122 protein-coding genes and 6 tRNA genes (2 of these 128 running past the window's edge) are annotated in these 105,783 nt (G+C 68.4%); 77 read left to right on the forward strand and 51 right to left on the reverse strand.

Annotated features, from left to right (window positions below):
* Positions 1–931: the 3' portion of an ATP-binding protein gene (locus ACQUQ0_RS09345; RefSeq protein WP_435184751.1), read on the forward strand. 164 nt of this gene lie to the left of the window's left edge; 931 of the gene's 1,095 nt are visible here — the last part of the coding sequence; its start codon lies beyond the left edge, outside the window; it ends in the stop codon at positions 929–931.
* Here the strand turns inward: ACQUQ0_RS09345 and ACQUQ0_RS09350 are convergent.
* Positions 914–2,137 carry a hypothetical protein gene (locus tag ACQUQ0_RS09350; RefSeq protein ID WP_435184753.1) on the reverse strand — a complete coding sequence of 408 codons (1,224 nt, stop codon included), beginning with the start codon at positions 2,135–2,137 and terminating at the stop codon, positions 914–916. The genes ACQUQ0_RS09345 and ACQUQ0_RS09350 overlap by 18 nt on opposite strands.
* 89 nt (positions 2,138–2,226) lie before the next feature.
* Here ACQUQ0_RS09350 and ACQUQ0_RS09355 point away from each other — a divergent pair, with 89 nt between their 5' ends.
* From ACQUQ0_RS09355 to ACQUQ0_RS09365, 3 genes are all read left to right on the forward strand, one after another.
* On the forward strand, positions 2,227–2,574 hold the full coding sequence (locus ACQUQ0_RS09355) for a fluoride efflux transporter FluC (RefSeq protein WP_435184755.1): 348 nt from the start codon (positions 2,227–2,229) through the stop codon (positions 2,572–2,574).
* Entirely contained in the window at positions 2,571–2,933 is a 363-nt protein-coding gene (locus ACQUQ0_RS09360; RefSeq protein WP_435184756.1) for a fluoride efflux transporter FluC, read from the forward strand. The genes ACQUQ0_RS09355 and ACQUQ0_RS09360 overlap by 4 nt, the downstream gene beginning before the upstream one ends.
* Before the next feature lie 86 nt (positions 2,934–3,019).
* Positions 3,020–3,376 carry a hypothetical protein gene (locus tag ACQUQ0_RS09365; protein ID WP_435184757.1) on the forward strand — a complete coding sequence of 119 codons (357 nt, stop codon included), beginning with the start codon at positions 3,020–3,022 and terminating at the stop codon, positions 3,374–3,376.
* 168 nt (positions 3,377–3,544) lie between these two features.
* On the opposite strand, the gene ACQUQ0_RS09370 is transcribed toward ACQUQ0_RS09365, so the two are convergent.
* From ACQUQ0_RS09370 to ahaH, 15 genes are all read right to left on the reverse strand, one after another.
* Positions 3,545–3,617, reverse strand: a tRNA-Asp gene (locus ACQUQ0_RS09370).
* Between the two features lie 20 nt (positions 3,618–3,637).
* Positions 3,638–3,710, reverse strand: a tRNA-Asp gene (locus ACQUQ0_RS09375).
* A gap of 191 nt (positions 3,711–3,901) precedes the next feature.
* Entirely contained in the window at positions 3,902–4,582 is a 681-nt protein-coding gene (locus tag ACQUQ0_RS09380) for a V-type ATP synthase subunit D (RefSeq protein WP_435184759.1), read from the reverse strand.
* A gap of 34 nt (positions 4,583–4,616) precedes the next feature.
* Entirely contained in the window at positions 4,617–5,690 is a 1,074-nt protein-coding gene (locus tag ACQUQ0_RS09385; RefSeq protein ID WP_435184761.1) for a Brp/Blh family beta-carotene 15,15'-dioxygenase, read from the reverse strand.
* 2 nt (positions 5,691–5,692) lie between these two features.
* Positions 5,693–6,532, reverse strand: coding sequence for a lycopene cyclase domain-containing protein (locus ACQUQ0_RS09390; protein WP_435184762.1), 840 nt, complete (start codon positions 6,530–6,532; stop codon positions 5,693–5,695).
* Between the two features lie 196 nt (positions 6,533–6,728).
* Positions 6,729–7,472 carry a bacteriorhodopsin gene (locus tag ACQUQ0_RS09395; protein ID WP_435184764.1) on the reverse strand — a complete coding sequence of 248 codons (744 nt, stop codon included), beginning with the start codon at positions 7,470–7,472 and terminating at the stop codon, positions 6,729–6,731.
* Between the two features lie 47 nt (positions 7,473–7,519).
* Entirely contained in the window at positions 7,520–9,283 is a 1,764-nt protein-coding gene (locus ACQUQ0_RS09400; RefSeq protein WP_435184765.1) for a PAS domain S-box protein, read from the reverse strand.
* 143 nt (positions 9,284–9,426) lie between these two features.
* On the reverse strand, positions 9,427–10,854 hold the full coding sequence (locus ACQUQ0_RS09405) for a V-type ATP synthase subunit B (RefSeq protein WP_435184766.1): 1,428 nt from the start codon (positions 10,852–10,854) through the stop codon (positions 9,427–9,429).
* A gap of 1 nt (position 10,855) precedes the next feature.
* Complete coding sequence (locus ACQUQ0_RS09410) at positions 10,856–12,625, reverse strand: ATP synthase subunit A (RefSeq protein ID WP_435184767.1); 1,770 nt, start codon at positions 12,623–12,625, stop codon at positions 10,856–10,858.
* A gap of 3 nt (positions 12,626–12,628) precedes the next feature.
* The gene (locus tag ACQUQ0_RS09415; protein ID WP_372390771.1) at positions 12,629–12,952 is read right to left on the reverse strand and encodes a V-type ATP synthase subunit F; all 324 of its coding nucleotides are present in this window, start codon (positions 12,950–12,952) and stop codon (positions 12,629–12,631) included.
* Entirely contained in the window at positions 12,949–13,995 is a 1,047-nt protein-coding gene (locus ACQUQ0_RS09420) for a V-type ATP synthase subunit C (RefSeq protein WP_435184769.1), read from the reverse strand. Before ACQUQ0_RS09420 ends, ACQUQ0_RS09415 begins: the two co-directional genes overlap by 4 nt.
* Positions 13,992–14,573 (reverse strand): V-type ATP synthase subunit E, encoded by a 582-nt coding sequence (locus ACQUQ0_RS09425; protein WP_372390775.1) that lies wholly within the window; start codon positions 14,571–14,573, stop codon positions 13,992–13,994. Before ACQUQ0_RS09425 ends, ACQUQ0_RS09420 begins: the two co-directional genes overlap by 4 nt.
* 21 nt (positions 14,574–14,594) lie before the next feature.
* Entirely contained in the window at positions 14,595–14,834 is a 240-nt protein-coding gene (locus ACQUQ0_RS09430) for a hypothetical protein (RefSeq protein WP_435184770.1), read from the reverse strand.
* 241 nt (positions 14,835–15,075) lie between these two features.
* On the reverse strand, positions 15,076–17,310 hold the full coding sequence (locus tag ACQUQ0_RS09435) for a V-type ATP synthase subunit I (RefSeq protein ID WP_435184771.1): 2,235 nt from the start codon (positions 17,308–17,310) through the stop codon (positions 15,076–15,078).
* Positions 17,297–17,629, reverse strand: coding sequence for an ATP synthase archaeal subunit H (gene ahaH, locus ACQUQ0_RS09440; RefSeq protein WP_435184773.1), 333 nt, complete (start codon positions 17,627–17,629; stop codon positions 17,297–17,299). The genes ACQUQ0_RS09435 and ahaH overlap by 14 nt, the downstream gene beginning before the upstream one ends.
* Positions 17,630–17,763: 134 nt before the next feature.
* Here ahaH and ACQUQ0_RS09445 point away from each other — a divergent pair, with 134 nt between their 5' ends.
* Positions 17,764–18,387 (forward strand): methyltransferase domain-containing protein, encoded by a 624-nt coding sequence (locus ACQUQ0_RS09445; protein WP_435184774.1) that lies wholly within the window; start codon positions 17,764–17,766, stop codon positions 18,385–18,387.
* 55 nt (positions 18,388–18,442) lie between these two features.
* On the opposite strand, the gene ACQUQ0_RS09450 is transcribed toward ACQUQ0_RS09445, so the two are convergent.
* Both ACQUQ0_RS09450 and ACQUQ0_RS09455 read right to left on the reverse strand, forming a co-directional pair.
* A complete protein-coding gene (locus ACQUQ0_RS09450) occupies positions 18,443–18,934 on the reverse strand; it encodes a type IV pilin (RefSeq protein WP_435184775.1) in 492 nt (163 codons plus the stop codon).
* A gap of 48 nt (positions 18,935–18,982) precedes the next feature.
* The gene (locus ACQUQ0_RS09455; RefSeq protein WP_435184776.1) at positions 18,983–20,383 is read right to left on the reverse strand and encodes a DUF7094 domain-containing protein; all 1,401 of its coding nucleotides are present in this window, start codon (positions 20,381–20,383) and stop codon (positions 18,983–18,985) included.
* A 150-nt stretch (positions 20,384–20,533) separates the two neighbouring features.
* Here ACQUQ0_RS09455 and ACQUQ0_RS09460 point away from each other — a divergent pair, with 150 nt between their 5' ends.
* Complete coding sequence (locus ACQUQ0_RS09460) at positions 20,534–21,715, forward strand: helix-turn-helix transcriptional regulator (protein WP_435184778.1); 1,182 nt, start codon at positions 20,534–20,536, stop codon at positions 21,713–21,715.
* A gap of 90 nt (positions 21,716–21,805) precedes the next feature.
* On the forward strand, positions 21,806–22,648 hold the full coding sequence (locus ACQUQ0_RS09465; RefSeq protein WP_372390793.1) for a polyprenyl synthetase family protein: 843 nt from the start codon (positions 21,806–21,808) through the stop codon (positions 22,646–22,648).
* A gap of 60 nt (positions 22,649–22,708) precedes the next feature.
* Here the strand turns inward: ACQUQ0_RS09465 and ACQUQ0_RS09470 are convergent, their stop codons facing one another.
* The gene (locus ACQUQ0_RS09470; protein ID WP_435184779.1) at positions 22,709–23,836 is read right to left on the reverse strand and encodes a DUF373 family protein; all 1,128 of its coding nucleotides are present in this window, start codon (positions 23,834–23,836) and stop codon (positions 22,709–22,711) included.
* A 101-nt stretch (positions 23,837–23,937) separates the two neighbouring features.
* Between ACQUQ0_RS09470 and ACQUQ0_RS09475 the strand changes: the two genes are divergently transcribed.
* Positions 23,938–24,933 carry a radical SAM protein gene (locus ACQUQ0_RS09475; RefSeq protein ID WP_435184781.1) on the forward strand — a complete coding sequence of 332 codons (996 nt, stop codon included), beginning with the start codon at positions 23,938–23,940 and terminating at the stop codon, positions 24,931–24,933.
* 195 nt (positions 24,934–25,128) lie between these two features.
* Here the strand turns inward: ACQUQ0_RS09475 and ACQUQ0_RS09480 are convergent, their stop codons facing one another.
* Positions 25,129–25,824, reverse strand: coding sequence for a hypothetical protein (locus ACQUQ0_RS09480; protein WP_435184783.1), 696 nt, complete (start codon positions 25,822–25,824; stop codon positions 25,129–25,131).
* A 120-nt stretch (positions 25,825–25,944) separates the two neighbouring features.
* Here ACQUQ0_RS09480 and ACQUQ0_RS09485 point away from each other — a divergent pair, with 120 nt between their 5' ends.
* Positions 25,945–26,412 (forward strand): TRAM domain-containing protein, encoded by a 468-nt coding sequence (locus ACQUQ0_RS09485; protein ID WP_435184784.1) that lies wholly within the window; start codon positions 25,945–25,947, stop codon positions 26,410–26,412.
* A 135-nt stretch (positions 26,413–26,547) separates the two neighbouring features.
* The gene (locus ACQUQ0_RS09490) at positions 26,548–27,111 is read left to right on the forward strand and encodes a Tfx family DNA-binding protein (RefSeq protein ID WP_435184785.1); all 564 of its coding nucleotides are present in this window, start codon (positions 26,548–26,550) and stop codon (positions 27,109–27,111) included.
* A 38-nt stretch (positions 27,112–27,149) separates the two neighbouring features.
* Here ACQUQ0_RS09490 and ACQUQ0_RS09495 read toward each other — a convergent pair whose 3' ends face one another.
* Together ACQUQ0_RS09495 and ACQUQ0_RS09500 are read right to left on the reverse strand one after the other, a co-directional pair.
* Positions 27,150–28,241, reverse strand: coding sequence for a mannose-1-phosphate guanylyltransferase (locus ACQUQ0_RS09495; RefSeq protein WP_435184787.1), 1,092 nt, complete (start codon positions 28,239–28,241; stop codon positions 27,150–27,152).
* Positions 28,238–28,546: a DUF7091 family protein gene (locus tag ACQUQ0_RS09500; RefSeq protein WP_435184788.1), complete on the reverse strand. Its 309-nt coding sequence runs from the start codon at positions 28,544–28,546 to the stop codon at positions 28,238–28,240. Before ACQUQ0_RS09500 ends, ACQUQ0_RS09495 begins: the two co-directional genes overlap by 4 nt.
* Before the next feature lie 168 nt (positions 28,547–28,714).
* On the opposite strand from ACQUQ0_RS09500, the gene ACQUQ0_RS09505 reads away from it, so the two are divergent.
* The 3 genes from ACQUQ0_RS09505 (at position 28,715) to ACQUQ0_RS09515 (ending at position 30,794) form a co-directional block, all read left to right on the forward strand.
* Complete coding sequence (locus ACQUQ0_RS09505; RefSeq protein WP_435184790.1) at positions 28,715–29,644, forward strand: replication factor A; 930 nt, start codon at positions 28,715–28,717, stop codon at positions 29,642–29,644.
* A 1-nt stretch (position 29,645) separates the two neighbouring features.
* Positions 29,646–30,305 carry an RPA family protein gene (locus ACQUQ0_RS09510; protein WP_435184791.1) on the forward strand — a complete coding sequence of 220 codons (660 nt, stop codon included), beginning with the start codon at positions 29,646–29,648 and terminating at the stop codon, positions 30,303–30,305.
* A 78-nt stretch (positions 30,306–30,383) separates the two neighbouring features.
* On the forward strand, positions 30,384–30,794 hold the full coding sequence (locus tag ACQUQ0_RS09515) for a ribbon-helix-helix protein, CopG family (RefSeq protein ID WP_372390814.1): 411 nt from the start codon (positions 30,384–30,386) through the stop codon (positions 30,792–30,794).
* A gap of 76 nt (positions 30,795–30,870) precedes the next feature.
* Here the strand turns inward: ACQUQ0_RS09515 and ACQUQ0_RS09520 are convergent, their stop codons facing one another.
* Positions 30,871–31,326 (reverse strand): DUF5814 domain-containing protein, encoded by a 456-nt coding sequence (locus ACQUQ0_RS09520; RefSeq protein WP_435184792.1) that lies wholly within the window; start codon positions 31,324–31,326, stop codon positions 30,871–30,873.
* Between the two features lie 146 nt (positions 31,327–31,472).
* Here ACQUQ0_RS09520 and ACQUQ0_RS09525 point away from each other — a divergent pair.
* A tRNA-His gene (locus tag ACQUQ0_RS09525) sits at positions 31,473–31,545 on the forward strand.
* Positions 31,546–31,750: 205 nt separating this feature from the next.
* Here ACQUQ0_RS09525 and ddh read toward each other — a convergent pair.
* Positions 31,751–32,692 (reverse strand): D-2-hydroxyacid dehydrogenase, encoded by a 942-nt coding sequence (gene ddh / locus ACQUQ0_RS09530; protein WP_435184793.1) that lies wholly within the window; start codon positions 32,690–32,692, stop codon positions 31,751–31,753.
* A gap of 179 nt (positions 32,693–32,871) precedes the next feature.
* Between ddh and ACQUQ0_RS09535 the strand changes: the two genes are divergently transcribed.
* Together ACQUQ0_RS09535 and ACQUQ0_RS09540 are read left to right on the forward strand one after the other, a co-directional pair.
* A complete protein-coding gene (locus ACQUQ0_RS09535) occupies positions 32,872–33,423 on the forward strand; it encodes a DoxX family membrane protein (RefSeq protein ID WP_435184795.1) in 552 nt (183 codons plus the stop codon).
* A gap of 135 nt (positions 33,424–33,558) precedes the next feature.
* Positions 33,559–34,590, forward strand: a complete 1,032-nt coding sequence (locus tag ACQUQ0_RS09540; protein ID WP_435184797.1) for a threonine aldolase family protein — start codon at positions 33,559–33,561, stop codon at positions 34,588–34,590.
* Positions 34,591–34,607: 17 nt separating this feature from the next.
* On the opposite strand, the gene ACQUQ0_RS09545 is transcribed toward ACQUQ0_RS09540, so the two are convergent.
* Positions 34,608–35,549, reverse strand: a complete 942-nt coding sequence (locus tag ACQUQ0_RS09545; protein WP_435184799.1) for a cation diffusion facilitator family transporter — start codon at positions 35,547–35,549, stop codon at positions 34,608–34,610.
* Positions 35,550–35,694: 145 nt separating this feature from the next.
* Between ACQUQ0_RS09545 and ACQUQ0_RS09550 the strand changes: the two genes are divergently transcribed.
* Positions 35,695–36,225 (forward strand): metallophosphoesterase, encoded by a 531-nt coding sequence (locus tag ACQUQ0_RS09550; RefSeq protein ID WP_435184800.1) that lies wholly within the window; start codon positions 35,695–35,697, stop codon positions 36,223–36,225.
* Positions 36,226–36,510: 285 nt separating this feature from the next.
* Here ACQUQ0_RS09550 and ACQUQ0_RS09555 read toward each other — a convergent pair whose 3' ends face one another.
* Positions 36,511–37,401, reverse strand: a complete 891-nt coding sequence (locus ACQUQ0_RS09555; RefSeq protein ID WP_435184801.1) for an ArsR/SmtB family transcription factor — start codon at positions 37,399–37,401, stop codon at positions 36,511–36,513.
* 127 nt (positions 37,402–37,528) lie between these two features.
* On the opposite strand from ACQUQ0_RS09555, the gene ACQUQ0_RS09560 reads away from it, so the two are divergent.
* Positions 37,529–37,750, forward strand: a complete 222-nt coding sequence (locus ACQUQ0_RS09560; protein ID WP_435184802.1) for a hypothetical protein — start codon at positions 37,529–37,531, stop codon at positions 37,748–37,750.
* A 5-nt stretch (positions 37,751–37,755) separates the two neighbouring features.
* Positions 37,756–38,952, forward strand: coding sequence for an anion permease (locus ACQUQ0_RS09565; protein WP_435184804.1), 1,197 nt, complete (start codon positions 37,756–37,758; stop codon positions 38,950–38,952).
* Positions 38,953–38,987: 35 nt separating this feature from the next.
* Here the strand turns inward: ACQUQ0_RS09565 and ACQUQ0_RS09570 are convergent, their stop codons facing one another.
* Positions 38,988–40,466 (reverse strand): hemolysin family protein, encoded by a 1,479-nt coding sequence (locus ACQUQ0_RS09570; protein WP_435184806.1) that lies wholly within the window; start codon positions 40,464–40,466, stop codon positions 38,988–38,990.
* A gap of 163 nt (positions 40,467–40,629) precedes the next feature.
* On the opposite strand from ACQUQ0_RS09570, the gene ACQUQ0_RS09575 reads away from it, so the two are divergent.
* The 3 genes from ACQUQ0_RS09575 to ACQUQ0_RS09585 are packed head-to-tail and all read left to right on the forward strand — an operon-like array spanning position 40,630 to position 42,080.
* Positions 40,630–40,899: a glutathione S-transferase N-terminal domain-containing protein gene (locus tag ACQUQ0_RS09575; RefSeq protein WP_435184807.1), complete on the forward strand. Its 270-nt coding sequence runs from the start codon at positions 40,630–40,632 to the stop codon at positions 40,897–40,899.
* A complete protein-coding gene (locus tag ACQUQ0_RS09580) occupies positions 40,899–41,408 on the forward strand; it encodes a redoxin domain-containing protein (RefSeq protein ID WP_435184808.1) in 510 nt (169 codons plus the stop codon). Before ACQUQ0_RS09575 ends, ACQUQ0_RS09580 begins: the two co-directional genes overlap by 1 nt.
* 21 nt (positions 41,409–41,429) lie before the next feature.
* Positions 41,430–42,080 (forward strand): L-threonylcarbamoyladenylate synthase, encoded by a 651-nt coding sequence (locus ACQUQ0_RS09585; protein WP_435184809.1) that lies wholly within the window; start codon positions 41,430–41,432, stop codon positions 42,078–42,080.
* A 12-nt stretch (positions 42,081–42,092) separates the two neighbouring features.
* On the opposite strand, the gene ACQUQ0_RS09590 is transcribed toward ACQUQ0_RS09585, so the two are convergent.
* On the reverse strand, positions 42,093–42,854 hold the full coding sequence (locus ACQUQ0_RS09590) for a hypothetical protein (protein WP_435184810.1): 762 nt from the start codon (positions 42,852–42,854) through the stop codon (positions 42,093–42,095).
* 89 nt (positions 42,855–42,943) lie between these two features.
* Positions 42,944–43,423, reverse strand: coding sequence for an FKBP-type peptidyl-prolyl cis-trans isomerase (locus ACQUQ0_RS09595; protein WP_435184812.1), 480 nt, complete (start codon positions 43,421–43,423; stop codon positions 42,944–42,946).
* 101 nt (positions 43,424–43,524) lie between these two features.
* Here ACQUQ0_RS09595 and ACQUQ0_RS09600 point away from each other — a divergent pair, with 101 nt between their 5' ends.
* The 5 genes from ACQUQ0_RS09600 to ACQUQ0_RS09620 all read left to right on the forward strand — a co-directional run bounded on the left by ACQUQ0_RS09600 (position 43,525) and on the right by ACQUQ0_RS09620 (position 47,699).
* Positions 43,525–43,923 (forward strand): DoxX family protein, encoded by a 399-nt coding sequence (locus ACQUQ0_RS09600; RefSeq protein ID WP_372390848.1) that lies wholly within the window; start codon positions 43,525–43,527, stop codon positions 43,921–43,923.
* A 49-nt stretch (positions 43,924–43,972) separates the two neighbouring features.
* Complete coding sequence (locus ACQUQ0_RS09605) at positions 43,973–46,228, forward strand: hypothetical protein (RefSeq protein ID WP_435184813.1); 2,256 nt, start codon at positions 43,973–43,975, stop codon at positions 46,226–46,228.
* Positions 46,229–46,292: 64 nt separating this feature from the next.
* Positions 46,293–46,706 carry a helix-turn-helix domain-containing protein gene (locus tag ACQUQ0_RS09610; protein WP_435184815.1) on the forward strand — a complete coding sequence of 138 codons (414 nt, stop codon included), beginning with the start codon at positions 46,293–46,295 and terminating at the stop codon, positions 46,704–46,706.
* 9 nt (positions 46,707–46,715) lie between these two features.
* Positions 46,716–46,979 carry a hypothetical protein gene (locus ACQUQ0_RS09615; RefSeq protein ID WP_435184817.1) on the forward strand — a complete coding sequence of 88 codons (264 nt, stop codon included), beginning with the start codon at positions 46,716–46,718 and terminating at the stop codon, positions 46,977–46,979.
* A gap of 39 nt (positions 46,980–47,018) precedes the next feature.
* Positions 47,019–47,699 carry a type 1 glutamine amidotransferase gene (locus tag ACQUQ0_RS09620; RefSeq protein ID WP_435184901.1) on the forward strand — a complete coding sequence of 227 codons (681 nt, stop codon included), beginning with the start codon at positions 47,019–47,021 and terminating at the stop codon, positions 47,697–47,699.
* 112 nt (positions 47,700–47,811) lie between these two features.
* On the opposite strand, the gene ACQUQ0_RS09625 is transcribed toward ACQUQ0_RS09620, so the two are convergent.
* The 3 genes from ACQUQ0_RS09625 to ACQUQ0_RS09635 all read right to left on the reverse strand — a co-directional run bounded on the left by ACQUQ0_RS09625 (position 47,812) and on the right by ACQUQ0_RS09635 (position 52,091).
* A tRNA-Pro gene (locus tag ACQUQ0_RS09625) sits at positions 47,812–47,884 on the reverse strand.
* 69 nt (positions 47,885–47,953) lie between these two features.
* The gene (locus tag ACQUQ0_RS09630; RefSeq protein WP_435184818.1) at positions 47,954–49,804 is read right to left on the reverse strand and encodes an SLC13 family permease; all 1,851 of its coding nucleotides are present in this window, start codon (positions 49,802–49,804) and stop codon (positions 47,954–47,956) included.
* A gap of 229 nt (positions 49,805–50,033) precedes the next feature.
* Complete coding sequence (locus ACQUQ0_RS09635) at positions 50,034–52,091, reverse strand: DEAD/DEAH box helicase (protein WP_435184819.1); 2,058 nt, start codon at positions 52,089–52,091, stop codon at positions 50,034–50,036.
* Between the two features lie 134 nt (positions 52,092–52,225).
* Here ACQUQ0_RS09635 and ACQUQ0_RS09640 point away from each other — a divergent pair, with 134 nt between their 5' ends.
* The gene (locus tag ACQUQ0_RS09640; RefSeq protein WP_435184820.1) at positions 52,226–53,401 is read left to right on the forward strand and encodes a CBS domain-containing protein; all 1,176 of its coding nucleotides are present in this window, start codon (positions 52,226–52,228) and stop codon (positions 53,399–53,401) included.
* A gap of 13 nt (positions 53,402–53,414) precedes the next feature.
* Here ACQUQ0_RS09640 and ACQUQ0_RS09645 read toward each other — a convergent pair whose 3' ends face one another.
* Positions 53,415–54,176 carry a competence/damage-inducible protein A gene (locus tag ACQUQ0_RS09645; protein ID WP_435184821.1) on the reverse strand — a complete coding sequence of 254 codons (762 nt, stop codon included), beginning with the start codon at positions 54,174–54,176 and terminating at the stop codon, positions 53,415–53,417.
* A 116-nt stretch (positions 54,177–54,292) separates the two neighbouring features.
* Here ACQUQ0_RS09645 and ACQUQ0_RS09650 point away from each other — a divergent pair, with 116 nt between their 5' ends.
* Complete coding sequence (locus tag ACQUQ0_RS09650) at positions 54,293–54,481, forward strand: hypothetical protein (protein WP_435184822.1); 189 nt, start codon at positions 54,293–54,295, stop codon at positions 54,479–54,481.
* A 115-nt stretch (positions 54,482–54,596) separates the two neighbouring features.
* Here the strand turns inward: ACQUQ0_RS09650 and ACQUQ0_RS09655 are convergent, their stop codons facing one another.
* Complete coding sequence (locus ACQUQ0_RS09655) at positions 54,597–55,037, reverse strand: type IV pilin (protein WP_435184823.1); 441 nt, start codon at positions 55,035–55,037, stop codon at positions 54,597–54,599.
* A gap of 4 nt (positions 55,038–55,041) precedes the next feature.
* A complete protein-coding gene (locus ACQUQ0_RS09660) occupies positions 55,042–55,470 on the reverse strand; it encodes a type IV pilin (RefSeq protein WP_435184824.1) in 429 nt (142 codons plus the stop codon).
* A gap of 297 nt (positions 55,471–55,767) precedes the next feature.
* On the opposite strand from ACQUQ0_RS09660, the gene ACQUQ0_RS09665 reads away from it, so the two are divergent.
* Complete coding sequence (locus tag ACQUQ0_RS09665) at positions 55,768–59,004, forward strand: BGTF surface domain-containing protein (RefSeq protein WP_435184826.1); 3,237 nt, start codon at positions 55,768–55,770, stop codon at positions 59,002–59,004.
* A 90-nt stretch (positions 59,005–59,094) separates the two neighbouring features.
* Here the strand turns inward: ACQUQ0_RS09665 and ACQUQ0_RS09670 are convergent, their stop codons facing one another.
* From ACQUQ0_RS09670 to ACQUQ0_RS09680, 3 genes are all read right to left on the reverse strand, one after another.
* Positions 59,095–59,415 carry an MTH1187 family thiamine-binding protein gene (locus ACQUQ0_RS09670; RefSeq protein ID WP_435184828.1) on the reverse strand — a complete coding sequence of 107 codons (321 nt, stop codon included), beginning with the start codon at positions 59,413–59,415 and terminating at the stop codon, positions 59,095–59,097.
* Between the two features lie 82 nt (positions 59,416–59,497).
* Entirely contained in the window at positions 59,498–63,403 is a 3,906-nt protein-coding gene (locus tag ACQUQ0_RS09675; protein WP_435184829.1) for a PAS domain S-box protein, read from the reverse strand.
* A gap of 86 nt (positions 63,404–63,489) precedes the next feature.
* Positions 63,490–64,644 (reverse strand): AI-2E family transporter, encoded by a 1,155-nt coding sequence (locus ACQUQ0_RS09680; RefSeq protein ID WP_435184830.1) that lies wholly within the window; start codon positions 64,642–64,644, stop codon positions 63,490–63,492.
* 162 nt (positions 64,645–64,806) lie between these two features.
* Here ACQUQ0_RS09680 and ACQUQ0_RS09685 point away from each other — a divergent pair, with 162 nt between their 5' ends.
* Positions 64,807–65,214, forward strand: coding sequence for a hypothetical protein (locus tag ACQUQ0_RS09685; RefSeq protein WP_435184831.1), 408 nt, complete (start codon positions 64,807–64,809; stop codon positions 65,212–65,214).
* A 345-nt stretch (positions 65,215–65,559) separates the two neighbouring features.
* Here the strand turns inward: ACQUQ0_RS09685 and ACQUQ0_RS09690 are convergent.
* Positions 65,560–65,630: transfer RNA gene (locus ACQUQ0_RS09690), tRNA-Gly, on the reverse strand.
* Positions 65,631–65,858: 228 nt separating this feature from the next.
* Here ACQUQ0_RS09690 and ACQUQ0_RS09695 point away from each other — a divergent pair.
* The 29 genes from ACQUQ0_RS09695 to ACQUQ0_RS09835 all read left to right on the forward strand — a co-directional run bounded on the left by ACQUQ0_RS09695 (position 65,859) and on the right by ACQUQ0_RS09835 (position 84,840).
* The gene (locus ACQUQ0_RS09695) at positions 65,859–66,704 is read left to right on the forward strand and encodes a putative RNA uridine N3 methyltransferase (protein ID WP_435184832.1); all 846 of its coding nucleotides are present in this window, start codon (positions 65,859–65,861) and stop codon (positions 66,702–66,704) included.
* Between the two features lie 4 nt (positions 66,705–66,708).
* Complete coding sequence (locus ACQUQ0_RS09700) at positions 66,709–67,725, forward strand: 50S ribosomal protein L3 (RefSeq protein ID WP_372390905.1); 1,017 nt, start codon at positions 66,709–66,711, stop codon at positions 67,723–67,725.
* A 3-nt stretch (positions 67,726–67,728) separates the two neighbouring features.
* Positions 67,729–68,475: a 50S ribosomal protein L4 gene (gene rpl4p, locus ACQUQ0_RS09705; protein WP_435184833.1), complete on the forward strand. Its 747-nt coding sequence runs from the start codon at positions 67,729–67,731 to the stop codon at positions 68,473–68,475.
* Positions 68,472–68,726 carry a 50S ribosomal protein L23 gene (locus ACQUQ0_RS09710; protein ID WP_435184834.1) on the forward strand — a complete coding sequence of 85 codons (255 nt, stop codon included), beginning with the start codon at positions 68,472–68,474 and terminating at the stop codon, positions 68,724–68,726. Before rpl4p ends, ACQUQ0_RS09710 begins: the two co-directional genes overlap by 4 nt.
* 2 nt (positions 68,727–68,728) lie before the next feature.
* Positions 68,729–69,463 carry a 50S ribosomal protein L2 gene (locus ACQUQ0_RS09715; RefSeq protein ID WP_435184835.1) on the forward strand — a complete coding sequence of 245 codons (735 nt, stop codon included), beginning with the start codon at positions 68,729–68,731 and terminating at the stop codon, positions 69,461–69,463.
* The gene (locus ACQUQ0_RS09720) at positions 69,463–69,885 is read left to right on the forward strand and encodes a 30S ribosomal protein S19 (protein ID WP_435184836.1); all 423 of its coding nucleotides are present in this window, start codon (positions 69,463–69,465) and stop codon (positions 69,883–69,885) included. The genes ACQUQ0_RS09715 and ACQUQ0_RS09720 overlap by 1 nt, the downstream gene beginning before the upstream one ends.
* A gap of 3 nt (positions 69,886–69,888) precedes the next feature.
* Entirely contained in the window at positions 69,889–70,359 is a 471-nt protein-coding gene (locus ACQUQ0_RS09725) for a 50S ribosomal protein L22 (protein WP_372390915.1), read from the forward strand.
* Positions 70,359–71,288, forward strand: coding sequence for a 30S ribosomal protein S3 (locus tag ACQUQ0_RS09730; RefSeq protein WP_435184838.1), 930 nt, complete (start codon positions 70,359–70,361; stop codon positions 71,286–71,288). The genes ACQUQ0_RS09725 and ACQUQ0_RS09730 overlap by 1 nt, the downstream gene beginning before the upstream one ends.
* Positions 71,288–71,500 (forward strand): 50S ribosomal protein L29, encoded by a 213-nt coding sequence (gene rpmC, locus ACQUQ0_RS09735; RefSeq protein WP_435184839.1) that lies wholly within the window; start codon positions 71,288–71,290, stop codon positions 71,498–71,500. Before ACQUQ0_RS09730 ends, rpmC begins: the two co-directional genes overlap by 1 nt.
* A 7-nt stretch (positions 71,501–71,507) precedes the next feature.
* Entirely contained in the window at positions 71,508–72,038 is a 531-nt protein-coding gene (locus ACQUQ0_RS09740; RefSeq protein ID WP_435184840.1) for a ribonuclease P protein component 1, read from the forward strand.
* The gene (locus ACQUQ0_RS09745) at positions 72,029–72,355 is read left to right on the forward strand and encodes a 30S ribosomal protein S17 (RefSeq protein ID WP_372390919.1); all 327 of its coding nucleotides are present in this window, start codon (positions 72,029–72,031) and stop codon (positions 72,353–72,355) included. The genes ACQUQ0_RS09740 and ACQUQ0_RS09745 overlap by 10 nt, the downstream gene beginning before the upstream one ends.
* On the forward strand, positions 72,355–72,753 hold the full coding sequence (locus ACQUQ0_RS09750) for a 50S ribosomal protein L14 (RefSeq protein ID WP_121569963.1): 399 nt from the start codon (positions 72,355–72,357) through the stop codon (positions 72,751–72,753). Before ACQUQ0_RS09745 ends, ACQUQ0_RS09750 begins: the two co-directional genes overlap by 1 nt.
* A gap of 12 nt (positions 72,754–72,765) precedes the next feature.
* Positions 72,766–73,122 carry a 50S ribosomal protein L24 gene (rplX, locus tag ACQUQ0_RS09755; RefSeq protein WP_372390923.1) on the forward strand — a complete coding sequence of 119 codons (357 nt, stop codon included), beginning with the start codon at positions 72,766–72,768 and terminating at the stop codon, positions 73,120–73,122.
* Positions 73,119–73,895 (forward strand): 30S ribosomal protein S4e, encoded by a 777-nt coding sequence (locus tag ACQUQ0_RS09760; protein WP_435184841.1) that lies wholly within the window; start codon positions 73,119–73,121, stop codon positions 73,893–73,895. The genes rplX and ACQUQ0_RS09760 overlap by 4 nt, the downstream gene beginning before the upstream one ends.
* Positions 73,892–74,425, forward strand: coding sequence for a 50S ribosomal protein L5 (locus ACQUQ0_RS09765; RefSeq protein WP_435184843.1), 534 nt, complete (start codon positions 73,892–73,894; stop codon positions 74,423–74,425). Before ACQUQ0_RS09760 ends, ACQUQ0_RS09765 begins: the two co-directional genes overlap by 4 nt.
* Positions 74,422–74,598: a 30S ribosomal protein S14 gene (locus ACQUQ0_RS09770; RefSeq protein WP_372390930.1), complete on the forward strand. Its 177-nt coding sequence runs from the start codon at positions 74,422–74,424 to the stop codon at positions 74,596–74,598. The genes ACQUQ0_RS09765 and ACQUQ0_RS09770 overlap by 4 nt, the downstream gene beginning before the upstream one ends.
* A 2-nt stretch (positions 74,599–74,600) precedes the next feature.
* Positions 74,601–74,993, forward strand: coding sequence for a 30S ribosomal protein S8 (locus tag ACQUQ0_RS09775; RefSeq protein ID WP_372390932.1), 393 nt, complete (start codon positions 74,601–74,603; stop codon positions 74,991–74,993).
* 4 nt (positions 74,994–74,997) lie between these two features.
* The gene (locus ACQUQ0_RS09780; RefSeq protein WP_435184844.1) at positions 74,998–75,534 is read left to right on the forward strand and encodes a 50S ribosomal protein L6; all 537 of its coding nucleotides are present in this window, start codon (positions 74,998–75,000) and stop codon (positions 75,532–75,534) included.
* 3 nt (positions 75,535–75,537) lie between these two features.
* Complete coding sequence (locus tag ACQUQ0_RS09785) at positions 75,538–76,272, forward strand: 50S ribosomal protein L32e (protein WP_435184845.1); 735 nt, start codon at positions 75,538–75,540, stop codon at positions 76,270–76,272.
* Positions 76,269–76,724, forward strand: a complete 456-nt coding sequence (locus ACQUQ0_RS09790) for a 50S ribosomal protein L19e (RefSeq protein WP_372390939.1) — start codon at positions 76,269–76,271, stop codon at positions 76,722–76,724. The genes ACQUQ0_RS09785 and ACQUQ0_RS09790 overlap by 4 nt, the downstream gene beginning before the upstream one ends.
* Positions 76,724–77,278, forward strand: coding sequence for a 50S ribosomal protein L18 (locus ACQUQ0_RS09795; protein ID WP_435184846.1), 555 nt, complete (start codon positions 76,724–76,726; stop codon positions 77,276–77,278). Before ACQUQ0_RS09790 ends, ACQUQ0_RS09795 begins: the two co-directional genes overlap by 1 nt.
* Positions 77,275–77,928, forward strand: a complete 654-nt coding sequence (locus ACQUQ0_RS09800) for a 30S ribosomal protein S5 (RefSeq protein WP_372390943.1) — start codon at positions 77,275–77,277, stop codon at positions 77,926–77,928. The genes ACQUQ0_RS09795 and ACQUQ0_RS09800 overlap by 4 nt, the downstream gene beginning before the upstream one ends.
* Positions 77,928–78,392, forward strand: coding sequence for a 50S ribosomal protein L30 (locus tag ACQUQ0_RS09805; protein WP_435184848.1), 465 nt, complete (start codon positions 77,928–77,930; stop codon positions 78,390–78,392). Before ACQUQ0_RS09800 ends, ACQUQ0_RS09805 begins: the two co-directional genes overlap by 1 nt.
* Entirely contained in the window at positions 78,389–78,892 is a 504-nt protein-coding gene (locus ACQUQ0_RS09810) for an uL15m family ribosomal protein (RefSeq protein ID WP_435184850.1), read from the forward strand. Before ACQUQ0_RS09805 ends, ACQUQ0_RS09810 begins: the two co-directional genes overlap by 4 nt.
* 3 nt (positions 78,893–78,895) lie before the next feature.
* A complete protein-coding gene (gene secY / locus ACQUQ0_RS09815; protein ID WP_435184851.1) occupies positions 78,896–80,365 on the forward strand; it encodes a preprotein translocase subunit SecY in 1,470 nt (489 codons plus the stop codon).
* A gap of 138 nt (positions 80,366–80,503) precedes the next feature.
* Positions 80,504–81,697: a hypothetical protein gene (locus ACQUQ0_RS09820; protein ID WP_435184852.1), complete on the forward strand. Its 1,194-nt coding sequence runs from the start codon at positions 80,504–80,506 to the stop codon at positions 81,695–81,697.
* Positions 81,698–81,702: 5 nt separating this feature from the next.
* A complete protein-coding gene (locus ACQUQ0_RS09825; RefSeq protein ID WP_435184853.1) occupies positions 81,703–82,374 on the forward strand; it encodes an ABC transporter ATP-binding protein in 672 nt (223 codons plus the stop codon).
* Positions 82,371–83,516 (forward strand): ABC transporter permease, encoded by a 1,146-nt coding sequence (locus ACQUQ0_RS09830; RefSeq protein ID WP_435184854.1) that lies wholly within the window; start codon positions 82,371–82,373, stop codon positions 83,514–83,516. The genes ACQUQ0_RS09825 and ACQUQ0_RS09830 overlap by 4 nt, the downstream gene beginning before the upstream one ends.
* A gap of 70 nt (positions 83,517–83,586) precedes the next feature.
* Positions 83,587–84,840, forward strand: a complete 1,254-nt coding sequence (locus ACQUQ0_RS09835) for a tRNA (N(6)-L-threonylcarbamoyladenosine(37)-C(2))-methylthiotransferase (RefSeq protein WP_435184855.1) — start codon at positions 83,587–83,589, stop codon at positions 84,838–84,840.
* 11 nt (positions 84,841–84,851) lie between these two features.
* On the opposite strand, the gene ACQUQ0_RS09840 is transcribed toward ACQUQ0_RS09835, so the two are convergent.
* The 5 genes from ACQUQ0_RS09840 to ACQUQ0_RS09860 form a co-directional block, all read right to left on the reverse strand.
* On the reverse strand, positions 84,852–85,844 hold the full coding sequence (locus ACQUQ0_RS09840; RefSeq protein ID WP_435184856.1) for a cation diffusion facilitator family transporter: 993 nt from the start codon (positions 85,842–85,844) through the stop codon (positions 84,852–84,854).
* Between the two features lie 175 nt (positions 85,845–86,019).
* On the reverse strand, positions 86,020–86,598 hold the full coding sequence (locus ACQUQ0_RS09845) for an HIT family protein (protein ID WP_435184857.1): 579 nt from the start codon (positions 86,596–86,598) through the stop codon (positions 86,020–86,022).
* Positions 86,595–87,488: a type II methionyl aminopeptidase gene (gene map, locus ACQUQ0_RS09850; RefSeq protein ID WP_435184858.1), complete on the reverse strand. Its 894-nt coding sequence runs from the start codon at positions 87,486–87,488 to the stop codon at positions 86,595–86,597. Before map ends, ACQUQ0_RS09845 begins: the two co-directional genes overlap by 4 nt.
* A gap of 60 nt (positions 87,489–87,548) precedes the next feature.
* Positions 87,549–88,196 (reverse strand): alpha/beta hydrolase, encoded by a 648-nt coding sequence (locus ACQUQ0_RS09855; protein WP_435184859.1) that lies wholly within the window; start codon positions 88,194–88,196, stop codon positions 87,549–87,551.
* A complete protein-coding gene (locus tag ACQUQ0_RS09860; protein ID WP_435184860.1) occupies positions 88,193–89,194 on the reverse strand; it encodes a ring-cleaving dioxygenase in 1,002 nt (333 codons plus the stop codon). Before ACQUQ0_RS09860 ends, ACQUQ0_RS09855 begins: the two co-directional genes overlap by 4 nt.
* 116 nt (positions 89,195–89,310) lie before the next feature.
* Between ACQUQ0_RS09860 and ACQUQ0_RS09865 the strand changes: the two genes are divergently transcribed.
* A complete protein-coding gene (locus ACQUQ0_RS09865; protein WP_372391630.1) occupies positions 89,311–89,712 on the forward strand; it encodes a winged helix-turn-helix transcriptional regulator in 402 nt (133 codons plus the stop codon).
* A gap of 12 nt (positions 89,713–89,724) precedes the next feature.
* On the opposite strand, the gene ACQUQ0_RS09870 is transcribed toward ACQUQ0_RS09865, so the two are convergent.
* Positions 89,725–90,384: a DsbA family oxidoreductase gene (locus ACQUQ0_RS09870; RefSeq protein ID WP_435184861.1), complete on the reverse strand. Its 660-nt coding sequence runs from the start codon at positions 90,382–90,384 to the stop codon at positions 89,725–89,727.
* A gap of 240 nt (positions 90,385–90,624) precedes the next feature.
* Between ACQUQ0_RS09870 and icd the strand changes: the two genes are divergently transcribed.
* The 6 genes from icd to ACQUQ0_RS09900 all read left to right on the forward strand — a co-directional run bounded on the left by icd (position 90,625) and on the right by ACQUQ0_RS09900 (position 94,861).
* Entirely contained in the window at positions 90,625–91,887 is a 1,263-nt protein-coding gene (gene icd / locus ACQUQ0_RS09875; protein ID WP_435184862.1) for an isocitrate dehydrogenase (NADP(+)), read from the forward strand.
* Positions 91,888–91,959: 72 nt separating this feature from the next.
* Positions 91,960–92,127 carry a hypothetical protein gene (locus ACQUQ0_RS09880; RefSeq protein WP_372390972.1) on the forward strand — a complete coding sequence of 56 codons (168 nt, stop codon included), beginning with the start codon at positions 91,960–91,962 and terminating at the stop codon, positions 92,125–92,127.
* A gap of 5 nt (positions 92,128–92,132) precedes the next feature.
* The gene (locus ACQUQ0_RS09885; protein ID WP_435184863.1) at positions 92,133–92,489 is read left to right on the forward strand and encodes an amphi-Trp domain-containing protein; all 357 of its coding nucleotides are present in this window, start codon (positions 92,133–92,135) and stop codon (positions 92,487–92,489) included.
* 70 nt (positions 92,490–92,559) lie between these two features.
* Positions 92,560–93,693 carry a Gfo/Idh/MocA family protein gene (locus ACQUQ0_RS09890; RefSeq protein WP_435184864.1) on the forward strand — a complete coding sequence of 378 codons (1,134 nt, stop codon included), beginning with the start codon at positions 92,560–92,562 and terminating at the stop codon, positions 93,691–93,693.
* Positions 93,694–93,965: 272 nt separating this feature from the next.
* Positions 93,966–94,499 carry a DUF5817 domain-containing protein gene (locus tag ACQUQ0_RS09895; RefSeq protein WP_435184865.1) on the forward strand — a complete coding sequence of 178 codons (534 nt, stop codon included), beginning with the start codon at positions 93,966–93,968 and terminating at the stop codon, positions 94,497–94,499.
* A gap of 2 nt (positions 94,500–94,501) precedes the next feature.
* Complete coding sequence (locus ACQUQ0_RS09900) at positions 94,502–94,861, forward strand: hypothetical protein (RefSeq protein ID WP_435184866.1); 360 nt, start codon at positions 94,502–94,504, stop codon at positions 94,859–94,861.
* A gap of 22 nt (positions 94,862–94,883) precedes the next feature.
* Here the strand turns inward: ACQUQ0_RS09900 and hmgA are convergent, their stop codons facing one another.
* Complete coding sequence (gene hmgA / locus ACQUQ0_RS09905; RefSeq protein ID WP_435184867.1) at positions 94,884–96,137, reverse strand: hydroxymethylglutaryl-CoA reductase (NADPH); 1,254 nt, start codon at positions 96,135–96,137, stop codon at positions 94,884–94,886.
* Positions 96,138–96,237: 100 nt separating this feature from the next.
* On the opposite strand from hmgA, the gene pyrF reads away from it, so the two are divergent.
* Positions 96,238–97,047, forward strand: a complete 810-nt coding sequence (gene pyrF / locus ACQUQ0_RS09910) for an orotidine-5'-phosphate decarboxylase (protein WP_435184868.1) — start codon at positions 96,238–96,240, stop codon at positions 97,045–97,047.
* 25 nt (positions 97,048–97,072) lie between these two features.
* Here the strand turns inward: pyrF and ACQUQ0_RS09915 are convergent, their stop codons facing one another.
* Entirely contained in the window at positions 97,073–97,261 is a 189-nt protein-coding gene (locus ACQUQ0_RS09915) for a zinc finger HIT domain-containing protein (RefSeq protein WP_372390984.1), read from the reverse strand.
* 98 nt (positions 97,262–97,359) lie between these two features.
* Between ACQUQ0_RS09915 and ACQUQ0_RS09920 the strand changes: the two genes are divergently transcribed.
* A complete protein-coding gene (locus ACQUQ0_RS09920) occupies positions 97,360–97,605 on the forward strand; it encodes a glutaredoxin family protein (RefSeq protein WP_435184869.1) in 246 nt (81 codons plus the stop codon).
* A complete protein-coding gene (locus tag ACQUQ0_RS09925) occupies positions 97,602–98,135 on the forward strand; it encodes a cob(I)yrinic acid a,c-diamide adenosyltransferase (RefSeq protein ID WP_372390988.1) in 534 nt (177 codons plus the stop codon). Before ACQUQ0_RS09920 ends, ACQUQ0_RS09925 begins: the two co-directional genes overlap by 4 nt.
* A gap of 223 nt (positions 98,136–98,358) precedes the next feature.
* Here ACQUQ0_RS09925 and ACQUQ0_RS09930 read toward each other — a convergent pair whose 3' ends face one another.
* Complete coding sequence (locus tag ACQUQ0_RS09930) at positions 98,359–98,502, reverse strand: hypothetical protein (protein ID WP_435184870.1); 144 nt, start codon at positions 98,500–98,502, stop codon at positions 98,359–98,361.
* A 38-nt stretch (positions 98,503–98,540) separates the two neighbouring features.
* Between ACQUQ0_RS09930 and ACQUQ0_RS09935 the strand changes: the two genes are divergently transcribed.
* From ACQUQ0_RS09935 to ACQUQ0_RS09950, 4 genes are all read left to right on the forward strand, one after another.
* Positions 98,541–99,857 (forward strand): RNA-guided endonuclease InsQ/TnpB family protein, encoded by a 1,317-nt coding sequence (locus ACQUQ0_RS09935; RefSeq protein ID WP_435184871.1) that lies wholly within the window; start codon positions 98,541–98,543, stop codon positions 99,855–99,857.
* A 207-nt stretch (positions 99,858–100,064) separates the two neighbouring features.
* A tRNA-Val gene (locus ACQUQ0_RS09940) sits at positions 100,065–100,139 on the forward strand.
* Between the two features lie 144 nt (positions 100,140–100,283).
* Positions 100,284–100,970 carry a hypothetical protein gene (locus tag ACQUQ0_RS09945; RefSeq protein ID WP_435184872.1) on the forward strand — a complete coding sequence of 229 codons (687 nt, stop codon included), beginning with the start codon at positions 100,284–100,286 and terminating at the stop codon, positions 100,968–100,970.
* A gap of 66 nt (positions 100,971–101,036) precedes the next feature.
* Positions 101,037–101,456, forward strand: coding sequence for a hypothetical protein (locus ACQUQ0_RS09950; RefSeq protein WP_435184873.1), 420 nt, complete (start codon positions 101,037–101,039; stop codon positions 101,454–101,456).
* Between the two features lie 22 nt (positions 101,457–101,478).
* Here ACQUQ0_RS09950 and ACQUQ0_RS09955 read toward each other — a convergent pair whose 3' ends face one another.
* Complete coding sequence (locus tag ACQUQ0_RS09955; RefSeq protein ID WP_372390997.1) at positions 101,479–101,691, reverse strand: ribbon-helix-helix domain-containing protein; 213 nt, start codon at positions 101,689–101,691, stop codon at positions 101,479–101,481.
* A gap of 100 nt (positions 101,692–101,791) precedes the next feature.
* On the opposite strand from ACQUQ0_RS09955, the gene ACQUQ0_RS09960 reads away from it, so the two are divergent.
* On the forward strand, positions 101,792–102,115 hold the full coding sequence (locus ACQUQ0_RS09960) for a hypothetical protein (RefSeq protein WP_435184874.1): 324 nt from the start codon (positions 101,792–101,794) through the stop codon (positions 102,113–102,115).
* 70 nt (positions 102,116–102,185) lie between these two features.
* Complete coding sequence (gene aglF / locus ACQUQ0_RS09965) at positions 102,186–102,941, forward strand: UTP--glucose-1-phosphate uridylyltransferase AglF (protein WP_435184875.1); 756 nt, start codon at positions 102,186–102,188, stop codon at positions 102,939–102,941.
* 104 nt (positions 102,942–103,045) lie between these two features.
* On the opposite strand, the gene aglJ is transcribed toward aglF, so the two are convergent.
* On the reverse strand, positions 103,046–103,960 hold the full coding sequence (aglJ, locus tag ACQUQ0_RS09970) for an S-layer glycoprotein N-glycosyltransferase AglJ (RefSeq protein ID WP_435184876.1): 915 nt from the start codon (positions 103,958–103,960) through the stop codon (positions 103,046–103,048).
* Between the two features lie 111 nt (positions 103,961–104,071).
* Here aglJ and glmM point away from each other — a divergent pair, with 111 nt between their 5' ends.
* A complete protein-coding gene (glmM, locus tag ACQUQ0_RS09975) occupies positions 104,072–105,391 on the forward strand; it encodes a phosphoglucosamine mutase (RefSeq protein WP_435184877.1) in 1,320 nt (439 codons plus the stop codon).
* A gap of 35 nt (positions 105,392–105,426) precedes the next feature.
* Here the strand turns inward: glmM and ACQUQ0_RS09980 are convergent, their stop codons facing one another.
* Positions 105,427–105,783 carry the 3' portion of a type II toxin-antitoxin system VapC family toxin gene (locus tag ACQUQ0_RS09980; RefSeq protein WP_435184878.1) on the reverse strand. Its footprint extends 75 nt past the window's final position, so the window shows 357 of its 432 coding nt (coding positions 76–432); its start codon lies off the right edge, out of view; it ends in the stop codon at positions 105,427–105,429.

Below are 105,783 nucleotides of genomic sequence, written 5' to 3' on the forward strand. Positions count from 1 at the left end.
CTACACGCTGGGTGTCCTCGCGGAGGCGACCGCGCGGGCCGACGGAGTCGCGCCCGTGGTGATCGATCCGATGGGCGTCTTCCGCGGGCTCGCCGCCGACGGCGACGCGGTGCCCGGGCGAGTCGTCGCCGAACCGACAGTCCGCGCCGACGCGGTCCCGCCGCGGCGGTGGCCCGCGATCGTCGGTTCCGAGCCCGACAGCCCGGTCGGGGCGCTCGTGTGGCACGCCGCGGCCGAAAGCGACACCGGGACCCTGGCGGGGATGCGAGCCGTCGTCGAGGACGCGGACGCGACGAGCGCGGTCGAGCGGGCCGCGACGAACCGCCTCCGGCGCGCCGCGGGGTGGGGCGTCTTCGATCCCGACGGGCTGGGCGCGAGGGAGTTGGGCGGGAGCGAGGCCACCGTCCTCGACTGCTCGGGACTGGGCGACGCGGCCTCGAACGCCGTTGTCGCGGGCGTCGCGGCCGCGCTCTACGCGGGACGGGCGCGGGCGTTCGACCCGACTGCCGTCGGGAGCGGTCCCATCGAGCGCCTCCCCTGGCTCTTCGTCGACGAGGCGCACGTCTTCTTCGAGGGCGTCGCGTGCGGTCCGCTGCGGGCGATCCTCACCCGCGGTCGGGCGCCGGGCGTCTCGCTCGTCACCGCGACACAGCGACCCAGCGCGCTCCCCGACGTGGCGGTCTCCCAGTCGGACCTCCGGATCGTCCACCGGCTGACGGCCGGCCCGGACGTGCGCGCGCTCGCGGCCGCGGAGCCGGCGTACGTCGACCGGGCGGTGACAGAGGCGATGCCGACCGCTCCCGGGGAGGCGCTGGTGGTCGACGACACCGCAGAGTCCGTGCGAACCGTGGCGGTCCGCGAGCGCGACACGCCACACGGCGGCGACAGCCCGCGGGCGTCCGCCGTCGACGCCTCACCGGCCACGTCGTAACGCCAGCGCGCCGATCGCTCCCGCCACAGCGAGCACCGCGGTGAACAGCGTGAAGCCCGGAGTGCTCGATCCGGACCCGGAGGCCGTTCCCGTGGGGGTATCCGAGGGCGTCGCGGACGGCGTCGGCGTCCCGCCGTCTTCGGGGATCGCACGGATCGTCACCGGGTCGGAGCGCAAGCCGTCCGCGGTGGCGACGAGCGAGTGCGTCCCGGGCTCTTCGACGACGAGGGTCACACGGCCGTCGGCTCCGGACGTGCCGGCGGAATCGTCGTCGAGCAGCACCGTCGCCCCCTCGACCGGCTCGCCGTATTCGTTGACGATGTCGACGCCAAGCCGCTCGCCCGCGACGATGCGCTGATTGTCCGGTTCGAGGCGCAGCGCGGGCGTCCGGCTCGTCGAGACGTTCACGCGGCGAGCCGATTCGTTGACGCGTACCCGCGTCGTCGCCTCCGCGTAGGAATCCTTTGTGACCGCGACGGACAGGTCGGCGTTGACCGGCACGCTGACGCTCGTCTCGCCGCCCGCCAGCGTCTGGAACTGCCCGATCGACGCGATGCGCACCGTGGCGTTACTGACGGGACGGGGCGGAGAGAAGTGCGGGTCTCGGACCGCGACGGTGAGTATCACGGTCCCGCGCTCGATCAGGACCCGACTCCGGGTCGACGCTCCGACCTGGACGGTGGTGCTGTTCCGGAGGTATCCCGACTTCGCAACCGAGACCGTGTACTCGCCCTGCTCGATGTCGCCCGAGGCGACCATCCCGCTACCGTTAGTCGACATCCGGGACGTGACTCGGCCGTCCTTCCGGAGGACGACCCGCGCGTCGGCGACGCGTCCGCCCTCGTCAGCGACCACGACCGAGAGCTGGCCGCGGCGGTAGACCGGCACCGTCACCTCTCGCTCGCTGGCGTCCTGGACGACGACCGGGTGATTGCGGATGTACTCGGGATGGGAAGTCGAGATCGTCACGTCCGCGCCGCTCGGGACGTCGACGAAGGCCTTGCCGTTGCTCGCGGTCGCTTCGGTCGTCGATCCGTTCCCCCAGGTCGCGGTCAGTTCGACGTTCCGGATCGGATCGCCCTCCTGGTTCTCCACCGAGACGGTCAGGGTGACCACATCCGAGGACTGCGCGCCGCCGATAGTCGCTGCCGGTCCGACGAGTAGCAGCCCCGACACGACCAGCCCCACCACAATCCCGGATCTCATACCTCGCAGTTGTCCGGAAGCGATAAAATAGTTCGCAGGGGATCGAAGAATCGAAACCGACGAGTGCGCCGCCCGCGGAGTCGGGACCGATGGCCGACCGTTTGATTCCCGTCCTGGTCGCACTCGGCGGATTCTGTGGCGCCGTGTCGCGCTACCTCGTCGGCGTCGCGGTTCCCGGTCCCGACCCGCTCGGGACGCTGACGGCGAACGTCCTCGGGAGTTTCGTCCTCGCGGCCTCCGTCGGCGCCGTGCGTTCGCGCCGGTTCCGGTTCTTCCTCGCGACCGGACTGCTCTCGTCGTTCACGACCTACAGCACCTTCGCAGTCGAGACGGTGATGCTCGGGCCCGCCTGGGGCGTGGCGAACGTCGGGGCCAACTACGCCATCGGCGTCGCGGCCGCGCTCGTGGGATTGCTCGCCGGGAGGCGGTTCGCGTGATCGACGCGCTCGCCCGGCTTCCGGTCCCGATCCTCGTCGGCCTCGGCGGTGCCGCGGGGGCGCTCGCCCGGTACGCCGTCGACGTCGCGCTCGACGGCGGTCGACCGAGCATGTTCGCGGTCAACGCCCTCGGAAGCGTCGTCCTCGGCGGCCTCGTCGCCTCGGGGCCGCCCGAAGCGGTCCTGGCGATCGCCGGCACGGGCTTTTGCGGGGCGTTCACGACCTTCTCGTCGTTCGCGGTCAACGTCGCGGAGGCGGCCTCTGACGGTCGAGTCCGGCTGGCGATCGTCGACGCTCTCGGGACGCTCGTGGCGGCGCTGCTCGGGGTCGGCATCGGCACCGCGATCGTCGCCTGGTGACCGCCGCCGATTGGCGACGCCGACGAGATCGATCGGACTCGATCTGCCGCAACCTCCTTTCCCCGCGGGACGCTAGCCCCGGGTGAATGCGCGTCGAGTGCCCGTACTGCGACCGCGAGGTGGACGTCACGAGTCTCAAATCGCACGTCCGCCGGATGGAGGGCGGTGGCCACGTCGACCACGGGACGGTCCCGCGGGAGCGCGTCGACAGTCCCTGGAACATCCGCATCGAGACCTCGCCCGCTGAGGCGAGGGCCGATCGGGACTCGGGACTCGACGCCGAGTACGTCGAAGAGCGGATCCGTCGCGGTCGGTGTCCCGGCTGCGACCTGGGCGTGGTCGGGCTGAAGGGCGGCGACGGATGGCTCTCCAGCGGTCGCCGTCGGCTGGCGTGCCCGAACTGCGGGTGGGAGAGCCCCGAGTGGGTCACGATCCGGGACTGACGGTCGCATTCGGCGGAAGGATCACTGCGCGCGAGATGTCCGAAAAAGCGCCCGAGGCGGGATTTGAACCTCAGTCGCTCCACTCCCTGATTCAACTCCCTTGAGACGCGTTCCGACATCGGGCTCGCTCGTCGCGGCGCTCCTCGCTCGCGTAGATGTCGGAAAAAGCGCCCGAGGCGGGATTTGAACCCGCGTCACGACCGTGACAGGGTCGTATGATGGGCCACTACACCACCCGGGCACGCATCGGAGCGAAGACAACGCCCGAGGCGGGATTTGAACCCGCGTCACGACCGTGACAGGGTCGTATGATGGGCCACTACACCACCCGGGCTTGCTCCACTTCCTCGTTGCCCGGTAGTCTAATTAAGACTTATCATCTGCCGACGGCGTGGGAGCGACCCCCGCGCGGCGGTGCCGTGGCGGTGGCTGTCGGAGGTCCGAGAAATAAAAAGACAGAGCCGCGAGCCGGTCCGGTCGGACCGATCGACCGATCAGCCAAAGACGCGTCGGGGACGGTAGCCTTCAGTCGTCGGCGGGGACCGCTTCCACCTCGGCCGCCGCTTCGGCTTCTTCCTCTTCTTCTTCCTTCTTGTTCTTGATCTTCTTCAGCCGGAAGATCTCCTCGCGCTCCTGTTCTTCGAGCTTCTGCTCGATGTACTCCTTGTTCCCGTAGAGCTCGGGCAGGAGCTTGAACTCCAGGGCGTTGACGCGGCGCTTCGTCGTCTCGATCTCTTCGAGCATCTTCTTCATCGCGGTCTCGACCTCGGCCGCGAGGATGATCGTCTCCAGGAGCTCCTCGTAGGCGTCGGCCGCCTCGTCGATCCGGGCCGAGGAGCCGAGCAGGCCGTAGCCGCGCTGGTCGAGGCTCTTCTGAACGCGCGAGGATTCGATTTGCGGCACGACGACGCCCATGATGTTCTTCGACTGGGTCGTGATCTCGGGGTGTTCCTTCAGCGCCGCGGCGGCGCCCCGAACGGCGACGTCGCCCTCCATCGCTCGCGCCATATTGATCTTCTCCTGGGCGGTCTGGTAGTTCTCCTCCAGGTCGGATCGGACGTCCTGGGCCTGATCGAGGATGTCCATAAACTCCATAATGAGGCCGTCGCGCTTCTGTTCGAGCGTGTCGTGGCCCCGCTCGGAGAGCTGGATCCGGTCCTCGATCGCCATCAAGTTCTTCCGGGTCGGTTTGACGTCTTCGGCCATTGAGAGGGAGTTGTGATCCGAGCCTGTTAACCTTTTACTGTTCGCGGACGAGCCGCGCCAGACCGGCCGTTTCGGCCCAGTCCATCCAGGCCACGACCGCGACGTGCGGGAGCGTGAGCACGGCGATGAACACCAGATACAGCGCGGCCAACGCCTCTATGTCGGCGTCGAGGCCGGCGACGACCGCGACCCCGACCAGGAGCGCGATCGAGACCGCCGTCAGGGGGGCGGCGTCGCGGCCGACCCGGAACAGCGCGGCCGCGGTGCCGCGGTCGTCGAAGGCGTCACGCGCGCCGGGGTCGACGGCGACGAGCCGCGCGATGTGACGCAGCGAGTGCCACACGCAGAAGTACACCCCGACGGCGACGAGCGGCGGCACGACGAGGAAGTACGCCCACAGCAGGAGTGTCTCGCCGGCGTCGCGGACCCACGCGTCCCCGCCGTCGCGCAGGCGCCCGAGCAGGAGCGTCGCGGCCGTGACGCCCGCGAACGCCCCGCCGAGGGCCAGCCGCGTCTCGGGCGCGACGAGCCACGCGGCGTCGAGTCCGCCGCCGAACAGCGCCACCCACGCGTCGACGACGTCGCGATAGCGACCCGGAAAGCGGAGGAGGGGGACGAGCATCGGGAGCCCGCCGCGGACCACCAGCGTTCCGACGCGGACCGCTCTGTCGTCGAGGTGCGCCCCGCCGAGGGCGTCCAGCGCGTAGAGGTCGCCCTGACCCCAGTGGAACCACGTGAGCCCGATGAAGAACGCGGCCGACGCCGCGGGCGCGACGTACCACAGCGCCGCGTACCCGACGCCGAAGAGCAGATACGCGAGCCCCACCAGAGCGAGCCACCGGAGCGTCGGACGCTCGCCCGTCGCGCGAGCGGGCGCGAGGTGGTCGACCGCTCCGTGCGGGAGCCCGAAGGCGCCGAGGCTCACCGCCAGCGGCGCGTACCGGAGCCAGGCGGGGAGCGTCGAAGCGACGCCGACGAAGGCGTCCCCGACGGCGAGGAGCGTGATTGCACCGATCGCGAGCCACGCGGGACGGACGCCGATCGCGAGCATCGGGTCGCGCGCCGCCGACACTGATTTTGACACCGACGCCGATCCGGTCCCGACCATCGTCACTGCTCGGCGTCGGCGTCGATGTCGATCCCGAGGGTTCGGAGCCGTCGGCGCCAGGCCGTTCCCGGGACCGAGTCGGCCGACAGCAGTTCGGCCACGACCGGCCGGTACAGGACGAGCCCCTGGACCACGAACAGATTGGTCACGACGAAGAATGTCGCCTCCTCCACGGGAAGGCCGAGGAGATACAGTCCCGTGGTGTACTGCTCGGAGAGCACCCAGATCCCGAGCTCGATGGCGATTCGGTCGACGGTACACAGATACAGCGTCGGGAGGAGCGTCCCGGCCGCGACGAGCCGGCGCCGCGCCCACAACTGCGGCGCGCCGACGGCCCACTGCAGGGCGACCACCGGTGCCGCCCACGCGAGGATCGCCCCGAGGTAGAACGTCGCATCAAGGGCGAGCAGCCGCCAGCCGAGGAGACCGATCCCCGCGGCGAGCGCGAGCGCGACGACCCGACTGGCGACGGGACGCTCGGACTCCGGCCACGTGGTCGGGACCGACAGATGCGAGAGCCACAGCGCCGTCAGCCAGGGCTGGACGAGGATGAAGAGGTACTCCTCGATCGGCGCGTGGCCGACCGTAGCGATCGTGGTGCCGTCGCCGTACCACCAGACGCCGCGCGCGATGAGCAGATTGTCCCACGGCGTCGTGTACACCACGGCGGCGACGGTGATGATCGCTACCCCGATCCAGTACCGGCGGAGGCCGCCACTGCTCCACGGCGTCGCGGACTCTCCGATCCGAGCGCGGCTCACCGCCCCGGTCGCGACGAGGAGCATCACTGCGGGCAACAGGAACGCCAGGTGAAACTGGAGGTACGTGAGCGTCGTCGTCATCGGTGTTCCTCGGGCTTCGGGACCGGGCGGCGAGCCGCCGACAGGAACGGGCGCGGAAGACGGGGATCGCGGCGCCGCGGCGCCGCGGGCCCGGTCGACGTCGGTTCGCGTCGATCAGTCGTGCGGTGCGATCAGCCGGCGAGCCGGCCGATTCGTCGGCGTCCGCGTCGGCCGGCAGTCGGTAGTCGGCCCGCGATCAGTCGGCGGGTTCGGCGCCCGCGGCCGAGCCGGCGGCGTCGAGGACCTCCCGGCTCGACAGCAGGATGATCCCGAATCCGACCTTAGCGACCAGGTCCAGCACCATAAATCCGGCCGTCTCGATGTACAGCGAGACGATCTGGAGCCCCTCGGTGCCGACGATCCACCAGACCGGGTAGATCAGCCAGACGACGACGATCAGCGTCCGGAGCGTGCTGAACGTCGACGCCGCGTCGCCCGAGAGGCGACTCGCCTTCTCGTCGAGGGAGCCGTACAGCATGTACAGCAGGACGAGCAGGAAGCCCGTCGAGACGCCCCACCAGACGATCCGCCGGGCGCCCGCGGAGAGGACGCCGGCGCCGCCCGACAGCGTCGCCAGCACGCCGGTGCCGATCATCAGCATATCGAGGCCGACGAGCGAGGCCAGCTCGTTCCGGTTCGCTCCGGCGAGAAGCCCGAGGTCGATGAGCAACAGCGGGGTCGTGAAGAACCAGTCGGTGTACCGGGCCCAGTAGATCGGCAGCTCCTCGCCGCCGACCGTGACGGTCGTGAGCCCGAAGCCGAGCGCCATCGCGAGGTAGTTTACGAACGCGATGGCGGTGATGAATATCGTGACGATATAGAACTCCTGTCTCCGTCTGTTCGTTTCGCCCCAGCCCCTGGCGATGAAGTACAGCATCCCCAGGAACATTCCGAGCGTGCCGATCCACAGCCATATTCCTTCGCTACCAGGTTGCGGCATAATGCGTGTGTGATTAGGGAGGTAAACGGGGTAAGCGCCGTACACAACTAGTTGGATCCGTGGCCGTCGACCTCCCGAGACCGCAGGACGCCGTCGTCGACGACGGCGCCGACGAGCTTTCGCTGGGCGCTCCGGAGATGTTGATGAAAGGTCGAGCGGCCGATCCCCATCGACTCGGCGATCTCGTCGCCGGTCGCCTCGTGGGGCCACTCGAAGTAGCCGGCCGTGTACGCGCGGGTCAGCGCCGCCTGTTGCCGCTCTGTCAGTTCGGACTGGAGTTCGGCGACGAACTCTCGCCGCGTCTGGTTGCGCTGGGTTCGCCGCCGGTACCCGATCAGTTCCGCATCCGCGAAGCGCTCCATCACGGCGTGGGCCAGCGACTGCGCCATCGCCTCGCGACCCACCTCGACGGTGCTCGTCGCGCTCGCGGCGTCGACTCCGAGCGCCCGGAGCTCGGCCCCGTGCTCTTCGAGCAGGTCGCGGAACCGCGAGTCGGCCACCGAGAGCTCGACGACCGGACCGTCCGCGGATTCGGCCAGGACGCTGTGGACCTCGATCGACGGCGTGACCTCTGCGGCGTCGCGGACCGCAGCCGCGTCGACCGGGGAGCCCGCGTCCTCGCGGCCGATCTCGAACAGTATCGTCGAGCGCTCGCGGTCGGCGAGGCTCCCCGCGTACCGGAGCCGGCACCCGAGCGCGTCGGCGAACGCGACGAGCGGGTGGTCGCGCGTCTCGAACCGGACCTCGACGGCGGACTCGCTCTGGAGCGTTTGGTGGCTCTCCAGGGCGTTGATCCCGGTCGCGATCGAGCGCCCGAGCGCCGTCAGCACCGCCCGCTCGTAGTTGTGGAACGGCGTCGCGTCCGCGTACACGGCCACGATCCCGTAGGTCACGTCGCCGTAGTGGAGGGGGACGGCCGCGACCGCGGAGATGCGGTCTCCCCCGTCGCCGTCGACGGACTCGATGTGAACGTACTGCTCGGCGCACGCGTCCGCGACGGCCGTGATGGTGGCGGCCGTGGCGGCGGCCGTCCCGTTGCCGGTCGGGGCCTCGCTGTCGTCGTCGCGGTCGCCGATGGGAAGCGCGTCGTCGACGCCGATGCCGCCGGTCTCGCCGACGGACTCCCGCGGAACGATCGCCTCCGCCGAGGGGTCGTACGTGCCGATCCACGCGCCGGCGTACGCCCCGCGGACCGTCTCGGCGACGCGCCGTTCGAGGTCGGCCCGCGAATCCGCCCGCGTCACCGCTTCCGTGACGTCGGCGACGACGCCGTTGAGCCGCTCCAACAAGCGCTTTTGCGCCTCGCGCTCGCGCTCGATCCGCGCCGCGCGGTGCTCTGCGGCCCGTTCGGCGCGCTTGCGTCGCGTGACGTCCTGCTGGAAGCCGACGAAGTACGCGATCTCGCCGGCGCCGTCCCGGAGCGGGGCGAGAGTCACCTCGTTCCAGAAGAGTTCGCCGTCCCGGCGGTAGTTCCGGAGTTCGACTGTCGTCGTGCGGCCCTCCTCGATGGCCTGCCGCATCTCGGCGACCGGCTCGTCGCGGGTCTCTTCGCCCTGGAGGAACCGACAGTTGCGCCCGACGGCGTACTCCGGCGGGTAGCCCGTGATCCGCTCGAAGGCGGCGTTGGCGTACACGAGCGGCATATCCGGCTTCCTGGCGTCGGCGACGGTGATGCCGACCGGCGCCTCGTCCATCGCCCGCGTCTTCAGCGACTCGTCGACGGCGTCGGTGCTGGCGGACGTCGGCCGGTCGCCGGTGCTGGCCGTCCGCCGCTCGTGGGTCGTCGTCTCGCCGTCTCCACCTACACCCATAGGGGCGACTGTAACCGCACGAACAAAACGTATTGGGCCGGCCGGCGCCGCGGCTAGCCGAAATCGGCAAGCGGACGCGAAAACGGAACGAAACCGGCGCGTAAATCGAGTCCGGAGGTCGGACGTGGAAGAGCGTGGAGGCCTCAGTCGGCCGTCGCTTCCTCTTCGGTCGCGCTGTCGGCCTCGACGTCCTCGCGGTAGTGCTCTTCGATGAACTCCTCGTCGACGCGGTTGAGCTCCTCCTTGGGCAGCATCGACAGGAGGTCCCAGCCGATCTCGAGGGTCTCTTCGAGGTCGCGGTTGGTGTCGAAGCCCTGGTCGACGAACTCCTCCTCGAAGCGGTCCGCGAAGTCGAGGTACTTGTTGTCACGCTCCGAGAGCGCCTCGCGACCGACGATGTTCACGAGGTCGCGCAGGTCCTCGCCCTCGGCGTAGGCGGCGTACATCTGGTCGGAGACGTCGCCGTGGTCCGCGCGGGTGAGGCCCTCGCCGATCCCGTCGTCCATCAGCCGCGAGAGGCTGGGCAGGACGTTGATCGGCGGTTCGATCCCCTGGCTGTTGAGGTCGGGGTCGACGTAGATCTGACCCTCGGTGATGTAGCCCGTCAGGTCCGGGATCGGGTGGGTGTCGTCGTCGCCCGGCATCGTGAGGATCGGGATCTGCGTGACCGAGCCCTCGCGACCCTCGATCCGGCCGGCGCGCTCGTAGAGCTGCGCCAGGTCGGTGTACATGTATCCGGGGTACCCGCGTCGGCCCGGGACCTCCTCGCGGGCCGCACCGATCTCGCGGAGCGCCTCGCAGTAGTTGGTCATGTCGGTCAGGATCACCAGCACGTGGTAATCCTTCTCGAAGGCGAGGTACTCGGCGGTGGTCAGGACCATCCGCGGGGTGACCGTCCGCTCGACGGCGGGGTCGTCCGCGAGGTTCATGAAGACCACGGAGCGTTCGAGCGCGCCCGTGCGCTCGAAGTCCTCCATAAACTCGTTGGCCTCCTCGGCGGTGATCCCCATCGCGCCGAAGATGACGGCGAACTCGGAGCCTTCGCCTTCGCCTTCTTCCTCTTCGGGGACGCTAGCCTGCCGGGCGATCTGCATCGCCAGCTCGCTGTGGGGCTGGCCCGAACTGGAGAAGATCGGGAGCTTCTGGCCGCGGACGAGCGTGTTCATCCCGTCGATGGCCGAGACGCCCGTCTCGATGAACTCCTCGGGGTACTCCCGGGAGTAGGGGTTGATCGCGGCGCCGACGATGTCCCGACGCTCGTCGGGGACGATGTCGGGGCCGTTGTCGATCGGTCGGCCCGACCCGTCGAGCACCCGCCCGAGGAGGTCCTCGGTAACGGGCATCTTCATCGTCTCGCCGAGGAAGCGAACGGACGCTTCCTGGTCGATACCGCTCGTCCCCTCGAACACCTGAATGGCGACGACGCCGTCGGAGGATTCGAGGACCTGCCCGCGCAGGGTCTCGCCCTGGGCGGTCTCGATCTCGACGATCTCGTCGTAGCCGATCGGTTCGTCGATCTCGGCGTACACGAGGGGGCCGCTGATCTCGGTGATGGTTTGGTACTCTTTCATATTAGTAGAGACTCCGGAGCTGTTCCGTGATGTCGGATTTGAGCTCCTCGACGAACTCCTCGTAGTCCTCCTGGACGCCGATGCGGTTGATCCGCGGCGCGGCGTCGATGTCGATGATCTCGTCGACCGGGACGCCGGCCTCCAGCGCGTCGAACGCCTCGTCGTTGAACGTCTCGATCGTCGTCAGCATCAGGTAGGTCTTCTCCGGCGGACAGTAGGTGTCGACCGGGTGGAACGCGTTCTGCTGGAGGTAGGCCTCGCGCAGGTAGCGCGCGACCTCGAGGGTGAGCTGCTGGTCCTCCGGCAGGGCGTCCTTGCCGACGAGCTGGACGATCTCCTGGAGCTCGGCCTCCTCGTCGAGGACGTCGACCGCCCACTGGCGCTTTTCGGCCCAGTCGTCGGCGACTTCCTCTTGGAACCAGGGGTCGAGCTGGTCCTTGTACAGCGAGTAGGACTCGTTCCAGTTGATCGACGGGAAGTGCCGGCGTTCGGCCAGGTCCGCGTCGAGCGCCCAGAAGGTCTTGACGATGCGCAGGGTGTTCTGGGTGACCGGCTCGGAGAAGTCGCCGCCGGGGGGGCTGACCGCGCCGATCGCCGAGACCGAGCCCTCGGTCCCGTTGACGTTCTCGAAGTAGCCGGCGCGCTCGTAGAACTGCGAGAGGCGCGCGGCCAGGTAGGCGGGGTAGCCCTCCTCGCCGGGCATCTCCTCCAGCCGCGAGGAGATCTCCCGCATCGCCTCGGCCCACCGCGAGGTGGAGTCGGCCATCAGCGCGACGTCGTAGCCCATGTCGCGGTAGAACTCCGCGATAGTGATCCCGGTGTAGACGCAGGACTCGCGGGCCGCGACGGGCATATTCGAGGTGTTGGCGATGAGCGACGTCCGGGCCATCAGGGGGTTCCCCGTCGAGGGGTCCTCCAGTTCGGGGAAGTCGTCGATTACCTCGGTCATCTCGTTGCCGCGCTCGCCACAGCCGACGTAGATGATGATGTCGGCGTCGGCGTACTTCGCGAGCTGGTGCTGCGTGACCGTCTTCCCGGAGCCGAACGGCCCCGGAATGGCGGCGGTCCCGCCCTTCGCGATCGGGAAGAGGCCGTCGAGGATGCGCTGGCCGGAGACCAGCGGCGTCCGCGGCGTCTTCTTTTCGACCGTGGGCCGGGCCTCGCGGACCGGCCACTCCTGGCGCATCTGGACGTCGACGCCGTTGTCGAGTTCGACGACCGTCTCGTCGACGGTGAACGACCCCGACTCGACGGAGACGACTTCCGCGGTCTCGCCCTCTTCGAGCGCGTCCGGCGGCACCATCACCTTGTGGTCGATGGTGATCGTCTCCTCGACGACGCCGACCACGTCGCCGCGGCCGACCTCGTCGCCCGCCTCGACCTCGGGCTCGAACTCCCACTCCTCGTCGAGTTCGATCCCCGGCGCGTCCACGCCGCGGTCGAGGTACGGGCTTCCCATCTTGTCTTCGAGGACGTCGAGCGGACGCTGGACGCCGTCGTAGATGGTGTCGAGCAGCCCCGGACCGAGGTCGACGGTCAGGGGGTCGCCGGTGTTCTCGACTGGCTCTCCGGGGGCGATCCCGGAGGTCTCTTCGTACACTTGGATCGTCGTCGTGTCGCCCTCGATCTCGATGACTTCGCCCATCAGCCCCTCGTCGCCCACGTAGACGACGTCGTTCATTCGGGCGTCGAGATCGCGGGCGGTCACGACGGGACCACTCACGCTCGCGATGATGCCGTCCTCGCGGACGGACTGTTCTGTCTGACTCATGTGTTAGTCTTCCTCCATCAGGTCGATGCCGATGGCGCGTTTGATCTGGTCTCGGAGGCCGCCGGCGCCCGCGCCGCCGCCGAGGGTGACAAGCGTCGGTTCGATGCTGGTCTCGACGTCGTTGCGGACGTTGCGGGAGAGATGATCGAGGTCGTCGTCGTGCATCACCACGATGCCGACGTCGTCGTCTTCGAGCACCTCGGAGACGGCCTCGTCGAGCTGTTCGTCCTTCTCCTCGTCGGGGACGTTCTGGAACTTCCGGACGCCCGCGAGGCGGAACCCCGTGGTGAAGTCCGGGCTCCCGACGACGGCGATCTCCTGGCTCATAGGATCACCAGTTCCCCTTCGATCTGCTCCTCGGAGAGGCCGGCCTCGCGGCCGCGAGCGATCGCCCGGATGTTGTCGACCTCGCGCTCCTTCGCCAGGATGTACGAGGCGATCGGGGTGATCGAAAGCGGGAACACGTGGCCGAGCTGGTCGGTGTACTCCAAGAGGGCCTCGTCGAGCGCGCGCTCGAAGTCGATGAGGCTCTCGGCGTCTTCGAGGTCGTCGAGCGCCTCCGAGAGGTCGTCTCCGTACTTCGACTCGCGGATCTTCGTGACGAGCTCGTCGCGGTTCTGCGCCAGCGTCGCGAGTTCGCTCGCCGAAAAGAGCGATCCGCCGTCGATGAAGTACTCGGCGGGGTCGATGTCGGCGCCGCTCTGGGCGAGCCGGAGCGCGTTCCGTGCGTTCCGGAAGTCGATCTCCGCCTCCAAGAACTCGCGGTACTGCTGGGTCGCCTCGTCGACGGTGAGCCCCTCGAGGAGGTGGTCGTAGTACGTCCGGTCGATCGCGTTCTCCAGGGGAACGAGGACGCCCGAGTCGTCGTAGTCGTCGTAGGCATCTTCGAGCCCCGGGCCGAAGATCGTCCCGGAGAGCCGCTCGACGGCCTCCTCGATCGACGGCGCGTCGAGCAGCCGATCGAGGAACTCGTCGTCGAACTCGCCGGCGCGGATGAGGTCGTCGGAGACCGCCTCCCGGTCGGCGTCCGAATAGAGGCCGCGGATGACGGTCTTGACGTTCCAGGCGTCGAACTTGCGCAGGTAGCGCGCGATGAGGTCGTAGAGGCGCCCGTCGGCCCAGCGGAGCAGGTCGTCGAACTGCTTCGCGAGGTTGCGGTTGAGCGCGTACTCGATGAGGTCGACGCCGGAGTGGCGGGAGCCGAGCGCGTTGATCTCCGCTTCGTAGTCGGATTCCTCCATAAACCGAGCGATCTCGGCCGGCCCCATCCGAATCAGCTTGCGGTACTCCTCGTCCCCGTACAGGGCGCTCTTGCGCGCCCTGACGCGGGCAGTCACGTACTCCGGATTGGAACCGCCGGCAGTACTCATTGGTCGAACAATTTCTCGCTCACGTCCTTGAGGTTGTCCTCCCAGACGTCCTCGAGGACCGAGTCGAAGGTGTTGTTCACCCGGACCCGGGAGCCGGTGCCCTCGACGACCACGCCGCCGAGACAGTCGTACTCGCCGGCGTACTCGAAGCCGTCGTAGTCGGCGACGAGGTCTTCGAGCAGGTCCGCGTCGTCGGCGCGGCCGTAGACCGACACCGACTCCTCGCCTTCGAACTCGGCGACGGCGTCCTCGAGGAGCGCGCGCGTCAGCGTCTCACGCTTCTCGCCGGAGAGCGCCACGAGCTCGTCTTCGACCTGCGAGCGGACGTCTTCGAGGACGTCGCGACGGGCTTCGAGCCGCTCCTGCTTCGCTTCCAGCTTCGCGCTCGAGAGCGCCTGTTCGCGCTCCTGTTCGATCTGGCGCTCTACCTCTTCCTTCCGGGCTTCGAGGAGCTCCTCGGCGTCTGTCTCTGCCGTCTCGACGATCTCCTCGGCGCGGCGCTCGCCCTGCTCACGAATGTCCTCTGCACGCGCGCGGGCTTCGTCTCGGATGTCTTCGACGACGTTGTCCAAACTCATAGATGGAAAGAGCGGGGGCGCTTAGACCAGGAATACGACGACGAGCGCGAGGATGACGAGCGTCTCCGGCAGGACGGTCAGGATCAGACCGTTGACGAAGAGGTCGTTGTCCTCGGCGATGGCGCCCATCGCAGCGGCGCCGATTCCGCGCTCCGCGTAGCCCGCGCCGAACGCGGCGAGGCCGACCGCGATCGCGGCGGCGGCGGTTGGTTCAAGAGCCGGGGCAGCTGCCTGGGTCTGCTGTAGGAGTGCTTCGAGCATTGTTTTAAGTTGCGACTTGATCAGTCGTCTCCGAACGTGCGTTATTGGAGGGACACGACTCTTAAAGGTTCCCAAACTTCCTCATCAGAACGGGTGTCAAGAAGCCGCATACGGCGGTATTCGTCGGTTCGGCGAATCGACTCCTCGGGCGCGGACGCCGGCCCGGGGAAACCGCGTCGGGCCGACGGAATCGAGAGGCCGTCGGTCCTCGAACGGGAGGGACCGAGGGCGAGCGGTCGGCTCAGTCCTCGGTCGTGAACTGCCGCTCGTAGCCGAAGGGCTCGTACTCGCGGCCGCCGCCGTCGAAGAACTTGTTGAAGAACTCGACGTACTCGAGACGCACCGCCTGCAGGCCGGCGCTCGTGACGCCGAGCGCCAGGACGAGCAGGTGTCCGAGCACCAACACGAGGATCCCGATCAGGATCGTCGCCGCGTCGCCGTGGACGAGGCCGCCGAACATAATCTCGGTGACCTCGTGGCCGTGGTACATATCGCCGACGTGGGGCATATGGCCCAGGCCGAAGTGCCACTCGGCCTCGCCGCCGTGGCCGGTGACGTAGACGCCGAAGAACAGGAGATTGACCGTGAAGGCCATCCCCGCCTTCGCGAGCAGCACCGCAGCGATCCGGGTGTACGAGAGCACGTTCACGAGCACGTTCAGGAACTCGACGACCTCGATCGGCTCGCCGGCCGCGAGCAGGACCAGACCGACGACGAAGACCAGAAGCGGCACCGTGACCGGTCCGACGCCGGGGATGGTGAACAGCTCCATCGCCGGGAAGCCGTTGAATCCGAGGGGGAGAACGCCCTCGCTGGAGAACGTCGTGTAGATGAACTCCGGCGCGACGGAGCGGAGCGCGTCGCTGAAGACCCACACCCACAGGCCGTTCATCATCAGGAGCCACGAGCCGTTCTCGTAGATCGCGTGTTCGAGGTCGTGGAGTTCGAGGTCCTCGAAGAAGCCGAAGATCCACGCCACGTTCAGATGAAGGATGCCGACCAGCACGCTCACGACGAGCCAGCCGCGGGCCCAGTCGATGCCGGCGGGCGAGAGGCCCTTCTCGATCGGGGCGTGCGAGAGGCCGACGACGCCCTCCCAGAAGTACGTCGCGATCAGGTGCAGCCCGAACACTTCCCCGTAGAGGGTCCCGAAGATCGCGGTGAAGATCCCCGCGGCGATCGTCACGCCGCCCATACTCCGGAACGCCGGGCTCTCGAAGTTGCTGTAGAGGTAGTAGCCGATTCCGGTGTAGATGAGCCCGTAGCCGAGGTCCCCGATCATGAAGCCGAAGAACGCCGGGAACGTGAGGAAGAGCACGACCGTCGGGTCGAACTCGTAGTAGCTCGGACGGTTGACCGCCTGCACCAGGATCTCGAACGGCTTGACTGGACCGGGGTTGTCCTGGACGGTCGGCGGCTCGTCGTCGCCCATCACGACCGCGCTGCCGCCGTCGGCGCGGGCGTCGGCCTCCGCGCCGCCGTCGGCCGCCGCCGCACCGCCGGCGTCGACGTCCTCGCGGACGTGGTCGGTCCCGTCCTTCGAGAACGTCGCGCGTTCGAGCTCTTCGATCTCGACGCGCTCGCCGACCTCGTCCTTGATGGCGCTCGTGAACTCGGTGTAGCGCTCGGTCGGGATCCAGCCCTCGGCGACGAAGGCGTTCTCGGTCGTCGCAAAGGAGAGCGGCGCCTCCGTCTTCTGGACGTCGATCGAGAGCTTCTCCTCGGCGGCGAGCAGGAAGCCCGCGGCGTCCATCTTCTCGGCTTCGAGCTCGCTCTCGACCGTCGAGAGCTTGGATTCGAGCTGCTGTTTCTCGTGTTCGAGCTCCTTTTTGTACTCGCCCGGCGTCCCGTCGGCGTCGGGGATCTCGTAGGAGTTGAAGTCCGCGCTGACGAGCGCGTCGGTGAGCGCCGACGCGTCGGCGTCCGACGCCGGGTACGCGAAGATCCCCAGCACGCCGTCGCCAGCGAAGATCTCGTGCGAGCGGATCTCCTCGGCGTCGATGACCGCGCGCTCGATCGCGTCGCGGTCGCCCTCGCCGACGGCGACCTGGAGCGTGTCGTAGCCCGACAGCAGATCGAGGTCGATCCCGAGGTCGACGAACGGGTCGATCGCGTCGATCCGGTCTTCGACGTCGCGGATGTCCTGGCGGAGCTCCTGACGCCGGTCGTCGAGGTCGTTGACGCGGGTCCGGATCTCTTCGAGTTCCTCGTCGAGCGCCTCGTCGGTGACGATCCGGGTCGGCCCCGCGTCCTCCTCGTCGACGTCGAGGATGCTCTCCAGCGAGCGCACGGTGACGAGGCGGTCCGAGGACTCCTCGGCGCCCTCGATCGGGCTGCCCGGCTGGAACCCCTCCCAGGAGCCGTCGTACTCGGTGACGTGCAGGAGGTTCAGGCCGTGGGCCGTCTCGATGACGTCGTCCATCACGGCCTTCGATCCCGTCACCGAGACCTTGCTCATCTGCTCAGGTCTGAGCATTTACCGCCTCCTCGAACTGACTGATCACGTACTCGACCGCTTCCTCCTTGTTGTCCTCGGCCGACGCGATCAGTTCCTCTCGCGCTTCGGTGCCCTCCGCGAGGATCTCCTGCCGCTCCTCTTCGATCTCCTCGCGGGCCTCGGCGAGCCGCTCTTCTTCGTGCTCGTCGGCCTCAGCTTCTGCGTCGGTGCGGATCTCCTCGGCCTCGCGCCGCGCCTCCTCGATGCGCTCGTCGCGGTCGTCCTCAGCCTCCGCGACGATGTCGTCGGCTTCGGACTCGGCCGTTTTGATCCGTTCGAGAACCTCTGGTCTCGGCATACTCGTATCACCGAAACGTTGCGCAAGCGCCGTATAAGGTGTTTGCGGAACTCCCTGGAGAGCCGACGGCGCGACGGCAACGGCGACGTCTGGGATCCGCAGGGTTATGATCGTCCCGTCCCAAGTCCCGCCCGATGGGTGTCCTCGAAGACAAGGCCAACGCGCGCCTGTTCTACAAGTACCTCTCGAAGGTATACGACCGGATCAACCCCTTCATCTGGAACGCGGAGATGCGCGACGAGGCGCTGGAGTGGTTCGGGCTCGAAGCGGGCGACCGCGTCCTCGACGTCGGCTGCGGGACCGGCTTCGCCACCGAGGGCCTGCTCCGGTACACCGACGACGTCCACGGCCTCGACCAGAGCCGCCACCAGATGGAGAAGGCGTTCGAGAAGTTCGGGACCACAGACCGGGTGCGGTTCTACCGCGGCGACGCCGAACGGCTGCCGTTCGCTGACGACGCCTTCGATGCGGTCTGGTCGTCGGGATCGATCGAGTACTGGCCGAACCCCGTCGACGCCCTGGCGGAGTTCCGCCGCGTCGTGGAGCCCGGCGGCCGCGTCCTCGTCGTCGGCCCCGACTACCCGAACAACCGACTGTTCCAGGAGCTCGCGGACGCGATTATGCTGTTCTACGACGAGAGCGAGGCCCAGCGGATGTTCGAGGAGGCCGGCTTCGTCGACATCGAGCACCACATCCAGCAGGCGTATCCCGGCAGCCCCCGCGCCATCACGACCATCGCGCGAGCGCCCGAGAAGTAATTCTCCCGCTCGCGTCCCCCACTCGCATACTTCCGCTCGTATCCCCGCGTGCAGGTCATACCATTCCGCGGATGCTACCGACGGTCCGTCCCTCGACGACGACGGTCACCGAAACCGTCCGCCCCGGAGCCAGCCCCGGCGCGTTGGTCGACGCCAGTCGGAACGACGCCGACTCCCCCGCCGACCAGACGCCGTCGCCCGCGACGTTGAACGGGCCGGTCGGCCCCGCGCGGAACCCCCGCGCCGCGAAGAACGGCACCGGCGGCTGGTGGCGGAGCTCCCGCCCGTCGACGGCGACGACAAGGCGGAGGTCCGCGACCGAAAGCGACGCGCCGGCCTCGTGGGTGAGCGTGATCGCGTCGCCGTCGAGTCGGAGCGAGAGCGCGATCGGACTCGGGGCGTCGCCGCCGCCCGCGTCCGCCGCGAGATCGACGCCGGCCCCGGCCGCGACGGCGTCCGCACCGGCGGCGACGACGCTGCCGAGGCCGAGGCCGACCAGGAGCAGGAGCACGACACCGACCGCGGGTGCTGAAGCGCGGGCTGTCACGGGGCGTCTTGGCTCGTGATCGGCACTAAAGTCTCGGGCGGTGCTCGGCTACGCGGACGCGTCCGGGGTCGGCGTCGCCGTGCCGTTCCCGCCGCTGTCGTCGATCGCGCCGTAGACGAACGGCGTCGACGTCGGCTCGACCGAGAGGAGCACGACGGAGCTCCCGTCGATGGCCGTCACCTGGTAGGTGCCGGCGGGCGCCATCGTCCACAGCGAGCCGTCGGAGCCGGTCCGGCCGACGACCGAACTCCGGCCGCCCGCGGGTCCGACGGTGATCTGGGCGTCGACGGGCTCGCCGGACGTCGTGCTGTTGAGTTGGAGCCGCACGGGACCGCCCGGGTAGGTGCGGTGTGCCGTCAGGTTCAGCGCGTCCTTCTCGGCCGACACGGGCGCCCGCGTGGTCATCTGATCCAGGGGGCGGTACTGGTACTCCTTGAACACGCGCTTGCTCCCGCTGTCGACGTAGGCCACGAGGCGGCCGCGCTCGTGTTCGATCGTCACGCGCGTGCTGTCGCTGTCGGGGTTGCCGAGCACGTCGTCCCGCAGGCGGATCTCCGCCACCGTCGGGTAGGCCCGTTCGGTGACGTTCACCGCCTCCACGAGCGAGAACGACCCTGAGTCGCCGGTGCGGAGCGGTCCACGGTACGCTTCACGCACGTACGTCCCGTCGCGGATGACGCTGAGAACGACGCTGTTGGGCCCCGACTGGACGAAAAAGCGCGAGGACGCGGCCTCGCCGCGGAGCACGGCGGCGGCGTAGCCGCGGACCGGTCCGGTCAGCGTGTTCAGTTCGAGCTCGATGTTGCCGAAGCGCGAAGCCGAGATGGTGAAGCCGGAGGCCTCCCGAGCGAGCGACTGGAGCCGGGCCCTGCGGTCTTCGAGCTCGCGGGCCTCGGCGTCGATCAGCGCGAGTTCGTACAGCAGTCGCCGCGGCGAGAGGTCCCCGCGGCTGTACGCCGCGACGACTTGTCGCTGCCGCGCGCGGAGCGAGACCACGCGCTGTTCGATCGCGCTGACCGCCTGGAGCAGGTACTGCTGGCGGTTGGCCACGGTATCGGCCGCTTGGATCCGGGCGAGCACGGTCGTCGTCTCCAGCCGCGCGTCGGCCGTGGCCGAGGTGAACGCGAGCCCGCTGCCGAGCTCGACGTACTCGGTTTCGAGGGTGCTCCGGGCCGACGCCGCCGCGGGGATGCCGAGGACGTTGATCACCCGGCGCTCGGCCGCCTCGGCGTCGGCGTCGTCCAACTGGGCGGTGCCGGCGAAGTCCGGCCCGGTCGACGCGGTCGCAGTGGCCGTACCGGCCTCCGGCGCGGGAGAGGCGACCTGCGCTCTCGGCGTCGAAGACGGAGCGACTGCTGGGGCTCTGTCGGCCGCCGAGAGGACGGGCGCGCCCCCGGCCACGGCCGAGAGCGCGAGGAGGAAAGCGAGGGCGAGCGGGACGGCACGCATGTCCGGACCTTCGTCTTCCGATAGTAAAAAACGACGTCATACGGTCGGCCGAGCGGGCGGCGCCGCGCTCGCGTTCGCCGTCGACGGCTCTGGCCCTCACGAGCGGCGTGATGGAAAGCGTTTTGAGCGTTCCACGTGGACTGCCTGCTAATGCGGACACCCGCGCTGTGGTTCGCCCTCCTCCTCGTCTCCGCCGCCGTCGCTCCGGCCCCGGCGCTCGCCGCCGCCGACGACCCGTCGGCGTCGGCCGCCCGGCCGCAGGTGACCGAGGGCGACGGCGCCGTCGCGCGCACGAGCGTGAACATCGCGCTCCGCCCGGACCGAAGCGCGTACTGGCGGATCGAGGTCCGATACGAACTCGAAACCGAAAACGAGACCCGGGGGTTCCGGAAGATCGCCTCGCGGTACGAGTCGGGGACGGCCGACGTGGGCCCGAGCGCCGTCCTCTTCCGGTCGCTCAGCCAGCGAGCGAGCGAGGCGGCCGGGCGGGAGATGACGATCGAGAACGTCACCTACCACAGTTCGCTCGACGCTGAAGCGGGCCGCGGGACGCTCGCGCTGACGTTCGAGTGGACGAACTTCCTCCGGCAGGGCAAAAACGAGACGCTCGTCCTCGACGACGCCTTCCTGCTCCCGACCGCCGAGGCCGACGACCAGCGGACCTGGCTTTCGATCTTCGATCAGAACCAGGAGATCCGGATCAGCCCGCCCGAGGGGTACACCGTCTCGAGCACGAGCATCGCCGTCCAGCAGCGCGAGAGCGCCGTCGTCCTCACCCAACCCTCCGACTTCGAAGGCGAAGAGCGGCTCCGCATCACCTACAGCGCGATCGGCCCCGCCGGACGGCTGCCGCTCGGACTCATCGCGGGCGTGCTCGTCGTCGCCGCGCTCGTCGCCGGCGCGTGGGCGTTCCGCAGCGACGGACGGGTGCCGCTCCTCGGGTCGCTGTTCGGAGCCGCAGACGAGGAGTCGATCGCGGCCGACCCCGGCGGACCCGTCACCGAGGAGGGGCCGGACGTCGACGAGCACGCCGAGGGGGTCGAAGGCGAGGGCGACGCCGACGGCGATGGGGACGGCGACGAAGCCGGCGTCGATCTCTCGCTGCTCTCCGACGAGGAGCGCGTCGAGCGCCTGTTGGAGCAGAACGGCGGGCGGATGAAGCAGGCCACGATCGTCGACGAGACCGGCTGGTCGGACGCGAAGGTCTCGCAGTTGCTGTCGACGATGGCCGACGAGGGGCGAGTCGACAAGCTCCGGCTCGGCCGCGAGAACCTGATCTCGCTTCCGGACGACGAGGCGGGCGTCGACGACGGCGCCGACGAGGGTCAGTGAGGTAGGTCGGGACGGGACGAGGCGGGGCGGTCCGCCGTCGGCTTTTCGCTTCCGGAACCTCTTTTGCCGCGCCATCCTCAGCGACGGGTAATGGAGTACCTGGAGCGTCGGGTGTCGATGGTCGAAGAGCGCCTCGAGGAGGTCGTCGAGGCAGTCGACCCCCCGGAGCTGTCCGACGAGGTCGCACACGTCGCGCTGGCGGGCGGCAAGCGCGTCCGCCCCGCCGTGACGGTACTCACGTGCGAGGCCTGCGGCGGCGACCCCGCGGACGCGGTCGACTTCGCGGTCGCGGTCGAGTTGGTCCACAACGCGTCGCTCGTCATCGACGACATCATCGACCGCTCGGACGTCCGCCGGGGGACGGCGAGCGCGTGGGCGGAGTACGGATACGGCCCGGCGATCATCGCCTCAGACGGCCTCCTCGGCGAGGCCTTCGCGCTGCTCTCGGCGAACGACCACGCGACCCAGATCGTCGCCGAGGCGATGGTCGAACTGGGCGAGGGCGAGGCCACCGAACTCGTCGCGCGGCCGACGAACGAGCACGAGTATATGGAGCTCGCGCGCCGGAAGACGGGCGCGCTGTTCCGCGCGGCGGCCGAGCTCGGCGCCGTCGCCGGCGACGCCGACCCCTTCACCGTCGAGGCGTTCGGGGAGTACGCCGAGCGGGTCGGCGTCGCGTTCCAGATCCGCGACGACGTGCTCGACGCGACGGCCGACGCAGAGGAACTGGGCAAGCCGACCGGCCAGGACGCCGAGATGGACCGGCCGTCGCTGGTGCAGGTCACGAAGCTCTCCGCCGAGGAGGCGAACGAGCGGGCCCACGACCAGTCCGAGCAGGCGCTCGACGCGCTGGAGGCCTCGAACGTCGGCGACAGCGAACCGCTCGGCTACCTGCAGGATCTGGCCGAGTTCGTCGTCGTCCGCGAGCGGTAAGCGAATCGGAATCGACGCCGACGGCTCAGCGAAACGGCGCGGAGGTCGCCGCCGTCGGCACTACCCCTTCGTCGCGTCCGCGGCCGTCGGGAACCGCGACTCCGCGATCGCGAACGCCAGCGTGCTGAACACGCCCAACAGCGTCCCGACCGTGAGCCCGATCGCCAGCTGCGTCATCGTGAACGACTGCACCCCCGCGGCGTCCGGCGGGAGGAAGAAGCCCGAGACGACGTAGAGCACGACCGCGATGGCGACGACGTAGAAGGGCGCGTTCAGGTAGCGCCACTTGAACCGATCCGAGAGGTACTCGTCGGTCACCTGCCCCAGGCTGGAGGTGACGCCCGCGGCCGCGAACCACTGGACTGCACCGTGGACGAGCGCCGCGAGCACGATCGGCGGCGTCGGGTCGGCGACGGTCGCGCGTACGATCTCGAAGAGCGCGTAGCCCCGGAAGCCGCCGACGACGAGCAGGGCCGCGGCGGCGACGTAGGTGATGAGCGTGACCCGGCCCTCGTAGAGGACTTCCCGGATCCGGTTTGCGGTGTCGTCGACGGCGTCCTCCAGGCCGAGCCCGCGGAAGAGGGTGTACAGACCCAAGAGCGCCGAGATGACGCCGAGGACGACCGCGCCGGGGACGTCGAAGAGGCTCGCGATCGTGACGAACGGGTAGATGAGAAGCAAGATTCCGAGCGGGACCAGAATCGTCCCGCGGGTCTCCGGGTCGGCGAGGACCTGCTTCATCGTGTAGTACATCGACTCCAGGTCCTGCGCCTGGCGGACGACGACGCGGCGCACGCTGTCGATGGGGACCCGCGAGCGGACGATCGGCAGCACCGACTCGTCCTGAGCGCCGTCTGTGATGACGATGGCGCTCACGTTCTCGCCGGTCGAGAGGCCCGCGAGCACGCGGTCGATCTCCTCGCCGATCGCGCGGTTGGCCTTCACGTCGCCGCCCTGGGTCCCCGTGACCGCCGCGACCGCGACCTCCTCGTCGACCTCGGGGTCCTCCTCAAGCCCGTCGTACTCGTGGATCCCCTGGAAGAGGACGTTGACGTCGGAGTCCTCCGGGTCCGCTGTCGCGAGCGCGACGGCGGCCGACTCGACGGCCTCCCGGCCGACGACGGGGGTGTCGAGCCCCGTCTTCCGGCCGAGGTCGTCGTCGAGGTCGACACAGAGGACCAGCAGCATCCATCGAGCATATGCAATCGGAGTATATCTGTTTTCGGGACCGGCGGCTCCGCGTCCCACATAGCACGACTTTTGAGGCTCCGACAGGTACGGTAGGTCGAATGATCTCGAAGGGCTGTGAGCAGTGCGCGAAGGGGGGCAAGATGGTGCTCTTCGTCTACGGGTACTGCGATCAGCGCGACTGCTTTTACTGCCCGCTCGGCGAGAACCGCAAGAACGTCACAGACGTCTACGCCAACGAACGCCTCGTCGAGTCCGACGAGGACGTGATCGAGGAGGCGAAACGGATGGACGCCCTGGGAACCTCGATCACCGGCGGCGAGCCCCAGGAGGCGATGGCGAAGACGACGCGGTACCTCTCGCTTTTGAAAGACGAGTTCGGCGAGGACCACCACACGCACCTCTACACCGGCATCACCGGCGGCCGGGAGAATATGCGCCGCCTCTCGGAGGCGGGCCTCGACGAGATCCGGTTCCACCCGCCGTACGAGCTGTGGGGTGACCTCCACGGGACCGAGTGGGAGGACATCCTCTACATCGCCCGCGAGGAAGGGCTCACGCCCGCGTTCGAGATCCCCGGCATCCGCGCCGAGGAGGAGTTTCTGGAGTTCCTCGACGAGGGCGCCGCGGAGTTCTGCAACATCAACGAGTTCGAGATGAGCGACGGCAACTACCGCCGGATGCAAGAGCAGGGCTACGAACTCCAGGAGAACCATATGTCCGCCGTCGACGGCTCGAAGGAGGAGATCCTGGAGACGATGGGCGACCACGAGCGCGTCTACTTCTGTACCTCCGTGTTCAAAGACGCCGCCCAGCACCGGAACCGCCTCAAGCGGATGGCCCGGAACATCCGGCGGCCGTTCGACGAAGTGACGGACGACGGGACGCTCGTCTACGGGAAGACCTGGATCTCGCCGGAGGACCTCGACGCCCTCGGCGTGCCCGAGGAGTTCTACACCATCAAGTCCGACCACGTCGAGGTGGCGTGGTGGCTCCTCGAAGAGATGATCGAGGAGGGCGACGTGCCCGAGGGCGAGATCGTCGAGCAGTATCCGACCGTCGAGGGGACGGTCGTCGAGCGAACGCCGCTGGCGTAGTCTCGCGAGCGCGAGAGCGAGAGCGGCCGAGCCGGCAGGCGAGGCTTTTGGTCCACCGTGAACGCGGGGCGCCTCACGAGCCTCGCTTCGCTACGCTCAGCGAGACAGGTTTTGCCGAGCGAGCGTCGCGAGCGCAGCGCAAAAGCTGGGAGCGGGACGGTCGTCGAGCGAACGCCGCTGGCGTAGGTCGATTTTTCATCGCGATCTGACGGACCGCCCGTCCGATTCCCGCGTCAGCGCCGCGTAGAGGCTCGGGACCAGCGCGATCGCGGTCCCGACGAGCAGCCAGTCGGCCAGCGGACCGCCGCGAGCGACGCCGGCGGCGACGATCCCGAGACCGAGGAGCGCGCCGCCCGCGGCCGCTCGCCGCTTCGTCCGCGCCGCGAACGCGACGCCGCGGGCCGTGCCGTAGAGCGCGGCGCCGAGTCCGGCGGCGATGCCGACCGCAGTACCGACGTACGGCGCACCGATGGCGAGTCCCGCGACGACGAGCGCGGTCCCGACGGTGCCGCCGGCAAACACCGTCGCCGTCGGGGAGAGCGGATTGACGTCCGCGCCGTAGCGAGTGGCGTAGCCCGCGGGCGGCGCGGCGAGGAGCGCGGCGACCGAGAGCGCGAAGAGGGCGCCCCGCGGAGTCGGGTCGTCAAGGAGCACGCCGACCGCACCCGCGGCGGCGACGGCGAAGCCGAGCGCGAGCACCGGCCGGGGGCGGATCGTCGCCGCGGGGTCGTCGTCGCGGAGGACCCCGAAGGCGACGAACGGGTAGGAGACGCCGGCCGTGACGACGACGGTCGCATAGAGGCTCCACCCGAGGGCGACGCCCGAGACGAGCGCGGAGAGCCCGAGGAAGACGCCGGTGACGACTGCGAACTCGGGGACGCGGCGGCTCATACGAGGGCTGGGAACGAGACGGCCGAAAACGTTGCGGTGGGCGGGCAGTCCCGACACCGGGACGGCGCTCGGGGGTGGGGACCCGCAAGCGTTTAGACAGGCCGTGGAGTACGTCACGCTATGTCCGACTGTCCGCTGGCCGACGACTGCCCCCGGTACTCCGAGCGGATCGACGGGATGGGGTGTCAGTACTACGGCGACCGGGGCGGTGCCGAATGGTGTAACAACTACGACCAGCCGATCCGCGACCTGAAGGCCCAGCCGGTCAAGCCGGGCCAGGAGATCGTCGTCGAGGTCGACGACATCCACGAGAGCGGGGCCGGCGTCGGCCGGACCGACGACGGCTTCATCGTCCTCATCGACGGGATCCTCCCGCCGGCGCGCGCGGTGGTCCGGATCGACCGAGTGAAGTCGAACCACGCGACCGCCAAGAAGGTCGTCGAGCGGCTCCCACTTGACGAGGACGAAGCCGACGAGAGCGACACCGACGAGTCCGCAGACGAGGGGAGCGAGTCCGACGACGGCGGGAGCAGCGGCCCCGATCGCCCGACTGCGCTCGGCAGCCGGGACAACTTCTGGGGCGGATAGCCCGCCCGCGGCGGCGGCGCGAACGGCACGGACAGTCGCGGTATTCCGGGTTTTTGCTCCGATTCCTCCTGCGAAGCGGCGGTACCGCGGCCGCGCTTCTGTATCTTTTTTGCGCGCGGGGCGCTACGGGCGCGTATGGACGACGCCGAGCGCGACGGTGGCGACAGCGCGGACGGGTCGGGAACCGGAGACGGCGGGAGCGAGGACGCCGCCGGGAGCGACACGCCCGGGCTGGCGTCGGCGGCCGACGTCGACGAGATCCTCGCCGAAACCGGCTTCGACGCCGACGAGAGCGTCCTGACGCGGCGGCAGGCCGAGGTGCTCGTCCTGCGCGAGCAGGGCGTCCGGCAGTCCGAGATCGCCTCGATGCTCGGGACGTCGCGGGCGAACGTCTCCAGCGTGGAGTCGAGCGCGCGCCGGAACGTCGAGCGGGCGCGCGAGACCGTCGCGTTCGCGGAGGCGCTCGCCGCCCCGGTCCGGATCACCGTCGAGGCGGGCGCCGACCTCTACGACGTCCCGAAACAGGTCTACGACGCCTGCGACGAGGCGGGCGTGAAAGTGAACCGGACCGCGCCGGAGTTGATGAAAGCCATCTCCGACGCCGCCGGCGACGCCGTTCAGGGGCGGGAGGTCCGCGAGCCCCTGCTCGTCGGCGTGACGACTGGCGGGCGCGTGCAGGTGCGGCGGTCGTCGGACTGATCGGACCGTCCGCTCCGCGTCGCTCCTGCGAGCCCGCCTCAGAACTCCCCGCGGTCTTCGAGGTCCCGGACGAGGCGCTTGACGTCCTGCGCCCGCTCTTTGGGCACGACGAGCACGCGGTCGTCCCACGCCACGACGGCCAGTCCCGAGACGCCGACGAGCGACACGTGCGCGCCGTCGGCGGCGACGACGTTGTCCGCGGCGTCGAGCGAACGGACGGAGACGTCGCCGGCCGCGACGGTGCCGTCCGCGTCGGGCTCGACCACGCGCTCTAGGGCGTCCCAGGACCCGACGTCGTCCCAGCGGAAGGAGACGGGGACGACCGCGACGTCGTCGGCGACCTCGAAGATCGCGTAGTCGACGCTCACCGGGTCGGCGGAGTCGAACGCCGCTCGGACGTCGGGATCGACGGCGTCGGCCGCGAGACCGGCGGGCAGATCCGCCGTGCGGAGCGCGTCGTAGAGCTCGGAAATCGGCGAGGTCGCGGCCGCCCCGAGGAAGACCTCGGGGCGCCACGCGAACAGCCCGGCGTTCCAGTAGTGGCCGGCCGCGACGTACGACTCGGCGGTGTCGGCGTCGGGCTTCTCGTGGAACGACCGGACCGGCGCCCAGTCCGCGTCCGGGCCGTCGGCGTCGGCGTCCGCGTCGGGCTCGATGTAGCCGTAGCCGGTCTCCGGGCGGGTCGGCTCGACGCCGAACGTAACGAGGCGATCCGTCGCGGCGGCGACGTTGACGCCGCGGCCGACCGCCTCGGCGAAGCCTTCGCCGACGAAGTGGTCGCTCGGCAGCGCCAGGACCACGCAGTCGTCGTAGGCGACGTCGATCCGGGCCGTCGCGTAGAGCAGCGCCGGGGCGGTGTCGCGGCCCGCGGGCTCGACGAGCACGTCGGCGTCGGGAGCGCGCTCGCGGACCCCCTCGGCGTACGACTCGCGCGTGACCACGACGACCTCTTCTGCGACCTCGCGGGCGCGGGAGACGGTCCGCTCCAGCAGCGACGCCTCGCCGAGGAGCTGGAGGAACTGCTTCGGGCGATCGGCGCGACTCGCCGGGTAGAGCCGAGACCCCGTGCCGCCGGCGAGGACGACCGCGACGACTGGCCGCTCGGTCTCGGTGTGGGTCGACTCGCTCATCCCCACGTCTCCACGATCCCGTCGCGGACGTCCTGTGCGCACCCCTCGCAATCGGGGTGGTCCGCCTCGAAGCACGACGGCCGGCCCTCGCTGTCGACGTCGACGACTCGGCGGTCGGCGTGGCGGCGACAGACGATGCGGACGCGACCCTCGTCGTCGCGCGGGAGGGCGCCGGCGGCGTCGGCGCCGGCCGCCTGCCCCTCGGAGTCCTCGCGACCTTCCTGGTATGCGTCGCGGGCGCGGGCGTACTGCCGCCCGGCCTCGCGGAACTTCTCTCGCAGGAGCCGTTCGAGGCGGTCGCTCATCGGTCACAGGTCGAACTGCGACCGGTATAGGTCCGTTGGTGGCGGCGCGATCGCGGGCTGTGAGCGGCCGGATTTCCACTTTCACTCCGGTCACGACAGTTTATTACCGATTGGGAACCAACCGTCGTGTGCCTCCCAACGAAAACCAAGGTGGAGGCGATTGCAACCATGTCAGACCTGCGAACACACGCAGCGGAGATAGCCGAACAGTTCTCGGACCACTTGGACGTCGACCAGTCGGACGTCGAAGAGCGCCTGGAGACGCTCGTAAACGAGTACCGCGTGCCCGTCGAGGAGGCGCGGCGCTCGGTCGAAAACAGCTACCTCGAAGAGGCCGGGCTCGAACGCGACGAGATCGGCCAGGGCGGCAACGACGAGGTCCGACTGACCGACATCGACGAGGACGAGCAGTGGATCGACGTGACCGCGAAGGTCGTCGAGCTCTGGGAGCCCAGAAGCGAGTCGGTCGCCCAGGTCGGCCTGCTCGGCGACGAGTCCGGCCGGACGAAGTTCGTCGCCTTCGAGACCTCCGACCTACCGGAGCTCGAAGAGGGCGCGGTCTACCGCCTCGGGAACGTCGTCACCGACGAGTACCAGGGCAACTTTTCGGTGAAGCTCAACAAGACCACGACCATCGAGAAGCTCGATACGGACATCGAGGTCGGCGACGACGCCGTCACCGTCGAGGGCGCGCTCGTGGACATCCAGTCCGGGAGCGGCCTGATCAAGCGATGCCCCGAGGAGGGCTGCACGCGCGTCCTCCAGAACGGGCGCTGCTCCGAGCACGGCGACGTCGAAGGCGAGTTCGACCTGCGGATCAAGGGCGTCCTCGACGACGGCGAGACGGTCCACGAGGTCATCTTCGGCCGCGAGGTCACAGAAGACCTCACCGGGATCGAGTTGGACGAAGCCCAGCAGATGGCGATGGACGCCCTCGACACCACCGTCGTCGTCGACGAGATGCGCGAGGACCTGGTCGGGACGTACTACCGCGTCTCCGGCCCGGAGCTCGGGCGCTACGTCCTCGCCGACGAGGTCGAGCGGCTCACCGAACCGGCGGACCCGGAAGCGGTCCTGATCAAAGCGAGGTCGATCTGAAATGAGTGCCAACGAGATTCCCTCCCGCGAAGTCGCCCGGCGTGTGTTCGCAGACGAGTTCAACGACGCCGCCTTCACCTTCAAAGAGTCCGACGACGACCGCGCGCCGGTCTACCTGCTGCTCCCGACGGGGGCGAAGGCCAACCGCGTGTTCTTCGTCGGCACGCTGACCGAGAAAGACGACGTCGGCGAGGACAACGAGTACTGGCGCGGCCGCATCGTCGACCCGACGGGGACGTTCTTCGTCTACGCGGGCCAGTATCAGCCCGAGGCCGCGAGCACGCTCCGGGACCTCGAACCGCCCGCCTACGTCGCCGTCGTGGGCAAGCCGCGGACCTACGAGACCGACGACGGCTCGGTCAACGTCTCCGTCAGACCGGAGTCGATCCAGATCGTCGACGCCGCGACCCGGGACCGCTGGGTCGTCGAGACCGCCGAGCGGACGCTCGATCGCATCGACGCCTTCGACGAGGAGGGCAACGAGTACGCGCGGATGGCCCGCGAGGAGTACGACCTCCCGATCGATCGATACAAGGAATCGACCGTCTCGGCGCTGGAGGGCCTCGAAGAGTCCGACGGCGACGAGCTCGGCCTCGGCGACAGCGGTCCCGCGGACGCGGGCGGGAACGAGCCGGACGCGGACCTCCAGCCCGAGCCGTAGCCCGCCGCCGGCGGCCGCCCTTTTATGCTGTCTGACGAAGCATTAAGTGGGTAGGACGACGAACTGGGGAACGAGCTAATGGGCAACAAAAACAAGACCATCTCGTTCCGCGTCAACGAGGACGCGTTCGAGACGCTCCGAGAGATCGCCGAGGAGCGCGACATTTCCCTGTCGGCGGTCTTCCGCGACTACGTCGACACGCTCGTTGCCCACGACGGCCAGGTCCAGGTCGTCCCCGAACACGAACTCGAACAGCTCCGAAACGGCGACGAGGAGAGCTTCCCGCCGAAAGTCAAGGTGCCGAAGAGCTTCGTTCGGGAGCACGAGCGCCTCGAACTGGAGGCCGATCACCTCCGCGAGCAGCTCGAAGAGCACAAGCGGTACGTGAACTACCTCCGCGAGCAGCTCGAAGACGAGAACGAGGAGGTCATCCAGCTCGAAGACCTCGACGGCAGCGAGGCGGATGAGCCCTCCTTTCGACTTGGATAGCCTCGGCATCGACCTCGATCGGCCGCCGTCGCGCGACCGCCTGCGGGACGACTCGCCCTGAGCGCCGTCGCGGAGCCTAGCCGGAGAGCGCCTTCCGAGCCTTCCGCATCTTCGCTTCCATCTCGTCGTCGCCGTCGACCTCGGCGAGCGTCTCGGCCGCCTCAAGCGTCCGCACGGCGCTGTCGAGGAACGAGAGGACGTCGCCGGGGTAGGCGTACAGCATATACTCGTCGCTCATCACGTCGACGATGGCGTCGGGGCCGAGCCCCTGCGCGCGGAGCTCCAGGAGGTACCGCACGAACTGCCGCTCGGGGTAGCCGGTGTAGAGGTCGTCCGGGTTCTCCGGGTCGAGGAAGTCCTCCGCGAAGTCGAGCAGCCGGTCGCGGGTGGCGTCGTCGAGCTTCGCGAGGCCCTCCCCGGAGTAGAGGACGTCCATCGTCGCCCCCGAGAACGCCCCCTTCGGGATGTTGACGTCGAGCTGGGAGACGATCTGGCGGTGGTTCTTCAGGTAGACTTTGTCCGTGATGGCCACGGTTGGCCGTCCGTAGCGCGCTGTGGCTCAAAAGTCTCGCGGTGGGACTCGGCGAGCGCGCCGTCGAGCGGATCGTGTGAGACCGGCCCACTCCACCCGAGAGTCGTAACGTATTTGGCTTCGACCGGGATACCTGAAGGTGCGTGTCCGGGTTAGGGTAGTGGACTATCCTTCAGCCTTGTGGAGGCTGAGACGCGGGTTCAATTCTCGCACCCGGACCTTCTGTCTACGAACGAAGTGAGTAGACGAATGTCCGCACGGAGAAATCAACCCTATCAGTCGCGCGCAGCGAACGCAGTGAGCGAGCACGTCTGATTTCGGTTCAATTCTCGCACCCGGACCTTCTGCGATACACTGCGCCCGCGAGCGGCCGCTCCGTCGAGAGCGACGCGAGCGAACCGTCCGCCACGGACGTCCGAGGCGCTCACACCACCTGATTCGCGAGCGAGTCGCCGTCGCGAATCCGCGTGAGGTTCTCCCGAATCAGGGCGGCCACGCGCCCGGCGTAGTCCCGCGTCGCGCCGGCGGCGTGGGGCGTCACGATCACGTTCTCCAGCTCCCACAGCGGCGTGTCGTCGGGGAGGGGCTCCTCCTCGAAGACGTCCAGCGCCGCGCCCGCGATCTCGCCGGCCTCCAGCGCGTCCACGAGGGCGTCCTGATCGACCACGCCGCCGCGCGCGACGTTGACGAGGTAGGCGTCGTCGCGCATCGCTGCGAGTTCGTCGGCGCCGACGAGGTCGCGCGTCCGTTCGGAGAGCGGGACCGTCAGGACCACGAAGCGCGCGTCCGCGACGGCCTCGGTGAGCGCGTCCGGCGTGTAGAGGTCGTCGACCGAGGGGATCGGCGTCGGCGTCCGGCGCACGCCCGCGACGTCCATCCCGACGCCCTGCGCGCGCGAGGTGACGCCCTGGCCGAGCGTCCCGAGGCCGACGACACAGACGGTCTCTCCCGACAGCGTGAACGTCTCGTGCCAGTCTGGGTAGCGCCACGTCCGCTCGGGCTCGTTGTCGCGGTAGACGTGGAGCCGGCGGGCGAACTGGAGCAGATAGCCCAGGACCGTGTCGCCGACGGCGTCGCCGTGGACGCCGCTGCTGTTCGTGAGCCGGATTCCCGCCCGCTCCAGGTCGTCGAGCGGGAAGGCGTCGACGCCCGCGAGGACGCAGTGGATCCACTGGAGGTCCGCGTCGAGGAACGCCTCGCTGTAGGTGAACGTCACCACGCCGTCGAGGCCGTCGGTGTCGGCGTCGCCGTCCATCTCCTCGACGACGACGACGGGGACGTCGCCGAGTTCCTCGCGCAGCTTCGACGGGGGAAAGAGCTCCGATACCGAGGGGTGGATCCCGAGTACGAGTCTGTCCTCTGACATACGTTGTCCGTGCGCGTAGCGGTACAAAAACCCACCGCGCAGTCGTGCGGATGCCGCTACGGTTCGAGGAATTAGATCGGACTGAGAGACACTGGCACGCGCCATTTCCGGCGACTCGGGAATCAGATGTCCGTTATATGCGCTCTGCTCGCGACGGTACAGTTGTAAGGTGAAGAACAATGACCACGGCAACCCCCACAACCCAAGCGGCGACTGAAACGACGTTCGGCAACGTCCTCGACTTCGACCTCCAGGGCACCGTCGCCGGCTACTGGCTCGCGATCCTGCGGGTCGTCACCGGCTACTGGTTCCTGCACGCGGGCTTCACGAAGTTCGCCTTCGTGGCGGGCGAGCCCTTCGACGCGACGGGCTACCTGCTCCACGGGACCTCGGCGAGCCCGATCCACGGCTTCTTCGCGTGGGCCGCGGGGACGCCGTGGCTGATGGAGCTCACGAACGTGATGATCCCGGCCGGCGAGTTCCTCATCGGACTCGGCCTGATCGTGGGCGCGCTCGTCAGGCTGGCCTCGTTCTTCGGGGCCTTCCTGATGGTGTTCTTCTACCTGGGGAACGCCGACTGGGCGCACGGGCTGGTCAACGGTGACCTGATGGGCCTGCTGCTCTTCGTCACCCTCGCGACGCTCGGTGCGGGCCGGGTCCTCGGACTCGACGCCTACATCGAGGAGCTCGACCTCGCGAACACCCGGATCGCGAAGTTCCTGCTCGGCTGAGCCGGGCGGGACCAGCGCGGCTTTTCGAGGCCGAATGTTTTGACGGCATCCTCTAGTAGAATATTCTCGACCGAGGCGACGCCGACTCGCGACGCGGACCACCTCCTTCTTGGCGCCGGTCGACGACTACGACGTATGGCGATCGATCTCCGGAGCGACACGGTGACCCGGCCCTCCGACGCGATGCGGGCGGCCGCGGCCGACGCGGACGTCGGCGACGACGTCTACGGCGAGGACCCGACGGTGAACGACCTCGAAGCGACCGCCGCCGACCTGGTCGGCGTCGAGGACGCGCTGTACGTCCCGACGGGAACGATGGGCAATCAGATCGCCGCGCGCGTCCACGGCGAGCGCGGCGAGGAGGTCGTCCTCGACCGGAAGTCACACATCTACCAGTGGGAGCTCGGCGGCCTCGCGCAGCTGTCGGGACTCCAGACGCGGCCGGTCGACGCCGGCGACGCGGTCCCGACGCCCGAACAGTTCGAGTCGGCCTACGTCGCCGAGAGCCTCCACCGGCCGGGGACCGGCCTCCTGACCCTGGAGAACACCCACAACGCCCGCGGCGGGGTCGCGGTCGCGCCCGAGGCCATCACGGCGGTCGCGGAGGCGGCCCGCGACCGCGACGTCCCCGTCCACCTCGACGGCGCGCGCCTGTTCAACGCCTGCGTCGCGCTCGACGTCGATCCGTCGCGGATGGTCCGCGACGTCGACTCCGTGCTGTTCTGCCTCTCGAAGGGGCTCGGCGCGCCCGTCGGCTCGATCCTCGCGGGCGATGCGGACTTCGTCGCGGCGGCCCGACGGGTCCGGAAGCTGTTCGGCGGCGGGATGCGCCAGGCCGGACTGATCGCCGCGCCCGGTCTCCTGGCCCTCGAAAGCGTCGACCGCCTCGCCGACGACCACGAGAACGCGGCCCGACTCGCGGTCGGCCTCGACGACATCGAGGGGCTCCGGGTCCCCGAGCCCGACACCAACATCGTGCAGGTCCACACCGACGACCTCGGGGTCGAGGCGGAGGCGTTCGTCGCCGCCTGCGGGGACGTCGGCGTCCGCGGCGGCGCGCACGGGCCGCATCTCACCCGCTTTTGCACGCATCTGGACGTCGACCGCGACGACATCGAGGAGGCGATAGAGCGGGTCGGCGACGCGGTCGGGACGCTCCGAGCGTGAGAAACGGGACCCCGAGATCAGACCTCGGGCTCGACGTAGACGTGTTCGATCCGGTCGTCGACGGCCCTGAGTTCGTCTTCGAGGTCGGCGATCAGTTCGTCGAGGTCGATCGCCTGGGTCTCCGGGACGAAGCTCACGTCCGTCGTGACCAGCACGCTCTGCGGGCCGATGTACACCGTCCGGAAGGTGTCGATGTGGACGACCTCCGGCGCGTTCTCGATGGCCGCTCTGAGCTCTGCTTCGACCTCCGCCGGGAGGCTCTCGCCGAGGAGGAGCCGCTTGTTCTCCCACGCGAGCGCGACCGCGAACCCCATCAGCATAATCCCGATGAGCAGCGCCGTGACGGCGTCGTAGATCTCGTTGCCCGTCGTCTTCGAGAGGAGGATGCCGGCCAGCGCCAGCCCCGCGCCCAGAAGGGCGATCGTGTCCTCTGTGAACGCCGTCAGCGTCGTCACGTCGCTGGTCTTCCGGAAGGCGTCGCGGAGCCCCGTCCAGCCGTACTTGTCGATCTGGCGTCTGAGCTCCTTGTTCGCCTTCGCGAACGCGTAGCTCTCGAAGCCGATCGCGCCCAGGAGGACGGCGACGTTGACGTACCACGACGGAAAGGAGAACCCGGCGATCGAGACTGGGCCGGCGACGCCGTGGGTCCCGTGGACGATCGCGTCGTAGCCGTGCTTGACCGACTCCCAGCCGGCGATGCCGAAGAGCAGGACGGCGACGAGGAAGGAGTAGAAGAACTGCGCCTTCCCGTAGCCGAAGGGGTGTTCGCGGCTCGTCTGCTTGTCGCTGTAGCGGATCCCGATCAGGAGGAACACCTGATTTCCCGTGTCCGATACCGAGTGGTACGTCTCCGACAGCATCGAGGGGCTGCCGGTGAGGATGAATCCGAGGAACTTCAGGACGGCAATCGCCCCGTTCGCGAAGAGCGCGGCGAGGACGACGCCTCTGCTTCCGGCCATACGACTGCTCTCTAACGACGGGAATAAAGTGGTTTTCACGCGAGCGCGACCCGCGGCGCCGTCGCGTTCCTTCTTGCCCCGCCGGACACCGTTGCCCCGCCTGACGTCGGACAGTTCTTGTGGGCCGCCGGCGTACGGCCCCGTAATGCTCACCGTCGTCTCGGACACCCACAGCACCGACACCCACCGCCTCTCCGGTCGGACGCTCGACGCCGTCCGGGAGGCCGACCTCGTCGCCCACGCGGGGGACTTTATGCGCGAGCCCGTCCTCGACGACTTCGAGCGCGAGGCCGACCGCCTGCTGGGCGTCTCCGGCAACAACGACGACGCCGGGATCCGCGACCGACTGCCGGAGGCGCGGACGTTCACCTTCGCGGGGCTGACGTTCGCGATGACCCACCGGCAGCGGGGCGGCTCGACGGCGCTGGCGCTGTTCGGGCGCCAGCGCGCCGCCGACGTCGTCCTGTTCGGCCACAGCCACCGCCCCACCTACGAGCCGACCGACGAGGTCGCCCTCGTCAATCCCGGCAGCCACGCCCAGCCCCGGGGCAACCGGGCCGCACACGCGGAGTTCGAGCGGCGCGAGGGAGGCGGCGTCGAGGGCCGGCTCGTCACGGTCGACGGCGAGCCGTTCGAGTCCTTCGTCGTCGACGGACGCGGGGCTCGGGGCCGGTAGGAGGCGAGGGAAAGAAAGTGCGCGTGGGGCCGTCGCCGGCGGCTGAGACGTTCGGCCGCCGTGGCTCGAAGGGGGGGCAGGGGGCAGGGAGCAGCTTCGGCGACCGGCACGGCCGTCCGGAGGGGGAGAGGCGTCGGACCGGACGACCGACCGCGGGCGACGACCCTGCAAGTGGTGCTTGGGGTGGAAACGTTATATAAACGGCGTAGACTCAAATGTCGCTTTGATCATTCTCGATCAGCGACAGAATCGGCGTGGGCGCACCGCGATCCCGACAGCCGCGGACTACCGCTGCCACGCGATCGCGACGAAGGCCAGCGCGACCACGCCGCCGAGGAAGAAGAACGCCCCCGGCGGGAGCGACGCCACGGCCGATCCGAGCGCGCCGATCGGATCCCCGCCCGCGGCCGACTGGGTCGTCGCCGCGGCGGTCTGGGCCGCCTCCGTCGCCGTCCGCGTCGTCTCCGCGACCGTCTCTGTGGGTTCCGGAAGCGGGGTCTGGGTCGGCGTCTGGGTGGGCGTGCCGGTCGCCTCCGCGATCTGCATATCGCTCTCTGTCGCCGTGGCGGTCGCGGGTTCGGCCGTCGGCGTCGCGGTCGGCTCGGCCGTCGTCCCCCCGGTGAGGTTCGTCCCGCCGCCCTCGGCGTCGGCCGCCGTCGCACCGCCGTCGGCGGATCCGCCCGCGCCGCCGTCGCCCCCCGCGCTCCCCGCACCGGTCGAGAGCGTCGGGCCGGCGCCCGCCCGCACGAGCCGGTCGACGACGACGCTCCCGAGCGCGACGACGCCCAGTCCGCCGAGCAGCTGGGTGAGCGCGGACTGGAGCCCGGTGGTGTCGTCCTCGCTCCCGGCGACGACGACGAGCGCCTGGTCCGAGGGCGCATAGACCGTCATCTCCCGGCCCTTCGCGGAGTAGGCCGTGCCGGCCGGCTCGATGAGGCCGGCGGTCTCCAGGCGATCGAGGTGGTACTGGGCGTTCTGGATCGAGGTGTCCGCGCGGTCCGCGAGGTCCGAGGGCGGTCCCGGTTCCTCGTGGAGTTCCCCCAGGAGCTGCCGCGCCGTCTCGGAGGAGATCGCCGCCAGGAGGTCGTCGACGTCGTCGCTGTCGAGCCCGACGACGCGGGGGTCTTTGTCCTCGTCGTCGGGGAGGTCCGGCCGGGAGGGCAGGATGTCGGCCATCGCCCCACGGTATCGACGCCTGTATGATGAGTCTTCCCCCTGTCGGCGGCCGGAGCGCCGCGTCGCCGTCGCACCGCCGCGCGACGCCGGCGAAACGCCTTTACTGACGCCGGGGAAAGCGGGGCGTATGTCCACCTCCCGGCCGGGCGTCGTCGGGCGATCTCTCGATCTCGAACGCGGCGGCGGGCCCGCACAGGTCGACGCCGTCGTCGACTTTGCGGCGTCGAACCCGGCGTTGATCCTGCTCGTCGTCTTCCTCCTGGGCTTCGTCTTCTTCGCGTATCTGTTCGTCAGGCGGACGCTGACGGGGCTCCGGGACGGCTTCGACGAGGGCTACCGGGGGAAGTAATCGCGATGGTAGCGGTCGCCATCCTCGCGACGCTCGTCGTCGCCGCGCTCGCCAGCCTGTTCATGGCGTGGTCGATCGGCGCCGGCTCCTCGGGGTCGACGCCCTTCGCTCCCGCGGTCGGCGCGAACGCCATCTCGGTGATGCGCGCGGGGTTCATCGTCGGCGTGCTCGGACTCGCGGGCGCCGTCCTCCAGGGCGCGAACGTCACGGAAGCGGTCGGGACCGAACTCGTCGTCGGCAACGTCCTCACCGCGTCGGCGTCGACGGTCGCGCTCCTAGTCGCGGCGGCGCTCGTCGCCACCGGCGTCTTCGCCGGCTACCCGATCGCGACCGCGTTCACCGTCACGGGCGCGGTCGTCGGGGTCGGCCTCGCCAACGGCGGCGGGCCGGCGATCGCCAAGTACCAGGAGATCGCGGCGCTGTGGATCCTGACGCCGTTCGTCGGCGGCGGGATCGCCTACGGGACGGCGCGGTTCCTCCGCAACGAGTCCGTCCCGGAGCCCGTCGCGGTGCCCGCACTCGGCGGCGTCGTCGGCCTGCTCGTCGCGAACGTCCGGTTCGCCGTGCTTAGCGGGGAGTCCGGCCGCTCGCTCGCCGAGGTGGGCGCGGCCGCGACGCCTCCGATCGTGCTCCCGGTCGTCGGGGTCGACGCCGGCGTCGTCGTCGTCTCGGCGCTCTTTGGATTGGTCGGCGCCGGACTCGTCCGCCGGGAGGTGACGAAAGACCTCGCGCAGGGCCAGCGGCGGTTCCTCCTCGTCCTCGGCGGCCTGGTCGCCTTCTCCGCCGGCGGGAGCCAGGTCGGGCTGGCGATCGGCCCGCTCGTGCCGCTCCTGGATGCGGTGGCGGTCCCGCTCCCGGCGCTCCTCGTCGGCGGGGGGCTCGGGCTCCTCGTGGGGTCGTGGACCGGGGCGCCGCGGATGATCAAGGCGCTCTCGCAGGACTACTCCTCGCTCGGCCCGCGCCGGTCGATCGCGGCGATGATCCCCTCGTTCGCGATCGCCCAGACGGCGGTCGCGCTCGGGATCCCCGTCTCGTTCAACGAGATCATCGTCAGCGCCATCATCGGTAGCGGCTACGCCGCGGGCGGCGCGGGCGTGAGCCGTGAGAAGATGCTCAAGACGGCGCTGGCGTGGGCGGGGTCGCTGGCGCTCGCGTTCGGCGCCGCGTACGCGGCGTTCACCGCGATCGAGTTCGTGCTGTAAGATCGAGAAGTCGGGAGTGGGGCGGACGTCGCGCGCTACTCCTGGGTCGGCGACTCCGACCGCTCGTCTTCGGCCTCGGAGTCGTCGCCTTCCTCGTGGTCCGGCTCCTCGGGGATCGTGATCCGGGCCTTCATAATCCGGGTGTTGTCGACCTGTTCGATCCGGATCGTGATGCCGTCGTAGGTGATCTCTTCGCCCTCCTCGACGAGTCGGCCCGCGCGGTTGAAGATGAAGCCGGCCAGCGTCTCGAACTCCTCGCCCTCCGGGAGGTCGAGGCCGAGTTCCTCGTTGACCTCGTCGATGTTGACCTCCCCGCGGACGAGCGTCTCGCGGCCGCTGACGAGCTCGAAGGCCTCCTCCTCGTCGTCTCCGAGGATGTCGCCGACGATCTCTTCGACCATGTCTTCGAGGGTGACGAGCCCCTCCGTGGTCCCGAACTCGTCGATGACGATCACCATCCGCAGGCGGTTGTCCTGGATCTCGGTGAGGAGTTCGTCGACGTTCTTCGACTCTGGGACGTGCAGCGTCGGCTGGACGAGGTCCGTCAGCGACGCGGTGCCCTCGCCGTAGTGCTTCTCGCGGACGAGGTCCCGGATCGTGACGATCCCGATGATGTTGTCGAGGTTGCCGTCGTAGACCGGGACGCGCTCGTGGTCGGACTGGACGCAGGTCTCGATCGCCTCGTCGATGCTGGCGTCCTTCGGGACCGCCGTCATGTCGAGCCGCGGCGTCATCACCTCCTTGGCGATGGTCTGATTGAAGCGGAAGATGCGGTCGAGCATCTCCCGTTCGTCCTCCTCGATGACGCCCTCGCGCTCGCCGGTCTGGATGAGGTCCTGGATCTCGTCGCGGGTGACGTAGGACGTCTCGATCGCCGACCGGCCGCCGGTGACCTTGTTGATCACGCGGGTCAGGTAGTCGAAGACGACGACCAGCGGGAGCAGGACGTACTCGGAGTACTTCAGCGGCCGGGCGATCCGGAGCGCCCACGACTCGGTGTTCTCGACGGCGTACGACTTGGGGGCGCTCTCGCCGAACAGGAGCACCAGGGACGTGATCCCGAACGTCGAGACGAGGACCGCCGTCCCGGGGTCGAAGAAGATCCCCACGATCGCGGTCGCGATCGACGACATCGCGATGTTGACGATGTTGTTGCCGACGAGGATCGTCACGAGCAGGCGGTGGGGGTTGGACTTGAGTTCGGCGACCGTCTCGGCCCGCGGGACGCTGTCTTCGACCAGCGAGTCGACGCGGTGCTTTGCGATCGAGAACATCGCGATCTCCGAGGAAGAGAAGAAGGCCGAAAAGCCGATGAGGACGAGGATCGCGATCGCGCCCGCGATCGTGACGGTCGTGTCGTTGACCGGGATCGCCTGGAGGACCGCGGCCGACGGCGCGACCGCCGCGTCGACGACGGGGCCGTCGATGGGACCGGCGGGTCCGACGGTGATCCGTTCGACGAGGCCGCGAGGACCGCGAGCGGCGAGAGACGTGAGTGGCGGAGACAAGCCCATATAACTACGTCACCTTGTCTGGCCCGGGAATTAAGAGTTACCCTCGGCGGCGGATACGGGCGCGAACGCGGCCGTTCGAGGCCCGGTCCGTCGCGCCGGCGGCCGGACGCGCGGGCTGCCGCGTGCGAAGACCTTAGGGACGGCTCGCCCCAAATGGCCGGGTATGAGCGAGTCCGAGCCACAGATCACGCTGTACCGACTCCAGGCGTGCCCGTACTGCGAGCGCGTCGTGCGCGTGTTGAACGAACTCGACCTGTCGTACCGCTCGCGGTTCATCGAGCCGATGCACTCCGAGCGGAACGTGGTGAAGCGGGTCTCCGGCAAGCGGAGCGTGCCCGCGATCGTCGACGAGAACACCGGCGTGACGATGTCGGAGTCGGCGAACATCGTCGAGTACCTGGAGACGACCTACGGCGATGGGGGTGCGGCCTGATGGTCGACTTCGAGGTCGTCTCCCTCTCGGAGGCCGACCACCCCGAGGAGGGCGACACCGCGCCGGACTTCACGCGCCCGCTCGTGAACGAGGAGTACTGGGAGGACACCTCGCTCTCGGCGGTCGTGGCCGAGGGGCCGACGCTCCTGACCTTCCACCCGATGGACGGCGCGTTCCCGACGACCTACATCTGGAACGAGTACGACGACCGCGGGTTCGCCGCGGACGTCCAGGTGGTCGGCCTGTCGATCTCCTCGCCGTACGAGCACAAGGACCTCCTGGCGGAGCGCGCCGAGGGCGCCCGCCTCTTTTCGGACCCCGCGGGCGACGTCGCCGAGCAGTACGGCATCGAACACGACCTCGACGGGATGACTGGCGTGGTCGAGCCCCGGCCGGCGGTCTTCCTGCTCGACGGCGGCCGGACGATCGAGTACGCGTGGGTCGCGAGCGAGTGGCCCGCCTTCCCCGAGTACGACGAGATCGAGGCCGCGATCGACGCCCTCGTCTAACCGGGATGCGAAGCGAAACCGATGACTGACTTCGACGAGTCGCCCCCCAGCCGCCTGGACGGCGCGCTGGACGAGGCGGCAGCCGCGATCGAGCGCGGCGAGACCGTCGTCTACCCGACCGAGACGGTGTACGGCCTCGGCGCGGACGCGACGAGCGCGGAGGCGGTCGAGCGCGTCTTCGAGACGAAGGGCCGGGACCGCGACAAGCCGCTGTCGATCGGCGTGCCGTCGGTCGCCGTCGCGCAGCGGCACACCCAGCCGAGCGAGCGCTCGCTCCGGTTTATGCGGGCGTTCCTGCCCGGGCCGGTCACGGTCGTCGTCGAGCGCGATCCCGCGCTCTCGGACGCCGTGACCGCCGGACGCGACCGCGTCGGCGTGCGCATCCCCGACCACGACGTGGCGCTGGCGCTGTTCGAGCGGGTCGCGCCGACGCCCGTCACGGCGACGAGCGCGAACCGGAGCGGCGCGCCGAGCGCGGTCCGCGTCGCCGACCTGGACCCGGACCTCCACGATTCGGTCAGCGCCGTGATCGACGCCGGCGAGGCGCCGGGCGGCGGGAGCACGGTCGTCGATCCCGAGCGGAACGTCGTCCACCGCCGGGGCGCGATGGGCGACGCCATCGTCGCGTGGCTGGCCGACGAGACCGGGACGGAGCCCGACGTGGAGGGCTGACTGTTTTCCCCGCTACCCCAGTCCGAGCATCGTCTTCAGCGAGCGCGTCTTCGTCCCGCAGGCGTCGCGGTACTCGCAGGCCTCGCACTTCGACTTCTCGTGCGTGCGCGAGGGCACGCCCGACATCGACCGCACCGTCCAGAGGACGCGCCGGTAGGCGCTCTTGTTGCGCGTCGTCAGCCGGACCGTCCGCACGACGCCGTGGGCGGGGTACTCGACGAGCGCTGTCGGTACGTCGCGCTCTCGCTCCCACGCGAGCGCCTTCGCGGCGGCGACCGCCCGGACGCGCTGGGGCTCCCAGACGCCCCGCTCCGGCGGCGCGCCTGGGGAGACGACGACGGGCGTCGGCGAGACGCCGTCGCGAGTCGTATCGCCGCTTCCGTCGCTGACGTCGCTGTCGTCAGCCCCGCTTCCGACCTCAGCCGCGCCCTCGGGATCGACGCCGATCACCTTGTGGGCGACCCCGTGGCAGTCGCGGCCGCGGAGGAACGCGTCGCGGACGGCCGGCTCCGCGAGCGCGGCGTAGTCGTCGCGTTCGGCGACCGTCGCGAGGTTCGCGCGGTACTCCGCTGGCGGAACGGCGATGGGGCGGTCGGCGAGGCGCTCGTCGCGCATCCCCCGGAGGCGGTCGTAGGCGAACGCGAGGTCGCGGACGGCGGCGACGTCCTCGGGCGGCGAGAGATCGTCGTCGCGGCGGGCGTAGTAGAGCTGCCGCGGGCAGTACGCGGCGCGGGCCAGGTGCGAGAACGGGATCGTCTCGGGGCGAGTAGACACGACGGGGATGGGACCGTCCTCGTATTTGAACGCTCGCGCGTGCTCGGCCGGCTCTCGCGGCGGCGCGCGGAACGCCGCGCTCGTCCTGATCAGCCGGTCTCGACGTCGAGGATCTCGATCTCGAAGACGAGCGTCCGCCCGGCGAGTTCGTGGTTGAAGTCGACCTCGACGCTTCCCTCGCGGACGGCGACGACGTCGCCGTGGAGGCCGTTTTCGGCCTCGACGTGCATCCCGACGGCCGGGTCGGTGCCGACCATCGCCGTGAACGCCTCGGCGTCGTACTCGCGGACGCGCTCCTCGCGGATTTCGCCGTAGGCGGCCTCCGGCGGCACGCGGACGGTGGCGGACTCGCCCGCGTCCATCCCGCGGACCGCGTCGTCGAGCCCCTCGATCACCTCGTCCGCGCCGACGACGAAGACGAGCGGATCGTACGCGTCCGGGTCCGTCTCGGCCGGGTCGGCGAGTCCCTGATCGACCGCGACCTCGTACTTCGAGGTCCCGAAGACGGTCCCGTCCTCGAACCGCCCGACGTACTCGACCGCGACCTCGTCGCCCGCGTCGATGGCCATAGCCGGATTCCGGGTGCCCGCGACAAGATTCTGTCGGGAACGGTCGCGGGAGGCCGCGTCGGGCCGAACGCTTATCCGCGGCGCGCGATTCACCCACGGGTATGAGCGAAGCCACCGGAAGCGACGACGGCGGCGGAAGCGCGCCGTCGCGCCTCGGACGCGTCCTGTTGGGCCTCGGCCTCGCCCTCCAGGCCTCCGAGGACTTCCGCGATATGGAAGATTCGATCGAGTACGCCGAGTCCGCGGGCGTCCCGATGCCGGAACTGGCGGCCCCGTTCGCCTCGGGGATGATGCTCGTCAGCGGCCTCGGCGTGGCGCTGTGGCGGTTCCCGCGGCTCGCCACCGGCGCCGTCGTCACCTTCCTGACGGTCGTGACCGCGACGATGCACGACTTCTGGAACGCCGACGAGGGCTCGAAGAGCGGCGAGCGGCTCGCCTTCTTCGGGAACGTCGCGATGCTCGGCGGCGCTCTCGTGTTCCTCCGCGAGGCCTGGAAGTAACTACACCGAGGCGGCGACTCGCGCCGCACCGGAGACAGAATTCAGATCCGTGACCGACGACCACCCGTCGCTCCGCCGTCGCACGCTGCTCGCCGCGATCGCCGGCGCGGGGACCGCCTCGGTCGCCGGCTGTTCGTTCGCCCAGCGCGAGGACGACGGGGAGACGACCGCCGCCGACGAGGAGACCGCGCGGTCCCTCGCCGAGCGCTTCGCGCCGACGCTGTACTTCGACGCCGACGAGCGGTGGTTCCCGACCGATCCCCGCCCGTACGCGAGCGAGTCCGACGACGGCGCCGTCGTCGACGGCTTCGACGCGCTCGACGGCTACCACGAGCGGTACGCGTCCGTGGGCGAGCCGCCGAACCGGACCCTCTTCTACAACGCCGTCGAGTACGCGGACTCTCCCCTCGCAGTCGTGCAGTTCTGGTGCTACGCCGCGTTCGATCAGTTCACCACGAACTTCCACTGGCACGACTGGGAGGTCCTGCACGTCTTCGTCGACACCGACACCGGCGACCCGCAGCTCTACGTCGCCAGCTCGCACTCGCGGAAGGTGCCGAACAACGAGTTCCTCGATCCGGATCCGGCGATCGGCCCGCGGGTCCTCTCGGAACTGGGCTCGCACTCGAGCGCCCTCTCTGTGAACGACGAGCCCGACCAGTTCCAGCGGCTCCCGGGCGCGGACCTGCTCGCGGACATCACGAACTCCGCCATCGGGACGGTCGAGGACGTCGCGGAGCTGCCGCTGGCGTACGGGCTCCCCCGCGACGAGGGCGCTCGGCTGCCGTATCTCGTCCCCGAGTACGAGGGCGAGCCGGTGTACGAACACGACCGCCTGCCGAACGTCGACCGGGAGTCGCTCGTCCCCGAGGACGTGACGGTGCGGTCCTTCGAGTCGCTGTCGTCGCCGCCGACGGACCTCCCCGAGCGCGAGACGGGCGCGGTGCTCTACCCCGGGGCCGGGGACCGGGAGGCGCCCGAGACGGACGCCGAGGCGTACGCCTACGACCTCGCGCCGACCACCGACCTCGAACACATCACGGCGTTCACCGGACCGCAGCTGAGCTTCGAGTTCGCCGTGCCGGCGTTCGCCGAGGACGCCGTCGCGAGCCACATCACGACCGCCGGCGTCCCCTGGACGCAGTCACGCTACGAGAACCCCGCCGCCGACATCACCGATCCCGCTCACCGGGCCGCACTCGCGGAGCGGTACGACGCCATCGGCGACGCCGCGCCGGTGAACACCGTCGTCTCCCGCGTCGCAGAGACGATCAGCAGCGACGACGCGCCCGACGGCGAGGGGCTCACGACCCGGCCGACGACCGTCGAGGCCGTCGCGCTCTTCGAGAGCGACCCCGAAGCGGTGCCGACCTTCCTGGGCGTCGCCGTCGTCGACGACGTCCCCGCGGGCGACCACCGGCTCACCGTGAACGGCGCCGGGTTCGCTCCGCACAGCGAGCGGGTCGGCGTCGGGACCGAGAGCGAGACCGGAACCGAGACGGCGACGACCGAGGCGGGCACCGAGACGGGAACGACCGAAGCAGGCGCCGAGACGGCGACTGCGACGCCTGCCGACGCGTCGGCGACGACCACGGCGGAAGGAGACGACGACGGGGCCGGCGAGCCGTCGACCGATCCCGGCCGACGCGTCACCGCCGGAGGCGTCGCCGGCGAGGTCCCGCTCGTCGCCCGGGAGGACGCCCGGAAGCTCGAAGTCGACGCCGACGGCACCGACGCCGACCTGACCGCGCTCGCGGTCGAGGACGACTTCGCCGGGCGGCTCTACGAGTCGCCGCTGTCGGGATCGGACGCGGTCTACGTCCACCGCGGCGGCGCGTACACGGCCGAGGTCCGCGACGCCGCGGGCGCGATCGGCGCGTTCCGCGTGAATCCCGATCCGGGCCCCGAAGGCGACGAGCGCATCCGCATCGACGAACCCGAGACGGGGAAGGCCTCGCTCGCGTCGTTCCTCGCGTCGATCGCGACCGAGACGGCCGACGAACTGGAGGCGCTCTTCGACGGCGAGGTGCCCCTCGACGGCGAGGCGAACGCCCTCCGCGGGCTCGTGCGGGCGTTCGCCGCCGTCGTCGAGGCCGCGACCCGGGCGGTCGAACTGGCGCGGGCGGGCGACCGCGCCGGGGCGAACCGCCAGCTCCGGGCCGTCGCGGACGCCCTCGAACGGGCCGTCGAGCGGATCGACGCCGCGAGCGACGCGGTCCCGGAGACGCTGGCGAACGCGGCCGCGAACCGCGTCGAACAGGCACAGCGACGGGCCGAGCAGGCGCGTCGCATCGAGAAGCTGTAGCGGGGTTGTGCGGCGGCGCGGGCAGCCGCGACGCACCTTTGTGAGCGGTAGTCACACGGAGGGTATGGCGCGAGCCGACCCGCCGGCGCTGGTCCGGTGTCCCGCCTGCGACGCCCTCGCGGTCGGGTCGGCGGACGTCGCGTGTTGCGACGGAGCGATGGAGCCCCTCGACGCCGACGTCGACGCACCGGTCGCGGAGCCTACCCTCGATGCCCTCCTGGAGACCGTCTTCGGCATCTCGGGGACGGAACTGGAGCTCTGTCTGTGCGTGGTGGAGGACGGCGACGCGACCGTCGCCGAGCTCGCAGAGCGGGTCGGCGTCGACCGGAGCGTGGTGGCGCGGCACCTCGCCGACCTCGTCGAGATCGGCGTCGTCGAGCGCGAGCGGCGGCTCCTCAGGCAGGGCGGCCACGTGTACGTCTACGCGCCCGTCCCGGAGGCGACCGTCCGCGACCCGGAGGTGCGGATCGAGAGCTAGCGGGGCGAGGTGTCCGACGAGGCGGTTGTCCTCCCGGAGTTCGCGACCGTGCTCTCCCACGTCGACGACGCGATCGAGGAGGGCCTCGCCTCGGAGTCGCTCCGGCGGTATCTCGACCGGATGGGCTTCGAGGTCGACCCCTACGACCCCCTCACGCGAGAGGTGGATCGAGGTCGGGAGCTGTCGGACGCGGCCGCGCGGGAACTCCGGCTGGAATCCACCGAGCGACTCGAACGCGACGCCTTCCGACGGAGCGCGATCAATGCGGACTGAGATCGGCGGCCGAGCGAGCCGCAGGGCGATCGCCCGCGGATCGCGCTCCTGAACGCCGCGCAGCTCGCGGAGCCGACGCGGCGGAATTTCCGGCGGGTGTTGGACGCCGACCTGACGGCGTTTCACGCCCCGTCGGGGGAACTGCCCGGGACCCTCCGCTACGACGGCGTCGTCATCACGGGGTCGTGGGCGTCGGTCTACTGGGACCGCGAGTGGATCGGCCGGCTGAAGGCGTGGATCGGCGGCGCCGTCGAGGCCGGCGTCCCGACGCTCGGCGTCTGCTACGGCCACCAGCTTCTCGCGGACGTCCTCGGGGGCCGCGTGGCCTCGATGGACGGGTGCGAACTCGGCTATCGGACCGTCGAACAGGACGGCGAGAACCGCCTGCTCGACGGCCTCGACGAGACGTTCACGGTGTTCACCTCCCACTCCGATCGGGTCGTCGAGGCCCCGCCGGGCGCGACGGTGTTCGCGAGGAACGACTACGGGATTCACGGCTTCCGTCGCGACTGCGTCTTCGGCGTCCAGTTCCACCCGGAGTACGACCCGGAGATGGCCGAGCGCGTGACGCGTCGGAAGGACGACAAACTGCCCGACGAGCGGATTCGGTCCGTGCTCGACGGGATCACGCCGGCGAACTACGCGGCCGCTCGCGAGGCGACGCGGCTGTTCGACAACTTCACCGAATACGTCCTGGACGCATCACGAAGACCGGAGTAGTGCGGATGGGACCGCCCGGATTCGAACCACGGTCGTTCCGCTTCGCTTCACTCCCTGATTCGAATCCGGACAGACCCACTTCTGACTCGTCACTCCGTTCCTCACACAGAAGTGGGACCGCCCGGATTCGAACCGGGGTCACGGGCACCCAAGGCCCGAAGTATACCAAGCTAACCCACGGTCCCGCACGTCTCTCTCCAACCGTCACCGAGTAAAGGATTTCGTTCGGCCGCGGCCCCGACTGCGACCGCGGGTCAGAGCCCCCAGATGGCGACGATGCCGACGGTCGTCACCGCGGCGAACACCAGCTGCAAGGGGCCGCCGACGCGGATGTAGTCGCTGAAGCGGTAGCCGCCGGGACCGTAGACGAAGAGGTTCGTCTGGTAGCCGACGGGCGTCATGAACGCCGTCGAGGCCGCGAAGGTGACCGCCAGCACGAACGAGAAGGCGTTCGCGCCGAGCGACTGGGCGGCCTCGATCGCGACCGGGATCATCAGGACGACGCTGGCGTTGTTGGAGATGACGTTCGTCAGGACCGCCGTGAGGAGGTAGAATACCGCGAGCACGCCGACGAGCGGGAGGACGTCGCCGCTGGCGACGACCACGTCGGCCAACAGCGCCGCGCCGCCGGACGTCTCGAGGGCGATTCCGAGCGGAATCACGCCCGCGAGCAGGAACACCACGTCCCACTGGACGGCCTCGTAGAGCTCCTGCGGACGGAGACACCGGGTCGCCACCATCGCGAGCGCGCCGGCCAGTGCCGAGACCACGATCGGAAGCACGTCCAGCGCCGCGAGGCCGACGACGGCGACGACGATGCCCACCGCGATCGGGGTCTTCGACTCGCGGTAATCGTGTTTCTCGATCTCCTGGGCCACGATGAAGTCGCGGTTGGCGTCGAGGCGCTCGATGCTGTCGGCGGTGGCCTGCACCAGGAGCGTGTCGCCGACGCGGAGCCGGACGTCGTCCATCCGCCGGCGGAAGAGTTCCTGGCCGCGCCGGAGCGCGAGCACCGTCGCGTTGTACCGCTGCCGGAAGCTGGCCGAGACGAGCGACTCGTCGACGAGCGACGAGCCCGGCGCGACGACGACCTCGACGAGGTTCTGCCGGGACTCGCCCGCTTCGAGTTCGTCCTCGTCGACCGCGGTCGGCACGACGTCGAGGCCCTCCACGTCCAAGAGCTCCACGAGCGTGTCGCGGTCGGTCCGGAGCGCGAACACGTCGCCGGCCTGGATCTGCTTCGGTCCGAGCGGCTCCAAGAAGACCTCGCCCTCGCGGATCAGCTGGATCAGGTCGACGTCGAAGTCGGTCTCGACGAGCGCTCGCTGGACCTGCTGGCCCACGAGCGGGGAGTCCTCGCGGACGACGACCTCGGTGAGGTACTCGGCCATCTCGAACTCCTCGGTGAGGTCCCCACGGGCCTGGATCCGCTCGGGCGTCAGCCAGCGCCCGACCGTCAGCAGGTACGCCGCGCCGACGATCGAGACGACGATTCCCAGTTGGGTGAACTCGAACATCGTGAAGGTGCGGCCGAGCAGTCGCCCCGACAGCTCCGACGCGAGGATGTTGGTCGAGGTGCCGATCAGCGTGAGCATCCCGCCGAACATCGAGGCGTACGAGAGGGGAAGGAGGAGCTTCGACGGCGACGTGCCGCCGCGCTCGGCCAAGTCTGTCACCATCGGAAGCAGGATCGCGACCGCGGTGGTGTTGTTGATGAAGCCGGAGATGGGCGCGACGACGCCGATCGTCGCCCCCAGTTGCCGGTCGAGCGACCCCTCGGTGAAGGCGGCGATCCGGGCGCCGAGCCGCTGGATCACGCCCGTCCGCTGGACGCCCTCGCTGAGGATGAACATCGCCAGGACGGTCAGGGTCGCGGCGCTCGAAAAGCCCGAGAGCGCGTCCGCCGGGTAGTCCGGAAAGAGGACGATCGGCTCCGCCAGCAGCCCGACGCCGACGAGCGACGCCGACGCGGGCTGGATCAGGAGGAGCGCGACCATCACCCCGATCGCGGTGACGTCGACCGGGACGGGCTCGGTCACGAAGAGCGCGAGCGCGCAGACGACCACGAGGAAGACGACCAGGATCGCCGGCGTTATCGAGACCACAGGAAACGGTCGCCGCGGCGGTGCAAAAGGATGGGGGATCCTGACCGACGGTTTATATACAAAACGGCGGCCAGAGGGGGCGTGCGTTGAGAACGGCCCCGCGCCGGGTCGCGGGCGTGCGGTACGTCGGCGCGGGCACAAGTAGTGTACCGCCTGTTCGCCAGCCCGTCGGGAGCGGCGCCGCCGTCGCCCGCGTCACGACCGACAGCGACGCGTTCTGTCCCGAGCCTCAGCGCTCCTCTTGCAGTTCCATCTCCGCCACGAGGCCGTAGGGGTCGGTCCCCGAGCGGATGAGATCGAGGATGCGGAACGCGTCGCTCGGCGAGAGGAAGTGCCGACAGACCGCCCGACCGAGCGGTGTGGGCTCGAAGCCATCGATGAACTCCCACTGGAGGAGCTTGCCGAGCGCGTGCTTCGTGGGGACGTCGCCGACCATCCGGTCGTTCAGCCGCTTTGCGCGCTTGCCCGCGACGACGACGTTCGCCAGCGTCTCTTCGGCGGCCGCGGTCTCGTCGTAGTGGGTCAGGACGTCCTCCATCTCGCCCTTCAGGAGCTTGAACGCCACCTCGTCTTCGGTCATCTCCATCGAGTTGTGGTAGGTGCAGTCCGGCTCGACGAGCAGGTAGACCGTCCCCTTGTCGTGGTAGTCGGGGCGGCCGGCGCGGCCGAGCATCTGCTCGAACTCCTGGACGGAGAGCCACTCGATGCCCATCGCCAGCGAGTCGAAGATTACCTGCGAGGCGGGGAAGTCGACGCCGGCCGCCAGCGCCGCGGTCGTTACGACCGCCGCGAGGTCCTGATTGCCGAACTGGCGTTCGACCCGCTTGCGTCGACCGTAGTCGAGGCCGGCGTGGTACGGCGCGGAGTCGTATTCGAGCTTTCTGGAGATCTCGTGGCACCGCCGCCGGGAGTTGGTGAAGACGATCGTCTGGCCGCGGTAGCCCTTCGAGGACTTCGAGTCGAACTCCCGCCGAACGAGCTTGTTCACGATGTCGGGCTTCTCGCGGCCGTCGGCGAAGGTCACGTGCCGCTCGATCGGCACGGGCCGCTCCTCGAACTCGATGAGCGTCGCCCGCAGGCGCTCGGCGAGCGACTCCGGGTTGCCGACCGTCGCCGAGAGGTAGACGTACTGCGCGCCGTCGTAGCCGCTACGGTCCTGGGCGCGCTCCTCGCAGTAGTACTTGAGGCGGCTTATCAGCCCGTCGAGCCGGTGGCCGCGCTCTTCCTCCTTGAGCGTGTGGACCTCGTCGATGACGACGGTGCCGACGTCGCCGAGGTCCTTGCCCGTCCGGAGCGCGTGGTCGATCCCCTCGTAAGTCCCGACGACGATGTCGGCATTCGGATCGAAGCGGTTGCCGTCGTCGTTGATTCGAGAGGCGCCGACTCGGATCGTCACGTCCAGTAGGTCGCCGTAGCGGTCCGCGAAGTCCTCGTGCTTCTGGTTCGCGAGCGCGACCAGGGGGACGAGAAAGAGCAGCTTCCCCTCACCCTTCAGCGCGCGGTCCAGACCCGCGAGCTCGCCGACGAGCGTCTTCCCGGTCGCGGTGGCGCTCACGACGAGCTGGTCGCGGCCCTCGAAGAGGCCGTTGTCGACAGAGAGCGACTGCACCGGCAGGAGCGTGTCGAAGCGGTCCTCGACCCGCCGCTGCAATTCGGGGTGGAGATCGAGCGTCGACGTCTCGACGAGGTCGACCTCGTCGGTCGTCGCGCTGACCGTGTCGAACTTCGTGAGATCGGGATCGAGGCCGCCGGAGAGCAGATTCGAGATCCGATCGAGGTCCTGAGTTTCGAGGAGCAGCTCTTCGAGGCGGTCCTGGGCGGCGCCGGTGAGCCGGCCCGACGCGGAGAAGTCGAGTTCGCGCTCCAGTTCGCGCTTCGCGCAGTCGGGGCAGATGTACTCCCGGTCGGTCTTGACTGCCGTCTCCTCGGTGATGGGCGAGTAGCGCCCGTCGGAGGCGCAGTAGCGGCAGGTCCGGACGACCAGGGCGTCGAGCTGGTAGCCGTCGAGCATCTCCTGGAGCTCTTTTCGGCGCGCTTTCGAGGTCTGCTCGGAGATGCGGATGCGGGAGGCCCGACGCGCGATCTCGACGAACTGGCTCGGGTCCCGCGGCTCCTCGGTCGACCCGCGGACGACCCGGAACTTCGCGGGGCGCGGGCCGGCGCTCGTCTCCTTCAGTTCGAGCCGCGCGCGGAAGACCCGCTCGCCGTCGCGTTCGACGACTGCGAGGAAGTCGTCGCCGGACTCGTGGAGGAAGAGCGTGTCGACGGTCCCGACCTGTTGTGACACGGGTGGGGATAGGAGAACGAGGTATTTCAGCGGTTCGTCTGCCGACGAGGATCGACCGACCGCAGTCGCAGTTGCCGGAGTCGACGCGGCGAAGCGCGATTGGACTTAAGTCCCGCGCCCGACTAACGGTCGGTATGCGAGGCATCCGCATCGGGAGCGCGTTCGGGATTCCGATCAAGCTCGATCTCACCTTCCTGCTCGTTCTGCCCCTCTTCGCGTGGCTCATCGGAACCGACGTCGCCCAGCTGACCGGCGTCGTGAACGACCTGTTCGGATCGGCCATCGACGTCGGCCCGCTCACGGCGGGGTCGATGCAGTGGGTCCTCGGCGCGGCCGCGGCGCTCGGGCTGTTCGTCTGTGTCCTGCTCCACGAGTTCGGCCACTCGCTCGTCGCGATGCGGTACGGCTACCGCATCGACTCCATCACGCTGTGGCTGTTCGGCGGCGTCGCGAGCTTCGCGGAGATGCCCGAAGACTGGAAGCAGGAGCTCGCGATCGCGATCGCGGGGCCGATCGTCAGCGTCGCGCTCGGCGTCGTCTCCTACGTCGCGTTTCTGGTGCTCCCGTCGGCGCTCGACCCCGTGAAGTTCGTCGTCGGCTACCTCGCGCTGACGAACGTCGTCCTCGCGGTCTTCAATATGCTCCCGGGGTTCCCGATGGACGGGGGACGGGTGCTCCGCGCGCTCTTGGCGCGAAATCGACCGCACGCGCGGGCGACCCAGATCGCCGCCGAGGTCGGCAAGGTCTTCGCCTTCCTGCTCGGGCTGTTCGGCCTGTTCGCGAACCTCTTTCTGGTCGCGCTCGCCTTCTTCATCTACATCGGCGCCTCCTCGGAGGCCCAACAGACCGTGATGAAGGCCGCCTTCCAGGACGTCACCGTCCGCGACGTGATGACGCCGCGCGCAGACCTCGACATCGTGAGCGAGGACACGAGCGTCGCCGAGCTGCTCGAACGGATGTTCACCGAGCGGCACACCGGCTATCCGGTGATGGACGGCGACCGGCTCGTGGGGATGGTCACCCTCGACGACGCGCGGTCGGTGCGGGAGGTCGAGCGCGACGCCTACCGCGTCGACGACGTGATGTCCGCCGACGTGGCGGCGATCTCCCCCGACGCCGACGCGATGACGGCCATCGAGCAGATGCAACAGCACGACGTCGGGCGGCTCCCCGTCGTCGACGGCGACGGGCAGGTGGTCGGTCTCATCTCGCGCTCCGACCTGGTGACCGCGTTCAACATCATCCAGTCGCGCGGGACGCTCTCCTCTCTATCCCCGCGACAGGGGTCGAACCTCCCGAATCTGCGGTGAACGGGCGGCCGCGCTAGAGGGTCTCCTCGACAGCGTCGCCCCACTCCTCGGCGAGCGTCAGTTCGAGGTCGGCCTCCGCGCGGAGCCACTCGACGGCGTCGGTCACCGTGGCCTCGTCGTCGCCTGTGACTTTGAGCCGGGTGTGGCTGGCGTCGCGGTTCGGATAGCTCCCGACCCGGACGCCGAACCGCTCGGCGACCGCTCCCAGGACGGAGGCGAGCGCGCCCTCGGGCTCCGGCGAATAGAGCGTCTGCGTGGCGACCTCGCCCGCGAAATCTCCAGCGACGTTCTCGAAGACGGCGCGCATCTCCTCGGGGATCCCCGGGAGCACGTAGACGTCGTCGACGACGCAGCCGGGCGCGAGGCCCTCGGGGTTCGGGATCGGCGTCGCGCCCGCCGGCATCGACGCGTACCACTCGGCCCGGAGGTCGAAGTCGAGGTCGGGGTTCTCCTCGAAGATGCGCTCGATCGTCTCCCGGACGTCGGCCTCGGCGACGGGATCGACGATCAGATCGCGATCGAGACCGGCCGCGACGGCGTCCATCGTCACGTCGTCGGGCGTCCCGCCGAGGCCGCCGGTGACGAGCACGGCGTCGAAGCGCTCGCGCCACGAGCGGATCGTCTCCGCGAGGACTGGCTCGTCGTCGGGGACGACGACGATCCGTGCGACGTCGACGCCCCGCCCGGTGAGTTCGTCGGCGAGCCACGTCGCGTTCGTGTTCTCGATGTCGCCCGCGAGCAGTTCGTTGCCGACCGTGACGATTCCGGCGTCCATACACGGCCCGTCGGGCGGCGACCGTTTAAGCGCAACCCCACGCGGGTCGTCGTCTGCGGCGCTCGAACGACGGCGTGAAGCGGAAAGTCCATATTCCGCGCCTCGTAGTCACGACTATGGGATTGTTCGATAGCACTCGCGTGCTCGCCGGTATCGCACTCATAGTCGTCGGGACGCTCCTGTTCGTTCCCGGCATTCTTCCGAGTTCCGCGCAGATTTTCACCTACGCGCTGGTGCCTGCGGCCGCGCTCGTGACGATCGGCACGTGGCTCGTCGGGACGTCAGAAGGCTCGCCGGCGGTCTGAGCGCGGTTTACGAACAGAACTACTCAACTGATTTGGCAGATCGGTGATTGGATCGAAATCCGCGCTGCGAGGGGCTTCGTAAGCGCTGAAAAAGATCCGGAAAAATTCGGTTCGTCTACGACTCGTCGGGCGCCGTGGATTGACTCAGCGTAGCCGAATTTTCCCCGTTTTGGGACGTCCAGACCACACGGATCGTTTCGCCGTCCCAGTCTACGGTATTGTTGAATTCAGCGCTCGTTCCCGCTGAAACCGTACTACTTCCCGTTCTTGCACTCCAAGCCACGCTTTTTGCGCCCCCATTGAGCCCAGTCGTGTTCAGTAAGGCGGTGTCGATTGAATCACCCGTCTGATGGGTGATGGTGACGTTATTGTCCCCCTGAGTTTCGTAGTCGAAATTGAAACTCGCCTGCGGCGCCGTCTGCTGGACTTCCTGCCCGAGGTTCAGGACGAACGTACCGATAACGGCAGCCAGGATCACGGTGATCGCGACCATCAGGATCACCCCGATCACCGGCGACACCGCCGAATCATCCGTGAACAGTTGCTTGAGCTTCATCGGATTACGCTCCCGGAGCAGTGGACTGGCTCAGCGTGGCTGAGGTGTCGCCAGTCTCGGATTCCCAAACGACGCGGATAGTTTCGCCATTCCAGCTGTTAGTGGTGTTGAAGGTGTTTGAATCACCAGCGCTGATTTCAGTCGACCAGCTACCCTTCTCAGTGAGCGAGCTGCCGGAAGACGTCACGTTGATCTGGGAACTCTGTAGCGTGTCCCCAGTCTGGTGAGTCACGGTGACCTTTTCGTGGGTCGCCGATGTGTTGTAATCAAAACTGAAACTTGCCTGCGGAGCTGTGTTCTGAATACTCCCCCCGAGGTTCAGGACGAACGTACCGATAACGGCGGCCAGGATCACGGTAATCGCGACCATCAGGATCACCCCGATCACCGGCGACACCGCCGAATCGTCCGTGAACAGCTTTTTGAACTCCATACGCTCAGTCCACCCTACTCTGGGTTAAATCTAGTGCCTTAGTTATCAATACCGATAATCTTGATGGGCAGAATGAGACGGAACATCACGCCGCAAAGATCGAGACACGCCGGAGGGATCTCACACAAAGCCTTTGTCTCTCTGCTGTTTTCTTCATCTCGGACTGTCGACTGTACAGGATATTCGCGAACGCCCTCACCGCGTTCGGCCCCCGCACCGGCGCACGCAGAACCACAGTCGACGAAAGCGCCCAAACGGTCGAATCACGGATCCTGCCGCCCACCAACCCCGACGACTATGACACGATTCACCCCCCAACTCCGCGCGGTCGCGCTCGCGACGCTGATACTGCTGTCGGTCTTCGCCGGTAGCGTCACGTTCGCCGGCTCAACGGCCGCAGTGAGCGGGACCAGTACGAACACGGCACTTACGCCGACAACCGTCGACGAGGACACCCAAACAACGCACAATTTCAACTACTCATTCACCGGAATCAATACGAGTGGAAACACGACGCTCGTGGTCACTATCCCCAACGATTTCACGATCGACGGCCACAGCATCAAGATGAAAAACGAGAGTGGAGATATCCTAAACACAACCGATCAGGTCGGGAACGAACTGCGTGTCGTCGGTAACTCCTCGACTTCCACGGTATATCTCGCTGGCTCGGTTACGCTGACGAGCCCCAGCGTAGAATCCGACACCGACTACACTGTCGACTTCACTGGAACCGACGACGATGGAGACAGCCAGAGTACCTCTGAGACACTCACTGTCGAAGACGTCCCGCCGCTCCAGATCAGTTCGATACAGGCGTTCGACCCAACGACAGTGAACGGTTCAACGGAGAACACCCACCGATTCAACTACTCGTTCACTGGCGTCAACACGAGCGTCGCTACTAAGTTCGAGATGGACGTCCCGGACGAGTTTACGATCGAACAAGAGAACTTGGTTCTCCGGAATGCCAGCGGCGGCGAGGTGAACAGCAACCCTTCCCAGATGGGGAATTCGTTGACATTCAGAGAACAAGTGTCCACCGAAACCGCCTACCTAACCGGGAGCATAGACCTCACGAGTCCTGCGGTCCCGGAAGGAGAGGAGTCAACGCAGTACACTCTCTCAGTGAATGGGACTGACCCGAACGGGAAGTCCGCCCTAACCCAGGAAACACTAACCGTGGAGTTTGATGGCGGACAGCCCGGGACCCCGTCGTTCGAGAGCGCAATCCAGTACACCCAATCTGACGGAACGCCCGTGGTCGAAGTCGCGTTCTCCGAGGACGTGCAGAATTTCGCGTCGAACTACGCGCTCTACGTCGAGGGCGAGGGTCAACTAACGAACGGGAACGGAATCGTCAGCGTCAACGAAGCACAGGGCCGGGCCGTTATCGAACTCGACCAGACCTACAGTTCGGAGATGACCGTTCGGCTCCAGAGCGGGATCACCGACCCCGACGGGAACGCGCTGGACGATACCGGAAATCAGTCTGTCACCTTCGCGCCGACATCGGTCACCGCGGGTGGAGGTTCGAACACCGTGTTCAGGGGCGCGAACGTCTCCGTCGTCGCCTCGTCGACCGACACCGGGGTCACGATCCAAGGAACCGACAGCGACACGGACAACTACTTCTTCTCCGGGTCGACCGGGACCAACAGCCGGGTGTTCATCTTCCGTACGAGCGGACGCGCGCTCGGGAGTTACGAGGCCGATATCGACGGCGAGGGAGCCGCTTCGATTCAACTTCGCACCTTGAAACTCGAACTGAGCGTCGAGGATCAGAACGTGACGAACCTCGATACGATTTCGGGGACTGTCGGGGCTCGGCAGGGGAACCGCGAGATCCGCTTAGAACTCCTCAACGAAGACGGCGAACTCCCCGACGGCGTGAACGAGCGCGTGGAACGGCTCAGCGGCCAGGGCGAGTACGACTTCAGTTACAATCTGGAGCAGCTCGGCCTCGAAACGGGCGAGTACACCATCCGCGTCACGGACACGACTACGGGCATCACCGTCGAATCGGGCACCATCACCGTCCGCGAGGCCGGCGACGCCGAGGCGACGTTCACGACGAGTACCGTCTCTGAAGCGCGCGGGGACGTCGTCGCCATTCCGGTTCGACTGGAGAACACGCGAGAGGCGACGATCCGGATCGGGAACGAGGACGTCGGCTACGAGGCGAACGTGACCGTACGGGAGGGCGACGGGGACGAGCGCAACGGGCGCGTGACTATCTACTTCGACACGTACGCGGCCACCACCTACCCCACGGGTTCGTTCGAGAGCGAGAACGACCTGATCCGGATCAGCGACGGCGACGAGATCGTTCGCGGCGAGGTCTCGGTCGGCGTCTCGAACCTCCTCGACGCCGAGCTCTACCCGGTGGAGGCCTCCATCGACGGCCGTCTGACAGACGTGGCCCAGATCAACCTCCGGCCGCGCGAGACGATCGCGATCCGGTCCTGGACGGCGCCGCGGAACCGCTACGGCAACCTCGACGCGCCCGAGGACGTGCGCAGGGGGACCGACGAGGGGTGGGTCACTCGCGACTCGGAGATCGCCTTCGGCGACGCCGTCCTCTACGAGATCCGCGCGACGGGGCTCGAAGGCACGCTCGACGCCCGCGGCGAGGACACCGTCACCTCGGAGTTCTACGCCTTCGCGAACGGGAGCAAGGCCTCACCGGCCGCACAGTTCACCGTCGAACAGCAGGACCCCGGTCCGAACCGCGACCCGCTCGTCCTCCAGCTGAACGCGAGCAACTCCCGCGTGATCGCGGACTCGGAGAACGACACCTACTACGTCGTCACGCGGACCGGCGAGTTCGGCCCCTCGGGCGTCCGCGACGAGGACAACGACGGCGCGATCGACCCCGGTGAGAACGACTACGGCTCGATCGACGACGAAGACGACCTCCGGGCGTCCTTCACCGTCTTCGGCGACGACGAGAACGACCTCGACCTGACCGAGGGCGGCGACGACGAGGTCGTCGAGACGACGCTGTCGCTGACGCAGGCCGAACTCACGATGAACGAGCCGTTCAACGTCACCGCCGCGAGCGGCCAGGAGGTCTTCGGCGAGGCGACCGTCGCGCCCGGCACGGAACTGTCGGTCCGCGTCCGGAGCGCAGACGGCGTCCGCCCCGCGTTCCTGAAGACCGCCTCCACGACCGTCAATTCCGACGGGCAGTTCCTGGTGACGCTGTCGTTCAACGACACGGAGCCGGGAGACGGCTACACGATCACCGTCAGCGACACCGGGCCAGCGTCCGAACTGCAGGTCGACGGCACGGTCCAGGCGGTGATCCCGACCGCGACGACCGACACGCCCGAGGAGACGACGATCAGCACCACGACGACGACCACGGCGACGCCGACGGACACGACGTCGCCGCCGACCTCGGCGACGACCACGACGGAGATCCCGACGGTCCAGACCCCGACGACGACGCCCGGATTCGGGGCCGTTGCCGCCGTGGTCGCGCTGCTGGCCGCCGCGCTCCTGGCGCTCCGACGCGAGCGCGACGACTAGCGCAGTCGACCCACAGTAGCGTTTGCAAGTCTTCTCACTCGATCGCACACTATCGTGCGACCGGACGAGCAATCAGTTGCAACCGCTACCCTAGTCCTCGTCGCCGGTGCTGCGCGCCGGCCGACCGAGCCGTTCTTCGACCGCCGCGACCTTCCGTTCGGCGCCGTCGTCGCTCGTCCGCTTGTCGTCGATCTTCAGGACGGTGCTCACCCGGTCGGCGTCGACGGCGCGGTGGGCGGCCTCCGCGGCGGCGAAGAGCGTCCCGACGTCGTCGGCCTCGATCACGGTCCCCATCGGATTCGTCTCGTAGGCGACGTCGAAGTCCTCCAGGGCGTCGACCGCGGCCGCGACCTCCTCCGCCATACTCCCCTCGATCACCGGTGCGACGCTGAGCAGTGCGACGACAGTCATAGGTGAGGGATCGATCCCGGGGCGCAAAACGGTTGTGCGGGCCGCGTCGGCGAGCCGATCGATCGGACGCGGACGACGCGGGTCAGTCCTCGGACGTCACCTGTTCGGTGCCGGCATTGGACTCGGGCGCGTCCGGCCGTTCGCGACGGAGCGAGACGACGATCGTGGTCCCGTCGCCGCGCTCTTCCCGGCCGATCTCGCCGCCGAACGACTCGACGAGCCACCGGACCAGCCAGAGCCCCAGCCCGCTGCCGTGGGTGAGTTGGGTGATGTTCGTCTTGCCGGTGACGACGCCCCACTCCGTGTCGGCGATCCCGGGGCCGTCGTCGCTGAATCGGAGCCGGATCAGGTCGGCGTCGCCGCGCTCCGCGTCGATCCGGAGCCGGGGCGCGTCGCCGTCGTTGTGCTCGATGGCGTTCTCGATGAGTTCCTGGAACGCCCGCTTGAGGTCCGAGTTGGCGCGGACCCACAGCGGTTCGGGGACGTCGAGTTCCAGCGAGGCCTCGGGGTGGGACTCGCGGAACGACGCGACGGTCTCCCGGAGGTGCGCGGCGGCGTCGACGGCGGCCGTCTCGTCGCCGCGCTGGCCGATTACCCGCTCGATCTCCTTGGCCTTCTCGCTCAGCGAGGCGATGTCCTGGGCGTTGCGTTCGAGCGTGGTGGCGTGATCGAAGAGCCGCTCGTCTTCGATGGTCTCCCGCAACTGCTGGGCCAACGCCAGCACGACGTTGATGTCGTTGCGGAGGTTGTGCCGGAGGACGCGGTGCATCACCTGCAGGTACCGTTCCCGCTCCTTCTGATCGGTGATGTCGGTGTAGACCGCGAAGGCGGACATCCCCTCTTCCCGGGGGTACGGAATGATTCGGAGGAGGAAGTCGCGATAGCCGCTCTCGGCCTCCCGCTGGACCTCGACGCGCGTCTGCTCGCCGTCCATCGCCTGCGCGTCGAGCGACAGCGCGTCCTCGCGCTCGTGGTCCGGGACGATGTAGTCGTTGAGGTTCCGGCCCCGGACGCTCTCGCTCTCGTGGCCGAAGACGTCCGTGAACGCCGGATTGAGATACTGCACGATCGGGTCGCCGTCGCGGAACGCCACCTCGACGACCGGGTCCGGGAGGTTCTCGAACAGCTCCCGGAAGCGCTTGCGCTCGGCCGCGAGGTCGGTCCGCGTCGCCGCGAGCTCGGAGATGTCGGTCACGACGCCGGCCGTGGTGACGGCGTCGCCGTCCGGGTCGGTCCGCGAGAGTTCGAGTTCGACGGGCTGGACGCCGTCGTCGGTCCGGATGTCGACTTCGAGGGTCGCGGTCGTCCGCTCGGAGGCGGTGTCGCCGAAGTCGAGTTCGCGGTACGTCTCGGCGTCCGCGTCGGCGAGCAGATCCGGGAGTCGCTCTCCGACGAGCGCATCGGCGTCGCGGCCGACGTAGGACGCGAAGGGGCCGGTCACGAAGGTGAAGCGGTCCTCGTCGTCGAGGAGGAAGCCCATCTCGTCGACGTGCGCGACGATCCGCTGGAGCTGTCGCATCTCGCTCTCCCGTTCGAGGCGGTCGAACGCGCCGGTCGCGACGAGCGCCAGCAGCTCCACGAGCGCGACGTCGTCCTCGTCGAACGCGTCGGTTTCGAGCGCGCCGACCCCGAGGACCCCGTGGTCGTCGAGCGGGACGAACATCGCCGACTCGATCGTGTCGTAGTCGAATTCGGGATGCTCGCTCACGTCCGAGACGAGCTTGGGCGTGCCCGACTGGAACGCCTCCCCGGGGAGCCCCTCGTCGTCGTCGTAGACCGGCAGGTCGTCGACGTACTCGCTGGCCTGTGGCGAGATCTTGGCCGCCGGGAGGGTCCCGGCGTCGGGGTCGTGGAGTCGAACGGAGTTGAGCCCGTAGCCGAAGACGGCGTCGGTCCCCTCGACGATCGCGTCGAGGAGGTCCTCGACCGTGCCGGCGCGGATCAGCTGCTGGGCGGCCCGGAGCAGCCGACCGAGCGTCTGTTCGCGCTCCTTCCGCTCGGTGATCTCCTGGGCGGCCCCGCGGACCCGCACCACCTCGCCGTCCTCGACGACGGGGATCCCCTGCACGCGGAGCCACCGGAGTTGGTTCTCCGACTTCCAGAAGCGAAGCTCCACGTCGAAGGACGCCGCGGCGGTCGTCGCCTCCTCGACCGCGTTCTCGATGATCGGCCGGTCGTCCTCGTGGTAGACGTCGAGGGCCTCGTCGAGGGGTGGCTCCTCGTCGGCCTCGACGCCCAGGAGCTCGAAGAGGTAGTCCGTCCAGAACACCTCCTCGCCGTCGGTGGAGATCTCCCAGCCGCCGACGTCCGCGATCCGCTCGGTCTGCTCCAGGAGGTCGTGGAGGCGTTCGACTTCCCGCTCGCGTTCCTTCCGGGCGGTGACGTCGGTGAAGTACACCGAGATGCCGTCGGGGTCGGGGTAGGCCCGGACCTCGAACCAGACGTCGAGCGGGGGGTAGTACTCCTCGAAGGAGACGGACTCCTGTTCTTCGAGGGCGCGGCGGTACTCCTGATAAAACGTGGTGTCGACCGCTTCCGGGATCTCGTCCCAGAGGTGGCGGCCGATCAGTTCCGCGTCGTCGTAGTCGGCCTCCATCGCCTTCCTGAGGACGTCCGCACCCGCCTCGTTGACGTAGGTGACGCGCCAGTCGTCGTCGAGCGCGAAGAACGCGTCGTCGACGCGCTCTAGGGTCTGTTCCATCTGCGATTGGCTCCGTTCGAGGTCGCTCCGGTACCGCCGCTCTTCGAGCCCCCGGCGGAGCCACTGGGCCATAATGTCGATCAGGGTCCGCTCCGCCTCGGAGAACGGCTCCGTGCGCGGGGACTCGTCGGCGAAACAGAGCGTCCCGTAGAGCTCGCCGTCGACGACGATCTCGTCGCCGAGGTAGCACTCGAAGCCGACGTCCTGATAGACGGGCGAGTCGGGGATCTCCTCGGCGGCGTTCGCGATGCCGAAGGGCGACTCCGAGTCGACCGTAAAGCGGCAGTAGGTGTTCGCCAGTTCGGTCTTGAGGCCGGGGCGGACGAGCTCGTGGTCGGCCTGGGCGTGGACGATCTCGAACTCGCCCGTGGCCTCGTCGATCCGCGAGAGGTACGCGATGTCGAGCCCGAGGCGGTCCCGCCCGAGTTCGAGCAGGCGCTCTACCTGCTCGTCGAAGGCGAGGTCGGGGTCGGCGGTGATCTCGTTGAGGCGCTGGAGGGTCTCCCGGCTCTCGCGGAGCGCGGCCTCCCGCTCTTTGCGTGCGGTGATGTCGCGTACGAACGCCAGCACGCGCTCGGCGCCGCCGATCTCGACCGGCTCGTGCTGGACCTCCACCCACTGGCCGCCGCCGTCGTCGTCGCTCCGGACCAGCCACTCGGCGGTGTGGCCGCCCGTCTCGGACGCGGACGCGATCAGTTCGCGGGCCTCCGCTTCGGCGTAGCCGCCGCGGTCGACGAGGACGTCCACGTACGTGAGCGTCGCCTCGCGGTCGGGGTCGTAGTCGAGCATCCGGAAGAAGCGGTCGTTGGCCTCCAGGATGGTCCCGGCGGCGTCGTGGACGACGATCCCGTCCGTGGCCGCCTCGAAGATCCGTTCGTACTTTCCCCGGTCGCGCGTCTGGGTCGCGATCGAACGGATGCGGTTGACCGCGACCGGTCCGTTGATCCGTCCGTCTGTGAGCGTGACGACGTCGGTGGCGGCGCCGGAGACCGTCCCGGCCGCGTCGGCGTCGGTCGCGAGGAGGATCGGCACCTCGGGCCGGACCTCGCGCAGTTCCGCGAGCACTTCGACGCCGTCGATCGCCGGCGGGCTGTGCCGACAGACGACGCAGTCGACGTGTTCGCTGGCGAGTCGCTCGCGGGCGGGGTCGAGCCCGGAGACGGTGTCGATCGAGATGTCCCCCTCGATCGCCGGGGCGAGCTGGGAAGCGATATCCAGGGTGTCTCCCGCGGGCGGGTCGACCACCAGGACGCGAATCCCGAGCTCGGGAGATCCGCTGGCGTTCATCTACCGTAAACTGACAAGAAGAGCTCATAAGCGTTCTGGGCCGGAGTCGTCGTGCGATTCGATAGCGGTCGTCGAAATGGGCTCGATCAGCCGGTCGGTCGCTCGTCCGGCGAGCCGGCGTCGTCCGGGTGATCCGGACGCTGTGAGCGTCCGTCGACGGGCTTCGGCGACGCGGTGGCCTCGGCGGTCGCGTCCTCGTCGAGCAGCCGCGGGAGCGCCGTGTTGGCGAAGGTCAGACCGACGACGAGGAGCATCGGTGCGAGGAAGAGCCCGTAGAAGCCCAGGACGACCGGTCCGAGGGTGTAGGCCAGCATCAGGAGGCCGACGTGGGTCTGCTCGCCGCTGAGGAGCGGCCGGAGGACGAGGTCGGGGATGGTGTCGACGACGACGACCGCGACGACGAAAAAGCCCGCCACGTAGACGAGGTTCGTCGGGTCGCCCGAGAGCGCGATCCGGAGCGCGGTGGCGAGGGTCAGCGGGACGTAGACGATCTTCATCCCGACGACTGGGATCAGGCTCGCGATCCCGGTGAGCGCGCCGGCGAGCGCGGGGTAGGGGATCTCCGCGCCCGCGGGCACGAAGACGTTGTAGGCGCTGAACGAGCCGATCGCGATCAGCGCGATGGCGAGGACGTTCAGCAGATTGCCGAAGAGCACCTTCTCCAGTTCCCGGTCGACGGCTTCGAGGTACTCCCGGATGATGGCGCCGTCGTCGAACTGGAGGAGCCAGTCGCTGATCCGGTGGCCGTCCACCAGGAGGTAGTAGGTGACGATGGTGAGGACGAAGAGGTTCAAGAAGAAGTCCGAGATCAGCGTCGTCAGGAAGGTCGCGTGCTCGGTGGCGAAGTCGATGAAGGGCGCGAGATCGCCCGACTGGTACGCGTCGTAGAGCCCCTGGACGGTGAACTCGGGGATGTCGTCGACGCCCGCGAACCACTCGAAGTTCTGGCTCGCGACGTCGATGAGGGCGTACTGGTCGATGAAGGCCCGCGCCTCGACGACCAGGAGGATCGTCGCGTAGCTGATGAGCAAGATCAGGGGAATGGCCAGGGAGGCCATCACGATGGCCGAGCGGACGTTCGCGGGCAGCCGGAAGCGGCGGAGGGCGTGGTGGTAGCGGCGGGTCGAGTAGTACAGGAACACCGAGATCGTCAGCGGCGCGATGAACTGGTACGCCAGCGCGCCGATGACGACGGTGACGAGGATACCGAAGAGGGCGACGACGAAGCGGTTCCCGTTCATACGATCGCACGTTCCCCGTATCGCTACTAAAACGTAAGCATATCACTGAGATACTACGTCCGTTCGGCGACAGATGTCGACACCCGCCGAACGCGCCAGTCCGGAGGAGAGCGGCCCGATTCGGCCGAACGTTAATTTTGGTGTGTAACGACATATCACACAATGGGGTCGTTCCGGCGGGCCAACGAAGAGCGGGTCAACGCCTTCCGGGTCGACGACCGGTACGTGTTCAAACACTACTTCGAGCAGGAGGCGGTGTTCGATCGGCTGCGACGGTACTACAACAATCACCAGTACCGCTTCGAGGTGCCGCCCGGGGAGTTCGACACGCTGCGGTCGTTCCTCTCGAACCACGGCTACGCCCTCGTGGTCGTCGAGGTTCCCGGGGAGTTCGTGGTCACGGTCAGGAAGTACACCGAACACCCGGAGAACATCTTCAAGGAGTCGGTGATGCAGCGGAGCGTCCCCGACTACAACTGCTTCCTGATGACCGACCGGGAGGCCGTCGAAGCGGCGGTCCGGGACGGCGCGAGGCGGCTCGACGAGACCGACATCGAGAATCCGTTTTGAGGATATCAGCCCCGCGAATGCCAAATTCAGTCTAATCGAAGCAGTCGTACGCGGGGCGAGCCGGGCGGGACCTTCGGTCCCGCTGGAAGCCGGCGCGTGGCGCCGGCGACGAAGCGAGCCCAGCGCTCCTTTTTGATCCAGATTTTTGCGCCGAGCGGTTCGCGAAGCGAACCCGAGGCGGAAAAAGGTGGGAGCGAAGTACGCTGGCGGGATTGTGAACCACGGTCGTTACGCTCACGTCGTTCGCTCCACTCCCTGATTCAAATCCCACCGTACCGCACACACTGAATTCGACGTCGCGAGCGACGCGCTACGCGGTCGCTCGTCGGGTAGAATTCAGAGAAGTGCGCTGGCTGGGATTTGAACCCAGGTTGTGACCATGGCAAGGTCACGTGATACCACTACACTACCAGCGCGTGCTGCGTTCGTCTGCATCTCAAGCGAGGTGAGATTGATAGATAAGACTTGCGAATCGGAGGGAAATCGGGCGATGGCGTGGGGTCGAATACCACGGGACGTGGGGCCACGAAACGGCCGTCAACGCGGGTGAGACGGCCTCACACGCCCCGCGGGCTTTCGCTACTCTTTTAGGCTCCCCTCCGGTATCGCTGGTACAGTCTAGACGTGACGCTGAAGGGACCGGTATGACGCTGACGGTACTCGTGCCGTCCTCGCTGGTCCGGGAAGCCGAGGACAAACGCGAGGCGACTCGCAAACTCGGCTACGTCGCCCGCGCGGCGACGGTGTTCCGGGCCGACCGCCTGGACGTCTTCCCCGACGGGGAGGGCGAACGGCGGTTCGGGGGCGAGTTCGTCGAAACGGTGCTGCGATACGCCGCCACGCCACCACATCTCCGAAAGGACCTGTGGGGGCGACGCGACGAACTCGAGTACGCCGGCGTGCTGCCGCCCCTCCGCGTCCCGTCTACGACCGGCTCCGAATCAGACGGTTCGGGGTCGTTAACACAGGGAATCGTGACCGAGGTCGGACCTGACGGCCGCGTCCGGGTCAATTGCGAACTGCAACACCCGATCTCGCTCCACGCGCCTCCGGAAATGGAGGTGCGGGAGGGAGAGCGCGTCGCCATCAGGATCTCTTCGCGAGAACCGGTCCGTGCGCGGATCGTCGACGAGCCCCTTCCGGGCTTCGACGTGTCCCGTACGGACCTCGAGGAAGCGCTCGGCCGCCCCGACGCGGGCGTCGCCATCGCGACGTCTCGCTTCGGGGAGGCGCTGACCACGACGTGGCTGCCGCAGCTCGCCTCGCGCATCGAGCGCGAGGGCGCGACGGTCGCGTTCGGGTCGCCCGGCCGTGGGCTTCCGGAGATCCTCGGGGTCGACGTCGAAGTCGACGCCGAGGGTCCGGTCGAACCCGCAGACGGTCCGGGGTTCGACCTCTGGCTGAATACGATTCCGCGACAGGGCAGCGAGACCGTGCGAACCGAAGAAGCGATGTTCGCCTCGCTCGCGTCCCTGACACTCACGGAGTGATCATATGCCACAACCAAGCAGACCACGAAAAGGTTCGATGGGCTTCAGCCCGCGCAAGCGTGCGGCCAAGGAAGTCCCACGTATCCGGTCGTGGCCCGACGACGAGGGCGCGCCCGGACTCCAGGGCTTCGCCGGCTACAAGGCCGGGATGACCCAGGTGATGATGGTCAACGACGAGGCCAACTCCCCCCGCGAAGGGATGGAAGAGGCCGTCCCGGTGACCGTCGTCGAGACGCCGCCGATGCGCGCCGTCGCCCTTCGAGCCTACGAAGACACGCCGTACGGTGCAAAGCCCCTGACGGAAGTGTGGGCCGGTGAGTTCGACGAGGACCTCGACCGCGTCCTCGACCTCCCGAACGAGGACACCTTCGAGTCCGACGCCGACGACCTCCGGTCCGCCGTCGAGGCGGGCGACGTCGACGACGTCCGGCTCATCACCCACACCGTCCCCGCGGGAATGCAGAACGTCCCCAAGAAGAAGCCCGACGTGATGGAGACCCGCGTGGGCGGCGGCTCGGTCGACGAGCGCGTCGACTTCGCGCTCGAGCTCCTCGAAGACGGCGGCGAACACGAGATGTCGGACGTCTTCCGTTCCGGCGAGTACCTCGACGTCGCCGGCGTCACGAAGGGCAAGGGCACCCAGGGCCCCGTCAAGCGCTGGGGCGTCCAGAAGCGGAAGGGCAAGCACGCCCGCCAGGGCTGGCGGCGCCGGATCGGCAACCTCGGCCCGTGGAATCCCTCGCGCGTGCGTTCGACCGTCCCCCAGCAGGGCCAGACGGGCTACCACCAGCGGACCGAACTGAACAAGCGCCTCATCGACATCGGTGAGGGCGACGAACCGAGCGTCGACGGCGGCTTCGTCGGCTACGGCGAGGTCGACGGACCGTACGCGCTGGTCAAGGGCTCGCTCCCGGGCCCCGACAAGCGCCTCCTGCGGTTCCGACCGGCCGTCCGACCGAAGGACCAGCCGCGCCTCGACCCCGAGGTGCGCTACGTCTCGACCGAATCGAACCAGGGCTAAACAATGCAGGCAACAATTCGCGACCTGAACGGCGACGACGCCGGCACGCTCGACCTCCCCGAGGTCTTCGAGACCCCGTACCGTCCGGACCTCATCGAGCGCGCCGTCGTCGCCGCGCAGGCGAACCGAAAACAGGCGTACGGTGCCGACCCCTACGCGGGGCTCCGAACTCCCGCCGAATCGTTCGGCAGCGGCCGCGGGATGGCGCACGTGCCCCGCGAGAACGGGCGCGCGCGGCGCGTCCCGCACACGGTCAAAGGTCGTAAGGCGCACCCGCCGAAGGCAGAGAAAGACCAGGGCAAGGACATCAACGACAAGGAGCGGAAGCTCGCCGTCCGATCGGCGATCGCCGCCACCGCGGACGAAGAGATCGTCCGCGAGCGCGGTCACGCGTTCGACGACGGCGTCGAACTCCCGCTCGTCGTCTCCGACGACTTCGAGGATCTGGTGAAGACCCGCGAGGTCGTCGACCTCCTGGAGGCGCTCGGCGTCCACGCGGACATCGAGCGCTCCGACGAGAACAAGAAGGTGAAGGCGGGTCGCGGCAAGACCCGGGGTCGGAAGTACACCCGGCCGAAGTCGATCCTCTTCGTCACGAGCGACGAGCCCTCGAAGGCGGCGCGGAACCTCGCCGGCGCCGACGTGGTCACCGCCGACAACGTCAGCGCCGAGGACCTCGCGCCCGGCACGCAGGCGGGCCGACTGACGCTCTTCACCGAGAGCGCGATCGAGGAGGTGGCCGACCGATGAGCTCGCTCATCGACCACCCGCTCGTCACCGAGAAGGCGATGGACGAGATGGACTTCGACAACAAGCTCCAGTTCATCGTCGATCTCGACGCCGAAAAGCCCGAGATCGTCGAGGAGATCGAGTCGCGCTACGACGTGTCGGTCACGAAGGTCAACACGCAGGTGACGCCGCGCGGCCGGAAGAAGGCGACCGTACAGCTGAGCGAAGACGACGACGCACAGGAAGTCGCCTCGCGAATCGGGGTGTTCTGAGAATGGGACGACGAATTCAGGGCCAGCGTCGCGGTCGCGGGACGCCCACCTTCCGGGCGCCCTCGCACCGCTACAAGGCCGAACTCTCGCACAAGAAGGCCGAATCGGACGACACCGTCTCCGGGACGGTCGTCGACATCGAACACGACCCCGCCCGCAGCGCGCCGGTCGTCGCCGTCGAGTTCGAGGACGGGGACCAGCGCCTCATCCTCGCGCCCGAGGGCGTCGCCGTCGGCGACACGATCCAGGTCGGCGTGAGCGCGGAGATCAAACCCGGGAACACGCTCCCGCTGGCGGAGATCCCCGAGGGGGTCCCCGTCTGTAACGTCGAGCGCCAGCCCGGCGACGGCGGGAAGTTCGCCCGCGCGTCCGGGACGAGCGCCCAGCTGCTCACACACGACCGCAAGGTCGCGGTCGTCCAGCTCCCCTCCGGGGAGGTAAAGCGGCTGAACCCGCAGTGCCGCGCCACCGTCGGCGTCGTCGCCGGCGGCGGTCGGACGGAAAAGCCGTTCGTGAAGGCGGGCAAGAAGCACCACAAGATGAAAGCGCGCGGCATCAAGTGGCCGCGCGTCCGCGGGGTCGCGATGAACGCCGTCGACCACCCGTTCGGTGGCGGCGGCCGCCAGCACCCCGGACAGCCGAAGTCCGTCTCGCGGGACGCCCCGCCGGGACGGAAGGTCGGTGACATCGCCTCGAAGCGGACCGGCCGAGGCGGCAAAGGAGGCAAGGACAACTAATGAGTTCGGAATACCGCACCGGCCGCGAGGGTGAGTTCACCTACCGCGGCCACACGCTCGACGAGCTGCAGGAGATGTCGCTCGAAGAGGTCGCGGAATTGCTCCCCGCTCGACAGCGGCGAACCATCGAACGAGGACTCTCCGTCCAGCAGGAGAAACTGCTGGAGGAGGCCCGCGAGGCCGGCGTCCAGGAGACGGCCAACGACCCGATCCGGACGCACCTCCGCGACATGCCCGTCCTCCCCGAGTTCGTCGAGAAGACGTTCGAGGTGTACACCGGGCAGTCCTTCGAGCGCGTCCGCGTCGAGCCCGAGATGATCGGACACTACCTGGGCGAGTTCCAGCTGACCCGGACGTCGGTCGAACACGGGCAGGCCGGCATCGGCGCGACCCGGTCCTCGAAGTTCGTGCCGCTCAAATAAACCATGGGTATCAACTACAGCGTCGAGGCCGACCCGGAGACCACCGCCAAGGGGATGCTCCGCGAGCGGCCCATCAGCCTGAAGCACAGCAAGGCCATCGCCCGCGAGATCAAAGGGATGACCGTCGAAGACGCCGAGGACTACCTCGAAGACGTCGTCGACGAGAAGCAGTCGGTCCCGTTCCGCCAGCACAACTCCGGCGTCGGACACCGCTCCGACATCGACGGCTGGGACGCGGGCCGCTACCCCGAGAAGGCCTCGAAGGCGTTCCTCGAACTCCTGCACAACGTCGCGTCGAACGCGGACGAGCAGGGGTTCGACGGCCGCTCGATGGTCATCAAGCACGTCGCGCCCCACAAGGTCGGCGAGCGCCAGGGCCGCAAGCCCCGCGCGTTCGGCAGCGCCGACCCGTGGAACACCGTCGAGTGCGACGTCGAACTCATCATCGAGGAACCCGAGGAGGTCGAAGCCTAATGGCCGACGAACACCAGTTCATCGAGGACGGACTGCAGCGCTCGCAGATCGACGAGTTCTTCGCCGACGAGCTCGGTCGCGCCGGCTACGGCGGGATGGACGTCGCGAAGACCCCGATGGGGACCCAGATCGTCCTGAAGGCCGAAAAGCCCGGTATGGTCATCGGCAAGGGCGGCAAGAACATCCGCAAGGTAACCCGCGAACTCGAAGAGCGGTTCGACCTCGACGACCCCCAGATCGACGTCCAGGAGGTCGACGAGCCCGACCTGAACGCCCGCATCGTCGCGGACCGCCTCGCCAACGCCTTAGAGCGCGGCTGGTACTTCCGCAAGGCCGGCCACACCACGATCGACCGCATTATGGAATCCGGCGCCCTCGGCGCCGAGATCGTCCTGAGCGGCAAGGTCACGGGCGCCCGCTCGCGCGTAGAGAAGTTCAACCGCGGCTACATCAAGCACAACGGCGAGCCCGCCCAGGAGATCGTCGACGAGGGTCAGGGCGTCGCCGTGATGAAGCTCGGCACGATCGGCGTGACCGTGAAGATCATCCCGCCGGGCGCAGAGTTGCCCGACGACTTCGAGATCCACGAGGACGTCGACGTCGAGCCCGTCGAGCAGGTCGCCGAGAGCGAGGGCGTCGAGGCCCTCCTCGAAGAGGAACCCGAGGAGGTCCCCGAGGTCGGCGAGGCCGACGAGGACGTCGAGATCCCCGACGAGGAGCCCGAAGAGGTCATCGACGAGGAAGTCGTCGAGGAGGTCATCGACGAGACCGAGGCCGAAGATGACGAGGACGTCGAGGTCCCGACCGAATCGGACGTCGAGGAGGAACTCGACGAACTCGACGAGGACGTCGAGGCCGAGGCCGAGGAGCTCCTCGACGAGATGGAAGAGGCCGACGAGGCCGACGCCGACGAGGAGGCTGACGAATAATGGCGATCCTCTACACCGAAGAGATCCGCGATATGACGCCCGCCGAGCGCGAAGCCGAGCTCGAAGAGCTCGAGACGGAGCTGCTCAACACGCGGGCCGTCCAGGCCGCCGGCGGGGCCCCGGAGAACCCGGGCCGCGTCAACGAGCTGAAGAAGACGATCGCGCGGATCAAGACGATCCAGCAGGAAGAAGGCGACCTCGACGACGAGTAAGATCCCAATGGCACTGACACCCGAGACGCTGACGCGACACGAGCTCAACGGCCTTCGCGTGGCCGTCGTCGACGCGCCCAACCCCGACCTCGTCGGGATCTGCGGCCGCGTCGTCGTCGAGACGATGCAGACCCTGCACGTCGACGTCAGCGACTGCGACGCCGATGCCGAGGCCGCCGAGAGCGCGGCCGCGGCGTCGGCCCGGGTGAAGCAGGTGCCCAAGCAGGGCTCGACCCTGGAGTTCGAGCTTCCCGCGTCCGACGCCGCCTCGGACGACCCGTCCGGAGGGGGCGACGCGCGGGGACGCGGAAGCGACGAACACGAACGCGGAGACGAACGCGAACGCACAGATGAAGCCGCCGACGCCGCGAAGGCGTCGGGGACCGCGTCCGAACTTCGGTCGGATACTGCCGGCGGATTCGATGCCGGTCAGTCTGGCCGTTGCGAGGGCGCGGCCTACGTTACGGTGGATGGCACACGTCTGCTCTCACGACCCGCCTTGCGGACCGAGAAGGCAGGTGACACACTATGGCGATAGGACTGAACGTAGAAGCACCGGAGGAGGCCTGCTCCGACGAGAACTGTCCGTTCCACGGGACACTTTCCGTGCGCGGACAGACGCTCGAGGGCACGGTCGCCTCCACCGACATGGAGAAAACCGTCATCGTGGAGCGTGAATACGACGTTCACGTTCCCAAGTACGACCGCTACATGAAGCGGCGTAGTCGCATTCCGGCTCACGCACCCCCGTGCGTCGAGCTCGAGGAGGGCGACACGGTGCGCATCGCAGAGACCCGACCGCTGTCGAAGACCAAGGCTCACGTCGTGGTCGAGACCCTCGGAGGTGAGGAGTGATGGAGGCGCTGAAAGCCGACGTCACGAAAGGCCTCGAACGGGGCTCGCTCATCACGTGCGCGGACAACACCGGCGCACGCGAGCTGAAGGTCATCAGCGTGAAGGGCTACTCAGGAACAAAGAACCGACACCCCAAGGCGGGCATCGGCGACCAGGTCACCGTCTCGGTGACCAAGGGGACGCCCGAGATGCGCCGCCAGGTGCTCGAGGCCGTCATCGTCCGCCAGCGGAAGCCGATCCGCCGGCCGGACGGGACGCGCGTGAAGTTCGAGGACAACGCCGCCGTCATCATCGACGAGATGGAGGAGCCTCGCGGGACCGAGATCAAGGGTCCCATCGCGCGCGAAGTGGCAGAGCGCTTCGGGAGCATCGCCTCGACGGCGACGATGATCGTTTGAGGTGAGCACAGCATGACAAAGCAACCACGCAAACAGCGAACACGGACGCAGAACGCGCCCCTACACGAGCGGCAGGACCAGGTCCGCTCGACGCTGGCCGACGACCTCCGCGAGGAGTACGGCCAGCGCAACGTTCGCGTCAACGCGGGCGATACCGTCGAGGTGCTCCGCGGCGACTACGCCGGCACGGAAGGCGAAGTCGTCGAGGTGGACCTCCGGGAGATGGCCGTCTACGTCGAGGACGTGACGGTCGAGAAGGCCGACGGCGAGGAAGTGCCTCGTCCGCTCGACGCCTCGAACCTCCGCGTGACCGAACTGGACCTGGAAGATGACCGCCGCGAGGCGCGACTCACGGAGGACAACGAATGACGCGACACCAGAAGCGACTGTCGGCACCGAACGCCTGGCCGGTCGAGCGGAAGACCCAGACGTTCACGGTCAAGGCCGGCGCGGGTCCGCACGGCGAGGCGGGGGTTCCCCTGCTCGTCATCCTGCGGGACGTGCTCGGCTACGCCGACTCGAGGAAGGAGGCGCGCTACGCGCTGAATCAGGGCACGGTCCTGATCAACGGCGACGCCGTCTCCGACGAGGAGCGCCCGGTGGGGATGTTCGACATCCTCGCGTTCACCGAGCGCGAAGAGTACTACCGGGTCTTCCCCGACGAGGGCGGTCGGCTCGCGCTGACGCCGATCGACGCCGACGCGGCGGGCAGCCGCCTCGGCAAGATCGTGAGCAAGCAGGAGGTCGCGGGCGGCGCGACCCAGCTGACGCTCCACGACGGCTCGAACGTCCGCGTCGACGACGCCGGCGAGTACAGCACGAAGGACTCGCTCGTCGTCGGCAACGAGGACAAGGAGATCGTCGCGCACTTCCCCTACGAGGAGGGCGCGCTGGTCACCGCGGTCGACGGGACCCACTCCGGCGAGATCGGCACGGTCGAGGAGATCACCGTCACCGCCGGCAGCGGCGACAACACCGTCATCGTCGACGGCGGCGACGCGACCTTCGAGACGATCGAGGACTACGTCGTCGTGATCGACGAGAACTTCGTCGAGGACGACGAGGCCGAGTCGGCAGACGAACCGGACGAATCGGACGACGTCGAGGACGACGAAGCCGACGCCGGAGGTGACGACGAATGAGCAGTGAAGCCGACAGCGAAGCCGGATTCCACGAGATGCGCGAACCGCGCATCGAGAAGGTAGTCGTCCACATGGGCGTCGGCGAGGGCGGTCGCGAGCTCGCGAACGCCGAGGAGATCCTCGAAGAGATCGCCGGCCAGGAGGCCGTCCGCACGACGGCCACGCGCGCCGCGACGCAGTTCGGCGCCCGCACCGGCGACCCGGTCGGCGCGAAGGTCACCCTCCGCGGCGACCGCGCCCACGACTTCCTGGAGACGGCGCTTCCGATCGCGGACGTCAGCGGGCGGCAGTTCGACGACACCGGCAACTTCAGTTTCGGCGTCGAGGAACACACCGAGTTCCCGTCCCAGGAGTACGACCCCCAGATCGGGATCTACGGGCTGGACGTGACGGTCAACCTCGTCCGTCCGGGCTACCGCGTCTCGAAGCGCGACAAGGCGTCGCGCTCGATTCCGGAGTCGCACCGCCTGACGCCCGAGGACGCCATCGCGTTCCTCGAAGACGCCTTCGACGTGGAGGTCACCAAATGAGCGAATCAGAGACAGAACAGACGGGCGAGCACGCGAGTCGGCGCACGGGACAGACCCACGAGTGCCGCCGCTGCGGCCGCAATCAGGGTCTCGTCGGCAAGTACGAGATCTACCTGTGCCGCCAGTGCTTCCGCGAGGTCGCCCGCGATATGGGATTCAAGAAGTACCGATAACTATGGCAGGAAACGATCCACTGGCCGACGCGCTCGCCGGCGTCGACAACGCCGAGAGCGTGGGCCACCTGTCGCACGAGATACAGCCCGCCTCGAACGTCATCGGCTCCGTCCTCGAGGTCTTCTACGACCGCGGGTACATCGACGGCTTCGAGTTCGTCGACGACGGCAAGGCCGGCCTGTTCGAGGTCGAACTGAACGGCGCGATCAACGAATGTGGCGCCGTCAAGCCCCGCTACTCGGCGGGCGCAGACGAGTTCGAGAAGTGGGAGAAGCGATACCTCCCCGCCCGCGACTACGGGACGCTCATCGTCACGACGAGCCACGGCGTGATGAGCCACTACGACGCCCGCGATCAGGGCATCGGTGGCCAAGTAATCGCCTACGTGTACTGAGACAATGACCAGAGTAGAAATCGAAATTCCGGACGAGGTCTCCGCCGAGGTGTCCAATCTCGATCTGACGGTCGAGGGGCCGAACGGGAGCGTCACGCGGACGCTCTGGTACCCCTCCGTCAGCGTCAGCGTCGAGGACGGCCACGTCGTCATCGCCTCCGAGGAGGCGGACGCCAAGACGAACGCGACCGTCGGGACCTTCGAGAGCCACGTGTCGAATATGATCCACGGGGTCACCGAAGGCTGGGAGTACGAGATGGAAGTCTACTACGCCCACTTCCCGATGCAGGTCAACGTCGAGGGCGACGAGGTCGTCATCGAGAACTTCCTCGGCGAGCGCGCCGAGCGACGGACGCCCATCCGCGGAGACACGGAGGTACAGGTCGACGGCGAGACGGTCACCCTGACGGGCCCCTCGAAAGAGGACGTCGGGCAGACCGCCGCCGACATCGAACAGCTCACTCGCGTGAACGACAAGGACACGCGCGTCTTCCAGGACGGCGTCTACATCACGCAGAAACCCCAGACCGGAGGTGCCTAAGCGATGGCAGAAGACGAAGACGTCGACGCTGAATCCGAGACCGAAGACGCGATCGAGTCGCTCGAAGACATCAGCGGCGTCGGCCCCTCGAAGGCGGACGCGCTGCGCGAGGCCGGCTACGAGACGGTCGACGACGTGAAGGCGGCCAGCCAGTCCGAACTCGCCGACGTCGACGGCGTCGGCAACGCGCTCGCGGCCCGCATCAAGGCGGACGTGGGCGGACTCGAAGTCTCCGAGGAGACCGAGGCCGAAGTCGAAGACGAAAGCGAGGAGGAGACGGCCGACGAGGACGTCGAGACCGAACTCCGCCCCCGCGGCCACGCCGACAAGACGCCCGACCTCGACGAGGAGACGGCGCGCGCGCTCGGCCAGAAGCACCGCGAGGGCAAGCCGGCGTTCCGTCGGCAGAAGTACCACGCCAAGAAGCGCGTGCCCGAATCGTGGCGCAAGCCCCGCGGCAACCTCTCGAAGCAGCGCCGCGGCATCAAGGGCAAGGGCGATATGGTCGAGGCGGGCTTCCGCTCGCCGAAGGCCGCCCGCGGACTCCACCCCTCGGGCTTCGAGGAGGTCCGCGTCCACAACGTCGACGACCTCGAAGGCGTCGACGGCGACACCCAGGCCGTCCGCATCGCCTCGAAGGTCGGCGCGCGCAAGCGCGAACAGATCGAAGAGGAAGCCGAGGACCGCGAGATCCGCGTCCTCAATCCGACCTACGTCGAAGTGGAGGTCGAAGAATGACGGACCTGAAATCACAGAAGCGTATGGCCGCCGACGTCCTCGACGTCGGTAAGGACCGCGTCTGGTTCGATCCCGACGAACAGGCCGAGATCGCGGAGGCCATCACCCGCGAGGACATCCGCGACCTGGTCGACCAGGGGACCATTCGCGCCAAGGACGCGAAGGGCAACTCCAAGGGTCGCGCCCGCGAGCGCGCAGAGAAGCGCGCCTACGGCCACCGCAAGGGCCCCGGCTCCCGCAAGGGGAAGGCCGGCGGCCGGAAGAACTCGAAAGACGAATGGGTCAGCCGCATCCGCGCTCAGCGTCGTCGCCTGAAGGAACTGCGCGACGACGGCCCGCTCAATCCGACGCAGTACCGCGAAGTGTACAACAAGGCGTCGGGTGGCGAGTTCGAGGACGTGGCGCGGCTCGAAGCGTACATCAGAAACAACTACGACGTGGAGATAGAATAATGGCAACAGGACCACGCTACAAGGTGCCGATGCGACGTCGGCGCGAGGTCCGGACGGACTACCACCAGAGGTTGCGCCTGCTGAAATCGGGCAAGCCCCGCCTCGTTGCTCGCGTGAGCAACAACCACATCAGGGCGCAGCTGATCACCCCCGGACCCGACGGCGACGAAACGCACGCGGCCGCGTCCTCCGAGGACCTGGAAGCGTACGGCTGGGAGGCCCCCACGGGCAATCTCCCCAGCGCGTACCTCACGGGCTTCCTCGCCGGGACGCGCGCCGTCGAGGCCGGCCTCGACGAGGCCGTCCTCGACATCGGACTGAACACCGCGACGCCCGGCAACAAGGTGTTCGCGGTGCAGGAAGGAGCGATAGACGCTGGCTTGGAGATCCCCCACAACGAGTCGGTGCTCGCCGACTGGTCGCGCAACCGCGGCGAACACATCGCCGAGTACGCCGAACAGCTCGACGAGCCCCTCTACTCGGGGGACTTCGACGCCACGAAACTCCCTGAGCACTTCGACGACGTGCTCGAACGACTGCAGGAGGACGTATGAGTCAAAGCAACAACGACGGCTGGACGCCGCGCACGCGGCTCGGCCGAATGGTACAGGACGGCGACGTCACCTCGATGGAGCAGGCGCTCAACACGGGCCTGCCCCTGAAGGAACCCGAGCTCGTCGACCAGCTCCTCCCCGGACTGGACGACGAGGTGCTGGACATCAATATGGTCCAGCGGATGACCGACTCCGGTCGCCGGGTGAAGTTCCGCTGTGTCGTCGCCATCGGGAACCGCGACGGCTACCTCGGCTACGCCGAGGCCCGCGACGATCAGGTCGGGTCGGCGATCCAGAAGGCGATCGACGTCGCGAAGCTGAACATCATCTCGGTCGACCGCGGCTCCGGCTCGTGGGAGGACTCCGCCGGCGGCGTCAACTCTCTCACCCGGAAGGCCGAGGGGAAGGCCGGCTCGGTCACCGTCGAAGTGATGCCCGCCCCGCAGGGGCTCGGGCTCGCCGCGGCCGAGACCGTCCGCAACATCCTCGAACTGGCGGGCGTCCAGGACGCCTGGACCCGCTCGAACGGGAACACGCGGACGACGGTCAACCTCGCGAAGGCGACCTACAACGCGCTGAAGAACGCCTCCCAGTCGCGGACGCCCCGACGCGCCGCGGCCAAACAGGCCGAAGCGGAGGTGGACGAGTGATGCAGGCGGTCGTCCAACTGCGCGGCGAAGTCAATATGAGCACGGCGGTCCACGACACGCTCAAGATGCTCAACATCCACCGCGTGAACCACTGCACCTTCGTCCCCGAGACCGAGACGTACCGGGGAATGATCACGAAGGTCAACGACTTCGTCGCTCACGGCGAGCCGAGCGTCGACGCCGTCGAGACGGTGCTCCGCACGCGCGCGGAGCCCGAGCACGGCGACGCCGACGTCGACGAGGCGTGGCTGTCCGAGAACACCGACTACGACTCCTTCGAGGCGCTCGCGGAGGCGCTCGTCGACGAGGAGACGACCCTCAAAGAGCAGGGGCTCTCACCCGTGCTGCGGCTCCACCCGCCGCGCGGCGGCCACCGCGGCCAGAAGCACCCGACGAGCGAGGGCGGTCAGCTCGGCAAGCACCAGACCGAAGAGATCGACGAACTCCTGGAGGCGATGCGATGACGTCGAAGAAGCGACGCCAGCGCGGCTCCCGGACCCACGGCGGCGGCACGCACAAGAACCGGCGCGGCGCCGGACACCGCGGCGGCCGCGGCCGCGCGGGGCGGGACAAACACGAGTTCCACAACTACGAGCCGATCGGCAAACACGGCTTCAAGCGCCCCGAGGACTCCCAGCGGACGGTCGCGGAAGTGAACGTCCGCGAGATCGACGAGGACGCCGCGCTGCTCGCGGCTGACGGCCTCGCCGAGACGGACGGTGACGCCTACCACGTCGACGCTCGGGACGTCGCAGACGACGCCGAGGACGCCGACTTCGTGAAGGTGCTCGGCGGCGGGCAGGTCCGCCAGGAGCTGCACGTCGTCGCCGACGCCTTCACCGACGGCGCCGTCGAGCTCATCGAAGACGCCGGCGGCAGCGTCGAGCTCACAGAGCTCGGCGAGGAGATCGTCGCCGAGGCCGAAGCCGAAGAAGAAAGCGACGACGAAGACGCAGAGGAGTAATCTATGGGATGGAAGGAGGCCGCCGAACCGGTGCTGACGCGGATGCCGTCAGTCGCGCGTCCGGAGGGACACGTCCCGTTCCGCCGGAAGCTCGGCTGGACCGCCGGGATCCTCGTGCTGTATTTCTTCCTGACGAACATCACGCTCTTCGGACTGCAGACGGGCGGTCCGGGCAGCGACTTCTACGGGCAGTTCCGTAGCATCCTCGCCGGCTCGCAGGGGTCGATCCTCCAGCTGGGGATCGGGCCGATCGTCACCGCGAGCATCGTTCTGCAGTTGCTCGGCGGCGCCGACCTCCTGGGGCTCGATACCGACGACCCCCGGGACCAGGTGCTCTACCAGGGCCTCCAGAAGCTGCTCGTGGTCGTGATGATCTGTCTCACTGGGCTGCCGATGGTGTTCGCGGGCAACTTCCTGCCCCCGAGCGAGGCGCTCGCGCAGTCGCTCGGCATCGGTACCGCGGGCGTCCGAGGGATCATCTTCGCGCAGATGTTCGTCGGCGGCGTCCTCATCCTATTCATGGACGAGATCGTGAGCAAGTGGGGCGTCGGGAGCGGCGTCGGGCTGTTCATCATCGCCGGCGTCAGCCAGCAGCTCGTCGCCGGGCTGTTCAGCTGGCAGAGCCTCGGCGGCCAGAGCGGCTTCTTCCCGACGTGGGTCGGTATCATCACCGGCGCCGTCGAGATCGGCTCGCCGCTCACGGCCGGCGGCCTCTCGGACATCTTCCTCGGGCAGGGCCAACTCCTTGCGCTCATCACGACGGTCCTCATCTTCGCGGTCGTCGTCTACGCCGAGAGCGTCCGCGTCGAGATTCCCCTCTCGCACGCGAACGTGAAGGGCGCTCGCGGACGCTTCCCCGTGAAGCTCATCTACGCGAGCGTCCTGCCGATGATCCTCGTCCGCGCCCTGCAGGCGAACCTCCAGTTCCTCGGGCAGATCCTGAACAACTGGTGGGCGGGGATGCCAGCGTGGCTCGGCCAGTACACCCAGGGACAGGTCACCGGCGGCCTGTTCTGGTATATCTCGCCGATCCAGTCCCGCCAGGACTGGATGTGGTTCCTCGGGTTCACCTCCCAGGAGCCCGCCGCCATCGCCGTGCGCGTGCTGATCGATCTGACCTTTATGATCGTCGGCGGCGCGATCTTCGCGATCTTCTGGGTCGAGACGACGGGGATGGGTCCCGAAGCGACCGCCCGACAGATCCAGAACTCGGGGATGCAGATCCCCGGCTTCCGCCGGAACCCGCAGGTGATCGAGAAGGTGATGGAGCGGTACATCCCGCAGGTGACCGTCATCGGCGGCGCCCTCGTCGGACTGCTCGCCGTGCTGGCGAATATGCTCGGCACCATCGGCGGCGTCTCCGGGACGGGGCTGCTGCTTACGGTCTCTATCACGTACAAGCTGTACGAAGAGATCGCCGAGGAGCAGCTGATGGAGATGCATCCGATGATGCGCCAGATGTTCGGCGACTGAGCCGAATCGCCGATCGAATTCCCTTTTCGCGACGCCAGAGATCGCCGCGCCAGTTTCACTGAATCGAAAATTTTGCAAGCCGTGAGTCGAAACGGGGCGTAGAGTACGACGTAGCCCCCACGACGTACGCCCCCAACGATGAATTGGTCCTCCATCCTCCGCGCAGTCGTCGTATCGTTGCTCCTGATCAGCGGTGCCGGCGTCGCCGTGACGCCGGCTGCAGCCGCCCCGGCTGTGCAGATGTCGTCGGTGACGGTGACGCCGGACGATCCCGTCACGGGCGAGCGCGTCTCCATCGAGACGACGATCTCGAACCTCGAAAACAGCGGCGCGACCGTCAGGATCACGGACATCTACGTCCGCGACTCCGGGTCGATCACCGAGTACGCCCGCGTCGAGAACCTCGGCTCCGTCGCGCCCGGCGGGTCGGTGACCGTTCCGGTGTCGACGACGTTCGAGACGCCGGGCCAAAAGCGGCTCACCGTCAACGTGGCCGTCCGGTACGGCGGCGGTTCGTACAGGCACTACACCTACCCGGTCTACGTCGACGTGGAAGCGCCGACGGTGAAAGCCGACCTCGCCGCGACGAGCCAGGCTAACGGCACGGGAACGCGCGTCACCCTCACCAACTACGGGAACACGAACCTCACCGACGTGGAGCTCGTCGCCAGCACCGACGGAGAGGAGATCGAGCGGAACTTCGTCTTCGACGTCGGGCCGGGATCGAGCCGGTCGACCGTCTTCGACACGGACGACGTCGCGGCCGAGCGGATGACGGTCACCGCGCGGTACGCCGCCGCCGGCGAGTCACACACCACGACGCTCGACGTCGACCTCGACGAGGAAGCGCCCGTCCTCGGCGAGATCCGGCTGACGGGGATCGAAGCGACACGGACCGGAAGCGGTCTGCGGATCGAGGGCGACGCCGCCAACCTCGGCACCACCGACGCGGAGTCGGTCCTGGTGCGGATCCCCGACACCGAGACGGTGAGCCCGACCGCGCCCGCCGGCGAGTACTTCGTCGGCGCGGTCGAGGGCAGCGAGTTCGCGACCTTCGAGCTCACCGCGTCGACGCCGCCGAACGCGTCGGTCTCCTCGGTCCCCGTCGAGATCACCTACATCGTCGACAACGAGCGCGTGACGACGACCCAGCGGTTGCAGATAGACCCCGCGCCGGCGATGGCCTTCGGCGCCGGTCAGGCACCCGGCGGAGGCGGTCCTGGCGGCGGGCCGTCCGGCGGCTCGGGTGGGCCCCCGCTGACGCTGATCGGCGGCGCCGTCGCGGTGCTCGTCGTCGTCGGTGGTATCGCGCTCTACCGCTGGCGGCAGTGAGCGCGATGAGCGCGAGCGTCATCGAACTCCACGGCGTGGTGAAGCGCTATCGGAGCGGCGAGGAGACGATCGAGGCGCTGAAAGGCGTCGACTTCACCGCCGACCGCGGCGAGATGGTCACCGTCATCGGCCCCTCCGGCTCCGGCAAGAGCACGATGCTCAATATGATCGGCCTGCTCGATACGCCCTCCGAGGGGACGGTCCACCTCGACGGCCGCGACGTGACCGACTTCTCCGAGGACGAACTCACCGAGGAGCGCCGCTCGGGCATCGGCTTCGTCTTCCAGGCGTTCCACCTGCTGCCGATGCTCACCGCCACCGAGAACGTCGAACTCCCCTCGATGTGGGACACAGACGTCGACCGCCGCGACCGCGCGGTCGACCTCCTGGAGCGCGTCGGCCTCGGCGACCGGCTCGACCACACGCCCGATCAGCTGTCGGGCGGCCAACAGCAGCGCGTCGCCATCGCCCGCGCGCTCATCAACGAACCCGACATCCTCCTCGCCGACGAGCCGACCGGCAACCTCGACCAGGACACCGGCGCGACCATCCTCGACGAACTGACCCGGCTCAAGGAAGAGGAGAACATCGCCATCGTCGCCGTGACCCACGACGAACAGCTGGTGGAGTACGCCGACCGCGAGGTCAACCTCGTCGACGGGGTGATCGGCGAGTGAGCATCGCCGACCTGCTGTGGCGCTTCCCGAGCGTCCAGATGGCCTGGCGGAACCTCGGCCGCAACCGCGTGCGAACGGCGCTGGCGACCCTGGGGATCGTCATCGGCGTCGTCGCGATCGCGTCGCTTGGGATGGCCGGCGTCGCCATCCAACAGCAGGCGACCGCGAACCTCGGCGGGATCGCCGACGAGGTGACGATCAGGCCCGGCGTCGACAGCACCACCGACGGCGTCACCGACGAGCAGGTAGAGCGCATCCGGGACGTCGCCGGCGACGCCGCCGTCGTCCCCCAGAAGTCGAACACCACCACGCTCACCGCGCGGGACGGACAGGAGGCGTTCGTGAGCGTGACCGGGATCACGCAGGCGAGCACGCTGTATGAGGTCTCGACCGGCGACAACCCCGATCGCCTCCAAGCGGGGGCGTTGCTCAGCAACGGGACCGCACAGCGGCTCGGCCTCGAACTCGGCGATCCCGTCGAGTACGACGGCCAGCTCTACCGGATCAGGGGCCTGATCGAGTCCGGCGGCGGCGGCTTCGGCGGCGGCAACGAGCTCGTGCTCCCGCTCTCGGCGCTCGACGAGGACGAGCACTACGACTCGGTGACGATCGTCGCCGCCGACGGCGACGAGGCCCAGCGGATCGCCGACGCCATCGAGACGCGGTTCAACGAGGGCGACGAGGAGATCCTGAGCGTGACGAGCTTCGCGAGCATCCAGGAGAACATCGGGTCGTTCCTGAACACGCTCAATCTGGCACTGATCGGCATCGGCTCGATCTCGCTGGTCGTCGCGAGCGTCGCGATCCTGAACGTGATGCTGATGAGCACGATCGAGCGCCGCGGCGAGATCGGCGTCCTCCGCGCGGTCGGCATCCGCCGCGGCGAGGTCCTGCGGATGATCCTCGCCGAGGCCGCGTTCCTGGGCGTCATCGGCGGGGTCGTCGGCGCCGCGCTGTCGCTGGGAGTCGGCCTCGCCGCCTTCGAGGTCCTGGTCGGCGACGCGACGCTCGTGTTCGGGTGGGCGAGCGCCCGCTATCTCGTCCTCGGCTTCGGCTTCGCGGTCGTCGCCAGCGTGTTGAGCGGGCTGTATCCGGCGTGGAAGGCCGCCAACGATCCGCCCGTCGAAGCGCTGCGGGGGTGAGGGATCGGCCTCCTCTCGTACGCCGAACCGTCGCGCTTTTGCCCGCGGATCCGGTACCTCCACCGACCGAATGGCCCGATACCACATCGAGACGTACGGTTGCACCTCCAACCGCGGCGAGAGCCGGCAGATCGAGAGCGCGCTCCGCGACGCCGGCCACTACCCCGTCGACGGGCCGGAGGCGGCCGACGTCGCCATTATGAACACCTGCACGGTGGTCGAGAAGACGGAGCGCAACATGCTCCGCCGGGCCAAAGAACTCGAATCCGAGACCGCGGACCTGATCATCACCGGCTGCATGGCGCTCGCCCAGGGCGAGGAGTTCCGCGAGGAGGACGTCGACGCGCAGATCCTCCACTGGGACGACGTCCCCGCGGCCGTGACGAACGGCGAGTGTCCCACCCCCGGCCCGGGGACCGAGCCCGTGCTCGACGGCGTCGTCGGCATCCTCCCGATCGCCCGCGGCTGTCTCTCGAACTGTTCGTACTGCATCACGAAGTTCGCGACCGGCCGCGTCGACTCCCCGCCGGTCGAGGAGAACGTCGAGAAGGCCCGCGCGCTGGTCCACGCCGGCGCGAAGGAGCTCCGAATCACCGGCCAGGACACCGGCGTCTACGGCTGGGACGAGGGCGAGCGGAAGCTCCCCGAACTGCTGGACCGGATCTGCACCGAGATCGACGGCGACTTCCGGGTCCGGCTGGGGATGGCCAACCCCGGCGGCGTCCACGGCATCCGCGAGGAACTGGCCGACGTGTACGCGCGCCACGACGAACTCTACAACTTCATCCACCTCCCGGTCCAGTCGGGGTCGGACACGGTGCTGGAGGATATGCGCCGCCAACACCGCGTCGAGAAGTTCGTCGAGATCGTCGAGACCTTCGACCGGAAGTTGGACTACTGGACGCTCTCGACGGACTTCATCGTCGGCTTCCCGACCGAGACCGACGACGACCACGCCCAGAGTATGGCGCTCTTCCGGGAAGTGCGACCCGAGAAGGTGAACATCACGCGCTTCTCGAAGCGACCGGGAACCGACGCCGCGGACTTGAAGGGCCTCGGCGGGTCGGTGAAAAAGGAGCGCTCGAAGGAGATGTCCGAACTGAAGATGGACGTCGTCGCCGAGGCCTACGAGTCGATGGTCGGCGAGACCAGGGAGGTCGTGGCCGTCCGCGAGGGCACCGGCGACTCGGTGAAGTGCCGCGACGAGGCCTACCGGCAGATCATCGTCCAGGACGCCTCGGAACGCGGGATCGAACTCGGCGACACCGTCGAGGTCGAGGTCACGAGCCACCAGACGGTCTACGCGTTCGGCGAGCCGATCTGATCGGCTGCTGATTACGAATTTTCGTCCGTCGTCGCGTCCGCCTCGCTGCTGTCGGCGCCGTCGTTCCCGTCAGCGCCGCGATCGTCGTCGATCCCGGCGAGCCGGTCGGCCTCGGGGTCGGGCTTCCACTCGCCGAGTTCCTTCGGATCGACGTGGACGAACACGTCGTCGACTTCGGGCATCGACCGGACGGCCTCGACGACCTCGGACTCGATGTCGTGGGCCTCGAACAGCGTCATATCGCCCTCGACCTCGATGTGGAGGCTCACGTCCACCTCGGGGCCGACGTAGTGGGCGACGACGTCGTGCGCGCCGCGGACCTCCGGGTGCGCGAGCGCGCGCTCCATGATCTCCCGCCGGAGCTCCTCGGGCGGCGCGGCGCCGACGAGGTAGTTCACGTTGTCGCGGACGATCTCATAGCCCGTGTAGAAGATGCCGAGCGAGACGACCGCGCCCGCGATCGGATCGAGTATCGGCGCTCCGGCGGCCGCGCCGAGGACGCCCACGAGCGCGGCGGCCGCGGTGAGGATGTCGTTGCGGTTGTCGAGCGCGGCGGCGGTCACGGCCGGCGAGTGCCGCTCCTCGCCGATCCGGAGGCAGTAGCGGTAGAGGCCGTACTTCGCGCCCGCGGTGCCGGCGAGGACGACGACCGCCGCCGCGCCGCCGTCGACGCCGTAGGTGCCGTTCAGGACCGAGGTCGTGGCGTTCCAGAGGACCGCGCCGCCGGCGGCGAAGACGCCGACCGCGACGAACAGCGAGACGAACGGCTCGATGCGCTCGTGGCCGTGGGGGTGTTCGAAGTCCGGCGGCTGGGTCGTGAGATAGAGGCCGGCGAGGACGACGATGCTGTAGACGCTGTCGGCGAGGCTGTTGACCGCCTCGGAGCCGACCGCGAGGCTCCCCGAGATCCACCAGACCCCGCCCTTCGCGAGCGCGAGCGCGAGGTTGACGGCGAGGACGATCGCCCCCACGCGGCGGACGACGCGCCTGCGGTCGTCGCTCATCGGTCGTTGGTTTCGGGCGGACGGCTAAGGCGCTTCGGTCCTGTACTACTGTGACTTCCTCGCTGGTGAAGTCGTAAACGCGACAGCGACGACCTCGGAAGCCCCCGCCGTCTCGGGGAAGGCGGCCCCTTCCAGTCCCGCCCGAACGGGATGGGTCAGCAATCGCGCGTCCGACTCAGCCGTCGAAATCGAGCCGGACCGCACGCTCGGGGTCGTCGGCGTACTCCTCGTCGACGGCCGCCGACAGGGACGCGAACGCGTCGTGGAGGCGATCGTAGGTGTCGTCGAGGGCCTCGACGATGACCTTCGTATCGCCGATCACGGGCATAAAGTTCGTGTCGCCGCTCCACCGGGGGACGAGGTGCGTGTGGACGTGGTCGTCGATCGACCCGCCCGCGGCCGACCCGCCGAGGTTCTCGCCCGCGTTGACGCCGTCCGGACCGAGCCCGATCTCCAGGGCGTCGATCGTCGCCACCTTGAGGCGGGCGTGATCGAGCAGTTCGGCGTCCGAGAGCGATCCCCACTCGCCGGCGTGGCGCTCGGGGATGACCATCACGTGGCCCGGATTGTACGGGTAGTTGTTCAGGATCACAAAGGCGTGCTCGCTGCGGGCGACGATCCGGCTCTCCCTATCCGCGTCGCGCTCGGGCAGGACGCAGAACGGACAGCCGTCGACGTCGTCCTCGTCGCCGTCGCGCTCGACCCACTCGATCCGCCACGGCGCGAAGAGCTGGTCCCGGTCGGGCTCGGTCATTCGGTCAGGATCTCACACCCGTCTTCGGTGACGACGACGGTGTGTTCGGCCTGGCTGACCAGTTCGCCGTCGTCCTCCTTCAGCACGGGGTAGCTGTGGAGGATACCCTGCTGTTCGAGGCGGCGCAGCGCCATCTCCGCGCGGGAGCCCTCCAGCCAGCGGGCGGCGAAGGGAAGCGTCTTGTACTCGTCTTTCACCTGATCGAGGACCTGCCGCGCCGAGCGGTTGCGGACCGAGCGGTCGTTTTCCAAACTATAAATCTCCGCGTTCGAGCCCTCCGAGACCTTTCCTCTCCCGGTCGTGGCGAACGGCTCGATCGCGACGACGTCGCCGACTTCGAGTTCGACGCCGCGCTCTGTGCCGCGGTTCGGGATCGTCGGCCCCGTGTGGGCGTCGTACTGGGCGACGCCGTGGCCCGAGAGATTGAGCACGGGCGTGTAGCCGTAGCCGCGGATCACGTCCTCGATCGCAGCGCCGACCTCGCCAGTCTGGACGCCCGGTCCTACGGCCTCAAGCGCGGCGTCGAGCGCCTCCTCGGCGGCCTCGACGAGTTCGGCGTTCCCGGAGAGGTCGACTGTCACGGCCGCGTCGGCGATGTAGCCGTCGACGTGGACGCCGCAGTCCAGACAGACCAGCTCCTCGCCGAACTCGGTGTCGTCGTCGCGGCCGGGCGTCGCGTGGGAGGCCTCCTCGTCGACGCTGATGTTGGCCGGGAAGGCACAGCCGTCGGCGAGCTCGCGGATCCGCTCCTCGGCGAACTCGGCGACCTCCAGGTGGGTGACGCCGGGCTCGACCTTCTCGGCGGCCTCGTCGAGGACCTGCCGGAGGACGCTCCCCGCCTCGCGGTACTTCTCCAGCGTCTCGTCGTCGAGTCCGTCGCTGTCGCTCATACCCGGACAGTCGGCCGAGGCGCCCAAAGAGGTTCCGAACGCTGCGGTTCGGTCGGGGACCTACGCGCCCGCGACCTCGGAGAGCAGGTCGCCGAGGTACTCGATCTCCTCTTCGAAGATGCCGTGGCCGCGGCCGTGGTAGCGGTCGAAGCGCACGTCGGCGCCGAGGCGCTCGAACACCTCGACGGTCGCTTCCGCCCGCGACATCGGAATGTGGGGGTCGTCGTCGCTGACGCCGAGGAAGAACGGCATCCCGTCGACGTCGCCCGCGTAGTCGAAGTCGGTGCCCTCCTCGCCGATGAGCCCACCGGAGAGCAGGACGAGCCCGCCGTAGCGCTCCGGGTCGCGGGCGACGAAGTCCGAGACGAGACACGCCCCCTGCGAGAAGCCCACCAGAACCACCTTCTCGGGCGGGAGCCCGCCCGAGCGGGCCTCGTCGACGGCGCGGCCGACGTGCGCGAGCGCGGAGTCGAGATGGGGTTGGTTCTGCTCGATCGGCGCGACGAAGCGGTTCGGGTACCACGTGCCGCGCTGGGCCTGCGGCGCGACGTAGTGGACGCCCTCGCGGGCGAACTCCTGGGCGAACTGGAGCATCCCGTCGGCGCGCGCGCCGCGGCCGTGGACGAGCACGACCGCCGCGTCCGCCTCCTCGGGCGCGACGCCGGCGGTCCGGATCGGCTGGTCGGCGTGGGGATCGGATCCGCTCATTCGCCGTCACCTCCGTCCGTCGCGGGCGTCGGTCTTTCGGTCTCGTCGCCCTCGATCGATCCGGGCTCTCCGAGCGGCGGCAGCGACGCCTCGATCCGCTCGCGCTCGTCGTCAAGCCACGGCGGGAGCTTGAGTTCCGAGCCGAGTTCCGCGACCGACTCGTCGGCGGTGAACCCCGGCCCGTCGGTGGCGATCTCGAAGAGGATCCCGCCCGGCTCGCGGAAGTAGATCGACTTGAAGTACTGGCGGTCCTTCTGGGGCGTCACGAACTGGCCCGCGTCCTGCAGTTCCTCGCGCCAGGCCAGCTGTTCGTCCTCGTCGGCCGCGCGGAACGCGACGTGGTGGACGGTGCCGACACCGGGGCGGCCCCGCGGCGGTCCCCGGTGGAGGACGTCGACGACCGTCGCGCGGTCGCCGTCTGCGGCGTACCGCACGCGCTCTGCGCCGTCGTCGGGCTCGGTCTCGGAGCCGACGCGCGCGAGTCCGAGCACGTCGAGGACGTTCCCCGTCGCCTCGGGCTCCGCCGAGTGGAGGGTCACGCCGAAGAAGCCGCGGATGCCGTGTTCGGCCGGGACGGGACCCTCCGACCAGGGCTCGATCGGGGAGTCGGCCTCGACCAGTTCGAGCGGCTGGCCGTCGGGGTCCTCGAAGGGGAGGACGCCAGCGCCGAACCGCGTCTCGCGGTCGCCGACGGTCGCGTCCGAGTCGCGGAGGCGGTCTGCCCAGTAGCCGAGGCTCCCCTCGGGGACGGCGAAGGCCGTCGCGACGGCCTGGCCGCGACCCGGCCGGCCCGCGCGGGCCCCGTCGAAGGGGAAGAACGTGAGCGCCGTGCCGGGCGTGCCCGTCTCGTCGCCGTAGTAGAGGTGGTACGTCGTCGTGTCGTCGAAGTTGACCGTGCGCTTGACGAACCGCAGGCCGAGGACCTCGGTGTAGAACGCGAGGTTCGTCTGCGGATCGCCCGCGACGGCGGTGACGTGGTGGATTCCAGTGGTTTGCATGGTGTGGAGGCGAGGAGCGGCGGCGCTTCGCCGCCGACCCGGTATCGCTGTGATACCTATTATAGAGGCGAAAGGGTTTGTACCTTCGCGGACGAACGGGTGACCAGGTGACGCCCGTGTCCCCAGAATCCGACGACGAACCCTGCTCTGTGATCGACTCGCTGGAACAGATCGGCTCGCAGTGGCGCCTGATCGTCCTGCACGACCTCCAGGAGGGCGAAAAGCGGTTCAACGAGCTGAAGCGCTCGACCGACGCCAGTTCGCGGACGCTCTCGCGCGTCCTCGACGACCTCCAGGAGTTGGGCTTCGTCGACCGGCGGCTCGAAGAGGACGCGCCGGTGGCGACGTTCTACTCGCTGACCCCGAAGGGCCGGTCGCTCTGCCCGGTCTTCGACGAGATCGAGGCGTGGGCCGAAGAGTGGCTCGACGCGCCGCCGGCGGGGAACGACCCCGCGACGGTCGCCGCTGACGGCGGCTCAGAGACCGACGACCCGAACGAGACCGAAGCCGCCGAGTAGCGATCGGTTCCCTCACTCGCCTTCGACCAGCCGCCGGAGCTGCTCGGGCGGAACCGCACCGCGGGCGGCGTACCCCTCGTAGACGAACGTCGGAACGCCCGTGATGCCGCGCTGCTGTGCCTCTCGGAACTGCTCGCGGATCGCCGAGCGGCGCTCCTCGTCGGCGAGCGCGTCGCGGACGAAGTCGGCGTCGACGCCCACGTCGGTCGCGAGATCGACCAGCACGTCCTCGGCGCCGATGTCGCGGCCCGCGTGCCACAGCGCCGCGAAGACGGCCTCGTCGAAGTCGAGCCACGTCTCGTAGTCGTGGGCCTCGCGGACGGCCACGGAGACGACCTGCGCGGGCAGGGAGTCGACCTCGGTCGCCAGGTCCAGTTCCATCTCGTCGGCGCCGTACTGCTCTTGGAGCCGGCGGACGTTCTCCTTGGCCTGCTCGTAGTAGGCGTCGTCCTTGCCGTCGTCGGCGTCGTGGTCGATCGTCCCGTCGGGGTTGCGCTTGCCCGACCGGAGGTCGAAGGGGTGCCAGTAGATCTCCAACTCCGCGTCGCGGTCGGCCTGGTAGGCGTCGAGCGATCGGCGGCCCAAGTAGCAGAACGGGCAGACGTAGTCCGAGTAGATCGTGATCACGTCGCTTTCGGCCGCGCTGTCCGGGTCTGTCGTGTCCGTTGACATCGTATGCGACCGGAGGCGGTCCGGACACAAGAACCCGTCCCGCCGTTGCGACCGGTCCGAACACAAGAACCCGTCGCGCCGTTGTGACCGGTCCGAACATCCACACGGAAATGCCATCCGAGTATGCCGGGCGAAACAGCGGAACGACCGCTCACCGCGGCAGAAATTGCGAAATCCGGCGGGCAAGTCGGAACGATAACGGCAGTAATTTAGGCTCGGTACGGAAAGTGCCGGATGTTTATGAGCTACGACAAGGTCGAAGTCCCCGACGCGGGGGAGAAGATCACGCTCGCCGACGCCGAGACCGGGGAGTTGGACGTCCCCGAGACGCCGATCATCCCGATCATTCACGGCGACGGAATCGGAACGGACGTCGGACCCGCCGCACAGAAGGTACTCGACGCCGCCGCGGAGGCCACGGGCCGCTCGGTCGAGTGGATGCGCCTCTACGCCGGCGAGTCCGCCCGCGAGAAGTACGGCGAGAACCTCCCCGACGACACGGTGCAGGCGATCAAGGAGCACCGCGTCGCGATCAAGGGGCCGCTCACGACCCCCGTCGGCGCCGGCTACCGCTCGCTGAACGTCGCGCTCCGGCAGAAGCTCGACCTCTACGCGAACGTCCGCCCGACCTACCACATCGACGGGGTCCCCTCGCCCGTCAAGAATCCCGAGAAGATGGATATGGTGACCTTCCGAGAGAACACCGAGGACGTCTACGCCGGCATCGAGTGGGAGGCCGGCACCGACGAAGTCGAGCAGGTGCGCGAGTTCGTCGAGAGCGAGATGGGCGAAGACGACGTCATCCACGACGGCCCCGTCGGGATCGGCATCAAGCCCATCACGGAGTTCGGCACGAAGCGCCTCGTCCGCGAGGCCATCGAGTACGCCCTGGAGAACGACCGCGACTCGGTCACGCTCGTCCACAAGGGCAACATCATGAAGTTCACCGAGGGCGCGTTCCGCGACTGGGGCTACGAGGTCGCCGAAGAGGAGTACGGCGACGTCGCCATCACCGAAGACGAGCTCTGGGAGGAGTACGACGGCGAGGCCCCCGAGGACCAGCTGGTCGTCAAGGACCGGATCGCCGACAACATGCTCCAGCAGATCCTGACCCGCACCGACGAGTACGACGTCATCGCGACGATGAACCTCAACGGCGACTACATGTCGGACGCCGCCGGCGCGCAGATCGGCGGCCTCGGCATCGCGCCGGGCGCGAACTTCGGCGAGGGCCTCTGTCTGGCCGAGCCGGTCCACGGCTCCGCGCCCAAGTACGCGGGCGAGGACAAGGTCAATCCGACCGCGATGATCCTCTCCGGCCGGCTGATGTTCGAGTACATCGGCTGGAAGGACGCCGGCACGCTCATCCGCGACGCCGTCGAGAAGACCATCTCCGAGGGCGACGTCACCTACGACCTCGAACGGCAGATCGAGGGCGGCAACAAGCTCGCGACCTCGGAGTTCGCCGAGGCCGTCGTCGAGAACATCCACGACCTGGCGTGACCCCCGCCTCTTAGCGGCGAGCCCGACCCCGAACCGCACCCTTTTTGATTTAGGCCGGCCTAAACAGAACCGATGGCCGCCGGTATTCCTTCGCACGTCGAGCCGACGTCGCGGTCGGAGTCGAACCGAGGTCCCGAGATCACCGTCTGCGAGAGTCGTCCCGGTCGGTCGGTCTTTCTCGAATCGGGGAACACGGAGGGGTGGATCGCGAGCGACCTGACGGTCGAGGTTCCCCGGTAGCGACGATGGCCGAGCCACACATCGACGGCGACGGCGACGCCGACACGGAGAGCGAGCCCGACTCAGACCACGAAGCCGGCACCGACGCGGAGCCCGAGCGTACGACGATCAGGACCGGACGGGACTTCGAGGAGTCGTACCGGCTCGACGCCGAGGAGGCCGGCCGGTTTCTGGTCGAACTCGGCGAACAGCTCCGCGACGGCGACGAACTGACGATCGCGACCGACGAGTGGGAGCTTCCCTTCGCGTTCGGCGAGCCCGTCGGCCTGGAAATCGACTTCGAGGGAGTCGGCGAGCCCGAACTCGAAATCGAACTGGAGCTGCCGGGACGCACCGACGAGACGGCGCCCGACGTCGAGTAGCCCGTTTTCGATCGGGTGACCGGGCGGTTTTTTGCGGCTATGCGCAGAGGCGGGCAGTGGGTATGCTCCGATGACACTCGACGTCGGCTTCCTCGGCTACCGGTTTATGGGACAGGCGCACGCCAACGCCCTCGCGCGACTACCGATGTTCTTCCCCGACGCGCCCGCGACGAACCGCGACGTACTCGTCGGGCGCGATGCCGAGGCGCTCGCATCGGCCGCCGACCGCTTGGGCTTCGACCGCTACGCGACCGACTGGCGGGAGGCCGTCGACGAGGTGGACGTCCTCTACAACCTCGGGCCGAACCACCTCCACGCCGAGCCGTCGATCGCCGCGCTCGACGCCGGGACGCACGTCCTCTGCGAGAAGCCGCTCGGGCACACGCTGGACGCGGCCGAGCGGATGGCCGCGGCCGCCCGGAGCTCCGAGGCGACCGCCGGCGTCGCGTTCAACTACCGCTTCGTGCCCGCGATCCGGTACGCGCGGCGCCTCGTCGAGGAGGGCTTCCTCGGCGACCTCCGGCACGTCAGGGCGACTTACCTCCAGGACTGGCTCGTCGATCCCGAGGCGCCCTGGAGCTGGCGCAACGACGAGGAGATGGCGGGTTCGGGCGCGCTCGGTGACCTCGGTGCGCACTCGCTGGACCTCGCGCGGTTCCTGCTGGACGACGACGTGGCGCGCCTGTCGGGGCACCTGCAGACGTTCGTGGACGAGCGGCCGGTCGAAGGGAGCGGCGGCGACGGCGACAGCGACGAATACAGCGACCCGGAGACGCGACCGGTCACCGTCGACGACGCCTACACCGCCCAGGTGGAGTTCGAATCGGGCGCGACGGGGCTGTTCGAGGCCTCGCGGACCGCACTCGGCCGGACGAACGCCAACGAGATCGAACTCAACGGGACCGGCGGATCGATCCGGTTCGACCTCGAACGGCTCAACGAACTGGCGGTCTGCGGTGCGGACGACCGCGGCTTCGAGACGATTCTGGTCACCGACGAGGACGACCCGTACCTCGACCACTGGTGGCCGCCGGGGCACGTCCTCGGCTGGGAGCACACCCACGTCCACGAGAACTACGAGTTCCTCACTGCGGTCGCGGGCGACGGCTCGTTCGCGCCCGACTTCCGGGACGGACTCGAGATCCAGCGGCTGCTCGACGCGATCCAGCGGAGCGACGAGCGCGGCGAGTGGGTGTCGGTGTGAACAGGAGGCTGGGAGGTCGCTCCGCGTAGTCGGAGGAAGGATTGCGGTAGCCGATCCAGGACCCACATCGGGCAGGACTGGAAGGGGCCGTGCGCTCGACGAAGTCGGCCGACGCAAGCACCGCGAACGACGAAGAGCGCAGCGAGGCCCCGAGTCGAGCGCGCGGGGGCTTCCGATTTCAACACCATTGCCACCCCACCGGTGTCGTTCCTATTCCCGCAGCATCTTTCGTACGGCCGAAGGTTCAAATCCGGCCGCGCGGAAGCGGAGGTATGTACGCCGTCGTCGGCTGCACCGACTGCGAGCACCTCTGGCTCCTGAAGGATCCGCGGGCCGCCGAGACCGCCACGTGTCCCCAGTGCGGGCGGACCCACCGGACGAAGAAGCTCCGGCGGTTCGTCGAGGACGAAGACAGGGAGGCCGCCAGGCAGGCCCGCTCGGCGCTCTTGGCCAAGCGCGGCGGCAACAGCGAGGCCTTCGCGGAGACGGCCCACGTCGCGGAGATGGAGCGCGACCTCGACAAGCGCGGCGTCGACGACAGGGAGTACATCGAGGGATCGGGCCTCGACGCCGACGAGATCGACGCCGCGGGCGAGCGGGCGTCCGCGGGGCAGGCCGGATCGAGCCCGAGTCGACCGGAGATCGTCCGCGAGGCGCTTCGGACCCTGGAGTCGCCGACGGCCGACGACGTCGCCGACTACGCCGCAGAGCGGGGCGTGCCCGCCGAAGCGGCCCGCGATCTGCTGGAGAAGCTCACCCGCCGCGGCGAGGCCTCGGAGTCCCGCGGGACCTACCGGCTCCTGTGAGGATGGCGGGCGATCCATCCGGCGGCTCGGGCCTCGCTGGCACCGCGGTCCGCCTCGTCGTCGTCGCGTGTTTCGCCGGCGGGGCCGCGGCGGCCCTCACCGGCCGCCTGGTCGTCGCCGGCGGGGCGTTCCTGGCCGGTCACACGCTGCTCGGCGGCGCGGCGGTGATCCAGAGCCAGCGCCGCCGGGGCGTCGGTTTCTCGCTGTCCGGACTGGGGTGGCTACTGCTGTCGCTGGGATCGGCGGTCGGACAGAGCGGAGGCGCAACCGCGGCCGGGCTGTCGGAACAGCCGCTCCTGCTTGTCGGCGCGGGACTGGTCGGTATCGGAACGCTGCTTCTCGTCGACCCGTTCGGCGAGTGAGGCGCGTTCGGGGTCGGCCCCGCTATCGGCCGAGTTCGGCGTGCGCGCTGGAGAGGTGCCGCGAGGCGAGCGCCGAGAGCAACGACAGTTCCCCGGCGAGCGCGCCGACCGCGACGTACTCGGCGAGCGCGTCGGCGTTCGAGCCCGCCGGGTCGCCGCCGCCCCGAACCCCCAGGACGTCGAGCGCCTCCGACTGCGTGGGGAGCTTGGTGCCGCCGCCGACGGTGCCGACTTCGAGCGACGCCAGCGACACCGAGAGGTAGAGGTCGCCGTCGCGCTCCTCGGCTGTGGTGATGGCGTTGGCGCCCTCGACGACCTGAGCCTCGTCCTGGCCGGTCGCGAGGAACATCGCGGCGACGACGTTCGCGACGTGGGCGTTGAAGCCGAGGCTGCCGGCCTTCGCGGAGCCGACGAGGTTCTTTCGCGTGTTCAGTTCCGCGATGTCGCCGGGGGTCGTGTGGAGCCGCTCTTCGACGACCTCTCGGGGGATGGTCACGTCCGCGGTCACGGTCCGGCCGCGGCCCTCGACGGCGTTGATCGCGGCGGGCTTCTTGTCGGTGCAGAGATTCCCCGAGAGCGCGACGAGTTCGGCCTCGGTCTCCGATTCGACGACGTCGCAGGCGGCCTCGGTCGCGATCGTGGCCATATTCATCCCCATCGCGTCTTTGGTGTCGTAGCGGAAGCGGAGGTAGACGGAGTTGCCGACGACGTACGGCGTCACGTCCAGGACCTCCCCGTGGCTCGTCGTCGACTCGGCGGCCTCTGCCAGTCGGTCGGTGTTGTCCCGGACCCACGAGACCAGCGCCTCGGCCTCGACGACGTCGGTGACGCGAAAGACCGGCGCGCGGGTCATCCCCGACTTCAGGACGCGCGCGTTCGCGCCGCCCGCTCGGGAGAGGACCGAACAGCCGCGGTTGACGCTCGCCAGGAGGGCGCCCTCGGTCGTCGCTAGGGGGAGGTACGTCTCGCCGTCGGCCGCGCCGCCGTTCACGTCGACGGGGCCGGCGACGCCGACCGGGACCTGGACGGTCCCGAGCATATTCTCGATGTTCGACTCCGCGCGCTCGGCGGGGAAGCCGTAGTTGCCGATCGACTCCAGCGACGCGTCTGTCGCGCCCTCGACGACCAGCCGGCGCGCCGCGGCCGCCGCGTCGGCGTCGGCGTGGTCGTCGAGTTCGTGGAGCCGGAGGTCGCCCGCGCGGACGCGCTCGGCGAGCGATTCGGGGTCGGCGTCGGAAGCGTCGTCGGCGTCGGAAGCGTCGTCGGCGTCGGTCATAGGCCCTCGTTCCGGGGGACGGCCCTAACGGTTTCCGGTTCCGGCCCTCGGAGGGGAGCCGAAGGGAAACCTACTCGTCCCCCCGAGGAAAGGTCCGAGTATGACCGCGCCGTTCTTCCAGCGCCTCGCCGACCGGATCGAGCGAATCGACAGCGTCGTCTCCGTAGGACTGGACGCCGACCGCTCGCGGCTCCCCGAGCACCTGACCGAAAAGGACCTCCCGCAGTGGGCGTTCAACCGCCGGATCATCGACGCGACGCACGAACACGCCGCCTGCTACAAGCCGAACGCGGCGTTCTACGAGGACGCGGAGGGCTGGCGCGCGCTCCGCGAGACGGTCGCGTACGCCCACGGCAAGGACGTGCCCGTCCTGCTCGACGCGAAACGGGCCGACATCGGCAACACGACGCGACAGTATGCGAAGCTGCTCGACGAGGTCGACGCCATCACCGTGAATCCGTATATGGGCCGAGACTCCCTCCAGCCGTTTCTGGACCGGGAGGACAAGGGGATCTTCGTGCTCTGTCGGACCTCGAATCCCGGCGGCGCCGACCTCCAGGACCTCGAACTCGCCTCCGGCGAGGCCGTCTACGAGCGGGTCGCGGCGCTCGCGGACCTGTGGAACGAACACGGCAACGTCGGTCTCGTCGTGGGCGCGACCGCGCCCGAGGAACTGGACTCGATCCGCGAGCAGGTCCCCGACCTCCCGTTCCTCGTGCCGGGAATCGGCGCGCAGGGCGGCGATGCAGAGGCGGCCGTGAAGCACGGGCTGGCGGACGGCGTCGGCCTGGTGAACTCCTCGCGGGGGATCATCTTCGCCGGCGAGGACGAGGGCGAGGCGTTCGCGACGGCCGCCGGAAACGCGGCCAAGCGGCTGAAGCAGCGGCTGAATCAGTACCGCGAGGGCTGATGCGGTGTTCTGTGCTGCGCACTGATCACCGAAACTCGGGCACGTCCCCGTCGCCCTCGGCGAACACGTCGTCGCGGCCCTCGGGGTCGGCGCAGTGGACGCAGACGCCGCGGTCCTGGTCGAAGTGGACCGAACAGACGGCCGCGCCGCAGCGGTGGCACGCGTACTCGGCCTCGCGCTGTTCGCACACCTGACAGGCGCCCGTCACGCTCATAGTCGACGTTGCGGGCGCGGGCACTTGAGTCGCGGGGGCGTCGCTCCCGGCGGCGACGCACGAGCAACGCTCTTTGTGCCGGCGTCCAAGGAAAGGATATGGGCATCACGCTGTACGCGCTCGACGGCTGTCCGTACTGTGAGGCGGTCCAAGACGCGCTCGAAGACCACGGGATCGACTACGAGACCGAGTGGGTCGAGGGGCTCCACTCGAAGCGAAACGAGGTGAAGCGCGTGAGCGGCCAGCGCGCCGTGCCCGTCCTGATCGACGACGCACGCGGCGTCACGATGTGCGAGAGCGAGAACATCATCGAGTACGTCGAGACGACCCTCGCGAACCGATGAAGATCTACACCGGCCGCGGCGACGAGGGGATGACCGACCTGCGGGATATGTCGCGGGTCTCGAAGACCAGCGCCCGGATCGAGGCTTACGGCACCGTCGACGAGGCCAACGCCGTGATCGGCACCGCGCGGCCCACCGGCTACGACGACGTCGACGAGACGCTCGAACGGGTGCAGAACCACCTCCACATCGTCCAGGCGGACTTCGCGAACCCCACTCCCGAGGAGGACGACCCGGTCGTGACCGCCGAGCACGTCGAGGAACTGGAGGACGCCATCGACGAGGCCGACGAGGAACTCGAACCCCTGACGTCGTTCATTCTGCCCGGCGGGAGCGAGTCGGGCGCGGCACTCCACCACGCGCGGGCGGTCGTCCGCCGCGCCGAGCGCCGCGCCGTCGCGCTCGCGGCCGACGAGCCCGTGAACGAGGAGGCGATCCGCTACCTCAATCGGCTCTCGGACGCGCTGTTCGTGTTCGGACGGCTGGTGAACGCCCGGGACGGCGTGCCCGAGGAGTCGCCGTCGTACTGATTGTTATCTCTCCTTATCGGTGCTCACCGGTAGTGGGACGATGAGTACCGGTGATCAGTTATACAATCAGTATGAAGGAGCCTCGGAGGAGATCGCTTGAGTCCGGCTATGGAGAAACATCGATTCGCGGTCGGTGGTCTAATCCAGTCATAGTACGTTGCAAGCGGAAGTCTACCTGTTCATCGGAGTGTGTAAACGACAGAGTAGGCCAGCAACACACGCGCTACGGGTCGTCTGGATGTACCACCGTTTCCAATCCCGCTTTGATAATTTCTCGATAGGCATCTTCGAGGCTCAGATTCTGCTGTTCGGCGTAGTCTTTCACGCGCCCATTCAGCGTGTGCGAGATATCGATGTTCGGTCGCATCGTTTATGTCCATAAGACATATGGACAAATAAATACGAGTGTCTGTTGTCGTGAGGCGAACCAACACGTTCGCGGTGCGCCCGCCCTCAGAGCAGGACGAGCAACTGCTCCGCAATCTGTTGGATGCCTCCGCCAGCCTCTGGAATGAGTTGAATTACGAGCGGCGTCAGCAGTTCTTCAACGGAGAGTCGGTATGGGAAACCGCTGATTACCGCAAACGGTACGTCGGTGTCCTCAGCTCCGCCACCGCCCAACAGATCATACGCAAGAACTCCGAAGCGTGGCGGTCGTTTTTCGCTGCCCGAGACGACGGCGAGAACACTGCCCCGCCCGGCTACTGGGGCAACGAGGACGAGGGGCGGGACTTGCGGACGTATATCCGCCACGACCAGTACACCCTCAAAACCGGCGATCGGAGTCGACTCGAAATCCCTGTCGGTCAAGACCTCAAAGACGAGTACGGCCTTGGCTACCACGATCGCCTGCGCCTCGAAGTCGCTGGGGACCCGAAATGGGAGGGCGAACAGGGTCGGTTGGAACTGTACTACGACGAGGTGGCCGATACGTTCAGGTCCATTCAGCCTGTCACCGTCCCCGATTCTCGACAGGACTCACCATTAGCCGAGGAATCGGCTGCCTTGGACGTGGGCGCGAACAACTTCGTCGCCTGTACGACCACGACCGGTCAGCAGTACCTCTACGAGGGCCGCGACCTGTTCACCCGCTTCCGCGAGACCACCGAGGAGATCGCGCGCTTGCAGTCGAAACTCTGCGAGGGTCAGTACAGCAGTCGGCGTATTCAACGCCTCTACCGCAAGCGGACACGACGACGGGACCACGCGCAAGACACGCTCGTCCGAAATTTGATGGAACGACTATACGAGGAAGGCGTGGCGACGGTATACGTGGGTGACCTCACCGACGTTCTCTCGGAACACTGGAGCGCTGAAGTGAACGAGAAGACGCATCAGTTCTGGGCGTATCGGTCATTCATCAATCGTCTCGCCACGACCGCCGAGGAGTACAGCATCACAGTCGAAGTTGAATCAGAAGCGTACACCACGGCAGAATGTCCGATCTGTGGCGAGCGAGAGGAGACGGACCGGAACGGCGACGTATTCCGGTGTTCCTGTGGCCACAAGGGGCACGCCGATCTCGGCGCGTCGCGAACGTTCCTTGAACGACAGGCTGGCATAAATCTGGAAGTTGGGTCGATGGCACGGCCCGTACGTCTCAAGTGGGATGACCACAACTGGTCGGAGCTACCATACTCTCCCGAGAGGGCGAGTCCCAACGAGAAGCGTACAGACCAGAGTACCGGCGACGGGAAACTTGCCTCCGTAGGCACGGCATAGCCGCCATCTCTACCGGAGGAATCCCATCCCTTCAGGGATGGGAGGATGTCAAGTCGCCTTCACACGGCAAAAGTCGCGTAGCGAATCCACCATCTTGCATACACATATGACGGACACGTTCCCCCCCGACTCGATTGAAAGAATAATCCCTGGGCCAAAACTCGAATCCAATCCGTTTAAGGAACCGTATACGAAATAGGTAATCAAGGGCTGGTGGTCTAGTCCGGTTATGACGGCTCCTTCACACGGAGCAGGTCGGCAGTTCGAATCTGCCCCAGCCCACTTCTGACGAACGCAACGAAGAGCGACAGCGGTAAGTCGCTTTGGGGAATCAACGGGCGGATCCGACCGAGTGAGCGGAGGTCTGGGCAGCATAAAACACCTGACAACGGCGTAGTTTATCCCTGTCGCGTCCCGAGGGCAGGTATGCCGATGAAGGGCGGCGAGACGGACGGCTACCGAGAGATCGACCGCTGGGACCGCGGCGTCGGCTGGATCGCGTATCCCGACGAAGAGATGCAGCGCGCCAGCCACGCGCTCGTCGGCGACGACGGCGGCGTCTGGGTTATCGATCCGGTCGACGCGCCCGACCTCGACGATCTGTTGGCCGAGTTCGGCGACGTCGTCGGCGTCGCCCTCGGGCTCGACCGCCACAAACGCGACGCCGCGGCAGTGGCGACGCGCCACGAGGTCCCGGTGTACCTCCCGCGCTGGATGTCCGGCGTCGAACGGGATCTCGACGCCCCGGTGCGGCGCTACGACGGCGAACTCGGCGACTCCGGAATCGAGACGTTCAAACTCCGAGACTCCAGCCTCCCGCGGTGGCAGGAGGTCGGCTTCGTCCACCCCGAAGACGGTACCCTCCTCGTTCCGGAGGCCGTCGGAACGGCGTCGTTCTTCTGTGCGCCCGGCGAGCGGCTCGGCATCCATCCCGTCCTGCGACCGCTTCCGCCGCGACGTGCGCTCAGGGGCCACGATCCGGAGCGCGTCCTCGTCGGTCACGGCGCGGGCGTGACGACCGACGCGGCGGCGACGCTGCGCGAGACGCTCGACGGCGCCCGCCGGAATATGCCGGGCGCCTACGGGCAGATGCTTCGCGAGCTGTTACCGTAGGGACCGAGCGGGCGCCGTCGAGGGAATGCCGACGGGATTTTGGGCCCGCGCGCCGTTCGGGCTGGCGTGGTCTACATCACCCGCGGGCTCCTCGACGCGCTCTTGGAGATGGCAGAGGCGGAGGAGCCGACGCCGGTCAGCGTCGTGCTCGCGTCGACGCCGGCCGGCGAGTTCGAGGCGGACCTCGGGCTCGACGCCGACACGTCGGTGTTGACGCACTTTTATTTCCCCGAGACGAGCGAGTCGGTGTCGGCCGTGTTCGGGATGGACCTCGGCACGCCCGCCGGCCGCGGCCGGGCGCGGTTCGTCTCCCACCCGCAGGGCCCGCTGGCGGCGACGCGGGAGGACACCTTCGCGGCGGCGCTCCTCGTCGCGGTCCCGCCCTGGGAGGGCTCTTCGTGTGCGGCCTTCGACCGCAACGATCGGCGGCTCGATCTCGACGTGGTGGATGCCGATCCTCCGCGGGAGTCGCTCTTGGGCGAGTAGCCTGCGGCGATTTCGGGCCGAGTCAGCGGTCCAGGTAGCCCAGGTCGGCGAGCTGGGCGGCGATGTCCTCGAACTCGGCCTCGGTGAGTTCGCCCTCGCGCTGGTACTGGATCACGATGCTCCGGAGCAGGAACCGCACGAGGTCGCTGGTGCTCGAAAAGCTCGTCCCCTCGATGGTGTCGTCGACGCGTTCGGCGAGGTCCTTCGGGATCGAGACCGTGGTGTACTCCGTCATCGTCGTGTGAGTGAGGCGAGGCACACACAAAACCCTGCGGACTCCCTCGGCTCGTCCGGAGCCGGGGGTTTTTCGACCCCCGGGAACCTATCACCCGGGGATGGCTGTCAGACCACCGCAGCAGGGCGACGACGAACCCGAATCCCTGGAGTTCGGTATCGCGGCGCTCGACCCCTATCTCTCGGAGGCGAATCTCACGTTCCCGGCGACGTCAGACGAGATCGTCCGGGCGCTCGGCGACCCCGCGATCCCGTACGACGCCAACGACAACACGGTCGCGCTCTCGGAGGCGCTCGCGGCTGCCGGACAGAGCCGGTTCGAGAGCGAACGGGAGTTCCTGGACGCCCTCCACCCCGTCCTCGAGGAGTACCGCGCCTCCGGCGGCGGCCTGTTCTCGCAGCTTCGAGCGCTCTTGCCGTTCTAGCCCGGATGTTTCGCAGAACGGCCCGATAGTGAAAAGAGGTTTCACAGTACGCCGCCATCGACAAGACACAATGAAAGCTGTCGTACTGGCAGCCGGCGAAGGCACCCGTCTCCGGCCGCTCACCGAGGACAAGCCCAAGGGGATGGTCGAGGTGAACGAAAAGCCCATTCTGACACACTGCTTCGAGCAGCTCGTCGAACTGGGGGCCGACGAACTCGTCGTGGTCGTGGGATACCTGAAGCAGAAAATCATCGACCACTACGGCGACGAGTTCGATGACATCCCGATCACGTACGCACATCAACGCGAGCAGAAGGGACTGGCGCACGCGTTGCTTACTGTGGAGGACCACATCGACGACGACTTTATGCTGATGCTCGGGGACAACGTCTTCCGCGCGAACCTGGAAGACGTGGTCCGGCGACAGCGCGAGGATCGAGCCGATGCGGCGTTCCTCGTCGAGGAGGTCCCCTGGGAAGAGGCGAGCCGGTACGGAGTGTGTGACACGAACAAATACGGGGAGATTACGGATGTCGTGGAGAAACCGGACGATCCGCCCTCTAATTTAGTGATGACGGGGTTCTACACGTTTACGCCGGCGATCTTCCACGCCTGTCATCTGGTGCAGCCGTCTAACAGGGGTGAGTACGAGATCTCGGAGGCGATCGATCTCCTGATTCAGAGTGGTCGTACTATCGATGCGATCGGATTAGAGGGATGGCGGGTGGACGTTGGCTATCCCGAGGATCGGGAGGAAGCGGAAGCGCGGTTGAAGAGCGAAAACATAGACGCGGAGACGGATTCCGAGAGGTCGATAGAGTCCTGATACTGATCACTCGTATCGTGTACCGGCGGTCGTCACTCCCGGTGGCGGTGCTCGGCGGTCCGAGACGAGAACAGTCAGTGTGACGGGGGCGAGAGCGGTCGGTATCACTCGTCGAGCCGATCGATCTCCTGTAGCGTCTCGCGGTGGAGCGCGAGGATCAGGTCCGCGAGGACGCCGAACATCAGCAGTTGGACGCCGACGATAATCCCGAACCCCGCGACGACCGCGAGCACCTCGTGGGAGATGCCTCGCGTGAGCCAGTCGACGAGGACGTACGCGGCGATGACGAGGCCGGTGACCGTCGAGAGGACGCCCAGACTGCCGAAGTAGAAGAGCGGATTGTTGGTCTTCGCGCGGCGGTACAGTTCCAGGAAGATGATCCCGCCGTCGCGGATCGGTCTGAGGTTCGTGTCCGATCCGGAGGGGCGAGGGAGATACGAGATCGGGACGACCGCGGTCGGGACGTTCCGCTTTGCGCACTCGACGGCCATCTCGGTCTCGACGCCGAAGCCGTCCGAGGAGAGCGTCATTTGCAGGAACGACTCGCGGGTGAACGCGCGGTAGCCCGAGAGGATGTCGCCGTAGTTCTCCCCGTGGACGATCGAGAACCCGCGGTTGATGATGCGGTTGCCGAACTGATTGAATCGGGTCATCGCGCCCTCGCGGAGGTCCGCGAATCGGTTGCCGATGACGTGTTCCGCATCGCCCTCCAGGAGCGGTTCCAGCATCGTCTCGGCGTCCTCGACGCGGTACGTCGCGTCGCCGTCGAGCATCAGCACGTACTCGCGGTCGACGTGCTCGCGGACGCCCTCGCGGACGGCCTGGCCCTTGCCCGATCCGGACTGGTAGACGACGCGCGCGCCGTGCTCGTCGGCGATGTCGTCGGTGCCGTCCTCGGAGCCGCCGTCGACGACGAGGACGTCGTCGAAGCCCGCGCTCCGGAAGTCCGCGACTACCTCGCCGATCGTCTCGGCCTCGTTGTAGGTGGGCACGAGGACGCAGACGTCGTCGTAATCCATCGTCGGGACTGCGTCGGGGACGCATAAAAGTGGTTCCGAAAGCGACACGGCCGGCGCGTTCCACTCGCCCACTACCGGGATTTTTCTCCCGCTTTCGCGTACGGACGAACGATGTTCGGGACCAGCGGCATCCGCGGGCGCGTCGGGTCGGAAGTCACCGCCGAGTTGGCGCTCAGCGTCGGCCGGGCGCTCGCCTCGACGGGATACGAACGGGTCGTCGTCGGCCGCGACGTCCGCGAGAGCGGCCGGATGCTCGAACGCGCGCTCGTCGCGGGCGTGACCGAGTGCGGCGGCGACGCGATCGGCGTCGGCGTCGAGCCGACGCCTACTATCGCCCGCTACGTGGGCGAGGTCGACGTGGACGCTGGCGTCGCGATCACGGCCTCGCACAATCCCCCCGAGGACAACGGGATCAAGCTCTGGTCGCCCAGCGGGCAGGCGTTCGACGAGAGGAAGAAGCGGGAGATCGCCGAAGCGGTCGAGGGGGAGGCGTTCGACCTCGCGGACTGGAACGGCGTCGGCGAGCGGACCGCCGCGAGCGACGCCCGCGAGCGCCACGCCGCAGTGCTCCGGGAGGCCCTGGCCGACGCGCCCGTCGACGAGCTCTCGGTCGTCGTCGACGTCGGCAACGGGACCGGCCGCGTCACGGCCGACGTCCTCGACGCCGTCGGCTGCGACGTCGAGACGCTCAACGGCCAGCGCGACGGCGGCTTTCCGGGACGGCCGAGCGAGCCCACGGCAGAAAACTGCGCGACCGCGCGGGCGCTCGTCGAGTCGACCGACGCCGACCTCGGGATCCTCCACGACGGCGACGCCGACCGGATGCTGGCCGTCGACGAGGAGGGAGCCTTCGTCGGCGGCGACGCCCTGCTCGCGCTCTTCGGACGCCGGGAGGTCGGCGAGGGCGATCGCGTGGCCGTTCCGGTCGACACCTCGCTCGCGGTCGCCGACGCCGTCTCCGAACGGGGCGGCGACGTCGTCTACACGCCCGTCGGCGACGTCTTCGTGGCCGAGCGCGCCGCCGAGCCGGGGGTCGTCTTCGGCGGCGAGCCGAGCGGCGCGTGGATCTGGCCCGACGAGACGCTCTGTCCGGACGGCCCGCTCGCGGCGTGTCGGCTCGCCGCCGTCGTCGCCGACGACGGACCGCTGTCCGCGCTCGTCGACGAGCTGCCGCGGTATCCGATCCGCCGGGACGCCGTCCGCACCGAACGCAAGGGCGCAGTGATGGACCGAGTACGGGAGATCGCAGACGAGGAGTACGCGGAGGTGCAGACGCTCGACGGCGTCCGGATCGACACCGACCGGGGGTGGTTCCTCGTGCGCGCGAGCGGGACCGAACCGCTCGTCCGACTGACTGCGGAAGCCCGCGACGAAGACGACGCCGACGCGCTGTTCGCGGAAGCGAAGGAATTGGTCGAGCGGGCGAGGTGACGCCGCCGCGCGACGACGTCACTGCTGCCAGGCGATCACACGTCCGCCGGATCTGCCCGAGTGACGACTCCGTCGAAGTCGTCGTCGAAGCTCAACACCCGATCGAGGCCGTTCCGCTCGATCAGCGCTACGGTCAGAGCGTCCGTGAAGCTCAGTTCCTGATCGTCGTATCGCTCGAAGACGTTGACCGCATCCGAAAACGACCCCGCAGAGACGTGCAGCATCTCGAAAGCTCGCGGATACGCTTCGCGCCCCAGGAGGCGGTCGCTCAGGTTCTTGGCCGCAGCGAACGATCCGGTCCGCCTGCGGGCCAGGGTGAGCGCTTCGTCGAAGACGTAGTCGCTGATGTAGGGCTGTCCCAGGTCGCCGTCGTAGACGGCTTCAAGCGCCTC

The organism is Halobellus sp. EA9 (genome assembly GCF_051195055.1).
Taxonomy (GTDB): domain Archaea; phylum Halobacteriota; class Halobacteria; order Halobacteriales; family Haloferacaceae; genus Haloquadratum; species Haloquadratum rubicundus.

Excerpts from the sequence above, each read along its gene's own strand:
- ACQUQ0_RS09585 (WP_435184809.1), top strand. The coding sequence starts at position 41,430 with ATGACTGACTTCGACGAGTCGCCCCCCAGCCGCCTGGACGGCGCGCTG.
- ACQUQ0_RS09455 (WP_435184776.1), bottom strand. The coding sequence starts at position 20,383 with ATGCGTGCCGTCCCGCTCGCCCTCGCTTTCCTCCTCGCGCTCTCGGCC.
- ACQUQ0_RS09695 (WP_435184832.1), top strand. The coding sequence starts at position 65,859 with ATGACGCTGACGGTACTCGTGCCGTCCTCGCTGGTCCGGGAAGCCGAG.
- hmgA (WP_435184867.1), bottom strand. The coding sequence starts at position 96,137 with ATGACCGACGCCGACGACGCTTCCGACGCCGACGACGCTTCCGACGCC.
- rpmC (WP_435184839.1), top strand. The coding sequence starts at position 71,288 with ATGGCGATCCTCTACACCGAAGAGATCCGCGATATGACGCCCGCCGAG.
- ACQUQ0_RS09930 (WP_435184870.1), bottom strand. The coding sequence starts at position 98,502 with ATGCGACCGAACATCGATATCTCGCACACGCTGAATGGGCGCGTGAAA.
- ACQUQ0_RS09500 (WP_435184788.1), bottom strand. The coding sequence starts at position 28,546 with ATGAGCGACCGCCTCGAACGGCTCCTGCGAGAGAAGTTCCGCGAGGCC.
- ACQUQ0_RS09490 (WP_435184785.1), top strand. The coding sequence starts at position 26,548 with ATGGACGACGCCGAGCGCGACGGTGGCGACAGCGCGGACGGGTCGGGA.
- ACQUQ0_RS09575 (WP_435184807.1), top strand. The coding sequence starts at position 40,630 with ATGAGCGAGTCCGAGCCACAGATCACGCTGTACCGACTCCAGGCGTGC.
- ACQUQ0_RS09485 (WP_435184784.1), top strand. The coding sequence starts at position 25,945 with ATGTCCGACTGTCCGCTGGCCGACGACTGCCCCCGGTACTCCGAGCGG.
- ACQUQ0_RS09570 (WP_435184806.1), bottom strand. The coding sequence starts at position 40,466 with ATGGGCTTGTCTCCGCCACTCACGTCTCTCGCCGCTCGCGGTCCTCGC.
- ACQUQ0_RS09900 (WP_435184866.1), top strand. The coding sequence starts at position 94,502 with ATGGCGGGCGATCCATCCGGCGGCTCGGGCCTCGCTGGCACCGCGGTC.
- ACQUQ0_RS09765 (WP_435184843.1), top strand. The coding sequence starts at position 73,892 with ATGAGCAGTGAAGCCGACAGCGAAGCCGGATTCCACGAGATGCGCGAA.
- ACQUQ0_RS09780 (WP_435184844.1), top strand. The coding sequence starts at position 74,998 with ATGACCAGAGTAGAAATCGAAATTCCGGACGAGGTCTCCGCCGAGGTG.
- ACQUQ0_RS09750 (WP_121569963.1), top strand. The coding sequence starts at position 72,355 with ATGGAGGCGCTGAAAGCCGACGTCACGAAAGGCCTCGAACGGGGCTCG.
- ACQUQ0_RS09960 (WP_435184874.1), top strand. The coding sequence starts at position 101,792 with ATGGCTGTCAGACCACCGCAGCAGGGCGACGACGAACCCGAATCCCTG.
- ACQUQ0_RS09540 (WP_435184797.1), top strand. The coding sequence starts at position 33,559 with ATGGCGATCGATCTCCGGAGCGACACGGTGACCCGGCCCTCCGACGCG.
- ACQUQ0_RS09350 (WP_435184753.1), bottom strand. The coding sequence starts at position 2,137 with ATGAGATCCGGGATTGTGGTGGGGCTGGTCGTGTCGGGGCTGCTACTC.
- ACQUQ0_RS09680 (WP_435184830.1), bottom strand. The coding sequence starts at position 64,644 with ATGAACGGGAACCGCTTCGTCGTCGCCCTCTTCGGTATCCTCGTCACC.
- ACQUQ0_RS09465 (WP_372390793.1), top strand. The coding sequence starts at position 21,806 with ATGGAGTACCTGGAGCGTCGGGTGTCGATGGTCGAAGAGCGCCTCGAG.
- icd (WP_435184862.1), top strand. The coding sequence starts at position 90,625 with ATGAGCTACGACAAGGTCGAAGTCCCCGACGCGGGGGAGAAGATCACG.
- ACQUQ0_RS09725 (WP_372390915.1), top strand. The coding sequence starts at position 69,889 with ATGGGTATCAACTACAGCGTCGAGGCCGACCCGGAGACCACCGCCAAG.
- ACQUQ0_RS09805 (WP_435184848.1), top strand. The coding sequence starts at position 77,928 with ATGCAGGCGGTCGTCCAACTGCGCGGCGAAGTCAATATGAGCACGGCG.
- ACQUQ0_RS09410 (WP_435184767.1), bottom strand. The coding sequence starts at position 12,625 with ATGAGTCAGACAGAACAGTCCGTCCGCGAGGACGGCATCATCGCGAGC.
- rpl4p (WP_435184833.1), top strand. The coding sequence starts at position 67,729 with ATGCAGGCAACAATTCGCGACCTGAACGGCGACGACGCCGGCACGCTC.
- ACQUQ0_RS09640 (WP_435184820.1), top strand. The coding sequence starts at position 52,226 with ATGCGAGGCATCCGCATCGGGAGCGCGTTCGGGATTCCGATCAAGCTC.
- ACQUQ0_RS09760 (WP_435184841.1), top strand. The coding sequence starts at position 73,119 with ATGACGCGACACCAGAAGCGACTGTCGGCACCGAACGCCTGGCCGGTC.
- ACQUQ0_RS09700 (WP_372390905.1), top strand. The coding sequence starts at position 66,709 with ATGCCACAACCAAGCAGACCACGAAAAGGTTCGATGGGCTTCAGCCCG.
- ACQUQ0_RS09835 (WP_435184855.1), top strand. The coding sequence starts at position 83,587 with ATGGCCCGATACCACATCGAGACGTACGGTTGCACCTCCAACCGCGGC.
- ACQUQ0_RS09405 (WP_435184766.1), bottom strand. The coding sequence starts at position 10,854 with ATGAAAGAGTACCAAACCATCACCGAGATCAGCGGCCCCCTCGTGTAC.
- ACQUQ0_RS09855 (WP_435184859.1), bottom strand. The coding sequence starts at position 88,196 with ATGAGCGGATCCGATCCCCACGCCGACCAGCCGATCCGGACCGCCGGC.
- ACQUQ0_RS09660 (WP_435184824.1), bottom strand. The coding sequence starts at position 55,470 with ATGGAGTTCAAAAAGCTGTTCACGGACGATTCGGCGGTGTCGCCGGTG.
- ACQUQ0_RS09425 (WP_372390775.1), bottom strand. The coding sequence starts at position 14,573 with ATGAGTTTGGACAACGTCGTCGAAGACATCCGAGACGAAGCCCGCGCG.
- ACQUQ0_RS09430 (WP_435184770.1), bottom strand. The coding sequence starts at position 14,834 with ATGCTCGAAGCACTCCTACAGCAGACCCAGGCAGCTGCCCCGGCTCTT.
- pyrF (WP_435184868.1), top strand. The coding sequence starts at position 96,238 with ATGACCGCGCCGTTCTTCCAGCGCCTCGCCGACCGGATCGAGCGAATC.
- ACQUQ0_RS09390 (WP_435184762.1), bottom strand. The coding sequence starts at position 6,532 with ATGACGACGACGCTCACGTACCTCCAGTTTCACCTGGCGTTCCTGTTG.
- ACQUQ0_RS09920 (WP_435184869.1), top strand. The coding sequence starts at position 97,360 with ATGGGCATCACGCTGTACGCGCTCGACGGCTGTCCGTACTGTGAGGCG.
- ACQUQ0_RS09890 (WP_435184864.1), top strand. The coding sequence starts at position 92,560 with ATGACACTCGACGTCGGCTTCCTCGGCTACCGGTTTATGGGACAGGCG.
- ACQUQ0_RS09610 (WP_435184815.1), top strand. The coding sequence starts at position 46,293 with ATGGCGCGAGCCGACCCGCCGGCGCTGGTCCGGTGTCCCGCCTGCGAC.
- ACQUQ0_RS09895 (WP_435184865.1), top strand. The coding sequence starts at position 93,966 with ATGTACGCCGTCGTCGGCTGCACCGACTGCGAGCACCTCTGGCTCCTG.
- ACQUQ0_RS09730 (WP_435184838.1), top strand. The coding sequence starts at position 70,359 with ATGGCCGACGAACACCAGTTCATCGAGGACGGACTGCAGCGCTCGCAG.
- ACQUQ0_RS09870 (WP_435184861.1), bottom strand. The coding sequence starts at position 90,384 with ATGTCAACGGACACGACAGACCCGGACAGCGCGGCCGAAAGCGACGTG.
- map (WP_435184858.1), bottom strand. The coding sequence starts at position 87,488 with ATGAGCGACAGCGACGGACTCGACGACGAGACGCTGGAGAAGTACCGC.
- ACQUQ0_RS09880 (WP_372390972.1), top strand. The coding sequence starts at position 91,960 with ATGGCCGCCGGTATTCCTTCGCACGTCGAGCCGACGTCGCGGTCGGAG.
- ACQUQ0_RS09945 (WP_435184872.1), top strand. The coding sequence starts at position 100,284 with ATGCCGATGAAGGGCGGCGAGACGGACGGCTACCGAGAGATCGACCGC.
- ACQUQ0_RS09505 (WP_435184790.1), top strand. The coding sequence starts at position 28,715 with ATGTCAGACCTGCGAACACACGCAGCGGAGATAGCCGAACAGTTCTCG.
- ACQUQ0_RS09675 (WP_435184829.1), bottom strand. The coding sequence starts at position 63,403 with ATGAACGCCAGCGGATCTCCCGAGCTCGGGATTCGCGTCCTGGTGGTC.
- ACQUQ0_RS09885 (WP_435184863.1), top strand. The coding sequence starts at position 92,133 with ATGGCCGAGCCACACATCGACGGCGACGGCGACGCCGACACGGAGAGC.
- ACQUQ0_RS09475 (WP_435184781.1), top strand. The coding sequence starts at position 23,938 with ATGATCTCGAAGGGCTGTGAGCAGTGCGCGAAGGGGGGCAAGATGGTG.
- ACQUQ0_RS09470 (WP_435184779.1), bottom strand. The coding sequence starts at position 23,836 with ATGCTGCTGGTCCTCTGTGTCGACCTCGACGACGACCTCGGCCGGAAG.
- ACQUQ0_RS09480 (WP_435184783.1), bottom strand. The coding sequence starts at position 25,824 with ATGAGCCGCCGCGTCCCCGAGTTCGCAGTCGTCACCGGCGTCTTCCTC.
- ACQUQ0_RS09355 (WP_435184755.1), top strand. The coding sequence starts at position 2,227 with ATGGCCGACCGTTTGATTCCCGTCCTGGTCGCACTCGGCGGATTCTGT.
- ACQUQ0_RS09445 (WP_435184774.1), top strand. The coding sequence starts at position 17,764 with ATGGGTGTCCTCGAAGACAAGGCCAACGCGCGCCTGTTCTACAAGTAC.
- ACQUQ0_RS09825 (WP_435184853.1), top strand. The coding sequence starts at position 81,703 with ATGAGCGCGAGCGTCATCGAACTCCACGGCGTGGTGAAGCGCTATCGG.
- ACQUQ0_RS09955 (WP_372390997.1), bottom strand. The coding sequence starts at position 101,691 with ATGACGGAGTACACCACGGTCTCGATCCCGAAGGACCTCGCCGAACGC.
- ACQUQ0_RS09550 (WP_435184800.1), top strand. The coding sequence starts at position 35,695 with ATGCTCACCGTCGTCTCGGACACCCACAGCACCGACACCCACCGCCTC.
- ACQUQ0_RS09645 (WP_435184821.1), bottom strand. The coding sequence starts at position 54,176 with ATGGACGCCGGAATCGTCACGGTCGGCAACGAACTGCTCGCGGGCGAC.
- ACQUQ0_RS09415 (WP_372390771.1), bottom strand. The coding sequence starts at position 12,952 with ATGAGCCAGGAGATCGCCGTCGTCGGGAGCCCGGACTTCACCACGGGG.
- ACQUQ0_RS09395 (WP_435184764.1), bottom strand. The coding sequence starts at position 7,472 with ATGCCGCAACCTGGTAGCGAAGGAATATGGCTGTGGATCGGCACGCTC.
- aglJ (WP_435184876.1), bottom strand. The coding sequence starts at position 103,960 with ATGGATTACGACGACGTCTGCGTCCTCGTGCCCACCTACAACGAGGCC.
- ACQUQ0_RS09925 (WP_372390988.1), top strand. The coding sequence starts at position 97,602 with ATGAAGATCTACACCGGCCGCGGCGACGAGGGGATGACCGACCTGCGG.
- ACQUQ0_RS09380 (WP_435184759.1), bottom strand. The coding sequence starts at position 4,582 with ATGGCCGAAGACGTCAAACCGACCCGGAAGAACTTGATGGCGATCGAG.
- ACQUQ0_RS09770 (WP_372390930.1), top strand. The coding sequence starts at position 74,422 with ATGAGCGAATCAGAGACAGAACAGACGGGCGAGCACGCGAGTCGGCGC.
- aglF (WP_435184875.1), top strand. The coding sequence starts at position 102,186 with ATGAAAGCTGTCGTACTGGCAGCCGGCGAAGGCACCCGTCTCCGGCCG.
- ACQUQ0_RS09710 (WP_435184834.1), top strand. The coding sequence starts at position 68,472 with ATGAGCTCGCTCATCGACCACCCGCTCGTCACCGAGAAGGCGATGGAC.
- ACQUQ0_RS09785 (WP_435184845.1), top strand. The coding sequence starts at position 75,538 with ATGGCAGAAGACGAAGACGTCGACGCTGAATCCGAGACCGAAGACGCG.
- ACQUQ0_RS09545 (WP_435184799.1), bottom strand. The coding sequence starts at position 35,549 with ATGGCCGGAAGCAGAGGCGTCGTCCTCGCCGCGCTCTTCGCGAACGGG.
- ddh (WP_435184793.1), bottom strand. The coding sequence starts at position 32,692 with ATGTCAGAGGACAGACTCGTACTCGGGATCCACCCCTCGGTATCGGAG.
- ACQUQ0_RS09845 (WP_435184857.1), bottom strand. The coding sequence starts at position 86,598 with ATGACCGAGCCCGACCGGGACCAGCTCTTCGCGCCGTGGCGGATCGAG.
- ACQUQ0_RS09555 (WP_435184801.1), bottom strand. The coding sequence starts at position 37,401 with ATGGCCGACATCCTGCCCTCCCGGCCGGACCTCCCCGACGACGAGGAC.
- ACQUQ0_RS09650 (WP_435184822.1), top strand. The coding sequence starts at position 54,293 with ATGGGATTGTTCGATAGCACTCGCGTGCTCGCCGGTATCGCACTCATA.
- ACQUQ0_RS09515 (WP_372390814.1), top strand. The coding sequence starts at position 30,384 with ATGGGCAACAAAAACAAGACCATCTCGTTCCGCGTCAACGAGGACGCG.
- ACQUQ0_RS09365 (WP_435184757.1), top strand. The coding sequence starts at position 3,020 with ATGCGCGTCGAGTGCCCGTACTGCGACCGCGAGGTGGACGTCACGAGT.
- secY (WP_435184851.1), top strand. The coding sequence starts at position 78,896 with ATGGGATGGAAGGAGGCCGCCGAACCGGTGCTGACGCGGATGCCGTCA.
- ACQUQ0_RS09420 (WP_435184769.1), bottom strand. The coding sequence starts at position 13,995 with ATGAGTACTGCCGGCGGTTCCAATCCGGAGTACGTGACTGCCCGCGTC.
- ACQUQ0_RS09860 (WP_435184860.1), bottom strand. The coding sequence starts at position 89,194 with ATGCAAACCACTGGAATCCACCACGTCACCGCCGTCGCGGGCGATCCG.
- ACQUQ0_RS09385 (WP_435184761.1), bottom strand. The coding sequence starts at position 5,690 with ATGGTCGGGACCGGATCGGCGTCGGTGTCAAAATCAGTGTCGGCGGCG.
- ACQUQ0_RS09495 (WP_435184787.1), bottom strand. The coding sequence starts at position 28,241 with ATGAGCGAGTCGACCCACACCGAGACCGAGCGGCCAGTCGTCGCGGTC.
- ACQUQ0_RS09810 (WP_435184850.1), top strand. The coding sequence starts at position 78,389 with ATGACGTCGAAGAAGCGACGCCAGCGCGGCTCCCGGACCCACGGCGGC.
- ACQUQ0_RS09460 (WP_435184778.1), top strand. The coding sequence starts at position 20,534 with ATGCGGACACCCGCGCTGTGGTTCGCCCTCCTCCTCGTCTCCGCCGCC.
- ACQUQ0_RS09745 (WP_372390919.1), top strand. The coding sequence starts at position 72,029 with ATGGCGATAGGACTGAACGTAGAAGCACCGGAGGAGGCCTGCTCCGAC.
- ACQUQ0_RS09800 (WP_372390943.1), top strand. The coding sequence starts at position 77,275 with ATGAGTCAAAGCAACAACGACGGCTGGACGCCGCGCACGCGGCTCGGC.
- ACQUQ0_RS09775 (WP_372390932.1), top strand. The coding sequence starts at position 74,601 with ATGGCAGGAAACGATCCACTGGCCGACGCGCTCGCCGGCGTCGACAAC.
- ACQUQ0_RS09580 (WP_435184808.1), top strand. The coding sequence starts at position 40,899 with ATGGTCGACTTCGAGGTCGTCTCCCTCTCGGAGGCCGACCACCCCGAG.
- ACQUQ0_RS09840 (WP_435184856.1), bottom strand. The coding sequence starts at position 85,844 with ATGAGCGACGACCGCAGGCGCGTCGTCCGCCGCGTGGGGGCGATCGTC.
- ACQUQ0_RS09670 (WP_435184828.1), bottom strand. The coding sequence starts at position 59,415 with ATGACTGTCGTCGCACTGCTCAGCGTCGCACCGGTGATCGAGGGGAGT.
- ACQUQ0_RS09565 (WP_435184804.1), top strand. The coding sequence starts at position 37,756 with ATGGTAGCGGTCGCCATCCTCGCGACGCTCGTCGTCGCCGCGCTCGCC.
- ACQUQ0_RS09595 (WP_435184812.1), bottom strand. The coding sequence starts at position 43,423 with ATGGCCATCGACGCGGGCGACGAGGTCGCGGTCGAGTACGTCGGGCGG.
- ACQUQ0_RS09795 (WP_435184846.1), top strand. The coding sequence starts at position 76,724 with ATGGCAACAGGACCACGCTACAAGGTGCCGATGCGACGTCGGCGCGAG.
- ACQUQ0_RS09820 (WP_435184852.1), top strand. The coding sequence starts at position 80,504 with ATGAATTGGTCCTCCATCCTCCGCGCAGTCGTCGTATCGTTGCTCCTG.
- ACQUQ0_RS09740 (WP_435184840.1), top strand. The coding sequence starts at position 71,508 with ATGGCACTGACACCCGAGACGCTGACGCGACACGAGCTCAACGGCCTT.
- ACQUQ0_RS09715 (WP_435184835.1), top strand. The coding sequence starts at position 68,729 with ATGGGACGACGAATTCAGGGCCAGCGTCGCGGTCGCGGGACGCCCACC.
- ahaH (WP_435184773.1), bottom strand. The coding sequence starts at position 17,629 with ATGCCGAGACCAGAGGTTCTCGAACGGATCAAAACGGCCGAGTCCGAA.
- ACQUQ0_RS09600 (WP_372390848.1), top strand. The coding sequence starts at position 43,525 with ATGAGCGAAGCCACCGGAAGCGACGACGGCGGCGGAAGCGCGCCGTCG.
- ACQUQ0_RS09720 (WP_435184836.1), top strand. The coding sequence starts at position 69,463 with ATGAGTTCGGAATACCGCACCGGCCGCGAGGGTGAGTTCACCTACCGC.
- ACQUQ0_RS09510 (WP_435184791.1), top strand. The coding sequence starts at position 29,646 with ATGAGTGCCAACGAGATTCCCTCCCGCGAAGTCGCCCGGCGTGTGTTC.
- glmM (WP_435184877.1), top strand. The coding sequence starts at position 104,072 with ATGTTCGGGACCAGCGGCATCCGCGGGCGCGTCGGGTCGGAAGTCACC.
- ACQUQ0_RS09915 (WP_372390984.1), bottom strand. The coding sequence starts at position 97,261 with ATGAGCGTGACGGGCGCCTGTCAGGTGTGCGAACAGCGCGAGGCCGAG.
- ACQUQ0_RS09435 (WP_435184771.1), bottom strand. The coding sequence starts at position 17,310 with ATGCTCAGACCTGAGCAGATGAGCAAGGTCTCGGTGACGGGATCGAAG.
- ACQUQ0_RS09560 (WP_435184802.1), top strand. The coding sequence starts at position 37,529 with ATGTCCACCTCCCGGCCGGGCGTCGTCGGGCGATCTCTCGATCTCGAA.
- ACQUQ0_RS09535 (WP_435184795.1), top strand. The coding sequence starts at position 32,872 with ATGACCACGGCAACCCCCACAACCCAAGCGGCGACTGAAACGACGTTC.
- ACQUQ0_RS09685 (WP_435184831.1), top strand. The coding sequence starts at position 64,807 with ATGGGGTCGTTCCGGCGGGCCAACGAAGAGCGGGTCAACGCCTTCCGG.
- ACQUQ0_RS09790 (WP_372390939.1), top strand. The coding sequence starts at position 76,269 with ATGACGGACCTGAAATCACAGAAGCGTATGGCCGCCGACGTCCTCGAC.
- ACQUQ0_RS09655 (WP_435184823.1), bottom strand. The coding sequence starts at position 55,037 with ATGAAGCTCAAGCAACTGTTCACGGATGATTCGGCGGTGTCGCCGGTG.
- ACQUQ0_RS09665 (WP_435184826.1), top strand. The coding sequence starts at position 55,768 with ATGACACGATTCACCCCCCAACTCCGCGCGGTCGCGCTCGCGACGCTG.
- rplX (WP_372390923.1), top strand. The coding sequence starts at position 72,766 with ATGACAAAGCAACCACGCAAACAGCGAACACGGACGCAGAACGCGCCC.
- ACQUQ0_RS09400 (WP_435184765.1), bottom strand. The coding sequence starts at position 9,283 with ATGGGTGTAGGTGGAGACGGCGAGACGACGACCCACGAGCGGCGGACG.